Origin of the sequence: Arthrobacter sp. QXT-31 (assembly GCF_001969265.1) — a bacterium.
Taxonomy (GTDB): domain Bacteria; phylum Actinomycetota; class Actinomycetes; order Actinomycetales; family Micrococcaceae; genus Arthrobacter.
Genome location: NZ_CP019304.1, coordinates 681,512 through 796,854 on the forward strand (window position 1 = coordinate 681,512; position 115,343 = coordinate 796,854).

Consider the following 115,343-nt stretch of genomic DNA (forward strand, 5'->3'; position numbering starts at 1 on the left):
GCACCAGTCGCGGCCGCCTGGGCATTGGTCAGGTTCAGGTAGCGGATGCTGTCGCCCACCTCCACGCCGTGCGACCTGGCGACGTCCGGGTTGATCACCACCTTGACCGGGTTGCCGCCCTTGTCCGGCTCGGTGAAGGCGAAGGTGCACTGCGAGGCTCCGCTGTCCGATGTTCCCGGCGTGGTGCTGTTCTCTCCAGCTGCGTTCTCTCCGGCTGCGCCGGGGGTGCAGCTCTCCACGACAACGCGCTGGATCCGCCCGGCGTCGAAGGTGACGCCCGGGGCAGCGGCATACGGGTTGGCCAGGGTCAGGCCATCCTTATTCCCGGAAGGCCACAGCGATGCCATGGCCGCGAGTGTCAGCAGGGTCAGCGGGACCAGCACAGCGGCCAGGATCCGGTTTGCTTTCCTGCGGGCAGCCACCGCTTGCGCCGTCGGCTCCGCGTGCCCTGTGTGACCGTGGGAGTGTCCTGCACCCATCAGCTACTAGACCTCATACTTGAACTCTACGGCGCCGGCCATAGGGTTGATAAATGGACGACGATGTGTCTATGGCAGCAGTGAGCCAACGCAGGACTGGCCATGAAGCGGTGCTGACGGTTCTGGCCGCTTCCGGTCCCACCCGCGGTGTGGCCCTGGTGCTCCATGGCGGCAGGTCGCACAGTTTCGACCCCGTCCAGGCCAGGCACCTCAGCCCGGCGCGGATGGTGCCGTTCGCCCGGCACCTGCACTCAGCCGGACGGAAGCACGGGCTGGCGGTGTGGGTGCTGCGGAACAGCGTGCGCGGCTGGAACGGCGAGGACATGAGCCCGCTGAAGGATGCACGCCGGGCGCTGGCCAGGATCCGGTCCGCGCATCCCGGAGTGCCCATCTACCTGCTGGGGCATTCCATGGGTGGCCTGACCGCGATCTGCGCAGCGGACGAACCCGGCGTCGATGTCGTGGTGGCGCTGGCCCCCTGGCTCGATGACAGCACTCCCGCAGCCCAGCTGGCCGGACGGAAGGTGCTCATTGTGCACGGGGACGAAGACAGGTGGACGAGCCCCACGGCATCGCTGCGGTTTGCACGGCGCGCGGCACCCCAAGCGGCGGAACTGCGGTACGTCTCCCTCCGCGGGGCGGGGCACTTCATGGTGCGGCGGGTCTGGCTGTGGCACAGGCTGGCCACCGGGTTCCTGATGAAAGCCTTCGCGGAACGCACCCGGACTTCCGGAGAGGTGGTTCCCGGGGCAGGGTCTTCAGCAGCCTCCGCTGCAGCCCCGGCCTCCGCCACAGCCCTGGATAAGGTGCTGCCGCCGTCCGACGAGTCCCTGCCCGTTGTTTTGTGAGGGACTGTTTTGTGAGGGACGTTTTGTTGTGTGAGGGGCACTGATGCCTTGGACACCGGCAGCCAGCGACCGCTTCTACCGCCTCCTCGTCCGGACGGTACTGTTCCTGCGGTGGATGTTCGGGATCCGCCTGCTGGTGACCGGGCAGGACAACCTGCCTGACGGGTCAGCCGGCAACAGGACAGCGAGAACGGTCAGTCCGGGCAGCGGTGCGGTCGTTGCCATTACCCACTTCGGCTATTTGGATTTCGCTGCCGCGGAGCTGGTGTTCTGGGCGCACAACCGCGGGCAGTTGCGGTTCCTGATCCATCAGGGGGCTGCCGACCACTGGCTCGCCGGTCCCTTCATCAGCGCAGCGGGCCAGGTGGTGGTGGGCTACGGTTCGCGCACGGCCGCCTATGACGCCGCCGTAGCCCGGCTGCGCGCCGGCGAGTATCTGGCCGTCATGCCCGAGGCCGGCGTCAGCCGCAGCTTCAAGGTCCGCGAATGCAAGACCGGGGCGGTGAGGATGGCGGCAGAGGCGGGGGTACCGCTGATTCCGGTTTCCGTCTGGGGCGCCCACCGGATCCTGACCCGCGGCAACGGCCTTCCGCTGCACCGCATCCGGCGCGCACCGGTCCGGGTGCACATCGGCGAGCCGGTGCAACTGGCCGTCGGCATCGATCCGGAGAAGGAAGCGGCGCGGCTCCGCACAACGCTCCAGGCCGGAATCGACGCCGCGATCGCCAGTTTCCCCGTGGCGGCGCGGCGGGGCGACTGGTGGATGCCGGAGGACCTCGGCGGCGGCGCCATCTCCGAGGCGGAACGCCAAAGGCTCGATGCCGCCGATCTGGCGAGGGACCGCCGTCGTACTTCCCACCCAACCGTGTAGCAGCACAGCCTTCTAACAGCACAGGGCGTTCCCAATGCTGGGAACGCCCTGTGCTGGCAAAAAGCTGTGCTGCTATTTGGTTGGGTTTCCGGCAGCGTCAGTCCGAGACGACGAACGTCTCGGCGCCCTGCCGGCGGGCTTTGCCCGCTTCCATCAGGGGGTCGATGACGGCGCGCAGCGCTGCCATGGAATCGTCCACTTCCATGAGCACCGGGTACTGGTACGCAATCAGGGCCAGCAGGTCACGGACCGCAGCCTGAGCCTCGTCGGCGCCAAGCTCCGGCTCGTGGCCGAGGAACACGTCGGAAGGATGGTCGGGATTGCCCTGGGCGTAGCTGACCGCGAAGGCCTGGATCTTGCCCTTGCGGCTGGCCGGCACGCCGGACCCGAAGGCACTCTCCTTCGGCGAACGCAGCACAATCGCGCCGTGGGCGCCGCTGAGCTCGTCCAGGAAGAGCCGCTGGACTGTGCCGATGCCCAGCTCCCCCGGGCTGTCCCAGCTGTGGACGGACGAGTAGTACCGGCCGACCACGTCGGAGAGCTCCACCGAACCGGTGGCCAGGTCCTCGATGCGTTCCGACGCCGCTTCCTCGGAACCGTCGCCGAAGACCGGCAGCTTCAGGGCGGACGGTTCCACGACGACGAGCCGGGTGTGCTGGATCGGGGTGAGCCCCGCCGCCTCCGCGAAGGCGGCGCCGGAGGTTCCCGGCTCCACCTTGCAGCGGAGCCGGGTAACGCCCGACGGCGACCCTTCCGCCTCGCGGCGCAGCATCATGAGCAGCGTGGAGCCGATGCCGGCCCGGCGGTGGTCCCGGGCAACCTCGACATAGGCCCACAGCCGCTCCGGGTGCAGGCTGGCCTCGTGGACCACGCCGGCGGCAACCGGGATGGCCACGCCGTCGACGACGTCCTCGGCCACGATGCAGCGCCGCCACGGCGCGTTGCCGGAAGGAGCAAGGGTGCCGCGGAACTGGCCCGCCTGGTCGGTCTCCGGGTCGCCCCAGATTTCCAGCAGCGCGAGGTCATCGCCCTCGCGCCATTCGCGGTACTGGATCGCCACGGCTAGGCGCCGATCAGCCGTGCGGCCAGGTAGCCCTCCACCTTGTCCAGGGACACGCGTTCCTGGCTCATGGTGTCGCGTTCACGGATGGTGACCGCCTGGTCCTCAAGCGTGTCGAAGTCCACGGTGATGCAGAACGGGGTGCCGATCTCGTCCTGGCGGCGGTAACGGCGGCCAATGGCGCCGGCGTCGTCGAAGTCGATGTTCCAGTTCCTGCGCAGCTGCGTGCCGAGGTCCTTGGCCTTCGGGGAGAGGGCCTCGTTGCGGCTCAGCGGCAGCACGGCAGCCTTGACCGGGGCTAGCCGCGGGTCAAGCTTGAGCACGGTGCGGACATCCACGCCGCCCTTGGCGTTGGGGGCCTCGTCCTCGGTGTAGGCGTCGATGAGGAAGGCCATGAAGGAGCGGGTCAAGCCGGCGGCGGGCTCGATCACGTACGGCGTGTAGCGCTCGTTGGTGGCCTGGTTGAAGTAGCTCAGGTCCGTTCCGGAGGCCTTGGCGTGCGTGGAGAGGTCGAAGTCGGTGCGGTTGGCGATGCCTTCGAGCTCGCCCCACTCGGAGCCCTGGAAGCCGAAGCGGTACTCGATGTCCGTGGTGCCCTTGGAGTAGTGGCTGAGCTTGTCCTGCGGGTGCTCGAAGAAGCGCAGGTTGTCCTCGCGGATGCCCAGGCCGGTGTACCAGGCCATGCGCTCCTTCATCCAGTACTCGTGCCATTCTTCGTCCGTGCCCGGCTCGACGAAGAATTCCATTTCCATCTGCTCGAACTCGCGGGTGCGGAAAATGAAGTTGCCCGGCGTGATCTCGTTGCGGAAGGACTTGCCGATCTGGCCGATGCCGAACGGCGGCTTCTTCCGGGACGTGGTGAGCACGTTGTTGAAGTTCACGAAGATGCCCTGGGCGGTTTCGGGGCGCAGGTAGTGCAGGCCCTCGTCGCTGGCCACGGGGCCTAGGAAGGTCTTCAGGAGGCCGGAGAATTCCTGCGGTTCGGTCCACTCGCCGCGGGTTCCGCAGTTGGCGCACGCGATGTCCTTGAGGCCGTTCTCGGCGGGACGGCCCTTCTTCTCCTCGTATTCCTCTTCGAGGTGGTCGGCGCGGTAGCGCTTGTGGCAGGAGAGGCACTCGACGAGGGGGTCGGAGAAGACCTCGACGTGGCCGGAAGCTTCCCATACCTGGCGGGGCAGGATCACGGAGGAGTCCAGGCCCACCACGTCCTCGCGGCCGCGCACCACGGACTGCCACCACTGGCGCTTGATGTTTTCCTTCAGCTCGGCACCGAGGGGTCCGTAGTCCCAAGCGGAACGCGAGCCTCCGTAGATCTCGCCGGCCTGGAAAACGAAACCTCTCCGCTTGGAAAGGGAAATGACCTGGTCGAGGACGGATTTTGCTGCCATGGGAACTCCAATTTCTACAGGGCCGCTGGGTGCGGTCCGCGGTGTCTCTTGCCCCTGGACCGCGGCTGGATGCCGGGCGGGGGCGTGTGCAAGGGAAAACTGTGCAGGAAGCTGCGAGTCCTAGCCTACCGGCAGCAGCCTCGGGAGGGCGCCTCTTACCGGTGGAGGGGCACCTCTCATCTGCGGAGGGCGCCCCGGGGCCAGGGCAGGGTGGCCACGACAATGGAGGCGAGGGTCAGCAGGGTTCCCAGCACCGTTGCGGCCTCCACCACGGTCCCGGGCGTGGGCACCAGCAGGTCCAGCCCAAGCGAGCCCAGGAGCTGGCCCGCGATCATGCCCAGGCCGGTCACCAGCACCCCCAGGCTGCGCACCAGCAGCGCACCCAGGCCGATGAACACGCAGCCCATCGGCCCGCCGAGGTAGTACCACCATTCCGCCGGCAGCGGATTGGCCGGCCCGGCGACGGCCACCTTGATGGACCATGCAATCCACAGCACGCAGGTGCCGGCGATGAAGTTCACCAGCGTGGCCGCGATCGGCGTCCCATAGTGCACGGTGGCGGTGCCGTTCATCGCCTGCTGGAAGCTCATGAGGAAACCCGCGAGCACCGGCAGGATGACCGGCAGCAGCAGCGCTGCAGGGTCGGCTTGCCCGGCGGCGGCCGCACTGCCGGATGCAGCGGCACCGGCTGAGGCGAAGCGGGGCGAGACCGCCCAGGAGACGGCGGCGATGGTGAGGATGCAGCCGATGACGCGGATGCCCGTGACGGACTTCTTGCCTGCCGGACCGATGCCCAGCCGGTCCACCAGGAGTCCGCTGAGGGTCTGCCCGGTGACGGTGGCCACGGTGAAGAGGGCGATGCCAAGCAGCCCCACGGTGAAGGACTGCGCGAAGACGAAAAAGGCGCCGATGCCGCCGGCGAGCGCATAGTACGGCGGGAAGCGGCGTTCACGCAGCGCCGGCAGGATCCGGGCGAGGCCAGCCCGCCCGCGCGGGGCCACGAGGGACACGATGACCATCACGATCAACCCGGTGCTGAAACTGACGACGGCGGCGGCGACGCCGTCGCCGAGCCGGGCACCAAGGGCCCCGTTGATCCGCCCCTGGACGGGAATGGCAAGCCCGGAGGCCACAGCCATCGGAAGGCCCACGGCAAGGGGCAGCCGGGGTGCATGGGTCATTTGTTTCACCTTACGTCAGGCATGATTACTGGTATGAGCAACCCGGAAATCGAAGAGATCCCCATCCGCGACAGCATGATCCGCCTGGGCCAGCTCCTGAAGCTCGCCAACCTCGTGGAGGACGGCGTGGAGGCGACGGAGCTGATCAAGAACGGACTGGTCAAGGTCAACGGTGAGATCGACGACCGGCGCGGCCGGCAGCTTCACGACGGGGACACGGTGACGGTGAACGGCCAGACCGTCCGGGTCAGCGCTCCCGGGGCGTAAAGCCCGTTTTTGCAGGAAGGCTTACTTGTTCAGCACCTCGTGGGTGAGGAACTCGGACACGTGGCCGATCTCCTGGGCGTTGATGCCGTGCCACATCCCGGTGTAGAGGACCTTGGTCAGCTTCACGTGCTTGCGCACCCAGCCCATGGTGTATTCGATCTTGTCCGGTGTGATGACCGGATCCTGCTGGTCCCGGCCCCAGAACAGCGGCACCGTTCCGTCCAGCTCGGCGTCACGGAACTCGCCGTCGGAATCAGCATTGACCACGAAGCCTGAAAGTCCGACGACGGCGGCAAAGTCAGCGGGCCGCTGCCTTAGCAGCGTGGTGGCCATGGCCATGCCCATCGAGAATCCGAGGAGCGTAACGGACGGGTGGTCGGCCTTCACGGTGTCCAGCCAGTCGAGCACGTAGGCGGACGCTGCCTTGACGGCGTCGACAGAATACTCGATGGAGCCGGTCAGCGGGAACCAGGAGAAGCCCGGACCCATGGCGATGGGTGCGCGGACCGAGGCCACCGCGAATTCGTCCGGGAGCATGTCGGCCAGGCTGAGGAGGTCCTGCTCGTTGGCGCCGTAGCCGTGCAGCAGGACGAGCAGTGGCTTGCCGGCCCTGGCTTCCTCAGGCTTGGACCACAGAACAACGGGGGCAGGAAAGGAGTCGGCAGAAGTCATGGCTCCATTCTTACAGTTACCTACTGGTAACAACTGACGGTGGCGCAGCCACGCGGCGGCGGTACAGGATGTAAGGGTGAGAGGCGGCTATCCCCGGCGGCGACTGAACCGCCTAAGGTGAGGAGCGACGTCGGGCATGGAAACCCATGAGCTGCTGTGGAGCAGGCTGACCGGCCAGCAGCTAAGGGAGCCGCGGGCAGCCACAGCAGAGGAAGCCCTGAAGAACCTGCTGGCAGTCCAGGCACAGGAGTTCCCCTATGCGCGCTGGTCCCTCTCCCAGCGGACGGCCGCAGCGACGGCCGCCGATGTGGAGCAGGCCGTCGCGGAAGGACGGATTCTCCGAACCCACATCCTGCGGCCCACCTGGCATTTTGTGCACCGGGATGACCTGCCGTGGCTGCGGGCCCTGTCCGCACCCCGGCTGCATCAGGCGAACGGCGGCACATACCGCAAAACAGGGATCGACAATGAGACAGCGTCGAGGAGCGCCGATGTCCTGACAGCAGCGGTGGCCGGCGGAGTGCATCTGACGCGGGAGCAGTTGGCGGCCAGGCTGCAGGATGCCGGATTCCACGCCACGGGACTTGCCCTCGCGTACCTGATCATGCATGCCGAGATCAGCGGGGTGCTGGTGAGCGGCGTGCCCATCCGCAGCCCCGGCGGCGCCCTGCGGCAGACGTATGCCTCGTTCGACGAACGGGTGGCCGGCGCCACCGGCGCCGCCCCCTCCCGGGACGAATCGTTGGCCGCCCTGGTCCTGAGGTATTTCGGGAGCCGCGGGCCTGCAACCGTCCGGGACTGCGCGGACTGGTCCGGACTCACCATGAAGGACGTGCGCACGGGGTTGGCCTTGGTGGGTGACATGGCTCCGGGCGCCATTGTTGCTGCCAGCTTTGACGGCGCCGACTTCTACCTCCGGCCTGAGTCCGGCGGGGAGACACCGGGCCGGACATCCCGGCAGGGCGTGGACGGGCAGCCGCAGATCGACCTGGTCCAGTGCTACGACGAATACATCATGGGCTATTCGCTGTCACGGCATTATTTCGGCGGAACCGCGCCGGCCTACCCCTTTGGCGACAACCCCATGCATGTCGTCCTGTCCGACGGAGTGCTTGCCGGCGCATGGCGGCATTCGCTGGTTCGCCGGGGGTCGCAGGTGGAGCGCTGCGAGCTGGACATCCGTCTTGCCCGGCCGAACGGACATGGCGACGGGCAGGCCGTGGAGGCAGCCGTGACCAGGTACGGGGCGTTTCTGGGCGTGCCGGCGGTCCGGGCCCCGGCGGGTGCCTGACATCCGCAGCAAGTCCGGAAAGGCAATATCTCAGAGAGGGCAAGCATTGCCGGACGGCAGTGTGCGCTCTGGGCATAAGGATCCCGGGCCCGCTCTCCCGCAGGACTAAGCTGGAATGGAGACTCACTGAGAGGGCCCCACCGTGTTCGACTTGTTTTTCTGGATCATCATTCTGGCCGTCCTTGTTCCCATGGGCATGCGGATGTACCGGAGGTCAATGCAGCAGCGGAACCAGGGGCCCGGCCTGCCCGGGCAGTATCCGGGCCAGTTCCCGAATCAGGGACCGGACCAGTTCGGCAACCAGCCGGGCAGTCCGTTCGGAGGCCCGTTCCAGGGCCGCCCGGACAACCGGCCACGGGACGGCTACACACAGCAGGACTACTTCAGTGGCGGATTCGGATTCCCCCAGCGCGGCGGCCGCGATGAGCTTCCGCCCCTGAATCAGCCCTACCCGAACCAGGAATATCCGAACCCGCAGTACCCGGGTCAGCAGCACCCGAATCAGCAGTACCAAGGTCAGCAGTACCAAGGTCAGCAGTACCAAGGTCAGCAGTACCCGGGTCAGCAGCACCAGAACCCGCCCTACCCGGGCCAGCCGGGCCCCGGCGGCGGCGGTGCATCATCCTGGCAGCAGGGGCAGGTCCCCTATGAGGACAGCGCCGAATACCGGGCCAACCCGCCCCAGCCGCAGCAGAACCCGGCCTCTCCTGGCCCGGCGCCCTCGGCTCCGCCGCCGCCGTCGGCCCCGCAGGGCTACCGCGCACGGAAACTCGCTGAGCTGGACCAGCAGTACAGCGACGGCCAGATCTCCATGGAGGAGTACATGGCCCGCCGCAACGACATCATGAACGGTTAGGGCCCGGCGGACTCTGTCAGCCCACGCACCTTTGCGCATTGACTGTTAAGTCGAGCGTTCATGTGAGCGGTTCAGGCTGCTTCGTGACCGTTACCGAAAGGAACCTCGGCAACCGGTCTTTCGGTCACGCCGTGGATTTCGGGCGTGCAGGGGTCGCCTTCGTCGGGTGGATCAAGGTGGTCAAGCATGGCCTGGATTCGTGGTGGCCAGTGGGGCGGTTCCCAGTCGGGTTGTTCGCTGCGGTAGTGTCGGCCGGCGGGTGAGGTCCAGCCTGGCGGGTCATTGGTGCTCGCGGCGGCGGGCGTCCAGCCGGAGTTGTGTTTAAGTCGGTGATGTTTCGGACAGGATTGGCCGAGATTGCTGATCCCGGTAGGTCCGCCGCGCGCCCAGGCCAGAAGGTGATCGGCGTCGTTGTCCAGCGAGTGGTTGTTGCAGGCCGGGAAAGTGCATTTGGCGTCCCGGAGCCGCAGCCATTGCCGCATCTGCTTGGTGAGCCGGTAACTGATGCGTCCGATCTCTAACGGTGCCCCGTCCCGCGGGTCGGTCAGCACCCGCAGGAACGAGGCGGCACCGTCGGCGACGAGTGCGCGGGCCATGGACGGCGGGATCGGCCCGTACCCGTCCAGCATGGCCGGCTCCTCGGTCAGGCCGAGCAGCGAAAACACCGGGACGGTAACCAGGACCTGCGCCGCGGGCGAGGGCACGGCGCCGAATTCATCAGTGATTCCATCGATGGCGCTCCCCGTGTTTCCCTCGGCCTTGGGTCTACGGCCTGCTGTGAGGAGCCAGGTTGAGGTGACGTCGGCCCGGAGCTGGGTGAGGGTCCTGGCCTCGCCTGGTCCCTGCATGGCGCGGGCGGCGTCCGTGGTGCGGTTCCAGATCCCGACGGCCTGCGCTGCCGGGAGATAGGCCGAGAACCACGCCATCCCGTCACTGTCGGGGGTGTATTCGACCCGCCGGTCCGCTGAGCTGCGGGCGTGGCGTTTTTCGATGCTCCCCGGGTGGTGCCGCTCCCGCCAGGTGCAGACCTTCGCCCGGAACCGGCACGGGACAAGCTCACCGGCCGGGCAGCCCCGCGCGGGGTCCGGGGCATCCGGGTCCAGGAAATGCGCCTCCAGTTCTGCCGCGCCGGCGGGGTCGACGTTCTCGGTCTCGTCCACCATGATCCGGGCATGCCGCCAGGAAATGGCCCCGGCCTGCAGCGCCGCCATGGTCAGCGGCCGTCCCGCGGTCAGGATGTTGGCCTCGACCTGCAGGTTGCCGGCCGCGCGTTCGCTGATGGTCAGGACACCGGCCACCTCGGCGGTCACGGCCATATCCCGGACCATGCAATCCTGCGGGGACGCCGCTGGCGGGGTCATGGCCTTCTCAGTCCTGGCGTAGCCGGCGACGAGCTGCACCTTCAGGGCCGCGAGCCGGGCCTCCGTCCTGGCCAGCTCGGCCAGACCGTCCAGGTACGCGTCCGCCTGATCCCGCAAAGGATCAAGCCCGGGAACGGAGCTGCCGCGCGGCACCTCGTCTCCGTTCAAGGGGACGCTCCCCACAGCACGGTCAACAAAAACAGCCAGCGCAGAAACGGAGGCGCCGATGGCCTCAACCGTCTCCACAGCTGCTTTGCTTTCCATACCCGAAGCATCCCATCAGCCACTGACATTTTTACCGGCCAAGAGCTGGACAAGAGAAAAGCAGGTGCTGGAGACCCGGGAAATGCGACAGCCCGCGGCCCGCAGCCTGTGGCTGCGGGACGCGGGCTGAGGCGCAGGCCGGCCGTGACCGGGCCCAAACTCGAGTTTTGGTGTAAACCGAGTTTCGAGTTTAGTCGATCTGCGGGAAGCCGAGGTCGATCACCGAGGTGGACGGGTCCGGCCACCGAGTGGTGACCACCTTGCCGCGGGTGTAGAACTTGATGCTGTCCGGGCCGTACATGTGGGTGTCGCCGAACAGCGAGTTCTTCCAGCCGCCAAACGAGAACGTGCCAACCGGAACGGGGATGGGGACGTTGACGCCCACCATGCCGGCCTCGACGTCGAACTCGAACTGCCGTGCCGCCCCGCCGTCGCGGGTGAAGATGGCTGTGCCGTTGCCGAACTCGTTCTCGTTGACCAGCCGGACGGCGTCGCTGTACGTATCGACGCGCACTACCGACAGGACCGGGCCGAAGATCTCGTCGTCGTACACCTTCATCCCGGGCTTCACGTGGTCCACCAGGCTGACCCCGATGAAGAAGCCGTTGGAATCGAACTGCTGCGAGCGCCCGTCGACGACCACCGTGGCACCTTCGTTTTCCGCTCCCGCCACGTAGGAGGCCACGCGGTCCCGGTGCTCCGCGGTGATCAGCGGGCCCATCTGGGAGGTTGGGTCCGTTCCCGGACCAATCTTGAGGCCGGCCATGCGGCTGGAAATTGCCTTGACCAGGTCGTCCGCAATGTTGCCCACCGCCACGAGGACGCTGACGGCCATGCAGCGCTCTCCCGCCGAACCGTAGGCGGCGGAAACCGCAGCGTCGGCAGCCATGTCCAGGTCGGCGTCGGGCAGCACCACCATGTGGTTCTTGGCGCCGCCCAGGGCCTGGACCCGCTTGCCGTGTTCGGCTGCCCGCTTGTAGATGGACTGCGCAATCGGCGTGGAGCCGACGAAGCTCACCGCTTTGACGTGGGGGTGCTCGAGCAGGACGTCAACAGCTTCCTTGTCCCCCTGGACCACGTTCAGCACGCCGGCGGGCAGGCCCGCTTCGGCAAAGGCCTCGGCAATGAAGATGGCCGCCGAGGGGTCCTTCTCGCTGGGCTTCAGCAGCACGGTGTTGCCGCAGGCAAGGGCGCTGCCCACCATCCACAGCGGCACCATGGCCGGGAAGTTGAACGGGGTGATGCAGGCGACGACGCCCACCGGCTGGCGCACGGAGTGCACGTCGATGCCGCTGGAGACCTGCTCGGAGCGTTCACCCTTGAGCATGTGGGACAGGCCGGTGGCGAAGTCGATGTTCTCCAGGCCGCGGGAGATTTCACCCTCGGCGTCGGAAAGGACCTTGCCGTGCTCGCTGGTGAGAATCGCCGCGAGCTCAGGCTTGCGCTGGTTCAGGATTTCGCGGACGCGGAAGAAGATGTTGGTGCGCTTGGCCAGGCTGGTGGCGCGCCACGCGGGCAGTGCAGCACGGGCGGCCGCGATGGCTTCCTCCGTCCGGACTGCCGAGGCAAGCGCCACCTGCTTCTCCTGTTCGCCGGTGGCGGGGTTGAAGACGGGGCCGAAGCGCTCGGCGTCGCTGACGCGGCTGCCGTTGATGAAGTGCGGAATGGTCTGCAAGGGAAGTCTCTTTTCGTGCTCGGTGTGGGAAGGCAGGGAGGGCGGCGGGCTACTTGGCGCTGTCCAGCGAACCGTCGACGAGTTTGATGATCATGGAGCAGTCCTTGCCCGACTCACCGGCGTCGATGAGCTGCTGGAAGAGCTGCTGGACATGCCTGCCGATCTCCAGCGGCGTGCCGGTGTCCTCGGCGGCGCTGATGGCCAGTCCGATGTCCTTGTTGGCGAGTTCCGTGGTGAAGGTAGGGGCAAAGTCGTTGTTCGAGGCCGCCGTGGGAACGACGCCGGGCACGGGGTACCAGGTCCGCAGCGCCCACGAGTCCCCGGAGGACACCGAGGCGATGTCCCAGAAGACCTGCTTGTCCAGGCCCAGGCGGTCTGCCAGGACGGCACCCTCGGCGGTGGAGGCGAGGTTGATCAGGAGCATCAGATTGTTGCAGATTTTGGCTGCCTGGCCGGTAGTAGCGCCGCCGGTGGGAATGACGTTGGAGGCCATTGGCTCGATGTAGCGGCTGGCGTCCGCCACGGCGCCCGCTTCCCCGCCGACCATGAACGTAAGGGTTCCGGCCTTGGCGCCGCTCATGCCGCCCGAGACCGGGGCGTCGACAAAGCGGAAGCCGGCGGCAGCAGCGGCGTCGTGCAGTTCCCTGGCGGTGGCGATATCGATGGTGGAGGAATCCACGAGGAGGGTTGCAGTGTCCGCATGTGCGAGGACACCGTCCTCACCGAGGTACACCGCGCGGGCGTGTTCGCCCTTGGGCAGCATGGTGAAGACGGCGTCTGCGCCGTCCACGGCCTCGGCGATGCTGGCAACAGGCTTGACGCCGGCTTCCTCGGCCGCGGCAAGCGCGGCGGGGTTGAGGTCAAAACCGCGGACGTCGTGCCCGGCCTTTGCCAGGTTCGCGGACATGGAACCGCCCATGTTTCCGAGGCCGATCCAACCGATTACTGCCATGTCATAAGCTCCTTTGCTTCAAATCCGGCCGTCACGCCGGGAGGTCTGTGTCTACGATCACACCCTGCTAGAGTGCAATCAAGGGGAAAAATTACAGACGGCATGTGCATCAATGCACATAAAGTGAAAGGCTTACCCGTGGACACGAGGCGGCTTCCGAGTCCGGACGACCTGCTGATTCTGCTCACAGTCGCACGCCTGGGACGGTTCAACGCTGTGGCGGAAGCGCTCGGCACAACCCACACCACCATCTCCCGCCGCATCCTGGCACTGGACAAGCAGCTTGGCGGGCGCACCCTGGAACGCAGCCCGCAGGGCTGGGAGCTGACGCAGCTGGGAGCCTCTGCCGTGGAGGCGGCTGAAGCTATCGAGAACACCCTTGGATCGCTCTCCGGCCTGATCAGCCAGGACCAGAGCGCCCTGTCCGGCCTGGTGCGGGTAGCGACGACGGACGGCGTGGGAGCGGTGTTCGTCACCCCTGCCCTGGTCCGGCTGCAGCAACAGAACCCGCAGCTGAACATCGAGATGCTGAGCGCCACACGCAAGGTCAGCCAGAACAGATCCGGCGTTGACCTGGAAATTGTGGTGGGCAGGACCGACGTCAGCAACGCGCAGACGATCTTCCTCAGCAACTACTACCTGCGCTTATACGTCAGCCGCGGCTATGCCGCTGAGCATGGTCTGCCGGAAAAGCTCGACGACGTCGGGCAGCACGGCTTTGTCTCTTACGTTGAGTCCGCGCTCCAGGTGGAAGAGCTGGGGCACCGCTGGTCCTCGCAGCTGCCCATGCCCAAATCAAGCTTCCAGGCCACCAGCGTGTTCGCCCAGGTGGAGGCAGTCCGGCAGGGCGCAGGCATCGGACTGCTGCCGAACTTCATGGTGGCGGGGCAGGCGGACTTCGTACCGGTGCTGGCCGGGGACTTCCAGCGCCAGGTTCCCATCTGGGCGGTGGCACGCCCCGAAGCCCTGCGATCCGGCCCTGTTCAGGCCGTCATCGCAGGGCTCAAGGACGAAGTGAAGCAGCACCAGGATCTGCTTGCGGCCTGAATTCCGCCGCAGTCCGGCTCTGGCCCTCAGGCCTGGAAGAGCCGCCGCACGACCTGCCCGGCGGCCAAGGCATCGAGGCCCTCGTTGATCTCAGCCAGCGGCCGCGAGTCGGTGTGCAGCAGTTCCACCGGCAGCTTGCCCTCCCGCCAGTAGCCGAGATAGAGCGGGATGTCCCGCCCGGGGACGGCATCGCCCATGTAGGACCCGAGCAGGCGCTTGCCGGCACCTGCGAATTGCAGGGCGGGCACCGTCAGCTCGGCGGACGGGTGGGGCAGGCCGACCGAGACTACTGCCCCTCCGCGCGTCACGTGTTCAAGGCAGGAGGCAATCACCCTCGCTGACCCCACCGCCTCAACGGCCGTGTCCACGCCGTCGCCCGTTGCCTCCGCGATCAGGCGGGCAGCGTCCTCGGGCGTGCCAACGGCGGTGGCGCCGCATTTCAGCGCGAGTCCGTGCTTGCCCGTATTGGGGTCGATGGCAATCACGGATGAGGCGCCGGCGAGTGCCGCCGCCATGACTGCGGACAGCCCAACGGCACCGAGCCCGAAGACGGCCACCGACTGCCCGGCCGTGACGGCGGCCGTGTTCAGCACGGCGCCCATGCCGGTGAGCACGGCGCAACCGAACATCGCCGCGACGGTGTCCGGGACGTCGTCGTCAATCACCACCACAGACTCCCGCGCTACCACAGCGTAGTCAGCGAAGGCCGAGACGCCCAGGTGGTGGTTGATCCGCTCCCCCGCCGGTGTCCGCAGCAGCGCCTCGCCGTGCAGCAGGTCTCCTGAACCGTTGACTTCCGCTGCCCGGTGGCAGAGGGCCGGCCGCCCGGCTTTGCATGCCCGGCAGTCCCCGCAGCTGGGGACGAAGACCAGGACGACGTGGTCGCCGACAGAGACGCCCTCGACGCCCTCCCCAACAGCCTCAACCCGCCCGACGGCCTCGTGCCCAAGCGCCATGGGAAGGGGCCTGACACGGGAACCGTCCACCACTGAGAGATCCGAGTGGCACAGGCTGGAGTAGGTGATGGCGATGCCCAGCTCTCCGGCGCGGGGTTCCGGCCGGTCCAACTCCTCGATCCGGAGCGCCTGAGCTTCGGCGTAGCCGGTTCCGGAAGGAACGGTGGAATAAAGAACGGCTGCTTTCATGGGAAATCCTGACTTCATCTGATTGCTAACGCCCAACTGCCCGGGCCTGCATGGTGGCGGGCCCGGGCAGCTGGTCGGCGGTTGTGCCACGGAAGGTGCCGGCGCCTGGGTTGTGGCGCCCCTTCCGGTTCGGCTTGCCTGGCGGCTACTTCTTGGCGGCCGCCAGAAGGTCGGCAGTGCCCTTGGCGTCTGCGGCGTCCACGTCGCGGAGCGAGATGCCCCGTGTTTCCTTGAGGAAGAACACGGCTACTGCGGTCACGATGCAGGCGCCGAGCAGATACAGGGCCACCGGAGTGGAGGAGTTGAAGCTGCTCAGAAGTGATGTGGCGATGATCGGCGCCATGGAACCGGCAACAATGGAGGTCACCTGGTAGCCCAGGGAAACGCCGGAGTAGCGCATCCGGGTGGGGAACATCTCCGCCATGATCGACGGCTGCCCCGCGTACATGAGTGCGTGGAACAGCAGGCCGATGGTGATGGCAGCCAGAATAACGATGTCGTTGGCGGTGTCCATCATGGGGAAGGCGAAGAAGCCCCAGGTTCCGCCGAGGACGGCGCCCACCATGTAGACCGGACGCCGGCCGAAGCTGTCGGAGAGCTTGCCAACAAGCGGGACGGCGCAGAAGTGGATGAAGTGCGCCACCAGCAGCAGCAGGAGGATCCGTGAGGTGTCCGTCTGGACTACGACCTTCAGGTACGTGATGGAGAAGGTCACCACCAGGTAGTACAGGATGTTCTCGGCAAAGCGCAGGCCCATGGCGGTGAAGACACCGCGCGGGTAGCGGCGGAAAACTTCAGCGACGCCGTAGCCCTTGTGCTCGACCGTGACTTCCTTGCGGGCCTCGATGAAGATCGGGGCGTCCTGGACCTTGGTGCGGATGTAGTAGCCAATGATGACGATCACGGCAGACAGCCAGAAGGCGACGCGCCAACCCCAGCCAAGGAACGCTTCCTGCGAGAGGGTGGAGGAAAGGGTGAACAGCACGCCGGTGGCCAGGAGGTTGCCCATGGGAACGGCGGACTGCGGCCAGCTGGACCAGAATCCGCGGGACTTGTTGGGGCTGTGCTCGGCAACGAGCAGCACGGCGCCGCCCCACTCACCGCCCACGGCGAAGCCCTGGACGAAGCGCAGGAACACCAGCAGAGCCGGGGCCCAGTAGCCGATCTGCGCGAAGGTAGGCAGGCAGCCCATGAGGAAGGTGGAAACACCCACCAGGATGATGCTCAGCTGCAGCAGCTGCTTGCGGCCGAACTTGTCCCCGAAGTGGCCGAAGACGATGCCGCCAATGGGGCGGGCAACGAACCCGACCGCATAGGTCACAAAGGCGGCGATGATGCCGTCCAGTTCCGTCCCCGAATTGGGGAAGAACATCTTGCCGAACACCAAAGTTGCTGCCGAGGCATAGAGGAAAAACTCATACCATTCGACCACCGTGCCGGCCATTGAGGCCGTGACAACTTTTCTCAGGCCCGAGGCCTTAACGTCGGTTTCCTCTGCACGCCTTGCGGCGGAGTGATCCGTACTCATATGTAAACTCCTTCGGCGTCTTCATCGACACCACTGGGACCGTCTTTGGCGAACGTGTGTGAGGTACACCACGAAACGCCGGTTCACACGAGTATGGTCTGCCATTGCCTGCAAGCTCAACGACAAAAAGTGCAGAACGCATCTGCATAAATGCACAAAGCAGCCCGTGGGCTACTTGTCAGTACGGCTCAGCCCAGCAGATGCGCGCGCAACTGCCCGTTCAGCTGGCCGATCTCCGTGAGGAAGCCGTCATGGCCGATCGGCGCCTCGATCATGTGCACGTCAACGTTCCCCGGCAGCGCCTCGGCGAGTTCGAGCGACTGGGCGGGAAAGTAGAGCCGGTCGGTGTCCACGGCGGCAATGAAGAAGTCGGCGGTGGCCCGGGCCAGGGCCTCCTTCAGCGTCCCCCTCCCGCGCGTGACGTCATGGCTCATGAGAGCCTCCGTCAGGGCGATATAGCTGTTGGCGTCGAAGCGCCGGACCAGCTTGTTGCCCTGGTGGTCCAGGTAGCTCTCCACCTGGTAGCGGCCGCGGCCTGCCAGGGCATCCGCCTGCAGCGGCTCCTCAGCTGCCTGGGCGTTCCTGCCGAACCGGAAATCGAGTTCGTAGGCGGACCGGTAGGTAATGTGGGCAATCCGCCGCGCGAGCGCCAGGCCCTCAGCGGGTTCCGGGCCGCCGTAGTAGTCGCCGCCGTTGAAGTGGCGGTCCTGCCGGATGGCCAGGGTCTGCGCCTGGGCGAAGGCGATCTGTTCGGCCGTGCTCCTGGCCCCGACGGAAATGACACCGCAGCGGCGCACCCGCTCCGGGAAGGTGACTGCCCATTCGAGGGCCCGCGCCCCGCCCATGGATCCGCCCACGACGGCGTGCCAGCTGCTGATGCCGAGCAGGTCGGCGAGCCTGGCCTCGGCGACGGTGGAGTCCCGGAGGGTCACCAGCGGAAAGCGGGAACCCCAGGGCTTGCCGTCCGGGGCAGGCGACGACGGCCCGGTGGACCCGTAACAGCCGCCCAGGATGTTGATGGAAATGACGAAGAACCTGTCAGTATCCGCTGGCGCGCCCGGCCCGGCGAGCTGCTCCCACCAGCCCTCCTCGTCCCCGGCACCGCGCGTCACATGGGTACTGCCGGTCAGGGCGTGTTCGACGAGGATGGCGTTGGAACCGTCCTCGTTGAGCGTTCCCCACGTTTCGTAGGCCAGGGTCACGTCCGGCAGGAACCCTCCGGCTTCGAGTTCCAGGCTGCCGATGCTGCGGTACTGGACAGTGCCGTCCGGAACGGGGCCATCCAGAACAGCGCCTGCGGGCGTCTTCCCGGCCGGAGCGTCGGTGTGGCTGACAGAAATCGTCATAGGTAACTACCTCTTCTTACGCGCTTGCCCGCCGTCAGCAGACCGGCAGGCCAGGTCTTCACCCGGGGCACCCCACCGCGGAAGGAGGGTTGCCGGCCAGCAAGCCGGGGCTGTCGCTGGCACTCATGACCTGTTGCCAAGTGTACGAAACAGGCGGACGCCTGCGCGAAGAATGTGACGGCTGTGTGACTCCCGGCCGGAAAACGGGACGGGAGCCACAGGGTCAGGCGGAGACGTCAGGCGCCTTTCGCGGCCCTGAATCCGGCATCGAGGTCGGCAAGGATGTCGTCGATGTGCTCCAGGCCCACGGACAGCCGGACCAGTCCGGGGGCAACCCCGGCAACGCTTTGCTGCTCCGGAGTCAGCTGGCTGTGCGTCGTCGACGCCGGGTGGATGACGAGGGAGCGGACGTCGCCAATGTTCGCCACATGGGAGTGCAGTTCCAGGGCATCCACGAAGCGCTTGCCGGCTTCGGCACCGCCCGCCACGGTAAAGGCCACCACCGCGCCGGTGCCTTTGGGCCCGTACTTCAGGCCGCGCTCATACCAGGGGCTGGACGGCAGTCCGGCGTAGGCGACGGATTCCACATCGTCCCGGGCCTCAAGCCAGCCAGCCACGGCCACGGCGTTGGCCACGTGGCGCTCCACGCGCAGGCTCAGTGTTTCCAGGCCCTGCGCGATAAGGAAGGCATTGAACGGGGACACCGCCGAGCCCAGGTCGCGGAGCAGCTGGACCCGCGCCTTCAGGATGTAGGACAGATTGGCACCCAGGGCGCCGCCTGCGCCGAGGTCGCGGGCATAGACGAGGCCGTTGTAGGTGGGGTCCGGCGTGTTGAAGCCGGGGAAGCGTTCCGGGTCCTTGCCGAAGTCGAACTTTCCTGAATCCACGATGACACCGGCAATGGCGGCCCCGTGTCCGCCCAGGTACTTGGTGGCCGAGTGCACCACGATGTCCGCGCCCCATTCAAGCGGCCTGATGAGGTAGGGGGTGGACAGGGTGTTGTCCACGATGAGCGGCACGCCGGCTTCGTGTGCTGCCCGGGAGACGCCCTCGATGTCGAGGACGTCCTGCCGCGGGTTGGATACCACTTCGGCGAAAAAGAGCTTGGTGTTCGGCTGGACTGCATCGCGCCACTGCTGCAGGTCGTCCGGGTCCGCCACGAAGGTAACGGAGACGCCGAACTTCTTCAGCGTGTGGGCCAGCAGGTTGTAGGTGCCGCCGTAAAGGCTGGGACTGGCCACCACGTGGTCCCCGGCTTCGGCGATATTGAGGATGGCGTACGTTTCGGCGGCCTGGCCGGAGCTCAGGAGCAGCGCCGCAAGCCCTCCCTCCAGGCTGGCGATCCGCTGCTCGACGGCGTCCTGGGTCGGATTGCCGATCCGGGTGTAGATGGGGGCGATCTCGGCGAGCGCGAAACGGTCTGCTGCGCTGTCGGCGCTGGGGAAGACGAACGACGTCGTCTGGTAAATGGGCAGGGACCGTGCGCCGGTGGCGCCGTCGGGCACCTGGCCGGCGTGGATCTGGCGCGTTTCAAATGACCATGCGTTGGACATGCAGGCTCCTGACGCTGAAGGGGCGTGTGCTGGTCCCGGCACAGGCCCGCGCTTGCCGCCCGGCGGGCGCCGCGCAGCCAGGTCTTCACCCGGGGCACCCCGCCGCGGTGGAGGGTTGCCGGCCAGCGAGCCGGGGCTTTTTTCGCTGGCGCTCATGACCTGCGATCAGTGTAGGAACAGCCCTTCGTCGCGCACAGCTTTGTGAAGAATTTCGTCAAAAGCTGGACATTTCGCAATGTTAGGGCACCCTAAGCTGAGAGCCCCGTCACAAAGTGCCAAGATGAGGGCATGCGCATGGATCACGTCTCTTACGCCTGTGAACACGATGGCCTCGCGGCCACCACCGAACGTATCTCCTCCGCCCTCGGCGTCGAAGCCGTTAAGGGCGGGGTGCACCCCCGGTTTGGAACCCGGAACATGATCATCCCGCTGGCCGGTCACAAGTACCTTGAGGTCGTTGAGGTCCTGGACCACCCGGCGTCGGACAAGGCACCGTTCGGCCAGGCCGTCCGGGCCCGGTCCGCAGCGGGCGGCGGCTGGATGGGCTGGTGCGTCGAAGTTGACGACCTCGCCCCGTTCGAGGAGCGCCTCGGCCGCTCCGCCGTCAACGGCAACCGCAAGTTTCCTGACGGCCGGGAACTTATCTGGAAGCAGATCGGCATCCTGGGGCTCATCGCGGACCCCCAGGTTCCGTACATGCTGAAGTGGGAAGGCGATCCGGAACTGCACCCGTCCAACGCCTATGACAGCAATGTGAAGATGTCCACCCTCACGATCGCGGGCTCCGCCGAGCGCGTGACCGAGTGGCTAGGCGAGCCCGTGGAACGGCCGCTGGAAGACGTCGCCGTGAACTGGGTGGCCCCGCACGGTACGCCGGGAATCCTCTCCGTCACGTTCGAAACCGCAGCGGGCGCCGTCACCATCTGACGCGCTTCCTGCCCTTCACTTCGGCCGCCATCAGCGGGTGCCAACGACGTCACCCGCCGATGGCGGCCGAATCACTTTTTAATACAGCCCGGCTTTTAATACAGCCCGGCCTTTAATACAGCCCGGCCTAGCCCAGTCCGGCGGCCTTGCCGAACAGGCTGAACCCGACGAAGGCGACAATGTCCAGCAGCGCGTGCGCGATGACAAGCGGCATCACCCGGCGGGTCTTCGTGTAGACCCACGCGAACACCACGCCCATAACGGCGTTTCCGATGAAGGGCCCGAACCCCTGGTACAGGTGGTAGGTGCCGCGCAGCATCGACGAAACGAAGATCGCCAGGGGAACGGACCAGCCGAACTTGCCGAACCGGTCCAGCAGGTAGCCCACCACAATGACTTCCTCCACGACCGCGTGGCGCAGGGCAGACAGAATCAGCACGGGCACCGTCCACCAGTAAGCGTCCAGGCCGCTCGGGATGATCGCCGTCGTGATGCCGAGTGCGCGGCCGGCGGCATAAAGCCCCAGCGACGGGAGGCCGATCAGGGCGGCCAGCCCGAGACCCTGCAGCAGGTCCTTGCCGGGCCTGGCAAAGTTGAAGCCCAGTTTCCGGAAGGCGGAGCCGCCGTCCTGCCCTAGTCCGGAGTTGGACTGGCGCTGGTCGGTCAGGAAGTAGATGACCAGCAGGACCGGCACCAGGGCGAAGATGATGTCCAGCAGCTGATAGGTCAGGTCGAAGTATTCGCGGGTGCTCTGTGACCTGTTGAGCGTGGAAGTCCCCTGCGCCAGCGGCGCCCGGGTCATCTTGTCCAGCAGCTGCACCACGGAGTAGACGGCTGATTGCCCCAGCGACAGCCCAAGGACAATCCAGACTTCAAACCGCAGCCGGCGGCGGGAAGGAACCAACATGTTCCTATCTTGCCTGCACCCGCTGGTACTTTCCTGTCAGCCTGCCTGTTCCTGCCGCCGTCGTGCATTCCCGACCAGCCCGTCGGGGCCGGTCCAGCTGGCCAGTGACCCTATGCTGGGGAGCTATGAGCGCTCCCGGGAAAATCATCATGATCCGGCACGGCCAGTCGGCCGCCAACGCGGACACCTCCATCTACAACAGGGTGCCCGACTACCGGATACCGCTGACGGAACTTGGGCTGGAGCAGGCGAAGGCCGCCGGGGAGCGCGTCCGGCGCGAGCTCGACGGCCGGAAGGTGAGCGTCTACGTTTCACCGTACCTGCGCGCGTACCAGACCCTGGAGGCACTGGACCTGGGCTCCCTGACGGAACGGGTGATCGAGGAACCGCGGCTGCGCGAACAGGACTGGGCCAACTTCCAGATCTCCGGCGACATCGAGGACCAGAAGGAGCTCCGCAACGCCTACGGCCACTTCTTTTACCGCTTCCGGGAAGGCGAATCCGGCTCGGACGTCTACGACCGGATCTCCTCCTTCATGGAAACCCTGTACCGGCACTGGTCCAAGCCGGACTACTCCCCCAACAGCCTGCTGGTCACGCACGGGTTGACGATGCGGCTGTTCTGCATGCGCTGGTTCCACTGGTCCGTGGAGTACTTCGAGTCGCTGAACAACCCGGAGAACGCCGAGATCCGCATGCTGGTGCGCAACGGTGAGGGCAAGTATGAACTCGATACGCCGTTCACGCAGTGGGTGGACCGGAGGGTGGACGAGACGGTGCTGGACGCGCCTCCTGTGATCTTCTGACGCCTTCTATTCCGGGCGCCCGATTAGGCACCGGTTTCCGGCGGCCGCCGGTTTAGGCGCCGGCGACGATCACTTCGGTGCCGCGCGCCTCGAACGCAGCCTTGTCCGCCGCGGAGATGCCGGCGTCGGTGATGAGCCGGGTGAAATCGTAGCCGTCCATGGTGGCGAACGCCCGGCGGCCCACTTTCGAGGAGTCCGCGATCACGTATGAGACACTGGCCCGGCTGGCGAGCAGGGCGTTCACCGTGGCCTCGGCCTCGCCAGTGTTTGTGGGCCCCACCTCGGCATCGACGCCGTTGACCCCGATGAAGGCGATGTCCAGCACCACCTTCTGCATGATGATGTCCGTGTACGGGCCCACGAGTTCATACGACCGGGTGTTGAGGATGCCCCCGGTGACCATCACTTTGATGTTGGGCCGGACGGCAAGCTGCGAGGCGATGTTGATGGCGTTGGTCACCACCGTGAGCGTGGGCTGGTTCGACGGCGAGTTGAGATCTTCGCGGGTGGCCAGGATCTGCGCGAGGGCGGTGCTCGTGGTGCCGCCACACAGCCCGATGACCATGCCCGGGGCGATGAGCGCCGAGGCGGCGAGGGCGATCTCCTGCTTGGCCACGGCGTGGTCGTCCCGGTTGTACCTGCCGGGAAGGTCATAGGCCAGAGCGCCCGTGGTGGCGCCGCCGCGGGTCCGCGTCAGCAGCCGCCGCTTGGCCAGGCTGTCCAGGTCGCGCCGGGCCGTAGCTGGCGAGACGCCGAGCCGCGTGACAATCTCCTCAACTTCCACTTGGCCGGCTTCGGCAAGGAGATCAAGGATGGCCGTCAGTCGGTCGGTGCGGGTCATGCGTGGCCTTTCAAAATCAAAACCGTCACAAGAAATGACGTTTTTTGATTGTAGCAGACCTCTTATGATCAGCTTCCGTCACTACGGTGCGGAGGGTGGCTGCTGTAAACGGCCCCGCCCGACACTACCGTGCCCGCACCCCCGCGCGCCAAACGGCGTGGGTGAGCGGCATGCCGGGCCGGTAGGCGAGGTGCGTGGCGGAGGGGGCGTTGAGGACGTGCAGGTCCGCGCGGTGTCCGACGGCGATCGAGCCCACCGCGCGTTCGCCGTCGGCGTCGTTTCCGGACTCGCGCCGCAGCGCCAAGGCACCGCCGTACGTCGCCGCCCGCACGGCCTCATGCACGCTCAGGCCCATTTGTAGGACTGCGGTGGTGACGCAAAAGGACATGGAACTCGTGTAGGACGTGCCGGGATTGCAGTTGGATGCCAGTGCGATGGGCACGCCAGCATCAAGCAGCTGCCGTCCGGGGGCCAAGGGCTGCCGCGTGGAGAGGTCGCAGGCCGGCAGGCAGGTGGCCACTGTTCCGCGGCTGTCTGTTCCTCGGCTGCCCGTTCCAGCGGCATCCCAGCCGGACCAGCCGGCGGCGAGGCTGGCGATGTCCTGCTCCGAGAGATAGTTCACGTGGTCAACGCTGGCTGCGCCGAACTCCACCGCGAGGCTGACACCAGGGCCGTGCCCCAGCTGGTTGCCGTGCACCCGCAGCCCCAGCCCGGCCTCGCGGCTGGCCTGCAGCACGGCGCGGGACTGCTCCTCGGAAAAGGCGCCCCGTTCGCAGAACACGTCGGCCCAGCGGACATATGGGCGGGCGGCCTCCAGCATGGGGCCGCAGGCGAGCCTGGTGTATTCGTCCGCGTCAATGCCGGCCGGCACCAGGTGGGCCCCCAGGTACGTGACCTCGTCCGCCACCGTGGAGGCGATCCAGGCGCTCCTGGCCTCCTGCTCCACATCCAGGCCGTACCCGGTTTTCGTCTCCAGGTACGTGGTGCCCTGGGACACGGCTTCGGCGACACGGCCCTGGGCCAGCCTTGTGAGGTCATAGTCGCTGGTGTTCCGGGTGGCGTTCGTCGTGACGGCGATGCCGCCCGCGCTGTACTCCTCCCCCGCCATCCGCGCCTCGAATTCCGCCGTCCGGTCCCCGGCAAAAATCAGGTGCGTGTGGGAGTCCACCCAGCCGGGCAGCACGGCACGGCCGCCGGCGTCCACGGCATCGTCGGCCGCGGGAGCTGAGGCTGCCGGGCCGATCCAGGAGATGCGTTCCCCTTCGATCACCGCTGCCGCGTCCTTGAGGACACGGTGCTCCGCGTCCTGGGTCATCAGTTCGGCAATGTTGGTGATCAGGGTGCTCATGGATCCATTCTTCAGCGCCGGATGGACCAGCGTGTCGCGGCCAGGGCATCCGCCGTCCGGGATACCGGACTGCCACCGGCCTCGGGTCGCGCCTCGGGTCCTGCAAGGATCAGGGCCGCGGCCAGTTCCGCGATGCCGGAGGACGTCTGGAACCCGTAGCCGCCCTGGCCGGCGAGCCAGAAGAACCCGCGCGCCTCGGCGTCGAACCCCACTACCGGGACGCCGTCGGCCGCTTCGGTGCGCAGCCCGGTCCAGGCGGTGCGGACGGCGCCGATCCCCAGCGTCGTCAGCGTATTGAGCCGGGCGATGAGCCGCTCCACGTCCCCGGGACGGGGACGTGCGTCCTCCGCAGCGCTGGCCACGTGCTCCGAGGGCGAGACCAGCACATCGCTGCCTTCCCGGCGGAAGTAGAAGGAGTCGTCCGCGGCGGCCACCATGGGGGTGCCTTCCGGCAGCGGATGGTCGACGGCGGCCACCGCCGCCGTGCGGCGGTACGGCTGCAGGCCGATCTTCTCGACGCCGCTCAGCACCGCCAGCTCGTCGGCCCACGCACCCGCCGCGTTAACCAGCACGCCGGCGGAGAAGCCTTCCTGTCCGGCACCGATCTCCCAGCCCGACCCCAGCCGCTGGGCGGAGTGGACGCGGGCGCCGGTGATGATGTCCACACCGGCAGCCTCGGCGCGCGCCCGGTGCCGTTCCAGCAGCACCGGCGCATCGCAGCCGAAGGACCCGGTGTCCAGGCCGGCGGCGGAGAATGCCTCCGGCTTCAGGGCCGGGCACAAGCCGAGCGCTTCCTCGTGGCTGATCAGGCGCATCGCGCCGCTGGCCTCGGCCCGCACCGTCTCTTCGTCCCCGATGAGCAGAAAGCTCCGCGGGGAAAGCACGGGCCGGGATTCTCCGGCGTCGTCCGCGGCGATCAGCTCAAGGGTGCGGACGGTGAGTTCCTGGACCACCGGCGGACCGTAGCTGGGGATGAGCTGCCGGGCGGAGCGCGAGGACGTGTGGTAGGCGAGCTGCTGTTCCGCCTCCACGAGGGCCACGGTGCATGTGCCGGCGAGCGCGGAGGCGAGGGACAGCCCGGCTATCCCGCCGCCCACGATGACTACGTCATAGGTTGATGCCATGGGCTCAATCTTTACAGATGCCCGGAACTTTACGGATGGGCGGGCGCTAGGCCGTCACCGCGTCCCGGCTCTTCACGAAGGCTTGGACGCAGGTTTCGACGTCGTCGGCACTGTGCGCGGCGGACAGCTGGACGCGGATGCGGGCGGCCCCGCGCGGGACCACGGGGAAGCTGAAGGCCGTCACGTAGACCCCGTGCTGGAGCATCTGGTCCGCCACCTTGGCTGCAAGGACGGCGTCGCCGAACATGACCGGCACGATGGCGTGTTCGCCGTCGAGCAGCTCGAAGCCTTCTTCGGTCATCCGGCGCCGGAACAGCTCGGCGTTCCGGAACAGGGTGGCCCGCAGCTCGCCGGAGGTCTGCACGAGCTCCAGGGCCTTGATGGTGGCCGCCACGATGGCCGGCGCCAGGGAGTTGGAGAAGAGGTACGGGCGCGCCTTTTGCCGGAGCATCGCCACCACCTCGCCGCGGCCGGAAACATAGCCGCCGGACGCGCCACCCAGCGCCTTGCCGAAGGTGCCGGTGAAGATGTCCACGCGGTCGGAGACGCCGGCGTGCTCGGGCGTTCCGGCCCCGGTGGGGCCCATGAAGCCGACGGCGTGCGAGTCGTCCACCATCACCAGGGCGTCGTGCTTCTCGGCGAGGTCGCAGATGGCCTCCAGCGGAGCGAGGTAGCCGTCCATGGAGAAGACGCCGTCCGTGACGATGATCTTCCGCCGGGCGTCCTTCGCCTCGACGAGCTTGGCTTCCAGGTCGGCCATGTCCTGGTTCGCGTACCGGAACCGCTGCGCCTTGCAGAGCCGGATGCCGTCGATGATTGAGGCGTGGTTGAGGGCGTCGGAGATGACGGCGTCCTCCGGGCCGAAGAGCGATTCGAAAACCCCGCCGTTGGCGTCGAAGCAGCTCGAGAACAGGATGGTGTCCTCGGTGCCCAGGAACTTCGAGACCCTCGCTTCGAGTTCGAGGTGGAGGTCCTGGGTGCCGCAGATGAACCGGACGCTGGCCATGCCGAAGCCGCGCTCGTCCATGGCGGCCTTGGCCGCCGCGATGATCTCCGGGTGGTCGGCCAGGCCGAGGTAGTTGTTGGCGCAGAAGTTCAGGACCGGCGAACCGGCCTCGCCGATCTGCCCGGCAGTGATGTGGCTGGCCTGGGCGGAGTCGATGTGCCGCTCCGTCTTGTAGAGGCCTGCGGTGCGGATGTCGTCCAGCTCGGCGCGGAGCTGGTTCTTGATGGCTGAGTACATGGCGGTTCTCCTCGGCTGGGAAACTGTCGGAAACTAACTAAGGGATGGGGCCGGAATTCCGGCCGGGATTGCGGGTCAGATTTCCGACCAGTCGAGCACCACTTTGCCGCCGACGCCAGCCTTCGCGATTTCAAAGCCCTTCTCCCACTGGGAGGCCGGCAGCACGTCCGTGACCACGGCGGAGATGCTGGCGTGCAGCGCAGGGTTGGAGGACAGCATGGCGCTCATGGCGTACCAGGTCTCGTACATCTCGCGGCCGTAGATGCCCTTCAGGGTCAGCATGTGTGTGACCACCTTGCCCCAGTCGATGTCGATGGACTGGCTGGGCAGGCCCAGCATGGCGATGCGCCCGCCGTGGTTCATGTTGTCGATCATCTCCGGCAGCGCCGTCGGATGGCCGGACATCTCCAGTCCGATGTCGAAACCCTCGCGCATGCCCAGCTCCCGCTGCGCTTCCCTGACGCGGGTCCTGGAGACGTCGATGGCGAGGTCGACGCCGAGCTGCCGGGCAAGCTCCAGCCGGGGCGCCGAGACGTCGGTGATGGCGATCTTGCGGGCACCGGCGTGGCGCGCCACGGCAATGGCCATGAGGCCGATGGGCCCGGCCCCGGTGATCAGCACGTCCTCGCCCACGAGCGGGAAGCTCAGTGCTGTGTGCACGGCGTTGCCGAAGGGGTCGAAGATGGCACCGAGTTCGGGCGTGACGGACGGGTCCTTGTGCACCCAGACGTTTGTTTCCGGAATGACCACGTATTCGGCGAACGCGCCGTCCCGCTGTACGCCGACGCTGACGGTGTGGATGCACATCTGCCGCCGGCCGGCGCGGCAGTTGCGGCAGATGCCGCAGACGATGTGCCCTTCGCCGGAGATCCGGTCGCCGATCTTGACGTAGCGCACGTCCTCGCCGGTGGCGACGACTTCGCCGTAGAACTCGTGCCCGGCGATCAGCGGGGCCTCGATGATCCCCTGCGCCCAGGCATCCCAGGACTGGATGTGCAGGTCGGTGCCGCAGATGCCCGTAGTGAGCACGCGGATCTTGACCTCGCCCGGGCCCGCCTCGGGTTCCGGGCGGTCTGTCAGTTCGAATCCGGCGTGTGCGCCGGCCTTGTAGAGCGCCTTCATTGGCATCCTTACGTTCGGCATGCGGTGGCATGCGGTGAATCTTCCTTCATTAGAGCCACCATTGACCCGTTAGCACAAGCGGATTTTTCTCAATCGACGATTAAGGAATCGCTAAGGAATAAGATGGGCGGCATGGAGATCCACCAGCTTGAAATGCTGCGGGAGCTTGGCGCGCTCGGAAGCGTCAAGGCCGTGGCCGACACCCTGCTCGTCACTCCCTCGGCGGTCTCCCAGCAGCTGGCCCAGCTGCAGAAAAGCGTTGAGGTGCCGCTGACCCGCAAGGAGGGCCGGAACCTGGTGCTCACCGAAGCCGGACAGGTGCTCGCGGACGCAGGTGCCGCCGTCGTCAGTGCCATGGCCGACGCGCGGATGGCGATCGGGGCGTACCACGGTTCCACGGTGGCGCCGGTGACGGTGAGCGGATTCCACAGTGCGGGGCAGGCACTGTTTGCGCCGCTGGCCCGGCTGCTGGACGGCCCGGACAAACCGAAGGTGCTGCTCTCGGACGAGGACGTGGCGCAGCAGGATTTCCCCGCGCTGACGGCGCGGTACGACCTCGTCCTGGCGCACAGGATGGACCACAGCCCCAAGTGGCCGGAGGAAAGGGTGGCGGTGATACCGCTGGCCCATGAGCCGCTGGATGTTGCGCTGCCGGCCGGGCACCGCCTGGCCGCCCAAGCGGCCCTGACGGCGTCCGACGTCGTCGGCGAACCATGGGTGACCAGCCGCGCCGGCTACTCCCCCGCGGACGTGCTGTCCGCCGTCGCCGCGGTGTCCAGCCGCGAGCTGAACATCGTGCACCGGATCAACGACTACTCAACGGTGGCGGCCTTGGTGGCCTCGGGCAGCGTGATCGGCTTGCTGCCGCGGCACACGGCGCGACCGGTGCTCAATGCGGACATCGTGCTGCGGCCGCTGCAGGGCATCAGCACCCGGCGCCGGATCGATATCCTGGCCCGCCCGGAAAACCTGAAGCGCGCGTCGGTCCGGGTGGTGTGCGAGGCGCTGCAGGACATCATGGCGCGGCTCAGCCACAGTTAAAATCAACTGGGTCGCAGTTGTTGCCGTTATGAACCCTCAAAACGACAACTACTGCGACCCAGTTGGGCTACGAGGCTAAACGGTGACGCCGAGCTTCTCCAGGATCAGCTCGCGCACGCGGCCGGCGTCGGCCTGGCCGCGGGTGGCCTTCATGACGCCGCCGACGATGGCGCCGATAGCCTGAACCTTGCCGCCGCGGATCTTGTCCGCGACGTCGGGCTGCGCGGCCAGGGCTGCGTCGATGGCTTCCAGGAGCGGCCCGTCGTCGGACACCACGGCCAGGCCGCGCTTCTCGACGACCTCGGCCGGGGTGCCTTCGCCGGCGAGCACGCCGTCCAGCACCGCGGAGGCCATCTTGTTGTTGATCTTGCCGGCCTCCACCATCTTGCTCAACTCAACGATGGTGGCGGGCTCGATGCCCAGCTGGCCGGGATCGACGTCGGCATTCTTGGCGCGGCCCACGATCTCGCCCATCCACCACTTGCGGGCCACGGAAGCGGTGGCACCGGCCGCGATGGTTTCCTCGATTTCGTCCAGCACACCGGCGTTGACGACGTCGCGGAACTCCAGGTCCGAGTAGCCCCAGTCCTGCTTCAGACGCTTGCGGCGCTCGGCCGGCGGCTCGGGCAGCGTGGCGCGGAGCTCCTCCACCCATTCCCGGGAGGGAACAACGGGAACCAGGTCCGGCTCCGGGAAGTAGCGGTAATCATCGGCGTCGGACTTTTCCCGGCCCGACGTCGTCGTGCGCGTGTCCTCGTGCCAGTGCCGGGTTTCCTGGATGACCGGCTCACCGGAGTCCAGGACGGCGGCGTGGCGCTGGATCTCGTAGCGGACGGCGTGTTCGACGGCGCGCAGCGAGTTCACGTTCTTGGTCTCGGACCGGATGCCGAAGCGTTCGCGGCCGTGCGGGCGCAGCGAGACGTTGGCGTCACAGCGGACGTTGCCGCGCTCCATCCGCGCGTCCGAGACGCCGAGGTTCTTGACGATTTCCCGCACCGCGGCCACGTAGGCCTTGGCGAGCTCGGGGGCGCGGGAACCGGCACCCTCGATCGGCTTGGTGACGATCTCCACGAGCGGAACGCCGGCGCGGTTGTAGTCCACGAGCGAGTACTCCGCGCCCTGGATGCGTCCGGCGGAACCGCCCAGGTGGGTCAGCTTTCCGGCGTCCTCCTCCATGTGCGCGCGCTCAATCTCGACGCGGAACACCGTGCCGTCCTCGAGTTCAATGTCCAAGTAGCCGTCATAGGCGATCGGCTCGTCGTACTGGGACGTCTGGAAGTTCTTGGGGGTGTCCGGGTAGAAGTAGTTCTTCCGGGCGAAGCGGCAGGATTCTGCGATCTTGCAGTTCAGCGCCAGGCCGATCTTGATGGACGATTCCACCGCGGTCTTGTTCACCACGGGAAGGACGCCGGGCATGCCCAGGTCCACCTCGTTGACGTTGGTGTTGGGCTCGTCGCCGAACACGTTGGGCGCGGAGGAGAACATCTTGGTCTTCGTGTTGAGTTCAACGTGGACCTCGAACCCCAGGACGGGGTCGTACTTCTCCATGGCTTCTTCGAAGCTCAGAATCGCGTCAGACATCAGTGTGAACCTCCGTGGCTCGGGACGGCGCCAACAGTTGCGGCGAGGTCGGGTGCCTTGTCCAGCAGCGGACCGCCCCACTTCGCCTCCAGCAGGGATTCCAGGACAGCGCCCACCCGGTACAGCCGGGCGTCCTCGCGGGCGGGTGCCAGCAGCTGGATGCCGACTGGCAGGCCGTCCTCGTCGGCAAGGCCGCCGGGCAGGGACAGCCCGGGGACGCCGGCCATGTTCGCGGGAATGGTCGCGACGTCGTTCAGGTACATGGCCAGCGGGTCGTCGAGCTTCTCGCCCAGCTTGAACGCCGTGGTGGGCGCCGTGGGGGAAATCAGGACGTCGGCCTTGGCGAAGGCGGCGTCGAAGTCACGCTGGATGAGCGTGCGCACCTTCTGCGCGGAGCCGTAGTAGGCGTCGTAGTAGCCGGCCGACAGCGCGTACGTGCCCAGGATGATGCGGCGCTTGACCTCGTCGCCGAACCCTGCGGCGCGAGTGGCGCCCATGACGCGTTCGATGGTCATTGGCGGCTCTTCGGGCAGGACGCGCAGGCCGTACCGGACGCCGTCGAACTTGGCCAGGTTGGAGGAGGCCTCCGAGGGCATGATCAGGTAGTAGGCGCCCAGGGCGTACTGGAAGTTGGGACAGGACACCTCAACGATTTCCGCACCTGCTTCCTTGAGCAGCTCGAGGGATTCGTTGAAACGGTTCTCGACGCCGGCCTGGTAGCCCTCGCCGTGGAGCTCCTTGATGATGCCGATCTTCATGCCGTCCACGTTGCCGGTCCGGGCCGCGGCCACAAGGTCCCCGAGGGAGTCGGGCAGGGAGGTGGAGTCGTGGGGGTCGTGGCCGCCGATGACCTGCTGCAGCAGGGCCGAGTCCAGGACGGTACGGGAAACCGGGCCGATCTGGTCCAGTGAGGACGCCATGGCGATGGCACCGTAACGGGACACGCCGCCGTAGGTGGGCTTGACGCCGACGGTGCCGGTGACGGCGCCGGGCTGGCGGATGGATCCGCCGGTGTCCGTGCCCAGGGCCAGCGGGGCTTCGAAGGCGGCCACGGCGGCTGCCGATCCGCCGCCCGAACCGCCGGGGATGCGGTCCAGGTCCCACGGGTTGCGGGTGGGTCCGAACGCCGAGTGCTCGGTGGAGGAGCCCATGGCGAACTCGTCCAGGTTGGTCTTGCCCAGGATCGGCATCTTCGCGGCGCGCAGCTTCTTGACGACGGTGGCGTCGTAGGGGCTGTGCCAGCCTTCGAGGATTTTGGAACCGGCCGTGGTGGGCTGGCCGATGGTCACGATGAGATCTTTGACGGCGATCGGAACACCGGCCAGTTCGTGCAGCTCCTCGGCTTCCTTCCCGCCGGCGGCGCGGATGGCGTCCACCTCGGCGGCGACGGCGAGTGCTTCCTCGGCGTTGACGTGCAGAAACGCGTTGACGCCGCGCTCCCCTCCATCAACGGCGGCGATGCGGTCCAGGTGCGCCTGGGTGACCTCGACGGCGGTCACTTCGCCAGCGGCGAGCTTGGCGGCCAGTTGGGCTGCGGAGAGCCGGATGAGTTCTGTGCTGTTGGTTTCAGTCATGTTCTAGTCCTCATCCAGGATTGCCGGGACCTTGAAGCGGTCTGCGTCCGAGTCCGGAGCGCCGGAGAGTGCCTGCTCTGCGGTGAAGACATGCCCCACCACGTCCTCGCGGAACACGTTGCTCAACGGAATCGGGTGCGAAGTGGCCGGAACGCTGTCCCCTGCGGCCTCGCTCACGGACTTTACCGCGTCTACGATGACGGCAAGTTCGCCGGCCATCCTGTCCAGCTCTTCAGCACTCATCTCAATGTGCGCGAGCCGCGCTAGGTGCGCGACGTCGTCACGGTTGATCGCAGCCATGGATCTCCCTGCAAGTTCGGATTGGTTTCCGAACTAGTCTACGTGTCTTGTTGTATTGTCCCCGCACCCCTTCTGGTCACCTTCCGGCCCCGGGCCGGACGATCCTCCGCGTGCTCGCTCGCACACCCGCCGTCCCCCTTCCCTCGCAAGCTCGGGCAGGGAACCCTGACGGCGGGCACTCGCTTAGACGCACGCTTCCGGATGTCCGTCCCGTTGCCGGTGTGCCTATCTCACCTTGTGTCTCCCCAACAAACAAAAAGCAGAGTGCGGGGATCATTCCGCACTCTGCTTCCTTTTGTTTGGTCCGGGCCTTCGGGTGACAAGCCTCTAGTGGATGCCGATGGCTCCTGTCAGCATTCCTACTGCCAGCATGACCAGGGAGACGACGGCGCTGCGCCACAGGACCTTTTTGTGGTGGTCGCCCAGGTCCACCTTGGCCAGGGAGACCAGGAGCAGGATGGCCGGAACCAGCGGGCTCTGCATGTGGAACGGCTGGCCGGTGATGGAGGCGCGCGCCATCTCGGCGGCGCTGATGCCGTAATGTGCTGCGGTTTCGCTCAGGACGGGCAGCACGCCGAAGTAGAAGGCGTCATTGCTCATGAAGAACGTCATCGGGATGCTGAGGACACCGGTGATGACTGCCAGGAGCGGACCCATGCTGGACGGGATGATCTGCACCAGCCACGCGGACATTGCCTCAACCATGCCGGTGCCGGTCAGCACGCCGGTGAGGACGGCGGCGGCCATGACCATGCTCACGACGGCAACGATCGACGGCGCGTGGGCCACTAGCTGTGCGCCCTGGTCCTTGACGTTCGGGAAGTTCACCAGCAGGGCGATCGCCGAACCCACCATGAAGACGTACGGCAGGGGCACGAGGTCGGCGATGAGCATGCCCATGACGGCGACGGTGAGGCCCAGGTTGAACCACTGCAGCTTGGGGCGCAGGGTCTTCCGGTTGGGGTCCAGGGCGGTGTCTGCCATGGCGGTGTCGGCGTCGTCGACCAGAAGTTCGGTGCGCTCCAGGACAGCCACTGGGGAACCTTCGGGGGAACCGCCGACGGCGGGGCCTCCCGTTGCGGGAACAGGTGCGGAACCGTTGCGGCCGGTGGAGCCGGCACCGCCGGCGGCAGCTCCGCCGTCGAACGCTTCAGCAGTTTCCGGCACTCCCCAGATTTCCGGCTGGGTGGCGCGGAGGCGGTTGCGTTCCTGCAGGCCGAGGATCCAGGCGAAGACCAGGACGACGGCGAGGCCGGCGATCAGCGACGGGAGCATGGGAACGAAGACCTCGTTGACGTCGATCTTCAGGGCGGTGGCGGCACGGGCAGTGGGGCCGCCCCACGGCACGATGTTCATGGTGCCGTTGGCCAGCCCTGCCACGCAGGTGAGGACCACCGGGCTCATCTTCAGGCGGAGGTAGATCGGCAGCATGGCCGCGGTGGTGAGGATGAAGGTGGTGGAGCCGTCGCCGTCGAGGGACACCGCGGCAGCCAGGAGCGCAGTGCCCAGGACCACCTTGGCGGGGTCATTGCCTAGCTTGCGCAGGATAAACCGGACCAGCGGATCGAACAGCCCGACGTCGATCATCAGGCCAAAGTAGATGATGGCGAACATCAGCAGCGCGGCGGTGGAGGTCATGGACTTCATCGAGTCCATGACCATGTCGCCGATGCCGAGACCGGCGCCAGCGAACAGACCGAAAACGGTGGGGACGATGATCAGCGCCAGCACTGGCGTCAACTTCTTCGTCATGATCAGCACCATGAAAACCGCGATCATGGCGAATCCAAGTAATACCAGCACAGCCGGCTCCTTCTTAGTGAACGGCACCACCCCGGTGTGATGCGTACTACAGAGGTTAGGGTGGCCCGGATCACGGCAGTGCCTTTGGCTCAATTGATTGGCATACTGCTTATTGGGAGCATTTTGCGCATTCTGCTCAACAGCCGCCCGCCCGTCCCAACCCCCAAAGGAGTGCCATGATGAGCCCCGCCGGCAGGCTTCCGCTCAGGTTCTCCACCCAGACGCTGCTGCTGCAACTGGGCGTGGTGCTCCTCGTGGTGCTGCTCAGCGGCGCGGTGCACGCGTGGCTGACCTTCGAGCGGCTGGGCCGCGAGGCGGAAAACCAGGCACTCACACTGGCCCGCACGGTGGCTTCGGACCCTTCGGTCCGGGCCAATGTGCAGGCGATCAGCCGGCGGACCGGCACTCCCCCGCCCGCGGTGCTGAAGGACGGCCCGCTCATGGCGGCGGCCGAGAGCGCCCGTGCCCGCACCGGCGCCCTGTTCGTTGTGATCACGGACGAAACAGGCCTTCGCCTGGCCCATCCCGACGCCGACCGGCTGGGCGAGCGGGTCAGCACCGATCCGTCCGAGGCACTGGCGGGCCGCGAGGTGACCACCCGCAACACCGGCACGCTGGGGCCGTCCGCCGGGGCCAAGGTTCCCGTGTTCGCACCCGACACGGCTTCAGGAACGGGCGGCGCCGGTGCGGACTCCGGGGAGCGGACGGTGGTGGGCGAGGTGAGCGTCGGCTATTCCACCGAATCCATCGGGCAGAGCCTGGCCCGGGACATCGTGCCGATCGTGCTGACCGCTGCCGGCTCCCTGGCCGCCGGCGCCCTGGCCTCCTTCCTGCTCCGGCGGCGGCTGCACCGCCTCACGCTCGGTCTGGAACCGGAGGAAATCGGCGCGCTGGTGCACGACCAGGTGGCGGTGCTGGAAGGCATGGACGAGGGGGTCGTGGGCATCTCCGCCGACGGCCGCATCAGCGTGTTCAACGCCGCCGCCCAGCGTCTCCTCGGCCAGCCCGACCTGTCCGGGCGGCTCTGGCAGGACGCTCCCGTACCCGCCCAGCTCAAGGCCCTCACCCTGCCCGATGCCCGGGAAGGCGAGGCCGTGGAACTGGTCGCCGGGGAGCAGGTCCTCGTGGCGAGTGCCCTTAAGGCGCTGCACCGCCGCGAAGACCTCGGCTGGGTGGTCATGCTCCGCGACCGCACCGAACTCCAGCACCTGACCCGGCAGCTGGACGCCGTCGGAACCATGTCCACCGCACTGCGCGCGCAGCGGCACGAGTTCGCCAACCAGCTGCACACGATCGCCGGCTTCATGAGCATCGGACAGCACCAGCAGGCACGGGATTACCTTGAGCGGCTTGCCGCCACAGGTCCGCTGAAGTTCCCCGTGGACCAGGCGGAACTGCTCCAGGACCCGTACCTGCAGGCATTCATCGGGGCGAAGGGCGTGGAAGCCGACGAACGCGGGGTATCGTTGCGGATCGGGCCGGAAACACTGGTGCGCGGCCAGGTGACGGAGCCGCAAGACGTCACCACGGTACTCGGCAACCTCATCGACAACGCCGTGAACGCGGCAGTGGCCGGCACGGCCGCCGAGCGCTGGGTGGAGCTCGAACTGCTCGATGAGGAGGGCCACGGCGGCGGCACCCTGCACGTCGTCGTCGCAGATTCCGGCGATGGCCTGCCGGACGGCGCCGATCCCGAGGCTGTATTCGCCGAGGGATTTACGACGGCGAACGGCAACGGTGTCCGCGGGCAGGTGCGGGCCGGAGGCGGCCAGGGCCTGGGCCTCGCCCTGGCCCGGCAGCTGGCACGGCGGCGCGGCGGCGACGTCACGGTCCTGGAACCGGGGAGCAGTGGTGGCCCCGGCGCCGTGTTCATGGCCACCCTGCCGGGCACCACCACGGCGCGCAAAGACTGATGGCCTGCAAACACTGATGAATCGCGGAAAGCTGATGAAGACCGGACGGAAGGACGAGGATGTCTGAGGATTTCAGGGTGCTGATCGTGGATGACGACTTCCACGTCGCCAAGCTCCACGCGACGTACGTGGATTCGGTGGCGGGGTTCCTGGCGCTGCCGCCGGCAGGGTCGGCGTCGCTGGCGCTGCAGTCCATCCACAGCCTGCGCCCGGACCTGGTGCTGCTGGATGTGTACCTGCCCGACGCCTCGGGCCTGGACCTGCTGCACCAGCTGGACGTGGACACCATGATTCTCAGTGCGGCGTCGGATGCGGCATCGCTGCGGACGGCCTTCCGGCGCGGCGCGCTCGGGTACCTGCTCAAGCCGTTCACGGCCGAGTCATTGTCGCAGCAGCTGCGCTCCTATGCCCGGTACCGGCGGATCCTCGGCCAGCCCGGCGCCCTGGACCAGGAAACGGTGGAGCGGGCGAAGCGGGCACTCATTCCCGGTGACGTCTCGACGTCGGCCAAGCCCAGGTCTGCGACGGAGGCTGCGGTGCTGGAGTCGCTGGTTCCCGGCGAGCAGTACTCGGCGGCCGACGTCGCCGGGCGGGTGGGCGTATCCCGGGCCACGGCCCAGCGGTACCTGTCCTCGCTCGCGGACGACGGCGCCGTCGAGATCCAGCTCCGCTACGGCACCACCGGCCGCCCCGAACACCGCTACGGCCTCCCGGCACAATAGCCCCAGGACAAGCGCGAACGTACAGTTGTGGCCCCACCGCCACGCGCGAACGTACAGTTGTGGCCCCAAAACCGGCGGATCTTGGGGCCACAACTGTACGTTCGCGCTGTGTAGTTTCGGGAGGTGCTAGCTGGCGCTCTTCTGGGCGACGAGCTCGATCTCTACCAGCATTTCCGGGTCGAGGAACGGCAGCACGTGGACCAGCGACAGCGTGGGGCGGATCTCGCCGAAGACCTCGCCGTGCGCACGCCCGGCGTCCTCCCACTTGCTGATGTCCGTCAGGTACAGCTTCGACTGCACGACGTCGGCCAGCGCGAATCCAGCGTCGGCCAGGACGGCCTCCAGCTTCTGCAGGATGAACCGGGTCTGCTCGTAGAAGTCGCTGCCGACGATGCCGTTTTCGCCGCTGGCGGAGGTGGCGGAAATGTAGAGCGTGTTGTCCACCTGGACCGCGCGGGAGTAGCCGAGCTTCTGTTCCCAGACCGAGCCGGTGCCGAATGTCTTGCGCATGCCGCGCCTTTCACTAAAGGGATTTAAGTCGGCTCCACTCTAGGCGGGGCGGACGTCCAGCCTGAAAACCAGCAGCTTTATGTCGGTGCCGGGCACGTACCAGTCGCGCTCGGGAACCCGGCGGAACCCCGTCTTCCGGTACAACCCGTGGGCACTCTCCCAGTCCCCGCCTGTGGTGAGCGCCACCGCACGGATGCCGTCCAGTGACCTGGCATGGGCAATGATCGCCTCCACCATCGCTTTGCCGGCGCCGCTGCGCTGCACCGCCGGATCCACCACGAGCATGCGGAACTCGAGTTCGTCCTGCAGGGCGATATCGGCATACGGCTCACCCGCGAGCGCCAGGGTCACCGAGCCGATGATCCTGCCCGCGCGCTCCGCGACCCAGATGGTGGCCCGGTCCGCGCGGGTGGCCACGTCCTGGATCTGCCGCATATACGGATGCTCAGCGTCATCGAAGTAGCCGGCCGCCAGATAGGCGTCCCGGGTAATGCGGGCAATGGCCGGATAGTCGGCGGGGACGGCGGGACGGACGGTGATCTGCGGCTGCACCTGTCAATGGTAGTGCCGGCGCTCGGGTGCGCTGCGCGCAACAGCTGTTTCCGTGACTGATCTATCACGGTCCGTTGGTTGCCCTTCCTGTGTTTTGGTTGTGGACGCGCCCGGCTGCCGGGACGATAATTCCTGCACCGCATTTCCTGCGCCAGTCGTAAGGAAATGCGGTGCACGTCGGAATGAAGGAGAGGGCCATGAATGAGGAAGGGGCTCCGCGGCTAACGGTCGTGCAGCCCGGACAGGGCAGGGAAGCATCACTTGGCGGCATCGGCGTGGTGTTCAAGCTTTTCGGCGAGGACACCCACCAGCAGCTTTCCATCGTGGAGCACCCGTTCCCCGTCGGCGCGCTGGTGCCTCCGCACATCCACACCCGTGAAGACGAGTACTCGATCGTCCTCGAAGGCGAAATAGGGTTCCGGTCCGGTGACCGGGAGGCTGTCTTGGGTGCAGGCGGATACATCACCAAGCCGCGGAACGAACTCCACACCATGTGGAACGCGGGCAAGGTGCCGGCCCGCATGATCGAGGTGATCAGCCCGGCGGGCTTTGAACACTTCTTCTGGGGCATGGCCAACCAGCTCGAGGCCGGGCTCCCGGACCCCGAGACGGTCGAAAAACTCGCGGCGCACTTCGGCCTGCGCTTTGCTGAGGCGCCCTGGCTGCCGGACATCATTGCGCGCTACAACCTGACGCCCCCGCGCATGTGAACGCCCCCGCGCGTGTGAACGCCCCCGCCGGGCCAGGCCCTGCGTGGGCTGGCCCGGGAACGCCGGCGGAGCAAGAGCCCCTGGCGGAGCAAGAGCCTAGAGCGGGAACTTGCCGGACATCTCGAGCGCACCCGCGCAGGTCCAGGCGGACAGCCGCTCCTCGGCGGAGGGACCGCCGTCGAGCGGGCTGGTGAGCCGCGGACGCCGGACCCAGCATCCGGCTTCCTCGGCCACCAGGGCACCCGCGGCGAAGTCGTGCTCGTTCAGCCCCCGCTCGCCGAAGGCATCGACAGTTCCGTCGGCGACCATGCAGAGATCCAGGGCGGCCGAGCCGAGCCGCCGCACATCGGCGAAGCCGTCCACAAAGCTGCCCAGCGCCGCGAACTGCTCCGCGCGCACCCCGGGGTCGTAGCTGAATCCGGTGGAGAGGATCTGTCCGGTGCGGCCGGGAACCGGACCGTTGAGCCGGACCCGCTTTCCGTCCTGTTCCAGCCAGGCGCCCTGGCCCCTTGAGGCGTAGTACACGCGCCCCAGCGCGGGGGCGTGCACGACGCCGGCCAGCCAGACGCCGTCGGAATCGGCAACAGCCACCGAGGTGGCGTAGTAGACGATGTTGCGGATGAAGTTGGTGGTGCCGTCGAGCGGGTCAATGGACCAGCGCAGCCCGGTGGGCTTTTCCGGACGGGTGGTTCCGTGTTCCTCGCCGGTGATCGCGTCGCCAGGGCGCGCGCTGCGGATGGCCGTGCGCACGGCTTCCTCTGCGGCCACGTCGAAGGCCGTGACCCAGTCGCCGGCTTCGCCCTTGTTGGTGACCGTCCCGGTGTCCAGGGCACCGTGGCTGCGTTCAGCGAGAACATTGGCACCGGCTGCCGCCGCGGCCTTGGCCACATCGAGAAGCTGGTTGAGGTCCACGGCGTCGGTTACTGCTTGCGTCATTCGGAGTCCTCCTGGTCTTGCGGAGCGGGGGTTGCCTCGGGATCGTCAGGTTCATCTTCAGCGGCGGGTGCCGGTCCGTTGGCCAGCAGCTCGCGGAATCCGTCCTCGTCCAGGACAGGAACACCGAGCTGCTCGGCTTTGTCCAGCTTGGTGCCGGCGTTGTCGCCGGCCACGAGGTAGTCAGTTTTCTTTGACACTGAGCCTGCTGCCTTGCCGCCCCGGACCAGGATCGCTTCCTTGGCCTCGTCCCGGCTGAAGCCCTCCAGGGTTCCCGTGACCACCACGGTCAGCCCTTCCAGGGTGCGCGGCGTGGACTCGTCCCGTTCATCCTTCATCCGGACCCCCGCGGCGGCCCAACGGTCGATGATCTCCACGTGCCAGTCTTCGGCGAACCACTCCTTGAGCGCCGCGGCGATGGTGGGGCCCACCCCGTCCACACCCGCCAGTTCCTCCTCGGACGCCTGCCGGATGGCGTCCATGCTGCCGAAGTGGTTGGCCAGGGCGCGTGATGCGCGGGGGCCGACGTGCCGGATGGACAGCGCCACCAGCACGCGCCACAGCGGCTGCGTTTTGGCTTTTTCGAGCTCGTTGAACAGCTTCCCGGTGGTGGCCGTCGGCTTGGACGGCGTCTTGGCCGTGCCCTTGCTGTAGAAGTAGGGCACCAGCTCGAACTCGCCGGTGGGCACACCCTTGGACCGCTTCTCGCGCCGGATCTTCACCGGTTCAAGGTCCTCCGGCGTCAGGTCGAACAGGGCCGCCTCACTGACCAGAGGCGGGACCTCGGGTTCCGTCGGCTGGGTCAGCGCGATCGCGGCCTCCCAGCCGAGGGCCTCAATGTCGAACGCTCCGCGGCTGGCAACGTGGAACACCCGCTCACGCAGCTGCGACGGGCAGGACTTGGCGTTGGGACAGCGGATATCCACGTCCCCTTCCTTCCCGGGAGCAAGCGGAGTTCCGCAGGACGGGCATTCCGTGGGCATCACGAAATCCCGCACGGGCGGGTCCTGCTGGTCCCGGAGCGCCAGCACCGGGCCAACGATCTCGGGGATGACGTCCCCGGCCTTGCGCAGCACCACGATGTCGCCGATCTTGACGCCCTTGGCCTTGACCACGTCCTGGTTGTGCAGGGTGGCCATTCCCACGGTGGAGCCGGCGACCTTGACGGGCTCCATGATCCCGAACGGCGTGACCCTGCCGGTGCGCCCGACGTTCACGGCGATGTCCAGGAGCTTGGTGTGCACTTCCTCGGGCGGGTACTTGTAGGCGACGGCCCAGCGCGGCACACGCGTGGTGTAGCCCAGGGCACGCTGGGTGGCGAAGTCGTCGATCTTCACCACGATGCCGTCGATCTCGTGGAGCAGGCTGTGCCGCTTATCCCCGTACTTTTCGATGAATTTCAGCACCTCGGCCGGGCTGCCAAGCACCTCGAAATAGGGGCTGACGGGCAGCCCCCACTCGGCCAGGAGCCGGTAGGTCTCGGACTGGCTGGCGGCCTGCAGGCCTTCGCGGGCGCCGATGCCGTGAACGAACATCTGCAGAGGGCGCTTGGCGGTTTCGGCCGGGTCCTTCTGGCGGATCGAGCCGGCCGCGGCGTTCCGGGGGTTGGCCAGCGGCGCCTTCCCTGCCTCAATCAACGCCTCGTTGAATTCGGCGAACGCCTTGGACGGGATAAACACCTCGCCGCGGATTTCCATCTCCGCGGGGAAGCCGCTGCCGCTGAGCTGCTGCGGGATCTCCTTGATGGTGAGCACATTGTGTGTGATGTCCTCGCCGGTGGTGCCGTCACCGCGCGTGGCGGCCCGGACCAGCTTTCCGTCCCGGTACAGCAGGTTCACGGCGAGGCCGTCAATTTTCAGCTCGGTCAGCCAGGCGGCCTGCGGATTTCCGGACTTGGCAACCCCGGCCTCCGCCTTCGCGATCCAGGCCTGCAGTTCCTCGATGGAGAAGACGTCCTCCAGGCTGTACATCCGCTGGAGATGTTCGACGGCGGCAAATGCCGCGGACACTTCCCCGCCAACCTCCTGGGTGGGCGAATCGTTGGAAACGAGCTCCGGATGCAGCGCCTCGAGTTCCTCCAGCCGGCGAAAGAGGGCGTCGAACTCGGCGTCGGAGACGAGGGGCTCGTCCTCCTGGTAGTACGCGAACCGGTACTTCCGGACAAGGTCCGCCAGGTTCTCGTACTCATCCCGTACGGACTCAGAGGGAACGGCTTCCGGCTCAAGCTGGTCTGTGGCTGCGCCGGTTCCCGTGGCTGCGTTGTCTGTGGGGCCTGATGGTGTGCTCACAGACCTATCTTGCCTTACAGCCCCGACATTTTTCCGGGAGGCAGGCTCCTACCAGTGACCGGACAGGCGGTTCCGGCTCCACAGCGCGAAGGCCAGGCCGCCCAGACCCACCAGGAGGACAACCCCCATGATGGCGAACAGCCCAAAGATTCCGATGCCGGAGGTCTTTTCCACGGATACGACGGCGGCCCGGCTGGCCGCCGCTGTGGCGATCGGTTTGGTCCAACTGGACTCGGCCATGGTCGTGGACGACGACGGATCGGGGCTGGAGGAGGCAGAGGCTGCCGGGACGGCAGGGGGTGTTGCCACCTGGACCGGTTCGGCCGCGACGGCGCCTACGAATGTCGGGGCCACCAAGGGTGTGCGGGTGGGCGCGGGGGCGGGCCGCGCCGGTGCCGGCGCAACGCGCGGAGCAGCCGGCGCCACGGACTCTACAGGAGCGGGGGCAGGCGCCGGAGCCTTCGGCGCCGGCGCCGGGGCCGGGGCGGAGGAAGTCGGCGCGGGGGCCGCCGTCGTCGGGGAAGGGGAAACGGACGACGGCGGGGCGATGGGCACAGGCGACTCAGAGCACTGTTGCTCCGGCAGGCAGGCGGCCTGGGCCGCTCCGGCGGCGCCGGACACTGCCGTGAAAGCCAGCATGGCGGCGGCGATTCCGGGCAGCAGCGCGCCCCGCAGACGGGTGATTCCTATCATGAAGTACCTTTGCATCCACGCAGGACACGCGCCCGCACCAAGTTTTATCCCGGGTATTTTCCTACAGTTCCGCGCGGGGCACCAAATTGGCTGCCGCCGGCTGGCTGCTGCCGGTTGGCTACTTCCGGCTTTCAGGAGGTAGCGCTATCTGGAGCTTGCGCACCTTGCCCCTGCCCACAAGGTAGCCACGGCCCGGAATGAAGTCCGTGCCGACCCGTCCGAGTGACGTGCTGAGGAGGCTGTCGCCGTCGATATCGCCCGGATTGATCAGCAGTCCCCTCCTGCCCGACTTGAACGGCTGCGCCAGAGACCATGCCGAAGACCAGGTGGACGTTTCAGATTCGCCCACCACCCACTGGTCAGCCTTGATGGACGCGGCGACGAGCCGTTCGATCCCGGATTCCGCCAGGGTGTTGGTGAACTCCGTGAGCCCCTCGATGAAGATGGCCACTTTGCCGGGATTGGCCGAGGCATGGTCCGTCAGCGCTTCCACAGCCTCCTCAACGTCGTCGGCCCCCACCAGCGAGCGGTCCCAGACCGGCAGCGACGCCACGGCGGACTTGCGGGCACCGAGGTAAACCAGTTCAGTGTCCGGATTGGACCGGCGCAGCGCGTAGGCCATGGTCACGAGGGCAACTGTCCGTCCGGCGCCTGGCGGGCCCGCGAGCAGCAGCGGGCCCTTCGCCATCAGCGTGGCCGGCTGCAGCGTCTCGTCGTCCACGCCGATCACGGGCAGGTCGGGCAGGCCGGCAGGCAGGATGTCCAGGTCGATCTGCTCGGGCAGCCGCTCGATCCGCGGAGCCCGCTCCACGCCCTGGCGCAGCATGGCCTCGCTGAGTTTGTGCACCTCGCGCGCCTGCAGGGCGAGGTTGGAGTTGCCGCCCAGGACGGAGAGCTGCACCTCGAGGCCGCCCAGCAGCCCGCGCCCGGGAGGCGACCCCTTGCCCAGGACGTCCCTGGGCACGTCCATGGTCAGGTAGTCGTCCTCGGCGGACAGCCGTAGCACCAGCCGCCGCTGGATGGAGGCAAGCAACGACGCCGGTACGGAGTTGGGCCGGTCAGCGCTGACGACGAGGTGGATGCCCAGGGGACGGCCGTCGGTGGCAAGCTGCAGGAAAAGGTCCCACAGGCCGGAGAGCTTGCTGTACTCGTAGGCCTCACGGAAGGCCGACATGCCATCCACCAGCACGAAGATGCGCTTTTCATCCGGCATGCCGGCCAGCCTGCGGTACTCCCCGATGGTGGCGGCACGGACCTCGGCGAAGCGTTTGGCCCGGTCCTCGGCGAGATCGCTGAGCCAGCGCAGGAGCCTGCCCACGCGCTCCACGTCGTCGCCGTCGATGATCCCACCCACGTGCGGGAGCTCTTCGAGCATCCTGAGCCCCGCGGAGCCGCAGTCGATCCCATAGACGTGGACCGGCCCGCCACGGGGCGTGACGGCGGCGGCGATGGCGATGCCCCGCAGGGCCGCTGACTTGCCCGAGCCGCCGGTGCCGTAGATGGCCATGTTGCCGTCGTTGTCCGGTTCGTAGAAGACGGTGGGCTGGTCCTGGCGGGCGGGATCGTCCGCCACGCCCAGCAGGAGCCGTTCGTCGGTGCGCGGGTTGGGCAGCAGCGAGAAGTCGTAGGTGGTGGCCAGTTCGTTCAGCCACGGCTTCCGCGGCGGTTCTATGGCCAGCAGGTCAGCGGCGGCGATGACGTTGGCGGTCATCCTGGCGATGTCGTTGGGGCCGGCCGGTTCTTCCTGCACGGCGGTGTCGGGGGCCGGCGCTTCCCAGGCGGGACCGGACCCGAAGGCCATCTCCACGATGTCGACCTGCGGGCGCTGCGGCCGTTCGGTGGTCCAGCCGCCGGCGTAGCCCGTCTGGAAACCCTGGATCCGGCCGGGACCGGTCTTGGCAGCACCGCGGCCCGGGATGGAGGGGTCGAAGTATGCGGCGTCCGGCACGCCGAGGATGTCGGTGGCGTCATCCTCGTCGGCCATCCGCAGCGCCACCCGCAGGTTCGTGTTGGCGCGCAGGCTTTCCTTGATCACACCGGCCGGGCGCTGCGTGGCGAGGATCAGATGCAGGCCAAGGGACCGGCCGCGGGCGGCCACGTCAACCACGCCGTCCACGAACTCGGGCACTTCGGTGGCCAGGGCAGCAAACTCGTCCACCACGATCACCAGGTAGGGCGGGGCCTCGGGATCCGCCTCGCGCTGGAGCGCGAGCAGGTCCTTGGCCTTTTTCCTGTTGAGCAGGTGCTCCCGGTAGTGGAGTTCAGCCCGGAGCGAGGTAAGGGCGCGCCGCACCAGGTGCGGCGAGAGGTCGGTGACCAGGCCTACGGTGTGCGGCAGCTTCACGCAGTCGGCAAACGCGGCGCCCCCCTTGTAGTCCACGAACAGGAAGCTGACACGGTCCGGGCTGTAGGCAGTGGCCATGCCCATGACCCACGACTGCAGGAACTCGGACTTGCCGGCACCGGTGGTTCCGCCCACGAGCGCGTGCGGGCCTTCGTTCTTCAGGTCCAGGTAGAGGGGCTCCACGCCCTTGGAGCCCACCAGGGCACGGAGCGAGCCGTTGTCCTTGCGGTTGGCCACAGCGGTGGAGCCAACGGAGTTGTTCTCCTGCCAGCGCTCTGCCACGGCCTGGGGGTTGTCCAGGAAGTCCTTGCCCACCAGCGCCGCATAGGACACGGCCCGGGGCAGGTTGGAGTCGTCCTCCAGCGGTTTGCCGGCGTCGACCACGGGCGAGAGCATGCGCGCCAGCTGGCCGGCCAGTTCGGCGTCGAGGCTTTCGCAGCTCACGGGGTAGGTGTGGCGGCCCAGCCGGACCTGGCCGGTGGTGGTGCCGTGTTCGCCGTCCACGGCCATGAAGTCACGGCAGGCGGCCGGAAGGGATTCGACGCCGGCCGCGACCCACAGGACGTGGACGCCTGCGTCCGGGCCGCGTTCCACAAGCCGGGTCAGCCGTCCGCGGTCCACCGGCGCGTCATCCTCGACGATCACCAGCACCGAGGGCAGCACCGGCGGCGGGACGTCAGCTGATTCCTCGACGATGCCAGGCCGCTGCACGGGTCCCTGCAGGCGCATGGCGGCCTCGCGGAGTTCCACGAGGTCCTCGATCCGGGCCAGCAGGCTGGTGCCGCCTGCCGAACCGGCCGCCAGGTGGTCGCCGCTGAGCGGGCTGTGGCTCGAGCCGACGTGAGGCAGCCACTGCAGCCAGTTCCACCGTTCCCGGGACCGGGCCGAGGTGATGGCCGCCACGGCCACCTCCGCCGGGGAGTGCAGGCCCACGAGCTGCAGCACCACTCCCCTGGCCACGTCATCGACGAGTCCGCGCGGCCCGGCCAGGCCGAAGGAGCCGGCGGACCGCAGCTGGGAGACCACCGGCACGCCCTCGATCTGCCGGAACTGGTCCAGGCAGTCCTCGATCTCGCGCCGGTATTCCGTCTCCGTTTCGGAGGTGTTCGGCTCCTCGAAGGGGATCCGCGAGGGCACGGTGCCGAGCCCGAACCGGAGCGCCAGGAACCCGGAGTGCTCCGGCCGGTGCGTCCACAGCAGCGGGCCAAGCTTGTAGATGGAGTCGACGGTGTCGCTGACCGACGGCGCTTCCTGGAGCCGGACGGCCCGCTCCACGCGCTGCAGCTCGGTGGCGTCCTGCCGGAAAGCCGCCATGGCCGCCCGGAACTGCTTCAGCTGCTCCTTGCGCTCACGCCGGCTCTGGAATTTCTGGTCCACGTAATGGCCAACAATGAACAGCGGCATCATCAGCATGAACACCATGGACATCAGGTTTTGGGTCACCGAGAACAGCACCGCGCCCATCATCAGCGGGGCGATCAGCATGATGAAGGGGAATGGGTGGTGGTCCTGCCGCCGCGGTCCAGCCGGGGGCACCCTCTTCCCGGGCGCAAAACGCGGCACCACCCGCGGGGACCGGTTGAAGTCCACCAGGGGCGACGTCGGAACTGCCGCACCGCTGCGCGCCAGCGGCACAACTGTCAGCACGGTGTCGCCCAGCGTGACGGTGTCGGAGGAATTCAGCGTGGCCCGGGTGACCGGGAGGCCGTCCATCTGCAGGCCGTTGGCGGAGTTCGTATCGACGATCTCGATGCTCTCGCCCACGGTGATGCGGGCGTGCCGCTTGGATGTCAGGGGGTCGGTGAGCCGGACATCGACGTCCCGGCCGCGCCCGATGTAGCTGGTGCCGGAGGGCAGTGAGAACTCCCGTCCGACGTCGGGACCGGAAACGATGCGCAGCGTGGCCGCAGCCGGGCCGCGGTCCGCGGCAGGGCCGGCGCCGTTCGGGTTGCCGAACGTGTCGCTCACCTGGGTCAGCGACACGACCGAGCCGGGCCGCAGCCCGGACTCCAGCAGGTTGTCCGCCCGGTCGAGGACGATGCCGCGCATGCCGCCCGCGACGAAGGCCTCGTCAATCCGGAGTGAGAGATTGGCCGGAGCGGGTTCGTGCCGCCGGGCGGGATCGGCGGTCCACAGTTCGGTGGCGATGTCCGCGACTGTGGCGCGGCCGTCCACGGTGACGGCCAGGTCCTTGGCTTCGGCGGGGTCGCGGCGCAGGGTGAGTCGGATCCTCATGCTTCGACCTCCCCCCGCATCTTTTCCAGCAGGTGGAGGTCGCCGGCAGTGACCAGGTGCGAGGTAACAGCGTGCTCCACGAGGCGTGCCCGGCGGTTGGTGGCCAGTTTGCCGCCGCCTCCCCTGAGGCCGGCCACTCCGGCACGGTCCAGCTTGTCGCAGACGTTGTCCAGCTTCCGGTTGAACCGGGTAAGCGCCCAGCCCAGGGTCCGGGCCGCCTCCGCAGAGGAGGGAATGGCGCTGAATCCGGTGCCCTCACGCCGCAGCATCGGCTCGGCGAGCGCCACGATGAGGGCCTTCTGGGAGTCCGTGAAGACCACGGGGCCGATGGTGGTGTCGCCGCCGCTGGTGTGGCTGCTGGTCTCCTGCCGGAACGAGGGCGTCTTCACGTGGACCGCGAATTCATATGTGGTGGGTCCGGCGGTGAAGATGACGCTGGTGTGGCTGAAGACGAGCGGCAGCCGGGCGCCGGGCGACAGCCACGCCTGCATGCCGCCGGATCCGTCGGCCACCGTGGCGGAGAGCCGGCTGCCCACGTTGGTGAGCCACCAGATCCCGTCGTACCTGGCAATCTGCAGGAAGCGCCGGTGCAGGTAAGGGTTGTCGTCCACCTCGAGGTCGCCCTCGCGGCCGATGCTGAAGATGTCCTCATCGTTGGGCTCGTACCACTCGCCGCAGAAATCTATGGCCAGGTCTCCCATATTCCGTGCCTCCTCGATGGGTAGCGTCCTTGTTGTCATGAGCCGGCTACTCCTGCAGGCATGCGATGGAATCCGGGCCGCCCGGCGAGGCGCTGCCGTCGGCCCTGACAAGGATCACCTGGAGGCATATGGGCGGGTCAATAAAACCGGAAATGAAGGCCTGGTTGGTCGTTGTGGTTTCAAAGGGGCCGTCCTCCTTTACGGACTTGGCCCGGTACTTGAACGTGTCACCCTCTTTGGGCTGCGGATTCGTCCAGGAGAAGACAATGATGTTTGGGTCCTCTGCCTTTGGTGCGGCAGCGAGGCCTTCCACGTCCGGCACCGTCCCGTTGTCCAGGGCGTCCGCCGGCGGCTTCTTCACCTCCGCGGTTTCGGGCCCGCTCGGCGTCTGGGGGGCGGCGTTGGCCACCACCAGGCCCACGGCGGCGGCGAGGGCCAGCACGGTGGCTCCGGAGATGGCGAGCCACAGGTTTCGCTTGGAGCGGTCCTGCGCGTGGCCACCCGCGGGCTCGGCTGCTTCCTGCGGCGGCTGGGCCGCGCGGTGGACCGTCGTGTCGGCGGCAGCGGTGTAGCCGGTGTCGGCCGCGTGGAAGGCGGGGGCAGGTGGCACGTCAGCGGGGGCAGCGGGCACGTCAGCGGCGGCAGGGGGCAGCGGCTTGGTCCGCGACGGGAAGGTGGGGGCGCTTCCGGTCCGGTCCGGATCAATGGACGCGACGCTGCGGACGCGCGTCTCCTCCACGCCGTCGTCCAGGTGCACGTCCTCTTGGCGCTCCTCCAGCACCTCGAACGGCGTGACGGACAGGTTGAGCTCGGCCTGGATCCGCTGCAGTGCCAGGGCGAAGGCGTGGGCCGAGGAATAGCGGGAGGCGGGTTGCTTGGCCATGGCGGTGGCCAGCGCCAGCTCGAGGGATTCCGGCACGTCGGCGCGTCCCAGCCGCGGGACGGGCATGCTGGTGATGCGTGAGATGAGCTCGCGCTGCGAGTTGTCGGCACCCGGCAGGACGAAGGGTGAGCGTCCGGCGAGCAGCGTGTACAGGGTGGCGCCGAGCGCCCACACGTCCACCAGCACGCCGTCGACGTTGCCGTCACGGAACTGTTCCGGCGGGGACCAGGGGATGGACATCCCGGCGTCCTCGTCAGCGTCGCCGGCCAGGGTGCCGGAGATGCCGAAGTCGGTGAGGGCGGGACGGTTGTAGTCGGTGACCAGGATGTTGGCAGGCTTGATGTCCCGGTGGGCGATGCCCGCCCGGTGCGCCGTTTCGACGGCGGAGGCCACCTGGATGCCGATCGCCAGGACCTCGTCCACGCTGAAGCGCTGCCGGCGGTATCGGACATCGAGGCTCGGCCGCGAGCAGTACTCCATGGCGAGGTAGGAATGCCCGTCCTCGGTCACCTCGGCTTCAAAGATGGTGACGATGAAGGGGTGCGACGACAGCTGGGCCATGAGGTTGGCCTCGGACTCGAAGCGGCGCCGCGCGCCCTCCGTCTTGAGGCCGGACAGCAGCACCTTGACGGCGACCTTGCGGCGCGGCCGGTCCTGCTCGTAGAGGTAGACGTCGGAGAAGCCGCCCGATCCGAGCAGGCTGACGTAGCTGAAACCGGGAATGCGGGGCGGTGGAGCCGCCGGCCGCTTGGAACTCACAGGATCTCCTCAAAGCGCAGGGACACGTCATCGCCGAGTTCTGCGATGTCGCCGTCCAGGACAATGGCCATTTCATTCTGGGCAAGGCGCCGCGGCGGTTGGCCCTCGCGGACCAGCACGGTGCCGTTGGTGGCCTTCAGGTCGCACAGCATCACGTGCCAGCCTTCCAGCCGGACCTCCACGTGCGACCTCGAAATGTCGCCGCCGGGGCTCGGCACCTGGACCAGCCGCGGCATGGTGCCGCCCTGGACCCGGGACACGGACGGCTGCCGCCCGATCACCAGCGACTCGTCGAGGTCGATCAGCTCCCCGGTGGACAGCCGCAGCCGGCCCAGCCGGGGGCGCGGCACCTGGACGGCGACGTCAGGCAGCTGAGCCCCGCAGGTGAAGCACTGGCTGCTGGTGGGCGGGTTGGCGTGGCCGCCGGGGCATACCCGGGCCAGGACCAAAGGGCCGTTGCCGGGCACATTTTCCCCGCCGGGTGTTCCAGCGCCCTGGCCGGGTTCCTGCCCCTGCCCCGCCTGCGCTCCGCTGGTGGGAAGGTCGCTCCTGAAGATGGTCTGCCCGTCGTGGTCCCCTTCCGCCGGCGCGCCCGCCCCGGCTGCGGGGATGAACGACGGCGGGACCTGCAGTCCGGTGAACGACGGCGGACTGCCGGGAGCCGGGAAGGAGGACGGTACCTGGGGTCCCGGGACCGACGCCGGGACCTGGAGCCCAGGGACCGACGCCGGAATCCGGGGTTCCGGGGCGCCGTCTCCCACGGTGGCCCACGGCACCGACTCGATCAGTCCCGTCTGGGCCGGCACCGGCGGTTGCGGCACGGCTGCCTTTTCGCCCGCAGTGGCTGGCCGGCCGGCTTCCCCGGGGTCAGCCTTCTGGTCGGCCGTTTGATGGCCTGCAATCCGCTGGCCTTCAGATTCCTGGCCTTCCGATTCCTTGCCTACAGATTCCCGGCCTTCAGTCTCTTGGCCCTCAGTTTCCTGGCCTTCAGTTTCCTGGCCCGGGACCTCCCGCGCGGCGGCCTCCGGGGCTGCGGGAGCACCGTCGTCGTCCTCGTCGCCGGACCGCACGGCTGCGTCCTCGATACGCCGGACTACCGTTTTGTCCCACAGGTGGTCGTAGGAGCTGGTGAACTCGGTGGCCGGGCTTTCGTCCTGCTCCCGTTCTTCCTGTGCCGGTGCTTCCGGCGCGTGGATTTCCTCGGGCAGGACTTCCCCGGACAGTGCTTCCTCGGCCCGTGCTTCCCGCGGCCAAGTCCCGGACGTCGCAGCGCCGGTCTCAGTAAATCCCGTCACGGTTTCCTCCCCGGGTACAACCAGGGTCTCGGCCGATGCCTCCAGCGGCGGCACAGCAGTCTCCGGCACGTTCTGCAGGGCACCACCGGGTTGGGTGACGCTGACGCGCAGCGACTGCAGGAGCACGGCCCCTTCAACCACCGGCAGTTCAGGTACACGGAGCAGTTCAGGCACACCCTGGTGCACCGCGGCGGCGCCAGGAACGGCCACGCTGAACCATTCGGGCGCCTCCAGCCACCGCTCGGTCCAGGTGGTGACGTTCCGGCCGTCGAGTGTCACAGGACCCGACGGAAGCTGGACCGTCAGGTCAATGTCGCCGCGCAGGAAGACCCGCAGCGAGTCGCTGTATCCGATGATGCCGAAACACCGGGTGGCTGACAGCGGTGCACCGAACCCGCCCGTCACAGCGTGCAGCACTTCGGCTGCATCCGGGGCGCCCGCGAGCAGATCCCACACGCTGCTGACCAGCGGGGCCGGAGTGGCAGGGTCCAGGATCACCGCAGTTCCCGATCTGACCAGGCCCAGCCATCCTCCGGGGACGTAGCTAGCTGCGGCCATTGGCAGCGTCCTCGCTTCCGGCCCGCGGCAGCGTGTCCTGCTCTTCCGCGTCCGCGGCGCTCCGGGGCGCCGTCGTCGCCATGCCGGCATCGTTGAGGACGTTCCTGGCGTCGATCACGATGACCGTGATGTTGTCCCGGCCGCCGCGCCGCAGTGCCGCCTGGATCAGGGTGTCCACTGCTTCCTGCGGGTTCTCAACGGTGCTGAGGATTTCGTGCATCTCGCTATCCGTCAGTTCCCCGTTGAGGCCGTCCGAGCAGACCATCACCCGGTCGCCTTCTTCGATGGGCAGCAGCCAGTAATCGGCTTCGGTCTCGTCACCCGCGCCCAGCGCACGCGTCACGACGTGCCGGCGGGGGTGCACCGCGGCCTCCTCGGCCGTGATCTCGCCGCTCTCCACAAGCTCCTGGACCTCGGAGTGATCCACACTGACCTGCGAAAGCCGGCCCTGGCTCAGGCGATAGGTCCGGGAATCCCCGATGTTCATGACCAGCCAGTAGGGAACGCCCATCTGCTCCACCACCACCACGCCGCTGAGTGTGGTTCCGGCCCGGGAACCGGTGGCTGCGCGGATCGCTTCGTCCGCGCTGGCCAGGTACTGCTGCACCACTCCCGCGGTGGCCGTCCGCTCCCCGGTCGCCAGCTGCGGCAGCTGTGCCAGCGCCCGCACGCACATGCCGCTGGCCACCTCGCCGGCTTCGTGGCCGCCCATGCCGTCCGCGACGGCGAACACGGGATCCGAAGCGATGTAGGAGTCCTCATTGAGTTCGCGGCGAAGGCCACGGTCCGTTCCGTAGCCAAAGCTCAGCCTCAGGCCGGGCTCGTTGCCGGTCCCCGGGGTTCCGGCCACCTGCTGTGAATTCATGCGTGTCCTACGTTGAAGGTGCGGTCCCCGAAATGAACTGTGGTTCCGGGGCTGACAAATGCGGGCACACCCGGCTGCAGCGCCGTGCGCATGCCGTCGGGTGTGGTGACGGCGCTGCCGTTGGTCGAGTGGCGGTCCGTGACCCATACACCGGCACCGTCGGTGAGCAGGTGGAGGTGGGTCTTGGAGATGGTCCTGCCCGGGTCCGGTACGGGCAACAGCTGGGCCTGCGATTCCCCGGCGGCGGGGGCAGGGTTGCGGCCGATCAGGACGTTCCGTTCCAGGCGGAAGTCGCGGCCGTCGTCGAGCGTTATGCGCAGCACGGCCTGGGGGACGTCCTGGCGGGCCCCGCCTCGCACCTGGGTGCGGTCCATGGCGTCGTCGGGGTGGACACCGTTAATCGGCTGAAGACGGTTGACCTGCTGAACACCGTCTACCGGGATGGCACCGTCGACCGGGATGCCACCGTCGGCCGGGATGACAGTGCCGTCCGCGGCTGCCGGCTCGCCCGGCGCGACGGCGGGCGGGGCAGCAACCGGGTTCCGGGAAGCAACTGGTTTCCGGGAAGCAACCGGCGACGCCACCTGCTGCACCGGGGGCAGGTCCAGGGGCGCGAAACTGTAGGGGCCTTCGATGCCGCCGGTGGAGACGGGGTTGCGGCCATGCACCACATCGAAGACGAGCGTTCCTGCCGCGCGGTCATGCCACCCACGGAGCTTTCCGTTCCGGTCCCAGGCGCTGGACGCCACAACGGCGGCGGCCCACGCCGTTCCAAGGAGCAGCAGCGGTCCCAGGACCAGCAGCGCGGCGTCGAACCATTTGAAGACCGCCACCAGTACTGCGGCGAGGACGGCCAGCAGAATGCCGGCTCCCGTGACGATGCCGCGCAGGAACACGGCACCGAGGCCCGGGGCGTAACCGTCCCTGTCGGCGCTGCGGATGCCCATGAGCTGGTTGCCGATGGTGTTGCCGGTACGGCCCTCGACGCCGGCCACGGTGAGCACATAGACCAGGGTCAGGCCGGCTCCGATGCCTCCCAGCAGCGCCAGCAGGCTTGTGTCGTAAATGATCAGCCCGGCGCTCCGCGTGCTGGTGATGCCGGCGAACCCAATGGACAGCAGGACCGTCAGGATGGCCACCGGCGCCAGCCAATCGAGGACGGCAGCGCCGAGACGCTTGCCCGGGGAAGCCGGAACCAGCGAAAGCGTGCCTGACATGTCTGATCCTTCCCCCGGCCCTACCGGGATGCTACCGGGAAACGGAGCGGCTTGCCTCCCGCCCCGGTCCAAGGTGGCGGCCCGCTGGGGCACAGATCCGCGGTTGGGCAGCGGTGTTCCGCATGCACCGCAAAAGCTTGCTCCTGCCCGGACCGGCTGGCCGCAGCGCAGGCACGGCACGCTTCGGTCGGAAGCAGATCGCCCGGAGGCAGGCCCCGCGGGGGCAGCTCCGGGTAAAGCTCCCGGTCCCGTCCCAGGCACTGGCGAGCCGCTCACCGCCGGAACCCCCGTGCAGCCAGGGCGGCCCGGGCCTCAGCCAGCAGCGACCGGGGTGAGAACCGCGCCTGCTGGCGCCGCCAGAAACCGAGCGTTCCTGTCATCTCCTTCAGCGAGCCGTCCACCACGTCCCAGTACTCCCGCACCTCATCCTCGCTCGGCTGGCCCGCGCCGAAGATGGAGGCGTCGGCGCGGTGCGCCAGCAGGGTTGTGGTGGCGCCGGCGGCAGGGAACGCCTCGGCCACCACTGCCGCCGTCTCCCGCCTGGTTGCGCGGCTGTCCACCGGGGCGCCCATGTCTGTGGCCAGGCTAAGGACCTCGCTCCAGCCGCCGCCGACGCGCTGGACAGGATCGCCACCGGTGAAGCGGGCCTTCCGGCGCCGCAACTTGAGCAGTGCGATCAGCAGCAGCGGCAGGGCCAGAATGCCCACGGGGATCAGGGCGATGCCGATGGCGGTGAGGATGGGACCCCAGAACAGCCACGGGTTGGTTTTCTTCTCGTCGGCGTCGAGCGCGTCCGGAGAGGAGTCCGGCGGCAGGTCGGCGGGTTCCTGCGGCGGTGGCGGCGGCTGCAGGACCTGGGGCTTGGGCTTGGACTTGTTCTCCGGGTCGGGCGGAATGGGGATGTTGTCCTTGGGCGGTGTGGGGTCGAAGGCCACCCAGCCCACGCGGTCAAAGGCCACCTCCACCCAGGCGTGGACATCCTTGCCGGTTATCTTGATGTCGCCGGCGCCGTTCTCCGGGCTCTTCGGGTCAGGGTAGAACCCCATGATCACGCGTGAGGGAATGCCCAGGTGCCGCAGCATCAGGGACATCGCAACGGCGTACTGCTCATCGTCGCCGAGCATTTGCTTGGCGGTCAGCAGGTCGCGGATGCGCGCCGCACCGTGCCCGGAGACGCTGGGAAGCTGCCCGTCGGCAATGAGCCCGTTGCTGAAGGCGCCCTTCTTCTGGAAGTGGGCCTCGATCTGCCGGACCCGGTCCACCGCGGTCGGGGCGTCCGCGGCCAGGTCATTGGCCTGGGCGCCCACCACCGGCGGCACGTCGGTGACGTCAGGCAGGCTGACCTTGGCGAAGTCGTATTGCGTGAGCTGCCCGTGCTCCAGCTTCACCGGGTCCGAGATCTGGACGGTGTAGGAGTCACCCCTGGACAGGCCCTGGGTGGTCACCGCGGTGTCTGTGCCGGAGTTGAAGTACAGCCCCGAGGCTGCGCCGGACGAGTCCGGGGCAAAGCTGAGCCCGGTGGTCTTCCGTCCGCCCGGAACGAAGTAGCCCTGGTAGTCATCGATGGTGATGTCCAGGCTGTAGTCGTTCGTCGGGACCGGGTCCGTGGAGTCGGCGAGTGTGTTGATCGACTTCGCGTCCCCCACCTTGCTGAAGCTGCCCGAGCCGTTCGGGTCCATCGTGTAGTTGGTGCCGTTGAAGGAGTCGAGCGCCCCGAGCCGGACCCGTGCGTCCTTGGGCAGCCCCTTGACGGTGAACAGCGTGTCGTCCTTCTTGTCCTTGACGAAGTTGCGGAAGCTCGCCAGCGGCGTGACGTACGCCTTCGGATCAAAGGGCGGTACGACGACGTTGCGGAGGACGCGCCGCTCGTCACCGGCGGCGATCAGCGGCGATACCGCCGCGGTGATTCCCACCGTTGCGGCCAGGACGGCGGCGCCGGCCGCCAGGCGGCGCGTGCGCGCCTTCGCCGCCGTGCCGGCGTCGTGCTGGGGACGGTTCACCGAAACCTTGTGGGTGTCGCGCCGGCGCAGCGCGTCCCGCCGAAAGGTGGCCCAGGCGATGCCGACCACCGTCAGGGCAATGCCCCTTTCCACGGTCAGGAATCCGGCGTTGGTGCTGAACGCGATCCCGGTGACGAACAGCACCAGGACCGGCAGCAGCGGCCAGTACGGGCTGCGGATGCGCCAGGTCAGGGCGCCCGCGGCAGCGGCGGTGATCAGGGCGCTCAGGAAGGGAACGATCAGCACGCCGCCTGCGGTGCCCACGGGCACCCCGACGGTGAGCATGTCCTTCCAGGCAAAGACGACGCCGAGCAGCAGCGTGCGCAGCGATTCCAGGCTGGGAATGAACCCTGCGATCGCGGCGCCGGGGACGGCCAGGGCTGTTCCCAGCACGAGATAGCTGCCGAAGGCCAGTGCCGTGGTGATCAGGAGCCCCAGCCGGAAGTGGGCGTTGAGCGCAGCGACGGCCAGCCCCAGGACAATGCCGCCAAACCCGGCAATCAGGTAGTAGGGGTCGCCGCCGAAGCTGAGGCTGAACCCGAGGACACCAAGCCCGAGCAGAATGGTGAGGGCACCGGCGTCGAGCACAAAATGCCACCGCGGCCGGCCGTCGGCGAAGGCGGACCCGGCGGCCGGGCGGACCGGGCGGCGGGGGCTTTGTGAATCGTTTTGCCGGCGGGAGCTGTCCGAACGGTCGTGCCGACGGGGGCGGAGACCGGTGGCCTCACTCATGCTGCAGCCTTTCGCAGGACGGAGGGAAGGTCGGAGAGATCGCCGACCGTGAGCACGGTGAGGTCACCGATGTTGGCGCGGGCCGGGGCAGCGCCAAGGTCGGCCCGCATGGCGAGGCTGCGCACACCGGGAGGCACCGAGGCGGCAGCGGAGCGCAGCTGGGTGGCCGTCACCTGGCTGCCCACGACGAAGAAGACCACCGAGGCATTGGGCACCGTGTCGGCAAGCGTGCGGGCGAGGTCGACGGCGGTCTTCCGCAGTGGAGTGCCGACGATCCGGGTCATGTCGTCCAGCATGTTGCGGCCGGTCTCGCAGCGCAGCGGACCGCCCTGGGTCAGGACATCCAGCTCGCGCTGTTCACGGATGGCCTGCCGGCCAATGGACGCCGCTGCCGATATGGCCAGTTCAAATTCCTCTTCCGAGGCGTATTCGTCCGTGTTGATGGACAGTGAAATGGCCAGGTGGGCGCGGCGGGTTTCCTCGAACTGGCGGACCATGAGCTTGTTGGTCCGGGCCGTGGTTTTCCAGTGGATGTGCCGCCGGTCGTCACCCGGAACGTAGTCGCGCAGGGCATGGAAGGAAACGTCCGCGCTGGACAGCTCCGTGGTGGGCATGCCTTCCAGGTCCCGGATGAACCCGGCCGCGGAACCGGCCAGCGCCACCGTGCGGGGGTGCACGTAGAGGTCCTCCGGTTCCGTCCAGAGCACCTGCCGGCGGAGCAGGTGCAGCGGATCGGCCCGGACAGAACGGACCGGGCCCACCACGATGACGGCACGCCGCGCCGTCGGGATGGTGAAAAGGTCTTCGTGGACCTGCTGCGGTTTCATCCGCGGGAGGTGGAAGACGGCGGTGGCAGAGCCGACGGGCAGTTCCAGGTCAGCCGGCAGGAGCGGGCGGGCAGACGTGTTGGACACGGCGATGCTTCCAACGGCGCTGTCGCCCACCGCGACCCTGGTCCGGGCGAGGTCGAGGAGCACGCCATAGGAGGAGCGGCCCAGGATGAAGCCGACGGCGATGACGAAGAGCACCAGTGCCGCAATGGCTGCCGCCTTGGCCTCCTGCCAGCCGTAGGCGTCCCCGGCCGCAAACAGCAGGACCGCGGCGGCCAGCACGGACCAGCCCAGGACGCTGACCACGGACAGGACGGGCCGGACGCGCCGGTCCCACAGGCCGGCGGCCACCCGCCAGGCGGGGCCCAGCGCGAGACGCGCGGTGCTGCCCGCGTCGGACCATAATCTGGATGAGTGCTCCTGGGGCCGGAACTTCGGCAGCCGGATTCCGGACCCCCCGAGACCGGACCACTGCACTTTAGGCAGCCGCACCTTAGACGGCGGCGCGCTGCTGCGGCGCTGCGACATCGGCCAGGACGCGCCCCAGGACGGCTTCGGCGGTGGCACCGGAGAACTCGGCTTCGGGGTCCATCACGAAACGGTGGGTCCAGACGACGCCGGCGAGGTCCTTGATGTCGTCCGGCAGGACGAAGTTGCGGCCCTGGCTCGCGGCCCACACCTTGGCCGCCCGGACCATGGCGAGGGCGCCGCGGACGGAGACACCCAGGCGGGTCTCCGGGGCGTTGCGGGTTTCCTCGCAGAGCCTGGAGATGTACTCCAGCACGGCGGTATCAACGTGCGTGGTGGCGGCCAGATCCGCCATGTCCGCCACAGCCTGCGTGGTGATGACGGGGTGCAGGTCCCGGGACCGGTCCTTGAGGTTGGTGCCGCCCAGGAGCTGGACGGTGGAGGCGTGGTCCGGATACCCGATGGAGGTCTTGATCAGGAAGCGGTCCAGCTGGGCCTCGGGCAAACGGTAGGTGCCGGCCTGCTCGATCGGGTTCTGCGTGGCCATCACCATGAATGGACGGCCGGCCTCGTACGTGGTGCCGTCCACGGTGACGCGCGACTCCTCCATGACCTCCAGCAGCGCCGACTGCGTCTTGGGCGAGGCGCGGTTGATTTCATCGGCGAGCACGATGTTGCTGAAGATCGGCCCCTTGTGGAACTCGAACTTCTGGGTCTTCTGGTCGTAAATGGTCACGCCGGTGACGTCGGAGGGCAGCAGGTCCGGCGTGAACTGGATGCGGCTGTTTGACCCCTGGACCGTGGCCGCCAGGGCGCGGGCCAGCGACGTCTTGCCGGTGCCCGGGGCATCTTCGAAGAGGACGTGGCCTTCGGCGAGCATCGCGGTGAAGGTCAGGCGGATGACGTGGGCCTTGCCCAGGACTGCCTGGCCCACATTCGCAACGAGCTTCTCGAACGTCCCTGCAAACCAGGCGGCCTGCTCGGTTGTCATGGTCATGTTGATTCCTCTTAGGTTGGTGCTGGTGCGGGATGATGCAGCGGGCTCGGGTGCCGGCCGTGGGCAGGTGGTCAGCATCCGCCGGGCCGCGAACCGTACAGGTCCACGGTGGTCGACTTCACGTACCATCCGCTCTTGGCCGACTCGGTCAGGCGGTACCACGGTGTGCCGTTGCCGTAGATGTCCTTGGTGCAGTCGATGGACAGCTTGCCCCAGGAACGCTCCACCCAGCCGACGCCGCACTTGGCGGGGCTGCCGGGTGTGTAGGAGTCAGGCAGGCCGGGCTTCCCGGGGCAGGTGCGGACGCTGCTGGCGTCGACCTGGATCTGCGACGCCGGCGGCGGCGGGGTCGGGTCGTTGCCGGAGGTTGCATCTGCGCGTCCGATGGCCCCGGCGACCACCGTGACGGCCTTGACCCGCAGGGTCCGGGTCTGGTTCCAGCCGCCGCCGGAAGCGTCGAACCTGGTGGCCTTTCCGACGCTGGTCCAGGCGCCGCCGTCGAGGCTGACCTCGTAGTGGTCCAGGGGCCGCCCGTTGGTGCCTGTGGAATTCCAGGTCCAGTGGACCTGGGGGTCGCCGGTGGCCGACTTCCCGCCGCTGACATTCGGCGCGTTCGGCGGTGCGTACGGGTTTCCCGAGCCAATGGCCTTGGCATCGCCGGACACGTTGTTCTTGGTGGAGGAGGCGATGATGTTGACGGTGACGTCCCGCCCGTTTGGCTGGCCGGTGATGGTCCCGCCGCCGGCGTTGATGGGCCCGGACCCGTAGGCGGTGGACCACCGGTAGCTGATTTCCGACGCCTGCGACCCGTTCCGCTGCGCCTCGGTGAGGGGCGTGAAGGTCACATCCAGCTGGCCGCTCGTCCCGTTCGCCCGTACGGTCCCGCCGCCCACGGTGCCGGGTTTGCCGGCGGCCCTGACGGGGGCGGACTGGGCGCTGGTTCCGGACGTGCCCGCCTTGTTGGTGGCGGAAACGGTGAAGGCGTAGTCGGCCTCGGAGTTGTCCACTGTGACATTCAGCGACGTGCCGGAAGCCACCTGCTGGCTCTTGACCACGGCTCCGCCCCGCAGGGTTGTCAGTGTGTAGGCGGAGACCGCATCGCCGTTGTTGTTCGGGGCCGTCCAGCTGACGTTGACCTGGGACTGGCTGCCCACGGAGCCGGCCCCGGCCGCGCTGGGGGCAGCCGGCGTCGCCGGCACCCCGGCCGGTACCTCGGCAGCGGAGTACGGGCTCCACTCCGACGGATCCTTTGCGTCGTTGCGGGCCAGGACCCGCACCTTGTAGGCCACGCCGTTGGTGAGACCCTTCCAGACGTAGCTGGTGGATGTCAGGTTCTGGATCTGCGGGTTCTGGCCGGCGGGTGCGGGCGAGATTTCCAGATCGTAGGACTTGACCGGAGAGCCCTTGCTGGCCGGTGCCTGCCAGGTCACGGCCAGCTGCTGGTCGCCGAACCTCAGCGCCGGAGCCAGCGGCATGTCCGGCTTGACGTCGGGCCGGACCTCGGCGGAAACCGGTGACCTGTCGGACTCGCCGAACTCATTCGTTGCCGTCACCTGGAAGTGGTACTTGGTGTTGTTGACGAGGTTGTTCAGGGTGCACGAGTTGGCCGGGCAGTCCTGCGAGTAGCCGCCTTCGCCGTAGACCGTGTACTTGGTAATGGGTGATCCCCGGTCCGCCGGCGCCGTCCAGTTCAGCAGCGCCGTGCCGTCTCCCACGCTCTGCGCCTGCGGGGTGGTCGGGGCCAGGGGCTTGTCCTTGACCGTGAGCCGGATCCGGGCGGTGGCGTACCGCGAGGCGTCGTCGGTCTTGTCGCCGACCGTGTAGGACACCACCAGGGTGCCGGAGAATCCGGCCGCGGGCGTGACCGTCACCGAGTCGCCGCTGACGGCGGCAGTGCCCTGCCCTGTCTCGGTGGCGACGCCGATGATCTTCAGCGGAGTCTCCGGGAACGGGTTGGCATCGTTCGCCAGCACCTTGATGGTGACAGGCTTGCCCGCTGCGGCGTTGTCCTCGATGTCGTCGTTCGCCACCGGCTTGGCCCGGTTTGTCGCCGTCACGGCCAACCGGAACGTGGCGGTGGATTCAAGGCCGCGCGGGTCCTTCGCCTTCACCTGCACGGACCCTGCATCGCCAGGCCGCAGGCTGTCCTGGGCCGACACCTTGAGGGTGGCACCGTCGGTGGACACGTTGAAGCCCTGCGGGACCGCGCCGGCGATCTCGTACTTCATGTTGCCGGCGTCGTCCCCGTCGGGGTCGGTCGTGAGTTTGGCCAGGTCCGCGGAGGCCGAGTCACCCAGCGGGACATCAACCGAGCCGCCGAGCAGGACGGGCGGGTTGTTCCGGTTGGGATCGGGCAGCACCCTGGTCCTGATGCTCAGGGTGGACTTCAGGCCGGCGGGGTCGTCCGGGCCGGAGCCGTCCGTCACTTCGAAGGTGATGGATCCGGGGCCTGCGTAGTCCCGGTCCGCGGTATACCTGACGGCCGTGCCGTTGCCGGCCACCGGGTTGCTGCCGTCCGCGCCGATGAGCTTGATCCTGTCGGTCTGGGTCAGGCGGGGCGAGCGGCCGTCCCGGACCTTGACCCATTCGCCGAGGTCAGCGGTCACGGACTGGCCGGCGACAACCTCAAGGACCTCGTCCTTGGCGAGGGTGGGAACCTGCTGGCCGAGGCCCGGCACCCAGATGATTGCCGTCGACTTCTGGCCGTCGACGTCCTCCACCGTGTAGGGCACCAGCTGCGGCTGCTCGGTCAGCTCCACGATCATGTTGCCGTCCGCGCCCGGCCGGGCGGTTTCGGCGGCGCTGCTCATCTTGAGGTTCTCGCCCACGCCGTCGGGGTCTTCGTCGTTTTTGAGCACCGGAACGTCGACGGCGGTCTTGCCGAGCGTCTGCGCGGAGGTCACCCTGTCGTCGCGGGCGATCGGTGCCTGCAGCGGGACGCTGCTGTCCACCACCATCCGGATGGCTGCCTGGGCGGAAGCTCCGCGCTCGTCGGCCACCGTGTAACGGAGGTTGACGCTGCCTTCGGTGGCCGGAGCCTGCAGGAGGATGCGTCCGCTTTGCTTGCTGACGGTTGCCTTCAGTGCGGCGTCGGCTTCGATGCCGTCGCTGACGATCCTGATGGGGTCGCCGTCCGGGTCGGTATCGTTGCCGGCCGCGTCGACGGCGATCTGGCGCCCGGGCCGGACCTTGACCTGGTCGTCCACGGGGGTGGGCTTCTGGTTGGTGTCGCCGCGTGGTGCGATGCCCACGGTGACGGTGCCGGTATTCACGGCGCCCTGCCGGTCCACCACCTTGTAGCGGAACGTATCGGTTCCGGCGCCGTTCCCGGCGGCGATGAAGTCGATGAAGTTGCTGCCCGCCGTCGCCGTGCCCATGCCGGGCGTGCTGTCGATGGCCGTCAGCTGGACGGAGTCGCCGTCGGGATCAATGCCGTCCAGGGGAAAGGGAATGCGCACCGTACCCCCCGCCACCACCCGCGCGGTCAGGTTTTTGGGCTGTGGCCGGGAATTCTCGGCACCCTCCAGCGGCAGGATGTGGATGGTGACGGCGGCGGCGCTCTTCTGGCCCTGCGGGTCCACCGCGTTGTAGATCGCGCGCACGGTCTTGGGCTGGCTGCCGGCGATGAACCGGAGGGTGTTCTCCGAGACGAAGCTTTTGCCGTCCTCCGCGGGAACGGCCTGCGGCAGGACAGCGTCGACCGTCAGCTTTTCACCCTGCGGGTGGGTGTCATTGTCCAGGACGGGGATGGTCACGACGTCGTTCACGCGGACGTTGACCTCGTCGGGCTTGGGCTGCGGCGCTTCCACCACGGCGGGGGCGGGCACGGGCACCACCGACACACTGCCGGTGGCCGAAGCCTTGCCGTTGGACATCGTGTAGCGGAACAGGAACGGGTCCTTGGTGCCGGCGATGTCGGTGATCCGCAGGACGCTGTGGTCGATCACGCTCACCGAGGCGGTGGCGTTCTCGGGCACCGCGACGGACTGCAGGACCAGCACGCCGCCGGACGGGTCGGAGTCGTTGGCCAGCGGGTCCAGCAGGACGCTGCCGCCGACGGGCAGCAGCGCCACGTCGTGGACGGCGACGGGGTTTCCGGAGTCCTTGCCGGATTCCACGTCCACCCGGATGAGGCCCTGGCTGCTCTGCGGTCCGTTGCTGGCCAGGTAGGTGAGGTACACCGGGCCCGGGGTGCGGCTCCTGAAGGTGAAGGTGCCACCGTCGGTGACCGGGCCCAGCTCTGCTGCTCCGCTGGCTTCCACCTGGGCGAGGCGCAGAGCGCCGCCGTTGGGGTCGACGTCGTTCTTCAGGGGCGCGATGACCAGGTCCTGGCCCACCACGGCGGTGACGTGGTCGGCGTTGACCACGGGGGCGAGGGCTCCCGGCGGCTGGACGTTGACCACCACCTTGCCCGTGGTGGTGGCGCGGCCGTCCCAGACGGACACCGTGACGCTCTTCTTTCCGGCCGTGGCGCCGGAGTCCTGGAAGGTGAGCAGGCCGTCGCGGCGGACCTTGACCTGGTCCTGGTCGTTGTCGGCGGTGGCTGACATCAGGACCAGGTCGTCGCCGTCGGGATCGGCCCAGTCGGTGAGGATGTTCTGGCTGACGGTCTTGCCCTGCTCCACGAGGAGCGTGGTGGGGTCGCCGCGTTTGAAGGCCGGGGGCCGGTTCTCGTCAGCTCCGACGACGCTCAGGGTCACCTTGCCGCCGGCGGACAGGCCGCGTCCGTCCGCGGCCGTGTAATCGAACGTCTCGGTCCCGGGCGAGGCATCGGCCGGCACGGTGATCTGGAAGGCGGAGCCGCCGTAGATGCTTTCGATGCTGCCGGCCCGCGGGCCTTCTGCGCCAAGGGAGGCGGTCAGGACGTCGCCGTCGGGGTCGGAATCGTTGTCGAGGACGCTCAGGACCGTGGTGCGCCCGGGACGGACACCGACGGCGTCGGGTTTCGTTTCGGGGGGACGGTTCGGTTTGGTGCGGTCCGGCAGGACGTTGATGGTGTTGTCGTCGGCGGACTCCTCGTCGGGGTCGTCAGCCTGGTTCTTGGGCGGAACAACGTCGTCCCAGTTGTTGACCAGCTGCATGTTCTGGTTGACCAGCCACACGTTGCCCGAGTTCACGTCGTTCAGGACCACGAGGTCGCGGTTGACGCGGAACACGTAGCTCGGTGATGCGCTGGCCTTGGGCACGGCGACGTTCTTGTCGTCCGCGTCATTGGTGCAGTCCCGGACATACTTGTTCGCGCCGGACCATGCCGCATGGATGCAGCCGTCCAGCTGGACCGGCGCTGCCGGCATCCCCTGGCCGCCGAAGGTCACGGTCTTCGCGGCAGAGCCGTTCAGCGGCTGCCTGAGGAGTGCCTTGCCGGTGGCCACAGCCACGGAGTCCGAGGCCGGGCCCGACTGCTGGAGCTTCGCGTCGCGGGCATCGGCCAGCGGCACTTCGCGCCCGCCGGGGAGGAACAGTTTTCCGGCGGCCGCGTCCAGGACCACAGGCTGGTCCCCCACGACGGCGAGCTGGAGGTCCCCCGCGCCCTTCAGCCCGTCCCACGTGCTGGTGTCGGTGCCGGTGGCTGCCCCGGAGGCGTCCACCGTGGTCACTGTCACCTGCCCCGTTTTCGGGTCGGCCGAATAGATCCGGTCATCCGGACCAACGGCGGACACCAGTCCCTGGGAACCGGCCACCGCGGGCTCGGTCGACTCCTCGTCGAAGGCATTGACCGTTGACGGTGACATCGCCCACATCTTGCCGGAAGCAGGATCGGTGACTGAAATGACGTCGGCGCCGAAACTCACCTGGGCCGAGCCGGGGAGCTTCTTGTCGCCGCCGAGCCGCATGTTGGCGGCGGATACCTGGTTCAGCGTGGCGCCGGATTCGTCGTCGACGAACACCTTGCCGGCGTTCTGCAGGACATCGAAGGTGGTGCTGGCCGGGGTCACGGCACCGTCAAGCACGCGCGAGGGGTAGTTAAGCCGGCCGACGGCATTGCGTGCCTTGCTGACCACCCAGACGCCGCCGTCGTTAAGGTCAACCTCGGTTGTCTTGAACCCCGGGTAGATCACGGCACCGGCCACCAGCGCTGCAGCAGCAGCGGAAAAGACGGTGCCGGTGACGATCTTGTTGCGGCGGTTCCTCAGCCCCAGCCTGCCGAACAAAGTTGACACAGCGTTATTATTCCCCTGAAATCCCAGCCGCCTGAGCGCGGCTTACTAGCCCCTGATGTTCATCAGGGGCCGGTGACAGTCCGCCACTCCCCCGTAGAGACGCCGGAACAATTTTCGAGTCTCGACTATGACATGGGCGCTGGCGGCTTGTCCAAGAACAGCCCTCCGGCCGTCCGTTACCCCGCCAGCCTACCCGTGCAGTCCCCTCCGGGCGATGGGGAGGACTGCCCACGCCGCGCCTGGTGCGGGAACGTGGCCCGGCGCCTAGTCCAGGACCAGGCCCTGGCCCCGTCCCCGTGCCAGCGTGACAGGCTGGATCTCACCGAATCCCCGGACGTTCTCCACGTTCTGGGGAATCAGCACAAACCGCTCGTCCTGGTCCAGCGCCGCGGCCGTCATGGAGTCGACCAGCACAGTGCCGGGATCGGCCAGCGTGGTCAGGCGGGCGGCAAGATTGACGGTGGGCCCGTAGATGTCGCCCAGGCGGGAGAGGATCCTCCCCCACACCATGGCAACGCGGGCCTCGGGCAGGATCTCGTCCCGGGTGAAGGCCTCGGCCAGGGCAAGGGAGATTTCAGCACCCGCAGCCGGCGTCTCGGCGATGTAGAGGACTTCGTCGCCCACCGTCTTCACCAGCCGGCCGCCGCCCACCGAGATGATCTCGGCGCACTTGTTCTCGAAGCGCTGCACCAGCTTGGCCAGGGTTTTCTCGTTCATCCGCCGCGAAAGGCTCGTGTAGGAGACCAGGTCGGCGAAGCCCACGGCACGCGCCAACGGAAGCGGCGCATCGTCCTCGTCGCCTTCGCGGCCTTCCTCGCTGGCCTGCAGGCCGGCTTCGGCCCGGACAGCCAGCCGCTGCACACCGGCGTTGAGCTGACGCCGCCAGGAGTAGACAAGCATCTCCTCGAGGGGGTCCACCAGGGCAGGCAACTCATGGACCAGGCGCTTGCGGGCCTGGGCGTCGGTGAGCCCCTGTTCATGGACCATGTCCTCAACCAGGGCCTCGATCTGCCACACCACCATGCGGTCCGTCATCTGCCCGATGGCACGGGTCACGGAAATGGCCGCTTCCTCGGTGAGCTTCCCGGCCCGGACCATGCCCACGGCCGTGGAAAGGGCGGCCTGGTCGCGCTCCGTGAAGGCGACGTCGTCGTCGCCCCAGTTGGGAAAGCCCAGGGCGCGCCACAGCTTGCGTGCCGAGAGCAGCGACAGACCTACGCCGGCGGCCACCTCGCGGCGGCGCAGCTTGCGTTCACCGCCCAGAAGCTTTGATTCGAGGGCCTTGGCTGCAATGCGCTCCGCGGACATGGTGCCAGTGGGCGGATTTTCGACGACGGCGTCCGCCACCTCCCGGTGGCCGCTGTCCTGCGCCCCGGACTCGCCTGCGCCGGCTTCCTCTGCCCCGGCTTCCTGCATGCCGCTTTCAGGCATGACTGCCTCCTGTGTACCCGTCTCCTGGCCGCCGCGCTGATCCTCATCGTTCATCTCTTCCACCTTCTCTCACATCCCGCGGAAACCGGTCGCCGGGCTCATCCGGCGCCTGACCCAATCCAAATGGTTCCTCGTCCGGAAGCTCGTCAAGGGCGTCCAGCAGGAACCTGTGGAAGGTGGCAACTTCCGGCACATCCTTCAGCACTGCGCCGAAATGGTGCCCGGCATCCAAGGATATATTCCCTGACCGCAACATCCGCTGGAGCATCGACTGGCTGATTGTGACATTACGCACTGACGCCAGGAAAACCTGCCGCTCGCGGCGCCTGAGCAGGCCGAAGCGCGCCAACACCCGCTGGCTGGTCAGGAAGTACCGAGTGGCCTGCCACCTCAGGAGCCGCGGCAGGCAGTAGCCCAACAGGACCCACAGCCCGGCCAGCACACAGCCGGCCACCGCCCAGAACGTCCATTCCCGCGTCACAGCCGGGGCCAGCGCCGACAGGCCGCCACGGATGATCCAGGCGCTCGCGAAGGCAACAAGGGCTGGCACCACAATGAAAACCACCGCCGGGAGGAACAGCACCCTGGGCTGCGGGCGGGTCACCACAATGACCTGCTCGCCGGGGAGGAGCTCTTTACGCATAACCGCTTTCGCCGGACCCCTGTTTGTCAGAGCCATGCTTCACAGTGCTGTGCCCCGCCGGGCCGGGCTTTGCAGCCCCATGCTTGCCCTGCTCCTGCGGGGACCACGGCCGCAGGTGGACAACGTCCCCCGCTGTCACCACATGCTCGTGGGCGGAGGCGTCCACCACCAGCAGGGAGCCCGAGTCATCAAGCCGGGAGGCGTGGCCGATGATTTCGTGGTCACCGGGAAGCTGGGCACGGACCTGCTGGCCCAGGGTGACCATCGCCATCTCGACCCGCTTGTGCAGCGAGGGACCGCCGGCCAGGCCGGCCGTGGCATCGCCGTCGGCGTTGCAGAAGCTGCGGTAGAGCGAACAAAAACGCGAGAGATAGCTTTTCAGGAGGGCGGTCCGGTCAACCGTTACGGCACCCTCCAGCTGGACTGACGTGGCGGTGGGCACCGGCAACTCATCCTCCGTGAGTGTGACGTTCAGTCCGGTGCCAAGGATGACGGGCGGCACGGAGCCGTCACCCATCGGTCCGAGCTGGGCGAGGATGCCGGCGATTTTTCCACCCCGCACCAGGACGTCATTCGGCCACTTCAGCTCGGCGGGAAGTCCCGCAGTCTCATCCAGCGCATCGCGCAGCGCGACGGCGGCCAGGAGGGACAGCCATGAGTACGTCTCGGTAGGCAGCGGCTGGCCGTTGGAATTCGCCGGCCGCAGCACCACAGACACCAGGACCGAGCTGCGGGCGGGCGCCTCCCAGGAGCGGTCGAGCCGGCCGCGGGCGGCAGTCTGGTGCTCCGCGGTCAGGACTGCCAGGTCCGGCCAGGCCTTGGGGTCCGCGGTCACGGCCTGCAGAAGATCGGCGTTGGTGGACCCCGTGGTCTCCACTACCGCCAGCTGCGCGATGCCGGTGGCGGCGAGGAAGTTGGCGTCGGACAGGGCTTCCCGGTCCAGGGCCGGCCGCTCGGGCAGGCCCGTCGTTCCGGTCGGGTTCTCCTGCGGTCCACGGCTATCGTCAGGGCGTGCGGCATCCATACCTGAATCCTAGCGACTCGCCGGGCGGCACGGCCGGGAAAGCCTGCGGCCGGGTCGGCTGGAAGCGCGAACGTACACTTGTGGCCCCAATTCCGGGTGGAAACGGGGCCACAAGTGTACGTTCGCGCTGTGCGTTCCAGGTTCAGAGGAAGATGTCAGGGACGAGGTCAGCTTCGGCGGCGCCCAGGCTGTAGGGACGGAAATCCGTGACACCCGCGGCTCCGAGGACCTGCTCGTCCGTGTAGAAGTTGCCTGTGTTGCTGGTGCCGGCCGCTGTCCCGGTGAGCACGGCGTGTGCCGCGTCAGCCATGATCTCCGGCCTGCGGGCTGCCCGGACCATCGACTCGCCGCCTGCCATGTTCCGGATGGCGGCCGTGTCGATCAGCGTCCGCGGCCACAGCGAGTTGACGCAGATGCCGTCGTTCCTCAGTTCCTCAGCCAGCCCCAGGGTGGTCAGGCTCATGCCGTACTTGGCCAGGGTGTAGGCCAGGTGCCGGCCCGCCCACTTCGGGTCGAGGTTCAGGGGCGGCGAGAGCGTGAGGATATGGCCCGCGGTGGAATTGCGCAGTGCCGGCAGCGCAAGCTTGGAGAGCAGGAAGGTACCGCGGACGTTGATGTCCTGCATGAGGTCGTAGCGCTTCATGTCCACGGCATCCGTCGGCGAGAGGTCGATCGCGGAGGCGTTGTTGATTACGACGTCGATCCCCCCGAAGCGGGCGACGGCGGCCTCCACAGCGCGTGCGACATCACGGTCGTTCCTGACATCCCCGACCAGCGGCAGTGCCCTGCCGCCGGCGGCCTCCACTTCCGCGGCGGCGCTGTAGACCGTTCCCTCAAGCCTGGGATGCGGCTCGCCGGTCTTGGCCAGCAGCACCACGTTGGCGCCGTCCCGGGCGGCCCGCCGGGCGATGGCGAGGCCGATGCCGCGGCTGCCGCCGGACATCAGGATGGTCCGGTCCCGGAGGCTGCCGGCGGCCCGGTAGGGCGTGGCCGGAACAGGCAAAGCGTCGTTGCTCGAAGTCATAGGGACACTCTAGCCGGGATTTGTTACCCGCGAGTAACATTTGAGCTTCCGTCGACGCCACGGACGAAAATTGTAGGAACCCTACAGCGGTCCCGGGAATTTGCGTCACTAGACTAGCCATCAAGGCCTTGGATTTGTACGGATGCTACTTAAGCCGGCAGCCAACGCCCGCGTCACGCTGCCGCAGCAGAACAGCTACAGCACAACAGCTACAGAGCCGGAGACCCTTCATGAGCCACGATCTGACCACGACGGCGGGAAAGATTGCCGATTTCCGCGACCGCCAGGCACGTGCAGAGCAGCCCTCCGGCCCCGAAGCCATCGAGAAGCAGCATGCCCGCGGCAAGAACACCGCCCGCGAGCGCATCGACCTGCTGGTGGACCCGGGCTCCTTCGTGGAGTTCGACGCGCTGGCCGTGCACCGCTCCACAGCCTTCGGCATGGAGAAGAAGAAGCCCCTGGGTGACGGCGTGGTGTCCGGCTACGGAACCGTGGACGGCCGGCTCGTGGCCCTCTACAGCCAGGACTTCAGTGTCTACGGCGGCTCCCTGAGCCAGGTCAACGGCGAAAAGATCGTGAAGGTCCAGGAGTTCGCGCTGCGCAACGGCTGCCCCGTGGTGGGCATCAACGACGGCGGCGGCGCGCGGATCCAGGAGGGCGTCGCCTCGCTGGCCATGTTCGCGGACATCTTCCGCAACAACGTGCACGCATCCGGCGTGGTGCCCCAGATCTCCCTCATCATGGGCCCCTGCGCCGGCGGCGCAGCCTACTCCCCCGCCCTGACCGATTACGTGGTCATGGTGGACAAGACGTCCCACATGTTCATCACCGGCCCCGACGTCATCAAGACCGTCACCGGCGAGGACGTGGACATGGAGACCCTTGGCGGCGCCCGGCAGCACAACGCCACCACGGGCACCTCCACCTACCTGGCCTCCGACGAGGCCGACGCCATTGAGTTCGTCCGGGAACTGCTGGACTTCCTGCCCTCCAACAACCTCTCCGAGGCGCCGGTGCTGGACCACCAGCAGGAGCTGGAACTCGACGACGACGACCTCACCCTGGACACGCTGATCCCGGATTCCGCGAACCAGCCGTACGACATGCGCAAGGTGATCGAACAGATCGTCGATGACGCCCACTTCCTGGAGATGCAGGCGCTGTACGCGCCGAACGTGATCATCGGCTACGGCCGGGTCGAGGGCCACACGGTGGGAATCGTGGCCAACCAGCCGCTGCAGTTCGCCGGCACCCTGGACATCTCGGCCTCCGAAAAGGCAGCCCGCTTCGTCCGCCACTGCGACGCCTTCAACATCCCCATCATCACCCTCGTGGACGTTCCGGGCTTCCTGCCCGGCAAGGACCAGGAGTTCCAGGGCATCATCCGCCGCGGCGCCAAGCTTCTCTACGCCTACGCCGAAGCCACCGTGCCCAAGCTCACCGTGATCACCCGGAAGGCCTACGGCGGCGCCTACATCGTCATGGGCTCCAAGAAGCTCGGTGCCGACCTGAACCTGGCGTGGCCCACCGCCCAGATCGGCGTAATGGGGGCCCAGGGCGCCGTCAACATCCTCTACCGGCGCGACCTCGCCGCTGTGGCCGAGGCCGGCGGCGACGTTGAGGCAAAGCGCGCCGACGTGATCCGGCAGTACGAGGAAGAGCTGCTGAACCCGTACCAGGCCGCCGAGCTCGGGTACGTCGACGCCGTCATCGCACCCTCGGACACCAGGCTGCAGATCATCAAGGGGCTCCGGGCGCTGCGCGACAAGCGCGCGAGCCTGCCCGCCAAGAAGCACGGAAACATCCCGCTGTGAGCGCCCAGAATCAGGCAGCTGAGCCTGCCGAAGACGCCCAGCCGGCCCAACCCCTGTTCTCCGTCACCAAGGGCGAACCGACGCCCGAAGAGCTGGCGGCGCTTACCGCCGTCGTGCTTTCCCTTGGGCCGGCAGCAGCCGGCCCCGCCAAGCCCAGCACGCGGCAGTGGATGCGCCGGCAGCAGCTGCGGCTGGGACCAACGCCGGGTCCGGGCGCCTGGAAGCGCAGCCGGGGCTAAAATTCAGTAAGTCTTTCATAACTGGAGCCTCGCGATTAGTCTCGTGGGGTGACTACTGAATCTGCCGTCCCGGCACGCCCCCGGACCGCCATCGACGCCGTCGCCGACGCCCACACCGATACCCTCATTGCCCTGAACCCCAGCCTGGCCACCACGCTCGGCATCCCCGGGCACGACACCGAGTTCCAGGACTTTTCTCCTGCCGGCATCAGCAGGTTCGCCACGGCGGAACGGAAAACCCTGGAAGCCCTCGAGGGGCTGGAACCTGTTGACGACGTCGACGCCGTCTCCCTCGACGCACTGCGCGAACGCCTGGGCCTCCAGCTTGAGATCCACGAATCTGGCTGGGACCTGGCGGAGCTGAACAACATCGACTCCCCGGCCCAGAACATCCGCTCGATCTTCGACCTCATGCCCACGGACACCGAGGAACACTGGTCGAACATCGCGGGCCGCACCCACAGCGTTCCCGCAGCCATCGGCGGCTACATCGAGTCCCTGCGTACCGCCAAGGACGATGGCAAGGTTTCAGCGCGGCGGCAGGTGTCGATCGTGATCGAACAGACCACCAAATACGCGGCGGAGGACGGCTTCTTCGCCAAGCTCGCGGCAGAAGCCAGGACCGCGGACGGCCCGCTGCCGGCGGCGCTGCAGGAGAAGCTCGACGCCGGTGCTGCCGCCGCCCGGGCGGCGTATGCCAGGCTGGCCGAATTCCTGAAGGAGGAGCTGCTCCCGGTTGCCCCGGAGAAGGATGCCGTGGGCCGGGAGCGCTACGCCCTCGCATCGCGGGTGTTCCTGGGCGCCGCCGTCGACCTCGAAGAAACCTACGCCTGGGGCGTCGAGGAGCTCGAGCGGATCATTGCCGCCCAGGAACGGGTCGCCGCCGAAGTCAAGCCGGGTGCCTCCATCGCGGAGGCCAAGGAGATCCTCAACAGCGATCCCGCCCGGCAGCTGAAGGGAACGGATGCCCTGAAAGCATGGATGCAGGAGCTGTCCGACCGTGCGGTGTCCGACCTTGCCGGCGTCCACTTCGAGATTCCCGACGCCATGAAGACACTGGAATGCCGGATTGCCCCCACCGACGAGGGCGGCATCTATTACACGGGGCCTTCGGACGACTTCAGCCGGCCCGGACGGATGTGGTGGTCCGTGCCCGCAGGCGAGGACACGTTCACCACCTGGGCCGAGACCACCACCGTGTTCCATGAGGGCGTGCCCGGGCACCACCTGCAGGTGGCCACCGCCGTCTACCAGCGCGAACTGCTTAACAGCTGGCGGCGCAACGTCTGCTGGACCTCGGGACACGGCGAGGGCTGGGCCCTGTACGCAGAGAAGCTGATGGAGGAACTCGGCTACCTCAAGGATCCGGGCGACCACATGGGCATGCTGGACATGCAGCGGATGCGGGCGGCGCGGGTCGTCTTCGACATCGGCGTCCACCTGGAGCTCGAGGTCCCCGCACGCTGGGGAACGGGTACCTGGACGCCGGAGAAGGGCTTTGATTTCCTCAAGGCCAACCTGGACATCAGCGAAGGCCAGCTGCAGTTCGAGTTCGCACGCTACCTCGGCTGGCCGGGCCAGGCCCCTTCCTACAAGGTGGGCCAGCGGCTCTGGGAACAGATCCGTGCGGAGCTCGAAGCCCGGCCGGATTTTGACCTCAAGGCGTTCCACACGAAGGCGCTCAACATCGGCTCCGTGGGCCTCGACACCCTCAAGCGGGCCATGCTCGGCTAGGCACCCCTCTGGGGGCGAGATGTTTGCCACACCACCCGCGGGAATAACTTCATAAAAGTGCGGGGTGGCGGCGTTTTTCCGGGCGTTCCGAGTCACCTACCCACCGGGAGCAGCGTAATATTTCTCAATATCGACTGGAAGCTGTATTTTATGCGGCCTAACTTGTTGGGGTGAGCAATCAAACCACTTCATCCACGGCCGGCCGTCCCGGCTTCCAGCTGCCCCGGTGGGCAGGTTCCTTCGGCTTCCAGATCATTGCAGCCCTGATCGTCGGGCTGGGGCTTGGCCTGCTGGCAAAGTACACCGGCAGCACCAAGGCGGAGCCCAACGGGCTCGGCGCGACGCTCCAGACCATTGGCTCCAGCTACGTGTCGCTGCTACAGACCGCCGTCGTGCCGCTGATCTTCACGGCCGTGGTGAGTTCCATTTCCAACCTGCGTGAGGTCTCCAACGCCGCGCGGCTGGCTTGGAACACCCTTCTGTGGTTTGCCATCACATCCCTGGTTTCCGTGCTGATCGGCATTGGCCTGGGCGTGCTCCTGCAGCCCGGCGCGAACACCGGCATCTCCGGCGACGCGGAGTACGACGGCAAGCAGGGCGACTGGTGGGCGTTCCTCATCGGCCTGTTCCCGAAGAACTTCCTGGGCCTCGGCGCCAGCTCCACGGTCGCTGAGTCCGGCGCCGTGACCACGTCCGTCAGCTTCAACGTCCTGCAGATCCTGGTGATCGCGATCGCCGTCGGAATCGCCGCCCTCAAGGTGGGCAAGCAGGCTGAGCCGTTCCTGGCCCTCAATGCCTCGGCCCTGGCCGTCATCCAGAAGGTCCTGTGGTGGATCATCCGCATTGCACCGCTGGGCACCGTGGGCCTGATCGGCAACGCAGTGGCCGTGTACGGCTGGGACACCATCGGCTCGCTGGGCAAGTTCACGGCGGCCATCTACATCGGCCTCGCCCTGGTGCTGTTCGGCGTCTACCCGGCCCTGGTCCGCTTCAACGGCCTGTCCGTCAAGCAGTACTTCTCCGGCGCCTGGCCCGCGATCCAGCTGGCCTTCGTGTCCCGCTCCTCCATCGGCACGCTGCCGCTGACCCAGCGCGTCACCGAGCGCAACCTCGGCGTCGCCAAGGGCTATGCCTCCTTCGCCGTGCCGCTGGGCGCCACCACCAAGATGGACGGCTGCGCGGCCATCTACCCGGCCATCGCGGCAATCTTCGTGGCCCAGTTCTTCGGGATCCAGCTCGACTTCAGCCACTACCTGCTGATCGCCCTGGTCGCGGTCCTCGGATCCGCAGCCACGGCCGGCACCACCGGCGCCGTCGTCATGCTGACGCTGACCCTCTCCACGCTGGGACTGCCGCTGGCCGGCGTCGGACTCCTGCTGGCGATCGACCCGATCCTGGACATGGGCCGCACGGCTGTCAACGTGGCGGGCCAGGCACTCGTGCCCACCATCGTGGCCAAGCGCCAGGGGATCCTTGACGAAACCCTGTACAACGCACCGCGCACCGGAGAGGCCTTCCGCGAGGAAGAGGCCCCCGCCGCCGTCGAGCCCGAGCTGGCCGGCTCAAAGGCCTGACACAAGCCACATGAGTGTGCCCCGGGATGAACTGCTCAAAGTTCACCCGGGGCACACTCATTTAAATCAGCCCGCCCGGATGGGTCCCCCTTCGGCAGGCGCCGAGGGTAGGGTACGGGGCATGGACATCATTCTGGTTCCCGGTTTCTGGCTCGATGGCTCATCCTGGTCCGGCGTCACTCCCCCGCTGGTGGAGGCCGGCCACCAGATCCACGCATTGACCCTTCCCGGGCTCGAGGCCAAGGACGCCAAACGGTCCGGCATTGGGCTTCGCGACCACATCAATGCGGTAGTGGAGGCCATCGACGGAATAGAAGGTCCCCTGGTCCTGGTGGGCCACTCCGGCGGAGGAGCCATTATCTACGGCGCCGTGGACGAACGCCCGGACCGCGTCGTCCGGGCCGTCTATGTGGACAGCGGCCCGCTGGGCGAGGGCGGGGTCATCAATGACGAGCTGCCGGCCGAGGGTGACGAGATACCTCTGCCGCCGTGGGACGTGTTCGACGACGCCGACCTCACCGATCTCGACGACGGGTTGCGGGAGGCCTTCCGCGCACGGGCCATCCCGCAACCCAGGGCTGTGGCCTGCGACAAGCAGCATCTTCACGACGTGCGCCGCTACGAGGTCCCGGCCACGGTGATCGCCTGCGAGTTCCCGTCCTCCCTGCTGACGGAGTGGATGGACGCCGGGCACCCTTACGTTGAGGAGCTCGCCCGTATCCGCGACCTCGAACTCGTGGACCTTCCCACCGGCCACTGGCCGCAGTTCACCAGGCCTGCGGAACTCGGGGCCGCAATCCTCGCCGCCGTCGACCGCACCGGCTAACGCACTACCGGGCCAAACCTAGTGGCCGCCGATCACGCCCTTTTCCACGGCCTTGGCGACTGCGTCCGCCTCGGCCTGGGTGAGCGTCCCGTCCCGGACCGCCTGGTCTAGCCGGCCCTTCAATGCTGCCGCCCGGTCCGTCTGCGCCTGGGTGCGGAGCTCCTCGAGGGCGGCCTTGACCTTGGCTTCCTCGATCCCCAGCGACTTGGCCAGTGACGCTGCCAGCGCTGCCTCCCTCGCCGCTTTGTCCGGCTTGGTCCCGTCGGCGGACCGGCCGGGCGGGTGGTTAGCGTCGCGGAATGCCCTGAGCGCATCCTCCACCCTGGACTGGTCCACCCCCAGCTTTGCCGCGAGGGCCGCCGCGTCCCGCCCCAGGACACCGTGGCCGCGTCCATTCCCATGGTGACCGTGTCCGTGGCCGTGGCCGTGCCCATGACCGTGCCGGCCGACATCCGAACGCGGCGCGTCAGCGGGAGGGCCGGCCGGGCTGCTGGACGGTGGGGAGGGCGTGGGAGTGGCTGTTGTCGCGGCCGCCATTCCGCTGACACCGAATCCGGCAGTCAGTGCCAGGGCTGTCGCGCCCAGCCCGAGAGCTACTTTTCTTGAACGCTCCATGGTTCGCTCCTCGATCCGCCGGCCTGAAGCACCATTGCCGCGCCAGCATGGAAACAGGATGCACCCGGCTCCTCAAGAACACCTCTTGCCCTGCTGTGAAGATGCTGTGAATCCAGGGGTGAAACCCATGCGTGGACCTCCAGTTGCGCAGAGTGCAAACTTGCACGTAGTGTAACTGGGTGTCCACTTCCACTTCTTCCCCGTCGCCGTCGCCTGGTTCCGTTCCTGCAGAGGCCGGCGGGCCGGTCTCCCGGCGCGAGCTGAACAAAGCAGCCACCCGGCAGGCCATCACCGATTCCACGCTTGCCCTCCTGCGGCAGAACGGCCCCGGCAACTTCACGGTCGAGGACATCGCAGAAGCCGCAGGCATCTCACGCCGGACGTTCTTCAACTACTTCAGCAGCACAGAGGCGGCCATCGCCTCGGTCACCAACGGTTTCCTGGACAGCGCCCTCGAGCAGTTCCGCCGCCGTCCTGCGGATGAGCCCATCATCGAGTCGGCGCGGGCCGCCCTGGTGGCGCTGGCAGATCCCATGACAGTGGCTCCGCTGGCCGAGCTGTTCGGCCTCACGCAGGGAAATCCCCTGATGGCACGCTCCGAACTGGAGGCCTGGGACCACTGCACCGAGCAGATCGTTGCAGCCGCCCGCGAGCGTTCGCCCCAAGGCACCGGGACCGAACAAGGCACCGGGTCTAAGCAAGACTCCGGGACCAGGCAAGGCTCCGGGACCGGACAGCCCCCGGCAGCTGATCAGGACGAGCTCTATGTCCGGGCCCTCGCAGGATCGGTCGTTTCCTGTGGCAAGGCAGCGATGGACGTGTGGTTCCGCCGCTGCGGTCCCGACCTCTCCCCCGAATCCCTGGCCATCCTGCGCCAGCTGCTCATCGATTCGATGGCCCTGCTCGGATCCGGTTTTGCCGGGCCTGCACCGGGTGTCCCGTCGACTGAATCTTCCGCCCAACCTTCCACCCGCAACGCAGAACGGTCCTGACATGGCACTTCTCCTATACCGCCTTGGCAAGTTTTCCTATCGCCACCGATGGCTCGTCGTCGCGCTCTGGCTGGCGGTCCTGCTGGCCGTCGGCGGCGCAGCCGCAGCTTTTCGCGGCACACTGTCCAACAATTTCCAGATTCCCGGCACGGAAACCCAGCAGATGGCGGACAAGCTCCAGAAGGAGCTGCCGGCGTCGTCCGGAGGCTCCGCCGGGGTTGTCTTCCAGGCCAATGATGCCCAGTTCAGCCAGGCAGGCAAGGAGGCGGTGTCCGCGGCGCTGACCAAGCTTGAGACCCTCCCCGATGTCCGGGGAACCGTCGACCCGTTCGCCACCCAGGCCCAGCTGGACAAGGCCGCCGGAGACCTGGCGGACGGTGAAGCCAAGGCGGCTGCCGGCAAGGAACAGCTGGAAAAAGCTGCCGCCGAACTGGCAGCCGGCAAGGAACAGCTCGCCGCTGCCGAGGCGCAGATGACGGCGGCCGGGTTCCCGGCGCCAGTCATCGAGGCACAGCTGGGCCAGCAGCAAGCCGCCCTGGCCGCCGGCCAGGAAAAGCTCGACGCCGGGACCAGGGAACTGGAGGCAGGTGACGCAAAGCTGGCACTCGCCAAGCGCCAGTTGGAGGCGTCCACGGGAATGCGTTTCGTTTCCGAGGACGGCAAGGCCGCCATCGCACAGGTCCAGTTCAAGACCTCCATCAACGGGCTGGACCCGGAGGTGCGCCAGGAAGTCCAGGACATCGTGCACCAAGTCTCATCGGCAGGGGTTACCGCCCTGCCAAGCAAGGAGATCAGCGAGGACGTTTCCGAGATCTTCGGCGTGGCCGAAATTATCGGCATCGCCGTGGCGGCACTGGTGCTGATCATCATGCTCGGAACACTGGTCGCCGCCGGGCTGCCGCTGCTGATGGCGATCATCGGCGTGGCGGTGGGCGTAGGCGCCACCATGGCGCTGAGCAGCGTCGTCGACATGAGTTCGATCTCCCCAATGCTCGCCCTCATGCTCGGCCTCGCCGTCGGCATCGACTACTCGCTGTTCATCGTCAACCGCCACCGCGGTCAACTGCTGGCGGGCATGGAGGCCGAAGAATCGGTGGCCCGGGCCACCGGAACCTCCGGCAATGCCGTGCTCTTTGCCGGCCTCACGGTCATCATCGCCCTCGCCGCTCTGGTGGTTCCGGGGCTGCCGTTCCTGGGGGTCATGGGCGTGTCCGCGGCCGCGACCGTGGCGGTTGCCGTCCTCGTCGCCCTGACACTCACCCCGGCCATCCTCTCCCTGGTAGGCAGGAAGCTGATCTCCAAGCGGGCCTGGGGCAAGGCCGAGAAGCACAATGCCGACCCCAACAGTGAGGTTGAAGACCGCGCCAAGGACGAACACCGCAGCAGCCACGGCTGGGGCGGACTTGTCACCCGGCACCCGGTGCTGGCCATGCTGGCCGGAGTCCTGGCGCTGGGCATCGTGGCCCTGCCCGCCGCCCAGCTCCGGCTGGCGCTGCCCGACGGCGGCTCCGAACCCGTCGATTCCCAGGCTTTCCAGGCCTATGACGCCACCAAGCGCAGCTTCGGTGAAGGAATGACCGGGCCGATCATCGTGGTGGGTGACTTCCCGGACGGCCTGAGTGAGGCGGAGGCCACGGCCAAGCAGCTGGACGTCGCGGACATCCTGCGGAAGACCGAAAACGTCACTGCGGCCATCCCGGTGGCGCTGAGCGAGGACCGCGGGACGGCGGTGTTCCAGGTCATCCCGAAGGAAGGCCCGGCCAGCGCCAGCACCGTGGATGTGGTCTCCGACATCCGTGCCGAGAGGTCCGAAATCGAAGATGCCACCGGCGTCAGCATCGGCCTCACCGGCCAGACCGCCGGCAACATCGATGTCTCGACCAAGCTGGGCGACGCCCTGCCTTCCTACCTGGCCATCGTGGTGGGGCTGTCATTGATCCTGCTGCTGCTCGTGTTCCGCTCGATCGTGGTGCCGCTGCTGGCGACCGGCGGGTTCCTGCTGTCGCTGGCGGCCGCGTTCGGCGCCGTGGTGGCCGTCTACCAGTGGGGCTGGCTGGGTCCTGTGTTCGGCGTCGACAATCCCGGCGCCGTGCTGAGCTTCCTGCCGATCATCCTGATCGGTGTGCTGTTTGGCCTGGCCATGGACTACCAGGTGTTCATCGCCTCGGGCATGCGCGAGTCCTTCATGCATGGCGAGTCCGCAAAGCACGCCGTCCGTTCCGGGTTCAGCCATGCCTCTGCGGTGGTCACTGCCGCTGCCATCATCATGGTCAGTGTCTTTGCAGGCTTCATCTTCTCGCACCTGAACATGGTCCGGCCGCTTGGCTTTGCGATGGCGTTCGGCGTGCTGGTGGACGCCTTCGTGGTGCGTATGACGATCGTCCCGGCCGTCATGTACCTGCTTGGCGACAAGGCCTGGTGGCTGCCGCGGTGGCTGGAACGCATACTTCCGGACGTGGACGTGGAGGGCGCCAAGCTCGGCAAGCAGGTCCCCGCGGCGGCCGACTCGAACCCCGAGCCGGAGGCCGAACCCGCGGAGGCCGCCGCCCGCTGAAAAGCGGCGATGAATTAGGCTGGAGCCGTGACCCGCCTCATTCTTGCTTCCCAGTCCCCCGCCCGCACCAAACTTCTGACTGAGGCCGGCATCGAGCACCAGGTGCTCGTGTCCGATGTCGACGAGGACGCCGTCCAGGAACGCTACGGCGTCACCGATCCGCACGACACCGCCCTGCTCCTGGCCCGCGCCAAAGCCGAGGCTGTCGCGTCGCTCCCGGAAGCCGAGGGTGCCCTGGTGCTCGGCTGCGATTCCGTGTTCGAGTTCGACGGCGAGTCCCACGGCAAGCCGTACACCGTGGATGTGGCCCGGCAGCGGATGCTGAGGATGAGCGGCAGCAGCGGGGTCCTGCACACCGGCCACTGGCTGGTGGACTGCCGTGACACGGATGACGACGGCGGCTCAGGCGCCACACTGGGCAGCGTCGCCTCCGCGGAGGTGCACTTCATGGAGATGGAGCTCGCCGAGATCGACGCCTACATTGCCACCGGCGAACCGCTCCACTGCGCCGGCTCCTTCACCATTGACGGTTTGGGCGGCGCTTTCATCCGGAAAGTCGACGGCGACCCGCACGCCGTCGTCGGCCTGTCCGTATCCACGCTCCGCTCCCTGCTGGCCCAGGCGAACGTGAGCATCACCGAGTTCTGGCAGGACCTGCCGGACTCGGCAAATCCCGGGGAGTTGTAGCTTCCCTACAAAGGCCGGGCCTCCTACACGCGGATTCCGCCAGTAATATCGGCGGAATCCTCAAAATCAGGCTAGGCTCCCTGAAGGAAAGAAGGAGACGCCTTGTCAGTAAAGCCGGAGCAGTCCGCAGGTCCAGTGCATTCGAAAATCACCAAGGTTCTGATTGCGAACCGCGGTGAAATCGCCGTCCGCATCATCCGTGCAGCGCGGGACGAGGGCATCGCCTCCGTCGCCGTTTACGCCGATCCGGACCGGGACGCCCTCCACGTCCGGCTCGCCGACGAAGCCTACGCCCTGGGCGGCACCACGGCAGCAGAGTCCTACCTCGTGATGGACAAGCTGATCGACGCGGCCCGCCAGTCCGGTGCCGACGCCATCCACCCCGGCTACGGTTTCCTGGCCGAGAACGCCCAGTTCGCCGCGAAGGTCATCGACGCCGGCATCACCTGGATCGGACCGTCTCCCGAGGCCATCTCCGCCCTGGGCGACAAGGTCCAGGCCCGCCACATCGCCGAGAAGGTGGGCGCCCCGCAGGTGCCCGGCACCGCCGACCCCGTGGAGTCCGCCGAGGAGATCCTGGAATTCGCGGACAAGTTCGGCCTGCCCGTGGCCATCAAGGCCGCCTTCGGCGGCGGCGGCCGCGGCATCAAGGTGGCCCGCACCCGCGAGGAAATCCCCGAGCTCTTCGATTCCGCCGTCCGCGAGGCCACTGCCGCCTTCGGCCGTGGCGAGTGCTTCATCGAGCGGTTCCTGGACGCCCCGCGCCACGTCGAAACCCAGTGCCTCGCCGACGCGCACGGCAACGTCGTCGTCGTCTCCACCCGCGACTGCTCGCTCCAGCGCCGCAACCAGAAGCTCGTGGAGGAGGCCCCCGCCCCCTTCCTGACGGAGGAACAGAACCGCCGCCTCTACGAGTCGTCCAAGGCCATCCTGAAGGAGGCCGGCTACCTGGGCGCCGGAACCTGCGAGTTCCTGGTCGGCCAGGACGGCACCATCTCCTTCCTCGAGGTGAACACCCGGCTGCAGGTGGAGCACTGCGTCTCGGAGGAAGTGACGGGCATCGACCTGGTGCGCGAACAGTTCCGCCTCGCCCGCGGCGAAGAGCTGGGCTACGGCGACCCCGAGGTCCGCGGCCACTCCTTCGAGTTCCGCATCACCGGCGAAGATCCGGGCCGCAACTTCATGCCCGCACCGGGCACTATCAGCACTTTGAAGAACCCCACCGGCCCCGGCATCCGCATTGACTCCGGCGTCGAAGAGGGCGACGTCATCAGCGGCAACTTCGACTCCATGCTCTCGAAGCTGATCGTGACCGGAGCCGACCGCCCCCAGGCCCTGCAGCGTGCACGCCGCGCCCTCGAGGAGATGGTGGTGGAAGGCATTCCCACCGTTATCCCCTTCGACCTGGCCGTGGTCAGCCACCCTGCGTTCGCGCCGGCCGAGGGACCGTTCAGCGTCCACACGCGCTGGATCGAAACCGAGTTCGTCAACGACCTTCCGGCGTGGACGCCCAACGGCGCCGCTCCGGAGAGCGAGGAAGCCGGCGAACGGCGCACCGTGGTGGTGGAAGTGGGCGGCAAGCGCCTTGAGGTTGCACTACCCGCGAGCCTCGGCTTCAGCGGCAACGCAGCAGCCGGCGCGAAGCCCGCCAAGTCCAAGAAGCGCAGCCGCACCGGCGGCGCCACCGCCGCCGCGGGCGGCAACGCCCTGGCCTCCCCCATGCAGGGAACCATCGTCAAGGTGGCCGTGGCCGACGGCGACGTCGTCGCCGAAGGTGATCTCGTCGTCGTGCTTGAGGCGATGAAGATGGAACAGCCGCTGACGGCGCACCGCGCCGGCACCATCACCGGGCTGTCCGCCGCGGCGGGCCAGACCGTCTCTGCCGGCGCCGTGATCGCGACGATCGAAGACTAAGACTCCCAAAGACTGCATGGAAATGCCCGGTGTGAAACCACACCGGGCATTTTCCGTTTAAGCGCAGGAGCTGGGAATCAGGCCACGTTGTTCTCGTAGTCCGTGTCCTTGGTTTCGCGCGTGATCCACAGCGCGATGAAGGTCAGCACCGCGGCCGCGGCCATGTAGACGCCGACCAGCCACGTGCTGCCGCCGGCCGCCTGCCACAGGGCAATGGCGATGAACGACGCCGGAGCAGCGCCGATGACGCTGGAGAGGTTGTATGCGACGGCCGAGCCGGTGTACCGCACATTGGACGGGAACAGCTCGGGCAGGATGGCAGCCATCGGGCCGAAGGTGAGTCCCATCAGGGTGAAGCCGACGATGAGGCCCACGATCGCTGCGCCGGGGCCGGGGCCGAACATGGTGAACCACAGCGCGCCGAAGACGAAGATGCCTGCGGTGACGCCCATAAGGAACTTGCGGCGGCCCCACTTCTCGGCCAACGGGCCGGACACGAGGGTGAAGATGCCGAAGAAGACGACGCCGAGGATCAGCATCCAGAGGAAGTCACCGCGCGGAACACCCAGGCCGGGAACGAAGTTGGCCACCTCGGCGGCGGACATCGGCTTGCCGGCCTTCTCGGCAGCAGCCTGCGCAGCCTCAACGGAGGCCGGCTTGGTGCCGTAAGTCAGGGTGAAGGAGGTCATGATGTAGAACAGCACGTACGTGGCCAGCATGATGAAGGTACCGGCCAGCACCGGGCGCCAGTGGCTCTTGATGGTGGCGGCGAAGGGAACCTTTGCCACCTTGTCCTCTTTCAGGACCTTCTGGAAGGAGGCGCTTTCCACGAGCTTGAGGCGGACGTACAGGCCAACGATCACCAGCACGGCGCTGAGCAGGAACGGCACCCGCCAGCCCCAGGCCAGGAAGTCCTCGGGGGTGAGCACGGCGTTGAACCAGATGAAGAGCAGGTTGGCCAGGATGAAGCCAATGGGGGCGCCGAGCTGCGGGAAGGTGCCGTAGATGGCGCGCTTGCCCTCGGGGGCGTTCTCGGTGGCCAGCAGTGCGGCACCGGACCATTCACCGCCCAGCGCCAGGCCCTGGGCGAAGCGCAGCAGCACCAGCAGCAGCGGCGCCAGGACCGCCCAGCCGGCCACGGAGGCGGTGGGCAGCAGGCCGATGAAGAAGGTGGCCAGGCCCATGGTCAGGAGCGAAGCAACGAGGGTGCCCTTGCGGCCGAACTTGTCGCCGAAGTGTCCGAAGAGGACCGAGCCGATGGGCCGGGCGATGAACGCGACGCCGAAGATGGCGAAGGAGCTCAGGAGGGCGTTGATCTCGGTGGCTTGCGGGAAGAAGAGCCGCGGGAAGACCAGTACCGACGCGGTTGCGTAGATGTAGAAGTCGTAGAACTCGATCGTCGTGCCGATGAGGCTGGCAAAGATCACTTTGCCCTTGGAGTTCACCGGTTTGACGGAGCCATGTTCCGTTGACGTTGCAGGCGATGACATGTGGGGACGCTTTCATGAGTACTGGACGGACCTCGCACGGAAGCCCCTCCAACCATAGGGATAAAACAGAGTTCAATCTTAGTTCCCGCCATCCATCCAGCGGACAAGCGGTCCAGCATTCGGACTTCCTGAGTTGTCTCAGCATGAGGTCGTTCGACAAGCCTAACTCTGCCCCCGGGCCGCTGATAGGCAAATGTCACAGCACGTTAACAAAGGGCGACCATCTGCGAAACGCGCCGTCCCTACCTTGGAAGGACAACATCCCCCAAGGAGGTATACCGTGACTGCTGACCGCACCGCAGACGCCGGAACCCATAATTCCCTCGATCTTGCCGCCGCCACCACTGCCGATGCACCCGATACCCTTGCCCTCGAAGTGCGCCCCGGTCGCTGGATCGCCAACTGGGACGCCGAGAACAAGCACCAGTGGGAATCCCAGGGCCGCTCCATCGCACGCCGCAACCTCAACTGGTCCATCTTCGCCGAATTCCTTGGCTTCGTCGTCTGGCAGCTGTGGTCGATCGTCGTCGTCCAGCTCCCCGCTGCGGGCTTCACGTTCAGCACCTCCGAAATCTTCTGGCTTATCTCCATGCCGAGCCTGGTCGGCGCCACGCTCCGGATCCCGTACACGTTCATGGTTCCGCGCTTCGGTGGCCGGAACTGGACCATCGTCTCCGCCCTGCTCCTGCTGATCCCCTCGGTGGGACTGGCCGTGTGCGTTTCCAACCCGGAAACACCGTTCGGCGTCATGCTCCTGGTGGCCGCCCTTGCAGGCTTCGGCGGCGGCAACTTCGCCAGCTCGATGGCCAACATCACCTTCTTCTACCCCGCCCGTGAAAAGGGCTGGGCCCTGGGCCTGAACGCCGCCGGCGGCAACCTCGGCGCCGCGGTGGCACAGCTTGCCGTGCCGATCGCCATCACACTGCTGGCCGCGGGCACCGTCAACCTGCCAATGGCAGGGCTCATGTGGGTTCCGCTGATCCTCCTGGCAGCCTTCGGCGCCTACAAGTACATGAACAACCTCACGAGCGCCAAGGGCGACGTGGCCGGTTCTGTTGCAGCAATCAAGGAACCCCACCTGTGGGTCATGGCACTGCTGTACATCGGCACATTCGGCTCCTTCATCGGCTTCGCCGGCGTGTTCCCGAAGCTCATCAAGGACTACTTCCCCGAATTCTCCTCCATCTCCGTCGGCGCAGTGGCCCTCTCCCTGGCCTTCCTCGGCCCGCTGGTCGGTTCCCTGGCCCGCCCCTACGGCGGCCGCATGGCCGACCGCATGGGAGGAGCGCGCATGACGGTGGCAGCCTTCGCCTCGATGGCCGTCATCACCCTGACCATGATCTGGACCCTGCCGCTGAAGAACTTCTGGCTCTTCCTGGTCCTGTTCCTGATGCTGTTCACGGCCAGCGGCTTCGGAAACGGCGCCACCTACCGCATGATCCCGGTGATCTTCGCGACCTCCAGCCGGGCAGCCCGCTCCGGAGCCAGCTCGGTGCAGACCCAGCGCCTGGCCTCCTCGGCACTCGGCCTAATCTCAGCCATCGGCGCCTACGGCGGGTTCGTCATCCCGCAGGTGCTCAACGCCTCCAACACCGCCAGCGGCTCCTACACCCCGGCCTTCTACGGCTTCGTCGGAGCGTACGCCCTGATGCTCGCCGTCTGCTGGTTCTGCTACATCCGCAACGCCAACCGAAACGCGATGGGACACGTCTAACATGACCAAAAGCGCCGACACGCACTGCCCCTACTGCGCCCTGCAGTGCGCCATGACGCTCAAGTCCCCGGCGGCCCAGGCCGCCACGGGCCTGGCCCCGGCTGCACAGCCGGGGTCAGGCCCCGTGCCTGCCCTTGCGGTGCCTGCTCTCGAGGGGCCCGCCCTCGAGGTGAACGGCCGCGACTTCCCCACCAACCGCGGCGGCCTCTGCCGCAAGGGGTGGACCTCGGCCTCGCTCCTGCAGCACCCCGGACGCGTCACCGAGCCCATGCTCAAAGGGCCCGACGGCGTCTTCCGCCCCATCTCCTGGGATGAGGCCCTGGGACGCGTCACCGCCGCCGTGAAGGATGCCCGGGCCAGGTACGGCGCGGACTCCGTCGGCGTGTTCGGCGGCGGCGGCCTCACCAACGAAAAGGCGTACCAGCTCGGCAAATTCGCCCGCCTCGCACTGGGAACCTCGCGAATCGACTACAACGGCCGGTTCTGCATGTCGTCCGCGGCGGCCGCGGGCATGCGGGCCTTCGGCCTGGACCGCGGGCTGCCCTTTCCGCTGGAGGCGCTGGATACGGCCAGCACCATCCTGATGCTCGGATCCAACGTCGCCGAGACCATGCCGCCCTTCGTCCAGCACCTGCAGGGCGTCCGCGACGCCGGCGGCCTCATCGTGGTGGACCCGCGGCGTTCCGCCACAGCGGGATTCACCTCCGACGGCGGCGGCATCCACCTCCAGCCCCTCCCCGGCACCGACCTCACGCTCCTGCTGGGCCTCTCCCACGTAGTGATCCACGAAGGCCTCCTCGACGCCGAATACATCGAGGCGCGCACCACCGGCTTCGACGCCGTGGTCCGGTCCGTCAACGCCTACTGGCCGGAACGGGTGCAGTCCATCACCGGCGTACCCGCCGACCTCATCCGTGAGACAGCCCGCCGGCTGGCCGCCGGCGCGCGCCGCGGCGGCACTTACATCCTGACCGGACGCGGCGTGGAGCAGCACGTGGACGGCACGGACACCGCCACGGCGGCCATCAACCTCAGCCTCCTGCTGGGCCTGCCGGGCAGCGCCCGCAGCGGCTACGGCACGCTCACGGGGCAGGGCAACGGCCAGGGCGGCCGCGAGCACGGCCAGAAGGCCGACCAGCTGCCCGGTTACCGCAAGATCACCGATCCCGCCGCACGGGCACATATGGCCTCGGTGTGGGGCGTGGATGAGTCCCTCATTCCGGGTCCCGGCCTGCCAGCCGTGCAGCTGCTCAAGTCCCTGGGACAGCCCGACGGCGTCCGGTGCCTTTTGGTGCACGCCTCCAACATCGCCGTCGCGTCCCCGGATGCCAACGCCGTCATCCGCGGGCTCCGCAGCCTGGATTTCCTGGTGGTCTGCGACTTCTTCATGTCCGAGACCGCAGCCGAGGCTGACCTCGTCCTGCCGGTGCTGCAGTGGGCCGAAGAGGAAGGCACCCTGACCAATCTGGAAGGCCGCGTGCTCCGCCGCCGGCAGGCGATCCAGCCGCCCGCCGGCGCCCGCAGCGAGCTGTGGATCATGGCCCGGCTCGCCGAGGCCCTCGAGGCGCCGTCCACCTACAGCGACGACCCCGAGACGGTCTTCGAGGAGCTGCGCCAGGCATCAGCGGGAGGCGCGGCTGACTACTCGGGCATCGACTACGCCCTGCTGGACAGCGGCGCAGCCGCGTACTGGCCCTACCCCGCAGGCAGCACCGGAACCCCACGCATGTTCCTGGACGCCTTTGCCCACCCGGACGGCAAGGCCGTCATGACACCGGTGGCGCCGCGCCGCCGTCGTACTCCCACTGCCAATCCAGACCCGGCCGCCAAGCCCATGACCCTGATCACCGGCAGGCTGCTGGAGCACTACCAGTCAGGCGCGCAGACGCGGCGGGTGGCCGAACTCCTGGCGTCGCAGCCCGAAGCCCGGGTGCAGATCCATCCGGCGGCCGCCGCCGCCATGGGGATCACGGAGGGTGCGGAGGTCTCGGTGGCGAATGAGCGCGGTGAGGAGGTCTGCCGTGCCGAGCTCAGCACCGCCATCCGCCAGGAGACCGTTTTCCTGCCGTTCCACTTCCCCGAACTGGAAAGCGCGAACCGGCTGACGGAAGCCGCCACGGACCCCATCTCCGGGATGCCCGAATTCAAGTTCAACAAAGTATGGGTCCGGCTGGCAGCCGCCACCCCGGCCAGCAGCGTTCTTCAGACAGCGGAGGCCTCATGAGCGAGCAGATTGTAATTGTCGGATTCGGTCCGGTGGCCGCGCGGCTGGTGGATGAGCTGCTGCCGGCACTGCGTGCCGGGCAGGTGGGGCTGACGGTCATCGGGCAGGAAACCGAGGCCGCCTACAACCGCGTGCTGGTGGCCGACCTCGGCGTTGGCCGCACCACGCCCGAGGCGCTGGCCCTCGCCGACGCCGCAGCACTGGTGGCCGACGGCGTGGACGTCCGGCTGGGCGTGGCGGTCAGGCGCGTGGACCGCGCCCGGCAGTCCGTCCTCCTCTCCGACGGCACCACCGCGCACTACGACCGGCTGGTCTTCGCCACCGGATCCCGGCCGGTGGTCCCCAACCTCACCGGGCTGAACCCGGACCCCGCGGCCCCCGTCCTCCCGCCGGGCGTCACCGCGCTCCGCGACCTCCGCGACGCCGGGGTGCTGCGGACGGCGGTGGAAAGCCGCAAGCGCGTGGTGGTGCTGGGCGGCGGCGTGCTGGGGCTGGAGACGGCCCTCGCGGCCGCAGAGGAAGGCGCCACGGTCACCGTGGTGCACAACGGCCCCCACCCGCTGGGCCGGAACATCGACCGCGGCGGCGGCGCCGTCCTGGCTGCCAGCCTGCGCAGCTGCGGCGTCCGGATGGCCGGAAACGCCCGTTCCACCGGCATTGAACACAACGGCCCCGACGGCGGGTTCTCGGCGCTGCTGCTCGACGACGGGTCGGCGATCGACGGCGACCTGCTGGTCCTCTCCTGCGGCGTCCGCCCGCGCATCGAACTCGCCGAAGGCTGCGGACTTTCCACCGGCACGGGCATCCTGGTGGACCACCGGCTGCGTGCCCACCACGAGCCGCACATCTTCGCCATCGGTGACTGCGCCGAGGTCCGCTGCCCGGATCCCGCCTGCATCGAGTGCCGCACGGCGCGGGGACCCTCAGGGCTGGTGGGGCCCGGCTGGCGCCAGGCCGAATGGCTCGCCGAATACCTCCTGCTGCTGTCCGAGGGTGCCGTGGAGGACGCTGAAGCACTGCCCCCGCTCCCCCAGGAGAAGCCGGGCGTGATTGTGCTGAAGGCCCGCGGCATGAACATGGCCGTGGCCGGTGACAACTCCGCGGAACCGTGGGATGAGGAAGTCCTGGCAGCCGGCGCCGTCAACGGCAGGCCGCGGCTGCAGGTGGCCCAGTGGGCGGACCCCGAGCACGGGCGCTACGTGAAGATGACCACCCGCGGCGGCGTGCTGGAGGGCCTGGTCAGCGTGGGCATGCCGCGCACCGCCGGAGAGCTGGTGCAGCTCTTCGAACGCGGCGCTGAACTGCCGGCGGACAGGTCCCTGCTCCTGCGCCTCGACGGACCCGACCAGCTGGCTGCAGCAGGTCCCTCCAACGATCCTGAGAGCACCGTGTGCCGCTGCGCCGGCGTGAGCGGAGGCAAGATCGCCGACGCCGCCGCAGGCGGGTGCTCCACCGTGGCCGAGGTTTCCACCGCCACCCGCGCGGGCACCGGCTGCGGCGGCTGCCACGAGGACATCAAAGGACTGATCGAGAAGCACTTTCAGGGAGCTGCCGCCTGACGGCTGACCTGCTTTTCGGAGGAGTATAAAAGACTGTGCTCATCATTTACTGATACGGGATGAAAGTATCGGATAAAAAGCCGCCCATTAATGAAGCACAGCCCTTGCATGGGACCGATGCGGCGAATAACATCGTTTCCACTTGCGCCGGTGACTCCGGCTGAATGATCGGCGGATTTTATATGCCGCAGTCAGGGCTTGTCCCGAATTCTTTCGGCGTACGGTCTCCTGCATTTACTTATGCTGGTGCGTCAGTCTTTCCGGCTCGAGGAATAAACAGCACTATGGGCAAAGTCGCCCATGTGTTCAGGCGTGCCGCAGGCGGCGCCGCCATCCGATTATTCCGCGATCCGTACAACGATGGGTCACGATCATGATCAAAAGACTTCTCACATTGATGGCCGCAATGGCGCTGGCCATGGCGACGCCCCTTTCGGCCTCGGCCGCCCCCACCACCCAAGAGACCTACAGTGCCTTGGCTGCCCGGTGGTGGATCTGGGCTGGATCCCAGCCGGTTCCAACGAACCCCCTCGTCGACAAAACGGGCAAGGACTGCGCCAATGGCCAGACGGGGACCACCTGGTTCCTTGCGGGTGCCATCGGCGGCGGCGAAATTTCGCGCACTTGCACGCTTCCAGCCGGTTCCGACCTCTTCTTTCCCCTTATTAATATTGTGGACATTGAAGCCCAAGCGGATAACGTCAGCCCGGGCGCCGTTCGCAGAATACTTGCGAGTGTAGACGTCAAGAAAAGCACGAGTAATTTGACGGTTACTTTCGACGGTAAGGCAATTGGACCCGACGTCATCCAGTATGAGGAAAGCCCCATGTTTGCGGTCACTCTTCCGAAGCATAATATTTTTGGTGCTGCGGCGGGAATTTATGATCCCTGCGGGGATAACGGTTACTACGCTCTCATTAAAGGCGCAACCCCCGGCGAGCATGCGCTCAAATTCACGGGCGCATATGACGGACCGCTTGGCTCATTCTCTATCAATGCAACGTATCACCTGACCATTACCGGCTGATCCACAAAACCCGCGGTCTGCTGGCCAGATGTGCCGAAGTATCACCGGCGAATACAACGCCGGTTCGGCAAGTCCGGGCCAGCAGGCCGCTGCCGCGTCACACAAATCGGGCTTGCTGTGGCTGGCCGGTAGCATCGGGAGCATGAATGCCGACGAAGACGACGACATCACCGAAGAACTGCTGGCCGACGCCGACAAGCTCACCGGGCTGAGCCTTGAACTCCTGGGGCTGGACCCGCACCCGGATGACATGACCGACGAGCAGCGGCTCCAGTTCGATCCCGAGGACCTGGCTGAAATGGCCATCGCCGCCACCGGCGAGCGGGAGCGGTCCGTGCGCCAGACCCGCCTGCTGGCGGGCCTGCTGTGGAACTCGTCCGGCATCCTCATCGACCAGCTGTTCCGCGACCTTGGCACACTGCACGAGCTGGAAACCGTCACGCCCGAGGCCATCGCCGGAACCTCGGTGCTGTCCTCGCTGCCCCCGCAGTTCGCTGCCAGCTATGACGCGAAGTTCACGCAGCGGTTCATTGTGGTGGCATCGGACGTCACCGCGTCCCTGGCCCGCGGCTGGACCGCCCCCGGCTGCCTGGCCGGCGAGCTCGCCGTCCATTGCCTGCTCGACCAGGCCCGGATCACCGAGGACATCTACGAACTGGACCTCCCCGAGGAGTGGCGGGCCATCGTCGAGGAGGTCCTGCTGGAAGAGGCCGACTCGGAGACCCTCTACGCGGAGGGTACCGGCGGGGCGGACACCGGAAGGCTCGGCATTAGGCACTGGTTCGAGCCCTCCGCGCCCGGCGACACCGTCCCCCCGTACGCCTGTTCCTGAGCCGCCCGCTGCCTCCGCCGGATATCCGGCGGCCGCTACTTACGCCCGCGTCCGGCTTCGGTGGCCGTGATGTTGAAGGAACCGTCCAGCTTCACTGTCACCCGCGAGCCGTCCGCCGTCGTTATGTGCGCTTCGTACACGGCACCCTCGGCGTCTGTTTCCATTCGGTGGATCATCGCGCCGGGGTTGGCCGCCAGCACTGCGTTCCTCACCCTGGTGGCGGTGCTGCCCGTCAGCTGCTGCTCGGTGATCCCGTTGGCCGTGTGGCCTCCCTTGGAGGATTCCGTGCCGGACTGGCTGCCGCTACTGCTGGTGGACGAGGCGATGAGGGGATACCCCATGGCGAGGTAGGCGCCGCCGCCCACCAGGGCCGCTATGAGGGCCGTGTTGATTGCGGCTTTCTGGACAGTGATCATGGCATGCTCCTGGCTTCCGCGGTCCGACCGGCCGGAAGAAAATCTCCGCATAGCTGACCGCTGGTGGGTCGGTCTGTCGGAAGCCCGGTGCCGCCAATCCCGGGGATCGACAGTCTGAATTTTACTCAGGCCCGGGGGCGGCGACTAGGAGAAACGTGCCATTCACAGGAAGCGCGGCCCTGGCCTCGACAGGCCAACGCGACCGCACCAAGGGCGGGGCGCTGCCTACATGTGGACGTGCAGGCGGCGGGCAGCCTCGGAGATGGAGCCGCTCAGCGAGGGGTACACCGTGAAGGTGCTGGCGACGTCGTCGACGTGCAGTTTCTGCTTCACCGCGATGGAGATGGCGAAGATCAGCTCAGACGCGTTGGCGCCCACCACCACGCCGCCGATCACGGTGCCCGAGCCCTTGCGGGCGAAGATCTTGACGAAGCCGTCCTTGACGTTGCGCATCTTGGCACGGGCGTTGCTCTGCAGGGAGAGCTTGATGACGTCGCCCTGGTACTTGCCGGACTCGATCTCCGCCTCGGACACACCCACCGACGCGATTTCCGGCGAGGTGAAGATGTTGGAGGCCACCTGGTGCAGCTTGATGGGGGTCACCTGGTCGCCCAGGAAGTGCGCGATGGCGATGCGGCCCTGCATGGCGGCGACGGAGGCGAGCGCTAGGACGCCGGTGCAGTCGCCGGCAGCGTAGATGTTCGGGGCGGTGGTGCGGGAGACGCCGTCCACCTTGATGTGGCCGCTTTCGGTCAGCGCCACGCCGGCTTCCTCCAGGCCGATGCCGGCGGTGTTGGGAATGGAGCCCACGCACACCAGGCAGTGGCTGCCAGTGACCTTGGAGCCGTCACCGAGGGTGACCACCACGCCGTCGTCGGTCCGGTCCACCGTCTCGGCCCGCGAACGGGACAGCACCCGCACGCCGCGGCGTTCGAAGACGTCCTCCAGCACCTCGGCTGCATCGGTGTCGGAGCCCGGAAGCACGCGGTCGCGGCTGGAGATCAGGGTGACCTTGGAGCCCAGGCCGTTGTAGGCGGAGGCGAACTCGGCGCCGGTCACGCCGGAACCCACCACGATCAGTTCTTCGGGCAGTTCGTCCAGGTTGTAGATCTGCGCCCAGTTCAGGATCCGTTCGCCGTCCGGCCGCGCCGTGGGCAGCTCCCGCGGGTGCGCGCCGACGGTCAGCAGGATGGCGTCAGCCTCGACGGTTTCGGTTCCGTCCGCGGTCAGGACTTCGATGGTGTGGTTGTCCACCAGCTTCCCGGAGCCGTTCAGGATCCGGACGTTCTGGTGCTCGAGGCCGGTCTGGATGTCGCGGGACTGCTGGCGGGCGAGGCCGAGCAGGCGGTCGTTGATGTGCTTGAGGTCGGCGCGCATGACGGGAACGAAGTCCCCGCCGTCGACGTCGAACTTGACTCCCAGCTCCCCGGCGCCGCTGACGCGGGTCATCAGGTCCGACGTCGCGATCAGCGTTTTGGATGGTACGACGTCGGTCAGCACCGCTGAGCCGCCGAGGCCGGCCCGCTCGATGATGGTGACAATGGCTCCCAGCGAGGCGGCCACCATGGCGGCTTCGTAGCCACCCGGGCCTCCGCCGAGAATTGCGATTCGGGGGGCGCTGAAATCAGGATGCATAGTCACAGTGAGTCATTCTCCTGCATCCGGCGCCAGACCACCAACCTTCGGGGCCCTGCCCGGCGGCCTTCCGGGGCGCGTTTCTGGTGCCGCCACGGGCCCGGGCACGGTAGCTTGGACCGGGTGAGCACAACAGAATTCCTGAACACGGACCCCTTCGAGGCGGCCCGCACGGCCGCGGACTTCATCGCGTCTGAGACCGGCGTCGCAGCGCACGACACGGCCCTGGTCCTGGGCTCCGGCTGGGCCGGGGCCGCCGACCTTATCGGCGAGACCACGGCGACGCTGGCGGCCTCGGAGGTCCCCGGCTTCTCCGCCCCGGCAGTGGCGGGGCACGTGGGAACGATCCGCTCAGTGCTGACGCGGGAAGGCAAACGCGCCCTGGTCCTCGGCGCCCGCACCCACTACTACGAAGGCAAGGGCGTCCGGGCCGTCGTGCACGGTGTGCGCACCGCAGCTGCCGCCGGCTGCAAAACCCTCGTGGTCACCAACGGCTGCGGCGGGCTCAACGCTGACTGGGCACCCGGCACCCCGGTGCTCATCAAGGATCACATCAACCTCACCGCGGCCTCACCGCTGGAAGGCGCCACCTTCGTCGACCTGACTGACCTGTACTCGCCGCGGATCCGGGACCTGGCCCGCGACGTCGACCCCTCCCTTGAAGAGGGCGTCTACGCCCAGTTTCCCGGCCCGCACTACGAGACGCCGGCCGAGGTGCAGTACGCCAAGCGGATCGGCGCTGACCTGGTAGGCATGTCGACGGCGCTGGAGGCCATCGCCGCCCGGCACGCCGGCATGGAGGTCTTTGGCATCTCGCTGGTCACCAACCTCGCCGCGGGCATCAGCCCCACGCCGCTCAGCCATGAGGAAGTGCTTGAAGCCGGACACGCAGCCGGGCCGCGCATCTCCAAGCTCCTGGCGGAAATCATCGGCCGGCTCTAACCGTAGCGCGGGGTCTTGGCGCCCTTGGCAGGCTTCGGAACGGGCGCTAAATGACCCCTCGCTTGTCGTCTGCGAGGAGTTGGGAGAGTGAACTGGCCCGCGCGTCGGGGAAGCGCCGCTCAAGCGACTGGGCAATCCCTGCCACGGTCTGCCGCGCGAGCTCGGTCCGCCAGGCCAGCTCCGCCTGCCGCATGGACTGCGAAATGATGCAGCTCCGGACGTAGTCCTCATCCGCGCTACCGCCGGGGCAGTTCCCCAGGATGCCGTCGCAGCGGAATGCCAGGTCCCGGCCTTCGATGGCGAGCACCACGTCCAGCACCGAGATGCGGTCGGGCCGGCGCGCCAGCTGGAACCCTCCCCTGGGGCCGGACACCGACTGCAGGACGCCCGCGCGCACCAAGCACTGCAGTTGTTTGTTGAGGTAGGCCGGCGGCAGCCCGTAGAGCTCGGCCAGCCTGCCGCTGCTGATGGGTTCCCCGGCGGGCACCCACGCCAGGTTCACGCAGCAGTGAAGGGCCCACTCCACCCCCTGGTTCAATTTCACCTCCCAGACGCTACGTGTCCGGAATTTCCGTGTCCAGAATTTCTGCTGGTCCGGGTCGCTCCGGCGGCGGCGCAGGCGGCGGTGAACAGGTGAGGTTGTGACCGGGCCGCAGCCCCGTCCGGCACCGCTCCCCCGCACTTTGACGATAGTTTGGTTTCCATGACGTCTTCCGAAGCCGATCTGCAGTTGCTCAACGATGCCCGCGCCTGGGCCGCCCAGGACCCGGATCCCCGGACGGCGGCAACGCTGACCGAACTCGTGAAGCTCACCGAGGCAGGCACGCCCGCCGCCCGGCAGGACCTTGAAGACAGCTTCCGGGGAACGCTGCAGTTCGGCACGGCCGGCCTGCGCGCAGCCTTGGGACCGGGCCCTAACCGGATGAACCGCATCGTGGTCCGCCGCGCAGCGGCGGGCTTCGCAAATTTCCTGGTCCGGACGGTGGCGGAGGCTGCGCCGGGAACCCGGCCGCGCGCCGTCGTCGGCTATGACGCCCGCTACAACTCGGACATCTTCGCGGCAGAAACCGCCGCGGTGTTCACCGCCGCGGGGATCGAGACGTTCCTGATGCCGGCCGCCCTGCCGACGCCCGTGCTGGCGTATGCGGTCCGGGCGCTGGAGTGCGACGGCGGGGTGATGGTCACGGCCAGCCACAACCCTCCGCAGGACAACGGGTACAAGGTGTACCTGGGCCGGCACGCGGTGGAGGAAAGCGGCCGGGGCGCACAGATCGTGGCACCGTACGACACCCTGATCGCCACTGAGATCGGCAACGTGGGCGACGTTGCCTCGATCCCCCTGGCCCGGGACGGATGGACGACGCTGGACGCCACGATCACCAGTGACTACGAGGCGGCCACGGCCGCGCTGGCCGACCGGACGCTCGTCCCGGCCCGGGACCTGAAGATCGTCCTGACGCCGCTGCACGGCGTCGGCGGAGCCACAGCTGTCTCCGTGCTCCGGGCAGCCGGGTTCGACGACGTGACACTGGTCAGCGAGCAGGCGGAGCCGGACCCTGACTTCCCCACCGTCAGTTTTCCCAACCCCGAGGAACCCGGCGCCCTCGACCTGGCGCTTCAGGCGGCGGCACAGGCGGACGCGGATATTGTCCTGGCGAACGACCCGGACGCCGACCGTGCCGCGGTGGCGGCGAAGGACCCCGACACGGGTGCATGGCGGATGCTCCGGGGTGACGAGGTGGGCGCCCTGCTGGGAGCGCACGTGGTGGCGCGCCTGGCGGCCTCCGGAACGGAAGCGGAGGGCGTATTCGCCAGTTCGGTTGTTTCGTCACGGCTGCTTTCGCGCATCGCTACGGCAGCCGGGTATGCGCATCAGGAAACCCTGACCGGGTTCAAGTGGATCGCCCGGGTGCCGGGCCTCGTCTACGGCTATGAGGAGGCGCTGGGCTACTGTGTTGCGCCGGACCTGGTCCGCGACAAGGACGGCTTGTCTGCTGCCGTGCTCATTGCGGAACTGGCGGCCGCAGCCAAGGCCGCAGGCAAGACGATCTTCGACACCCTCGACGAGCTGTACCTGGTGCACGGGCTGCACGCGAGCGACCAGCTGAGCATCCGCGTCGGGGACCTGGGCCTGCTGGATGCCATGATGAACCGGCTGCGCGTAAACCCGCCCGAATCGTTCGGCGGCTCGGCCGTCGAGTCATTCGTGGATCTGGCCGAAGGCAGCGAACAGCTGCCCCCGACCGACGGGCTGCTCTACGTGACCCGCGACCTCAGCCGGGTGATCATCCGGCCGAGCGGCACGGAGCCCAAACTCAAGTGCTACCTGGAGGTCATCCGCAACGTCGGGTCCGCCGCGGAACTGCCGGAAGCCCGGCTGGCGGCCAGAGCCGCGCTGGACCAGGTGCTTACGGACGTCCGCGAGGCCCTCGGGCTGTAAGCGGAGCCCTTAGAGCTCAACCTCGATGACGCCGTCGATGATGCGCGTGTTGAACGTGGCCAGGCGCAGGTCAGCGTTGCCGAAGCACTCGCCCGTCTCGAGGTCGTAGACCTCCTTGTGCAGCGGTGACGCGATCGTGGGGCGTGTGCCGCGTGAGCCGAGGATGCCGCGTGCCATGACGAACGCGCCAGTGGCCGGGTCCTCCTGGGCCACGGCGAAAACCTCACCGGGGGCCGTGCGGAACAGGGCCACCTGCCGGCCGGCTACGAGTGCCGCTTCGCCCCAGGCCAGTTCCAGGTCCTCCACTGCGCAAACGCGGTGCCAGCCTGCAAACCCGGTGGCGAGATCCTCAAGTTCCAGTGTTGCCGTCATGTCCGGCTCCTCTCCCTGTTGCGTGCTTTCCGGCGGCGGGCCGGTCCTGCCAGGCGTGTGATTACGCCTGCACTTGCCGCCGCTGCGGCCGTATATCCAAGCTAGGGCGGAGGTGTTTCGACGGGGTGCAGTCAATGTGTCAGGTACGTAAAAGACACCTCACAGGGCCCGAAACAATCCCGTGATGCAGAAGTTAAGATCACGAAACAAACGGGAAACTGAAGCGAAACTGCCCCTCCCTAGGCTGGATGCACAAGCTGCAGAGCACCGTCTGCGGCCCGTGCGAAAGGCCCACAGTGACCGAACAGACTTCAACCCCAGAGACTCCGCGCCGCATCGTCGTCGCCGGCGGCGGCCCCGCGGCCCACCGTTTTGCAGATGCCATGCATGCCCGCGGCCTCGATGGCTGGCATGTTACGGTCCTCACCGAGGAAGCACACCTCCCCTACGACCGCGTCGCGCTGAGCAAAGCCCTCACGGACAGCGCGGTTGACCTCACGCTTGGTGCCGCGTCCATGTGGGACCACGAGTCGCTGAACCTGCAGACCGGCGAGCGCGTGGTGAAGATCGACACCTCGGCCAAGTCCGTTGAAACCGCTGCCGGGAACACCTATGAATACGACGAACTGGTGGTTGCCACCGGTTCGGACGCCGCCAGGCTCCCGCTTCCCGGCGCTGAGCGGGTGCACGTCTACCGCACCCTCGAAGACGTCTGGGCCATCAACAAGTCCATCGCCGAACTCACCGAAAAGCTCGGCCGCAAGATCAACGCCGTCACCATCGGCGGCGGCCTCCTGGGCCTTGAGTCCGCCGCCGGCACCGAACAGCTCGGCGCCACCCCGGTGGTCATCAACGGCGCCCCCTGGCTCATGAACACCCAGCTCGACGAAGGCGCCGGGCAGGCACTGGGCCGCCTGATCGAGGCAAAGGGCTTCCAAGTCCACGGCGGCGTGTTCCCGAGCGAAATCCTCGCGGACGACGACGGCCAGGTCACCGGTGTGCTGATGGCCGACGGCCGCACCATCCCGGCCGACATCGTCATCGTCGCCATCGGCGTCAGGCCCCGCGACGAGCTCTTCCGCGCCGCCGAAGGTGAGGAGGCCCTGTTCGACCTCGGCCCCCGCGGCGGTGTGGTGATCAACGACTACTGCGCCACCCAGGTGCCCGGCGTCTGGGCCATCGGCGAGGTCGCCAACTTCGGCGGCATGTGCCTGGGCCTGGTGGCCCCGGCCAACACCATGGCCGAGATTGTGGCGGACCGGCTTCACGGCGGCGAGGCCACCTTCCCCGGCTTCGACACGGCCACCAAGCTGAAGCTTTCCGGCGTGGATGTGGCCAGCTTCGGTGACGCCTTCGCCAAGACCGAGCACGCCCTCGAAATCGTCTACGCGGACCCCGCCCGCGGCGTCTACCAGAAGATCGTCACCACCGACGACGCCAAGACCCTGCTCGGCGGCATCTTCGTCGGCGACGCGGCCCCCTACACCAGCCTCCGGCCGCTCCTGGGCCGCGAGCTTCCGGCAGAACCGGGCGCCTACCTGACAGCCGCAGGCGGCGGCGACGCCCCCGAGACCGAACTGCCGGATGACGCCACCCTGTGCTCCTGCAACAACGTGACCGCCGGAAGCATCCGCGACGCCATCAACGGCTGCGGCGCCTGCGACGGCAACGCCCCCGTCCAGGAACTCGGCGAACTCAAGGGCTGCACCCGCGCCGGAACCCAGTGCGGTTCCTGCGTTCCGATGCTCAAGAAACTGCTGGAAACCGAGCTGACCAAGTCCGGCGTCGAGGTTTCGAAGGCCCTGTGCGAGCACATCGAGCTGTCCCGCCAGGAGCTGTTCGACGCCATCCGCGTCCTGGAGCTGACCTCCTTCGAGGAGATCATGGCCAAGTACGGCACCGGCGCGGGCTGCGACATCTGCAAGCCGACCATCGCCAACATCCTGGCCAGCCAGAACAGCAACTACGTCCTGGACGCCGGCCGCGGCACCCTGCAGGACACCAACGACCGCGCGCTGGCCAACATGCAGAAGGACGGCACCTACTCGGTGGTCCCGCGCATCGCCGGCGGCGAGATCACGCCGAAGAAGCTGGGCGTCATTGCAGCCGTCGCCGAAAAGTACAACCTGTACACCAAGATCACCGGCGGCCAGCGCATCGACATGTTCGGTGCCCGGCTGGAGCAGCTGCCCGAAATCTGGAAGGAGCTGGTGGATGCCGGCTTCGAATCAGGCCAGGCCTACGGCAAGAGCCTGCGCACCGTGAAGTCCTGCGTCGGGTCCACCTGGTGCCGCTTCGGCGTCCAGGACTCGGTGGCCATGGCCATCCAGCTGGAGCTCCGCTACCGTGGCCTCCGCAGCCCGCACAAGCTCAAGATGGGCGTCTCCGGCTGCGCCCGCGAGTGCGCCGAAGCCCGCGGCAAGGACGTCGGCGTGATCGCCACAGCCGACGGCTGGAACCTGTATGTCGGCGGCAACGGCGGCGCCACCCCGGCCCACGCCCAGCTGCTGGCCAAGGACCTCGACGACGAAACCCTGATCAAGTACATCGACCGCTACTTCATGTACTACATCCGCACCGCCGACCGCCTGCAGCGGACCGCGCGCTGGCAGGAGGAACTCGACGGCGGCATCAAGCACGTCGAAGACGTGGTGGTGCACGACACCCTGGGCATCGCCGAGGACCTCGAGGCCGCCATGGCCAAGCACGTCGACACCTACATCGACGAGTGGGCCGACACCCTGAAGGACCCCGAGCGCCTGCGCCGGTTCCGCTCCTTCGTCAACGCCCCCGACCAGAAGGACGACTCCATCACCTTCGTCCCGGACGAGCGCGGCCAGATGCGGCCCGCAACGGCGGAGGAAAAAGGCAAGGTGCTGATCGGGGCCTCCATCCCCGTGCGGCCCTCCACCCCGGAACTGCCCTCCACGCCGGAACTGCTCCACGAGAACGAGGTATAGGCATGCAGCTCAGCATTGATCTCACCGGCCGCGATGTCCTGGTCACCGGCTCCGACTACGCCGCCCGCCAGGCCGTCCGCCGCTACGAGGCCGCCGGCGCCACCGTCTACCGCCTCAGCACCCCGCAGGGTGCAGGACACGACGGCCCCCTGCCCGAGCGCCCGTTCCTCGTCGCGGCAGTCGACGACGGCCAGTCCGGCTGGGAGCCGTTGCTGGACCGCTGCCGCGCCGCCGGCATTCCGGTGGCGGCCGAACCGGCCGCCGGCCGGGCCGGCCACGTCACCCTGGTCGGCGGCGGCCCGGGCACGGGCGAACTGCTGACCGTGGCGGCGGTCAAGGCGCTGCGGGATGCCGACGTCGTGTTCTACGACCGGCTGGCCCCGTACCAGGAGCTGGCGTCCCTCACCTCCGCCGAACTCGTCGACGTCGGAAAGCGCCCCGGACACCACAAGGTGAGCCAGGCCGACATCGAGAAGCTCATGGTCGCCTCGGCCCTGGAAGGCAACAACGTGGTCCGGCTCAAGGGCGGCGACCCGTACGTCTTTGGCCGCGGCGGTGAGGAAGTTGCCTCCTGCGTCGCCGCCGGTGTTCCCGTCCGCGTCATCTCCGGCGTCACCAGCGCGATTTCCGTGCCGGCCGCCGCCGGCATCCCCGTCACGCACCGCGAAGTCAGCCACATGTTCACGGTCGTGTCCGGGCATGCACCGCTCACGGAGAAGGAGCTGACGCACCTGGCCGGCCTTGGCGGCACCATCGTGGTGCTGATGGGCATTGGCACGCTCCACCACCTCGCGGCGGGCCTCCGCCGGGCCGGGATGCGCAACGACATGCCCATGGCCGTGGTGGAGCGCGGCTACCGGCCGGGCCAGAAAACCACCATCGCGGAACTGGGCACCATCGCCACGGCGGCCGCCGGCTGCAGCAACCCCGCCGTCCTGGTGATCGGCGAGGTGGTGCGGGTGGCTGAGGCCAACCGCGGGCATGCCGAGGCCGCGGCGGAGCTGGACCGTCTGGCGGCCTCGCTGCTGGGTTCGTGATAATGAACGCAATGAATGCACTAGCTCCCAGAGAAACAACACCCGCCGAAACAGCACCCGCTGAAGCGGCAGGCACCGAAAGCGCGCCGGAGCCGGCCGCCGAGGCCCCGCTGGAGGGTTTCCGGATCGGTGTGACCTCCCACCGCCGTTCACGCGACCTCATCGAGGCCCTGGAACGCCGCGGCGCAGAGGTGCTGCACGCCCCGGCCCTGAAGATCGCCCCGGTGAATGAGGACATCAGCCTCATTGAGGACACCAAGGCGATCATCGCGGCCAAGCCGGACCTCTGCATCGCCACCACCGCCTACGGCATGCGCCGCTGGTGCGAAGCGGCGGACGCCTCGGGGATCGGCGACGAGCTGCTGGAAACCCTGGGCGCCTGCCGGATGTTCGTCCGCGGTCCCAAGGCCCGCGGCGCCGTGCGCGCGGCCGGGCTGGCCGACGTCGGAATCAGCAGCGACGAGACCACGGCGACGCTCGTGGACATGCTCCTGGCCGAGGGCGTGCGCGGCAAGACCGTGGCCGTGCAGCTGCACGGCTACACGGACGTCCGCCAGCTGGAACGCCTCCGGATGTCCGGCGCCACCGTCCTCACCGTCACCCCCTACCGCTGGGTCAAGCCCGACGGCGCCGACCGGCTCCCCCGCCTCATCGAGGCTGCCTGCAGCGGCAACCTGGACGTCCTCACCTTCACGAGTGCCCCCGCCGTGGACGCCATGTGGAGCACGGCGCATGAGATGGGACTGTACAAGCAGCTCGTGGAGAGCCTGAAGACCACCGTGACGACCGCCGTCGTGGGTCCCGTCACCGCGCAGCCGCTGCTGGACGCCGGCATCACCCCCCTGGTGCCGGAGCGGTTCCGGATGGGCGCGCTGATCCGGCTGGTGTGCGAGCACCTCGCGCTGAACCATGTGCGCCGCCTGGAAACCCGCTCGGGAACCGTGGAACTGCGGGGCCGTTCACTGCGCATTGACGGCGAGCAGGTGGAGATCGCCCCGGCCCCGCTGCTGTTGCTCCGCGCGCTCCTGGGCGCCGAAGGGGCGGTCCTGTCCCGCGAATCCCTCTCCGAACTCCTGGAACTGCGCGGCTCCGTGCACGCGCTGGACATGACGGTCAGCCGGCTCCGCTCGTCCCTGCCGGACGGCAAGCTCGTGGAAACCGTGGTGAAGCGCGGCTACCGCATCCGCGTCTAGCGGCCGGTGTGATGCCAATAACAACGGGAGTTTTTGTACAGATAATGGCCCCAAAACGTGGTTTAGGGCGCGATGTCTGTACAAAAACTCCCTTTTGTTACCGGGTGGTAAAAAGCAGCGAACGGGCAGGGACAATTCCGCAACGGCAGGGAAACACCCCCGAAAAACGCTCCCCCTAGGCTGGGTCCCATCAGCACAACAGGGCCCGAGACCGGCCCGCCTGGTGCAGCATTCGAAAGGGCCCGCACATGTCCGCTCCGGCACAGTTTCCGTCCACTGCCACCGCTTCCGCCAAAATCCTGATCGCCGGTGCCGGCCCCGCCGCCCGGGCCCTCGTGGCCCAGCTGGCCGCGGCCCGCTTCGCCGGCACCGTCACCGTCCTGAGCAGCCGCGACGACGCCCCCGAGGAGCTGCTGGAACTGGCCGCCCTGCCGTTCGTCTCCGTCCGCTTCGGCCAGCCCGCCAGCCACATCGACGCCGCCGCCAAGGTGGTGACCACCGCCGACGGCATGGAGTTCGGCTACGACGAACTGGTCATCGCCACCGGATCGGCCCCGGACGACTCCCCTGTGGACGGCTCGGGCCGCTGCCTCAGCTACTCCACCATCGACGACGCCGACACGATCGGCCACGCCGTCCGGGAAGTCACCCGGGTTCTGGGCCGCCGTCCCTTGGGCATCCTGGTGGGCACCGGTCCCGCAGCCGGCCAGGCCGAAGCCGTGCTCCGCGCCCGCGGCGTCCGGCCTGTCCGCACCACAGCCCGGCCCGCCGCCGTCGTGCCTACCCTTGCCGGCTCCGTGCTGCCGGCTGCCGGCGTCGTGTTCGAGGACGGCAGCCGGATGAACGGCGACCTCGTGGTCCTCGCCGAAGAGCGCACGCCCCGGGACGGCCTGGCCGCCGCTGCCGGTGTCAAGACGGCGGCGTCCGGGGGGATCGTCGTCGGCCGCGACTTCCGCTCGTCCGTGCCGGGCATCTGGGCCATCGGGGATGCTGCAGCGTTCGACGGCGTGCGGCTGGGCCTGCTGGTGGCGTCAGGTTCCGCTGCCGGCGTCTGCGCCGCCGAGCTGATGGCGGCCCTCTCCGTGGGGCAGCTGGCCACGGCGGCGTAGCGCTCCTGCTGTGGCAGGATGGTTCGGAAGGACGCCGCACCCTGGGCCCGCAGCCTGGAAAGGACCATCATGAGCCACGAAGCAAGCGCCCCGACGGGCACCGCGAGCAGCCCCGCAGGAACCCCCGGCGAACGTGCCGGCGCGCAGGGCATCGCTTCCTTCATTGACCACACGCTGCTGAAGCCGGATGCCAGCGAGACGGAAATCCTCAAGGTCTGTGCCGAGGCCGCCGAATACAAGTTCAAATCGGTGTGCGTGAACCCGGTGTGGGTCAAGACGGTCAAGACAGCCCTGAAGGGTACCGGTGTGCTCACATGTTCCGTGGCGGGTTTCCCGCTGGGCGCCACGCCCAGCGACGTGAAGGCGTTCGAAGCGCGCGGGGCGGTGCTGGACGGAGCCGATGAAGTGGACATGGTCATCGACATCGCCGCGGCTCGGGCCTCGGACAAGGGCGCACTGGTGGATGACATCAAGGCCGTGGCGGAGGCAGTGCACGGCGGGGAGGCCATCCTCAAGGTCATCATCGAAACCGCCCTGCTCAGCGATGACCAGAAGGTCCTGGCCTGCGAAGCGGCCGTCGAGGCCGGGGCGGACTTCGTGAAGACCTCCACGGGCTTCAACGGCGGCGGCGCCACGGTGGAGGACGTCGCCCTGATGCGGCGCACCGTGGGTCCGGACCTGGGAGTCAAGGCGTCCGGCGGTGTGCGGTCCCTCGAGGACGCACAGGCTATGATTGCTGCAGGTGCAACACGTATTGGCGCCAGCTCCGGTATTGCAATCGTCAAAGGCGAACAGGGTTCGTCTGCGTACTGACCGGCGGCAGCCACAGTTTGAGCCCCGCGGGGCCGAGGAGGAATGAATGTCCAGCAAGATTGACCAGCACGTAAAGACGCCCCAGAACGAGAACACCCTGGTCGGCAGCATCGTCCTCTTCGTGGTGATCATGGCCCTGTTCCTGGGCTCCATCTACTCGCTGTCCTTCCTGACCCTGGGCAACCCGTGGCCGATGGCTGTGTGCCTTGGCCTCTTCGCCCTCGCATTCTGGATCCCGCAGACCATCACGGGCCGCTCGGACAGCGCCGGCGAATACTAAACCCCAGAAATCGAAAGCCGAAGCCCCGGAAATCTCCGGGGCTTCAGCTCTTTAAGTCCAATTTAGGAAAGTCCCAGCAGGCTGCTGACCAGCCGGCCGGCCAGGGCCAGCGCCGCAGAGAGCGTGCCGGCCAGCGACCAGGCTGCCACGCACATGCCCACCATGGCGTAGCCGCTCACCGGAATCAGCACCAGCCACTCCCGCCGCGATCCGGCCCGACCCAAGAGCGGAATGGAGAAGGCGCCGTTGGGCCGCCAGAAGTTTCTCAGCACCCACAGCCGGCGCATGAACCGGGGTGGCTTGATCACCAGCGGCCAGAGCAGCGGAACGCCCCCGGTGGTCACCATGTCCCCCACAATATGGACCACGACGCCGATCAGCATGGACATCGGCAGCCAGGTCCACTGCTCCGGGGCGAACCAGGTCACCAGGCCCGCCATGGCCAGGGCGAAAACCCAGTTGGTGATCCAGCCGGACCTCGGAAACAGCTTCAGCGCCTTGGCGGCAATGTTGATCATGAACATGCACAGCAGTCCGGCACCGACCGACAGCACGCCCCACGGTGTGTCCACCTGGATCTGGGCGGCAACCGCTGCGAGCAGCACGAACACGGCCGCGCCGAGGACCGAATGCGTCCCCTGCCGGTGGCCGCCGCTGGCGTTCTCGATGCCCACGGCGATCACGTTGGACAGGGGCGGCAGCGAGTGCGCCACCGTGCTGGAACGGTGGTCCCAGTCGCAGACGAGGGCGGTGCCCGCCGTCGCCATTCCGCCGATCAGCACGCCGGTGGCGTCCAGCGGGTACCAGCCCAGGGTGTACGGCCCCGTCGAGGCAACAGCCACCCACGCCGCGGCACCTGACGCGGCGTGGTGTCCTCCCATCACGGCTAGCCCTTGGCGGCTTCGGCCGGGACGGGAGCGTCCGAGAAAATGTTGCGGATGACGCCGTCGGCCCATTCCAGGATCTCGGCGTCCTGGAGGTCCCGGCCGCCGATCCGGGCGGTCTTCGGCTTGGGGATGAGGACGGCGTCGAGGGCAGGCTTGACCTGGGCGCCCGGGTACATCCGGTTGAGGCGCATGGTCTTGGATTCGGGCAGCTGCGCCGGTGAGAACCGGATGAAGTTCCCCTGCAGGGCGACGTCGGACAGCCCGGCTTCCCGGGCACCAACCCGGAAGCGGGCGACGGCGACCAGGTTCTGGGCGGGCAGCGGCGGCTCCCCGTAGCGGTCCACGAGTTCGGCGAGGACTTCGTCGATGGCCTCGTTGGTCAGGGCGGACGCCAGCTTCCGGTAGGCCTCCAGCCGCAGCCGCTCCCCCGGCACGTAGTCGTGCGGCAGGTGCGCGTTCACGGGCAGCTCGATCTTCATCTCGGCGGCCTTCTCCTCGGCTTCACCGCGGTATTCCGCCACGGCTTCGCCGACCAGCCTGATGTAGAGGTCGAAGCCGACGCCCTGGATATGGCCCGACTGCTCGCCGCCCAGCAGGTTGCCGGCGCCGCGGATTTCCAGGTCCTTCATGGCCAGCTGCATGCCGGCACCGAGTTCGTTGTGCGTGGCCACGGCCTTCAGCCGTTCCAGCGCCACCTCGCCCAGCGGCTTCTCAGAGGGGTAGAGGAAATAGGCGTACGCCCGTTCCCGGCCGCGGCCCACGCGTCCGCGCAGCTGGTGGAGCTGCGACAGTCCGTATTTGTCTGCCCCGTCCACGATCAGGGTGTTGGCATTGGAAATGTCCAGGCCGGTTTCGATGATGGTGGTGCAGACGAGCACGTCGAAGCGCTTCTCCCAGAAGTCAACGATGATCTGCTCCAGCCGGCTTTCGGACATCTTGCCGTGAGCCACCTCCACCCGCGCTTCGGGGACGAGCTCGCGGATCTTGGCGGCGGTCTTTTCGATCGTGGATACGCGGTTGTGGACGAAGAACACCTGTCCTTCGCGCATCAGCTCCCGGCGGATGGCGGCGGAGGTCTGCTTGTCCGTGTACGGCCCCACGTAGGTGAGCACCGGGTGGCGCTCCTCCGGCGGAGTGGCCAGCGTGGACGTTTCGCGGATGCCGGTCAGGGACATCTCGAGCGTGCGCGGGATCGGCGTGGCGCTCATGGCCAGGACGTCCACGTTGGTGCGCATCTTCTTCAGCGCTTCCTTGTGCTCGACGCCGAAGCGCTGCTCCTCATCCACGATCACGAGGCCGAGGTCCTTGAACTCGAAGTCCTTGGACAGCAACCGGTGGGTGCCGATCACCACGTCCACGGACCCGTTCTTGACGCCCTCGGCCGTTTCCTTTGCTTCCTTGGACGCCTGGAACCGGGACAGCGGCCTGACCCGGAGCGGGAAGCCGGAGAACCGTTCGGTGAACGTCTCGTAGTGCTGCTGCGCGAGCAGCGTGGTGGGCACCAGCACGGCCACCTGCTTGCCGTCCTGCACGGCCTTGAAGGCGGCGCGGACGGCGATCTCGGTCTTGCCGTAGCCGACGTCGCCGGAGACCAGCCGGTCCATGGGGATCTCGCGCTCCATGTCGGCCTTGACCTCGTTGATGGTGGTCAGCTGGTCCGGGGTCTCCACGTACGGGAAGGCTTCCTCCAGTTCGCGCTGCCAGGGCGTGTCCGGCGCGAAGGCGTGGCCGCGCGAGGCCATCCGGGCCGAGTAGAGCCGGATGAGCTCGCCGGCGATCTCCTTGACCGCCCGGCGTGCCTTGGACTTGGTGCTGGCCCAGTCCGCGCCGCCCATCTTGCTGAGGACGGGGGTGTCGCCGCCGACGTAGCGCGTCACCTGGTCCAGCTGGTCCGTCGGCACAAACAGCCGGTCCCCGGGCGCCCCGCGCTTGGACGGCGCATACTCCAGCACGAGGTACTCGCGCACCCCGTCGCTGCCGCCTGCCACCTTGCGCTGCAGCAGTTCGACGAAACGGCCGATGCCGTGCTGTTCGTGCACCACATGGTCCCCGGCCACCAGCTGGAGGGGGTCCACGGCGTTCCGACGCTTGGACGGCATGCGGCGCATGTCCTTCGTGGAGCCGGCGGAGGTGCGGCCCAGCAGGTCGGCCTCGGTCAGGAGGCCGAGTTTCAGCCCGTCCAGGACAAAACCGCGTCCGACGGCGGCGGTAGTCACCTCGATGATCCCCGCCTGGGGTTCGTGGTCCAGTGTGTCCACCCGGGAACAGGGAATGTCGGCGTCGTGGAACAGTTCGGCCAGGCGCTGGGCGGGGCCGGGGCCTTCGGTGGCCACCACGATCCGCCACTGGTCCCGCACGTGGGAGCCGATGAAGTCCATCATTTCGGCCACGTCGCCCTGGTAACCGCGCGGTTCACGGGCGTGGAGGTTGAGCACGTCGATGTCCGGGGTCAGTTCCTCGTCGGTGGCCAGCGACGAGATGGACCACCACGACACCTCGTTCCCGAGCGCCGCCGTGCGGGTCTCGGCAAGCGACCGGAAGCTGGCGGAATGCAGGGCCGCCGAGGCCTGGGAACTGAGATCCAGCGGCGCCGTTCCGCCGTCCGACGCTGTGGACCACGCCGCCTCCAGGAACTCCTCATTCGTGGCCGCGAGGTCGTGCGCGCGGGTGCGGACCTTCTCCGGCTCGATGACCACCGAAATCGAACCGGCGGGCAGTTGCTCCATGAACGGGACCATGGCGTCCACGAGGACCGGAGCCAGGGATTCCATGCCTTCCACGGCAATGCCGCCGGCGATCTTTTCCAGCATGTCGGCGGCGGCGGGCAGCTGGGACTTCAATGTCGCAGCCCGGGACATGACCGACGGCGTGACGAGGATTTCCCGGCAGGGCGGGGCGTGGAGTTCGGTGGGGTGGTGGACGCCGGGGGCGGACAGCGAGCGCTGGTCGGCGACGGCGAACCAGCGCATCTGGTCCACCTCGTCGCCGAAGAACTCCACCCGGATGGGGTGGTCCTCGGTGGGCGGAAAGACGTCGAGCATGCCGCCACGGACGGCGAACTCACCGCGGCGGGTCACCATGTCAACGCGGGCGTAGGCGGCGGCGGCCAGGTTCTTGATCACGTCAGTGAACGGCACCTCCTGGCCGACCCTCAGCGTCACCGGAACCAGGTCCCCCAGGCCTGCGACAATCGGCTGAAGCACGGCGCGCACGGGAGCCACGACGACGCGGAGGGGTCCCGCCGTCGGGCTTTCTGCATTGTCCGGGCGAGCAGAGTCTTCCGGATGGGCAAGCCGCCGCAGGACCGACAGGCGGCGCCCCACCGTGTCAGAGCGCGGGGACAGCCGCTCGTGCGGGAGCGTTTCCCAGCTGGGGAACTCTGCGACGGCGCCGGCCGGCAGGTAGGCGCGCAGCGCGGCGGCAAGATCCTCGGCCTCGCGGCCCGTGGCGGTGACGGCCAGGACCACGCCCGGCGCGGTGTGGTCAGCGGCACCTTTTTCACCAGCAGTGGCGCCGTCTCCCGCGGCGTTCCGGAGCCCGTCAGCCATCTCCGCCAGGAGCACGGGCCGCAGGCCTGCCGGGGCGCTGATCTGGTAGTCCTCACTGCGGACGCTGAAGCTGCGCGCCGACTCCGCCTGTACCCGGGCGAACGTCCTGTCCGCATGAAGGACGCGGCGCAGGCCGTCGAGGGGCAGGGCAGTGGAGGACTGGCCGTTGGAGGGCTGGCCTTTGGGGCTCTGGCCTTTGGGGCTCATGGGCAGGATCTCCTGGAATCTCATTCGGACGCAGGCAACACGAAAACCCGGGATTCGAAGCGAATGCCGGGGCTTCCAGCCTACCCCTGCGGGCACAGCGGCGGCATCCGGGGTCCGAATGCCGCGTTGCTAAGCTTGCTGAGCAGGTGAAGTCTGATCTCTACCCCAGCCATGCCGCCGCCCCAAGGAGACTCCCGTGAGCGACCAGACCGGAAACGACAGCAGCGGAAACCCCGGCAGCACGAACAGCACAGCCGGACCCGGCGGCGCCGCCGACACCCGTACTGTGCTTGTCACGGGAGCCACCGGATACATCGGCGGCCGGCTCGTCCCCCGGCTGCTGGACGCCGGCCACCGGGTCAAGGTGCTGGTCCGGTCGCCGGAGAAGATAGCCGGAGTGCCGTGGTTCGACGACGTGGAAGTGGTCCGCAGCAGCCTCGATGACGCCGCTGCCCTGGAGGATGCCCTGCGTGGCGTGGATGTCCTCTACTACCTGGTCCATTCCATGGCAGCCGGCTCCGGTTTCGAGGCCAAGGAAAAGGCCATGGCCCAGCTTGTGGCCGGGGCCGCCGCGGCCGCCTCCGTCCGGCGGATCGTCTACCTGGGCGGCCTGCACCCGCGCACCACCGCGCTTTCCACGCACATGCGCTCCCGCGAGGCGGTGGGCGAGGTCTTCCTCTCCGGCCCGGTGGACGCCATCGTATTCCAGGCCGGGGTGGTTATCGGCTCCGGCTCGGCGTCGTTCGAGATGATCCGCCACCTCGCCGAAACGCTGCCCCTCATGCCGGCGCCCAGCTGGGTCCGCAACCGGATCGAAGCCATCGCCGTCCGGGACGTGCTCTACTACCTCGTCCGGGCCGCTTCGCTGCCGGAACCCCTGAACCGGACCTTCGACATCGGATCCCGGGACGTCCTGACCTATGCCGGCATGATGCAGGAGTACGCTGCCGAGGCCGGGCTGCCGCCGCGCCCGGTCCTGGCGCTGCCGGTGCCGGCGCCCCGGCTGGCGGGGCTGTGGGTTGCCCTGGTGACCCCGATTCCGCTGTCGATGTCGGTGCCGCTGGTCCAGTCCCTGCAGCATGACGCCGTCTCCGCCGAACACGACATCGACAACTACATCGAACAGCCCGACGGCGGCCTCACCGGCTACCGCAGGGCCGTTGCCCTGGCGCTCGGCAAGGAACGCGACGGGCAGGTGGAAACGACGTGGGCCAACGCGGGCGCCGACGCCGACCCGCTGCCCAGTGACCCCGGCTGGGCCGGCTACAGGGTGTACGTCGACGAGCGGACCTTCGCCAGCGACGTGGACCCGTCCCATGTGTGGACCATCATCGAGGGGATCGGCGGCCGCAACGGCTGGTACTCGCTCCCGCTGGCATGGAGCGTCCGCGGGTGGCTGGACAAGCTCTGGGGCGGGGCCGGGCTGCTCCGCGGCCGCCGGCATCCGCACCATCTGGTGGCCGGCGAGGTGGTGGACTGGTGGCGCGTGGAACGGATCGAGCGCGGCCGCCTGCTCCGGCTGCGGGCGGAGATGCGCGCTCCCGGGCGCGCCTGGCTGGAGCTCTGTGTGGAGCCCGACGGCGCCGGAAGCCGTTACCGCCAAAGGGCCATTTTCTTCCCCAAGGGGCTCAGCGGGAGGCTCTACTGGCTGGCGGTCCTTCCTTTCCACAGCGTCATCTTTCCGGCCATGTCGCGCAACATCACGGCGGCAGCCCGGAGGCTCGCCGCCGAGGATCGGAAGGCGGCCGCAGAGCGTGGTGCGGAACGTCCCGGTGCCGGGGAAGCGCGGCCAACCCCGTAGGATGTGGTGAGCAAAAAGCGTTCTGACCCCACAACGACGGAGGATCAATGGCACTGAGTGCATCCACCACCCTTCCCCACGGCGTCGACAGCGTCACCGCAGTCTTCGCGAACGAAGACTTCCAGCGTCACACCAGCGAATACGTCGGCGGCAGCCTCGAGTCCTTCACCGTGGCAGGCGACATTGCCGGGGAATTCAGCACCACGTCGGTGCGCACCCTGCCCACCACGCGCCTGCCGGAAATCGCCCGCAAGTTCGTCGGCGAGAGCCTCAAGGTGACCCAGGTGGAAAGCTGGGAAGCCCCGGCAGCCGACGGCTCACGCCAGAGCACCATCTCCCTGAAGATCGCCGGCGCACCGATCGACGTGACCGCGGTCCAGCGCCTCGTCGCCGACGGCGGCAGCACGCGCGTTGAACTGGAAGGAAACGTCACCTCTTCCGTGCCGTTCCTGGGCGGCAAGATCGCCGACGCCGCCGAGCCCATGGTGGGCAAGGCACTGAACATCCAGTCGCAGCAGGCCCAGGCCTGGCTCGAAAGCCACTAGCCCTGTGGACGTCCCTGCCGTCCTCGCCCTGGTCCTGATCGTTTCGGGCGTGTGGTCCCTGGTGGTGTGGCCGCAGTTCCTGCGCCGCGTCATGAAGGACCCGCGGGCACGGGACGCCGCCGGCAAGGCCACGAAGTTCCTCACGGTCCACGTGGTCCTGGTGACCGTTTCCATGGTGCTGGGAGCCGCAACGGCCGGAATCGGAATCGCGGCACTCGTCAGCTGACTGGTGCCCCGCTGGCTGGGCCTGTCGAAACCCGGTTTCGACACGCCCGGCCAGCGGACCCTTGCCAGTGGGATATGCTGGCTACTCAGGGTGCGCCGGGAAGTCTGGTCGGCAATACGTTAGCCGACCCCTCGCGAGGAGCATCAGTGCCCAAGCCGTCCTTCCCTTCCCGCAAGTTTCCCTCCCCCAAGTTTCCGGTATTCAGCCGCACCACCTACCCTGAGTACCTCCGCATTGCCGCCATCCTCCGGACCGAGACCGTGGGCGGTGCACTGCTCCTGGTGGCCACGGCCGCCGCCCTGATCTGGGCCAATTCCCCCGCCGCGGACGCGTACTTCGGGCTGCGTGACCTGAAAATCGGCTACGAGCCCTGGCACCTGCAGCTGAGCGTGGGCCACTGGGCTTCCGACGGACTGCTCGCCCTGTTCTTCTTCATTGCCGGCCTGGAACTCAAACGCGAGTTTGTTTCCGGTGACCTGCGCCGCCCGTCACGGGCGGTTGTCCCGGTAACGGCCGCAGTGGGCGGCGTCGCCCTGCCGGCCATCATCTATTCCATCATCGTCTGGAACCAGGGTGCCGAGGCCCTGAGGGGGTGGGCGATCCCCACCGCCACCGATATCGCCTTCGCGCTGGCAGTGCTCGCGGTCATCAACACCCACCTGCCGTCAGCGCTGAGAACGTTCCTGCTCACCCTCGCCGTGGTGGACGACCTGATCGCCATCGGCATCATCGCCTTCTTCTACTCCTCCGGGCTCCAGCCTGCCCTGCTGCTCGCCGCGCTCGTTCCGCTGGCGCTGTTCGCCTGGCTGGTGCAGAAGCGGATCAGCCACTGGTTCCTGCTCCTGCCGCTGGCGGCGGCCACGTGGGCACTGGTGCACGCCTCCGGCATCCACGCCACGGTGGCCGGCGTGCTGCTCGGCTTCACCGTCCCGGTCGCACTGTCACGGCGGGAGCGCCAGGCAGGCACCGCCGCCCACAGCAGCGCCCACGGCGTCACTGACCACGCCGGCGGAGCCGGCATGGCCGAACGCCTGGAACACAAGCTCCGTCCACTTTCTGCCGGCTTTGCGGTTCCTGTATTCGCGTTCTTCTCGGCCGGCGTGGCGATCGGCGGCACCTCGGGGCTGGCCTCCGCCTTGACCGATCCCGTGGCCGTGGGCATCGTGACCGCGCTCATTGTGGGCAAGGCCCTTGGCGTCTTCGGTGCAACCTTCCTCGTCACCAAAACCACACGGGCGCAGCTGGACGCCGGGCTGAAGTGGGTGGACGTCGCCGGCCTGTCCCTGCTGGCCGGCGTCGGCTTCACGGTCTCGCTGCTGATCGCTGAACTGAGTTTCGGGCAGGGATCTGCCCACGACGACCACGCAAAAGTTGCCATCCTGGCCGGTTCGCTGACCGCTGCGGTGCTGGCCGCCGTCGTCCTTAAGGCCCGGAACAGGCACTACCGGCGCCTGGAAGCGGAGGAGGCAAGGGACGACGACGGCGACGGCGTCCCGGATGTCTTCGAACGGTCCGAAAAAGACCGGTAGGGCTGAAGACGTGCCGTCAGGCAGCCTGGTTCAGGGCGTCCTCGGCTGCGACCCAGGAGATCATGGCGCACTTCACCCTCGCGGCGTAGCGGGCCACGCCCTCGAAAGCGGCGGCGTCGCCCAGGATTTCGGGGTCGGCAGGGATCTTCCCCCGGGACCGCAGGACGTCCCGGAAGTTCCCGATCACGGAACGGAGTTCGTCCACGCTCATGCCCTCGGCCAGCTCGCTCAGCACGGAGGCGGAGGCCATCGAGATCGAGCATCCCGCCCCGTCCCACGCCAGCTGCTTCACCGTGCCGTGGTCCACCGCCACGCGGAGGGTGACCTCGTCGCCGCACACGGGATTGAGCTGGTGCGACTGGCCGGTGGACGCGCCGTCCGGAACAGCAGTTGCGGCCAGCCCGCTGCCGTGCCGGGCCTTGGAGTGGTCCAGGATGATCTGCTGGTAAAGCTGGTCGAGGCTCATGCTCAGGTACCTGTCGTTGGGGAACGGTCTGGTTTCCGGGGGCTAGGCCCGGAAGTACGCGCGGACTCCGGATACTGCATCCAGGAATTCGTCCACGTCGTCGGTGGTGTTGTACAAGTAGGCGCTGGCGCGGGTGGTGGCCGTCAGTCCAAGGCGCCGGTGCAGCGGCTGGGCGCAGTGGTGGCCCACGCGGACGGCGATGCCGCGCGCATCAAGGAACTGGCCGACGTCGTGCGCGTGGACACCGGCAACGTCAAAGGCCGCCAGGCCGATGCGGTCCTGGCCGGCGGCCGGGCCCAGCACGCGGATGCCGTCGATGGCTTCCAGCCCCGCCACCATCCGCTGGCCCAGCTCGGACTCCCAGCGGTGCACCCGGTCAATCCCGGTTTCCGTCAGGTAGTTGACCGCGGCGGCCAGCGCCACGGCCTGCGAGATCTTCTGGGTCCCTGCCTCGAACCGCTGCGGCGCAGGAAGGTACTCCGCCCGTTCCATGGTCACAGTGGTGATCATGGAACCGCCGGTCAGGACCGGCGGCAGCACATCCAGAAGCTCCTGCTTGCCGTACAGCACACCGACCCCGGTGGGGCCCAGCATCTTGTGGCCGGAAAACACGGCAAAGTCGACGTCCAGCTGCTTGACGTCCAGTGCAAGGTGCGGCGCCGACTGGCACGCATCCAGCACCACCAGTGCACCGGCCCGCCGGGCGAGGGCGACGAGGTCGCTGACCGGGTTGATGGTTCCCAGCACGTTCGATGCGTGGGTGAAGGCCAGCAGCCGGGTCCGCTCCCTCACGATGTCCGCGGCCTCATCCATCCGGAGCGCTCCGGCGTCGTCCAGAGGGATGTGCCGCAGCGTGGCACCTGTCCGGTAGGCCAACTCCTGCCAGGGGATCAGGTTTGCGTGGTGTTCCATTTCGGTGACCACGATTTCATCGCCGGGTCCCAGGGCCAGCTCCCGCAGCCGGGAGTCGCCGCGGCCCTGAGCTGCCCAGAGCGCAGCGTTGGACAGCGCATAGCTGATGATGTTCAGGCCCTCCGTGGCGTTGGAGGTCCACACGATTTCCTCGTAGTCCGCCCCGACAAAATCGGCTAGGGTCTGCCGGGCGTCCTCGAAGACCTCGGTGGCCTCCACCGCAAGATGGTGGGCTCCGCGGTGCACGGCCGCGTTCCGCTGCTCGTAGAATTCCTGTTCCGCTTCGATCACGCTCAGCGGATTCTGCGATGTGGCGCCGGAATCCAGATAAACCAGCGGGCGGCCGTTAACCGTCTGGTTCAGCACGGGGAAGTCGTTGCGGATCCGCAGGACCTCGGCATTGTCCATCGCGGACAGGGCGCGCGTCAGCGTGGTTGGCGTGGATACTACGGCCAATGGGACTCCTTGGGTGCCTCGGGGTACCTCTCAATTGTCCCACAGCGGCTTTGCCTGCAGCATGGCGCACACTAAGGGCGGCCCTCGTCGCTGCGGGCCGCCCTATCATGATGCCGGAAAGCCGGCGGATATTTGTTTTGCGATTTCTTCACTTTTAAGGACCGGCGACGGCTGGGGGGAGAGCCTCGGTCTCAGAAGGCTCTGACGTCGCCGGCCCCGCCTTGCCCGGACCCGAAAGGCCGGAAATCTGGGTGCGAGACCTGATAAATCTGGTGGCAGCTTCGGGGGGAGATCAGCCCTGCTTCCGCTGCCACTATTAGTAAATCGCGTACGGGCGCCCGCGGCATCAGTACTCGGTACTCGTTTTTCTGAGTACTTAACTACTGGTTCCCGCAGGTGGCGCGATCCGGCCCGGAACCGCGCGGAATGTACCCGGCGGGCCCGGAAAAAAATAAGTTCGGGAAGCGCTACTTCTTGGGAAGGGCAAGCGCGAGCTCGTCGCGGCGGCGGACGCCGAGCTTGACGTAGCTGCGGTATAGATGCCCCTCCACGGTCCGCACGGACACCATCAGCTGCTGGGCGATCTCACGGTCCGACAGGCCCTGCACCGCCAACTCCACGATGTCCCGTTCGCGGCGGGTCAGGTGGACACTGGGGACGGAGGCAACGAAGGGACTTTCCCGGAACCGCTCGCCGAGCTCCTGGTCGCATTTCTCCCGGTGCGCGATCGCCTGGCGGGCGCGGCGCCGCTCCCCCGCGGCGTCCAGCAGGGCGCCGGCCCTGGCGTACCCCTCGCGCGCCAGGTTCACCAGGCCAGCCTCCTCCAGGGCGGCCGCAGTTTCCATGAGGATGTCGGCGTCCTCGGAAGCCCAGGCCTGGGCCAGC

Annotated in this window: 90 protein-coding genes and 2 riboswitches (2 of these 92 running past the window's edge); of the genes, 38 read left to right on the forward strand and 52 right to left on the reverse strand. The window is 67.8% G+C overall.

Translation table 11 applies throughout. The features are described from left to right. Positions 1–479, reverse strand: the beginning of a protein-coding gene (locus BWQ92_RS03215; RefSeq protein ID WP_076798227.1) for a YibE/F family protein. It extends 979 nt beyond the left edge of the window; only the first 479 of its 1,458 coding nucleotides appear in the window; it begins with the start codon at positions 477–479; the stop codon falls past the left edge of the window. Between the two features lie 53 nt (positions 480–532). Between BWQ92_RS03215 and BWQ92_RS03220 the strand changes: the two genes are divergently transcribed. Both BWQ92_RS03220 and BWQ92_RS03225 read left to right on the forward strand, forming a co-directional pair. Next, positions 533–1,327, forward strand: a complete 795-nt coding sequence (locus BWQ92_RS03220; protein ID WP_236783093.1) for an alpha/beta hydrolase — start codon at positions 533–535, stop codon at positions 1,325–1,327. Positions 1,328–1,370: 43 nt separating this feature from the next. Beyond that, positions 1,371–2,198, forward strand: coding sequence for a lysophospholipid acyltransferase family protein (locus BWQ92_RS03225; protein WP_076798231.1), 828 nt, complete (start codon positions 1,371–1,373; stop codon positions 2,196–2,198). Positions 2,199–2,295: 97 nt separating this feature from the next. Here BWQ92_RS03225 and BWQ92_RS03230 read toward each other — a convergent pair whose 3' ends face one another. The 3 genes from BWQ92_RS03230 to BWQ92_RS03240 form a co-directional block, all read right to left on the reverse strand. After that, positions 2,296–3,258, reverse strand: a complete 963-nt coding sequence (locus BWQ92_RS03230; protein ID WP_076798234.1) for a GNAT family N-acetyltransferase — start codon at positions 3,256–3,258, stop codon at positions 2,296–2,298. Positions 3,259–3,260: 2 nt separating this feature from the next. Continuing rightward, positions 3,261–4,646, reverse strand: a complete 1,386-nt coding sequence (locus tag BWQ92_RS03235) for a glycine--tRNA ligase (protein WP_076798236.1) — start codon at positions 4,644–4,646, stop codon at positions 3,261–3,263. A gap of 176 nt (positions 4,647–4,822) precedes the next feature. Next, on the reverse strand, positions 4,823–5,827 hold the full coding sequence (locus tag BWQ92_RS03240) for a DMT family transporter (RefSeq protein WP_076798238.1): 1,005 nt from the start codon (positions 5,825–5,827) through the stop codon (positions 4,823–4,825). Positions 5,828–5,860: 33 nt separating this feature from the next. On the opposite strand from BWQ92_RS03240, the gene BWQ92_RS03245 reads away from it, so the two are divergent. Beyond that, positions 5,861–6,094, forward strand: coding sequence for an RNA-binding S4 domain-containing protein (locus BWQ92_RS03245; protein WP_076798239.1), 234 nt, complete (start codon positions 5,861–5,863; stop codon positions 6,092–6,094). Positions 6,095–6,115: 21 nt separating this feature from the next. Here the strand turns inward: BWQ92_RS03245 and BWQ92_RS03250 are convergent, their stop codons facing one another. After that, positions 6,116–6,766 (reverse strand): alpha/beta hydrolase, encoded by a 651-nt coding sequence (locus tag BWQ92_RS03250; protein ID WP_076798241.1) that lies wholly within the window; start codon positions 6,764–6,766, stop codon positions 6,116–6,118. A gap of 136 nt (positions 6,767–6,902) precedes the next feature. Here BWQ92_RS03250 and BWQ92_RS03255 point away from each other — a divergent pair, with 136 nt between their 5' ends. After that, positions 6,903–8,057, forward strand: coding sequence for a winged helix DNA-binding domain-containing protein (locus BWQ92_RS03255; RefSeq protein WP_076798243.1), 1,155 nt, complete (start codon positions 6,903–6,905; stop codon positions 8,055–8,057). Between the two features lie 142 nt (positions 8,058–8,199). After that, entirely contained in the window at positions 8,200–8,913 is a 714-nt protein-coding gene (locus BWQ92_RS03260; RefSeq protein WP_157365089.1) for a hypothetical protein, read from the forward strand. A gap of 71 nt (positions 8,914–8,984) precedes the next feature. On the opposite strand, the gene BWQ92_RS03265 is transcribed toward BWQ92_RS03260, so the two are convergent. The 3 genes from BWQ92_RS03265 to mmsB all read right to left on the reverse strand — a co-directional run bounded on the left by BWQ92_RS03265 (position 8,985) and on the right by mmsB (position 13,165). Beyond that, on the reverse strand, positions 8,985–10,538 hold the full coding sequence (locus tag BWQ92_RS03265; protein WP_076798245.1) for an HNH endonuclease signature motif containing protein: 1,554 nt from the start codon (positions 10,536–10,538) through the stop codon (positions 8,985–8,987). A 190-nt stretch (positions 10,539–10,728) separates the two neighbouring features. Beyond that, positions 10,729–12,213 carry a CoA-acylating methylmalonate-semialdehyde dehydrogenase gene (locus BWQ92_RS03270; RefSeq protein ID WP_076798247.1) on the reverse strand — a complete coding sequence of 495 codons (1,485 nt, stop codon included), beginning with the start codon at positions 12,211–12,213 and terminating at the stop codon, positions 10,729–10,731. Positions 12,214–12,262: 49 nt separating this feature from the next. Next, positions 12,263–13,165: a 3-hydroxyisobutyrate dehydrogenase gene (mmsB, locus tag BWQ92_RS03275; protein WP_076798249.1), complete on the reverse strand. Its 903-nt coding sequence runs from the start codon at positions 13,163–13,165 to the stop codon at positions 12,263–12,265. 102 nt (positions 13,166–13,267) lie between these two features. On the opposite strand from mmsB, the gene BWQ92_RS03280 reads away from it, so the two are divergent. Further along, positions 13,268–14,212, forward strand: coding sequence for a LysR family transcriptional regulator (locus tag BWQ92_RS03280; protein WP_076798251.1), 945 nt, complete (start codon positions 13,268–13,270; stop codon positions 14,210–14,212). A 26-nt stretch (positions 14,213–14,238) separates the two neighbouring features. Here the strand turns inward: BWQ92_RS03280 and BWQ92_RS03285 are convergent, their stop codons facing one another. The 4 genes from BWQ92_RS03285 to BWQ92_RS03300 form a co-directional block, all read right to left on the reverse strand. Further along, positions 14,239–15,357, reverse strand: a complete 1,119-nt coding sequence (locus tag BWQ92_RS03285) for an alcohol dehydrogenase catalytic domain-containing protein (RefSeq protein WP_076798253.1) — start codon at positions 15,355–15,357, stop codon at positions 14,239–14,241. 145 nt (positions 15,358–15,502) lie between these two features. Then, complete coding sequence (locus tag BWQ92_RS03290; protein ID WP_076798254.1) at positions 15,503–16,885, reverse strand: MFS transporter; 1,383 nt, start codon at positions 16,883–16,885, stop codon at positions 15,503–15,505. A 188-nt stretch (positions 16,886–17,073) separates the two neighbouring features. Continuing rightward, a complete protein-coding gene (gene metX / locus BWQ92_RS03295; RefSeq protein WP_236783094.1) occupies positions 17,074–18,231 on the reverse strand; it encodes a homoserine O-acetyltransferase MetX in 1,158 nt (385 codons plus the stop codon). A 15-nt stretch (positions 18,232–18,246) separates the two neighbouring features. Continuing rightward, positions 18,247–18,362, reverse strand: a riboswitch (SAM riboswitch). Positions 18,363–18,467: 105 nt separating this feature from the next. Continuing rightward, positions 18,468–19,784, reverse strand: a complete 1,317-nt coding sequence (locus BWQ92_RS03300) for a bifunctional o-acetylhomoserine/o-acetylserine sulfhydrylase (protein ID WP_076798256.1) — start codon at positions 19,782–19,784, stop codon at positions 18,468–18,470. A 43-nt stretch (positions 19,785–19,827) separates the two neighbouring features. Continuing rightward, a riboswitch (SAM riboswitch) is annotated at positions 19,828–19,944 on the reverse strand. A 128-nt stretch (positions 19,945–20,072) separates the two neighbouring features. On the opposite strand from BWQ92_RS03300, the gene BWQ92_RS03305 reads away from it, so the two are divergent. Next, entirely contained in the window at positions 20,073–20,711 is a 639-nt protein-coding gene (locus BWQ92_RS03305; RefSeq protein WP_076798258.1) for a VOC family protein, read from the forward strand. Positions 20,712–20,838: 127 nt separating this feature from the next. On the opposite strand, the gene BWQ92_RS03310 is transcribed toward BWQ92_RS03305, so the two are convergent. Next, positions 20,839–21,618 (reverse strand): CPBP family intramembrane glutamic endopeptidase, encoded by a 780-nt coding sequence (locus BWQ92_RS03310; protein ID WP_076798260.1) that lies wholly within the window; start codon positions 21,616–21,618, stop codon positions 20,839–20,841. Between the two features lie 125 nt (positions 21,619–21,743). Here BWQ92_RS03310 and BWQ92_RS03315 point away from each other — a divergent pair, with 125 nt between their 5' ends. Further along, entirely contained in the window at positions 21,744–22,424 is a 681-nt protein-coding gene (locus BWQ92_RS03315; protein ID WP_076798262.1) for a histidine phosphatase family protein, read from the forward strand. Between the two features lie 52 nt (positions 22,425–22,476). Here the strand turns inward: BWQ92_RS03315 and BWQ92_RS03320 are convergent, their stop codons facing one another. The 5 genes from BWQ92_RS03320 to tdh all read right to left on the reverse strand — a co-directional run bounded on the left by BWQ92_RS03320 (position 22,477) and on the right by tdh (position 28,102). Continuing rightward, positions 22,477–23,265, reverse strand: coding sequence for a DeoR/GlpR family DNA-binding transcription regulator (locus tag BWQ92_RS03320; protein ID WP_076798263.1), 789 nt, complete (start codon positions 23,263–23,265; stop codon positions 22,477–22,479). A gap of 124 nt (positions 23,266–23,389) precedes the next feature. Continuing rightward, positions 23,390–24,613 carry an amidohydrolase family protein gene (locus tag BWQ92_RS03325; RefSeq protein ID WP_076798265.1) on the reverse strand — a complete coding sequence of 408 codons (1,224 nt, stop codon included), beginning with the start codon at positions 24,611–24,613 and terminating at the stop codon, positions 23,390–23,392. Positions 24,614–24,624: 11 nt separating this feature from the next. After that, positions 24,625–25,737 carry an NAD(P)/FAD-dependent oxidoreductase gene (locus BWQ92_RS03330; protein WP_076798267.1) on the reverse strand — a complete coding sequence of 371 codons (1,113 nt, stop codon included), beginning with the start codon at positions 25,735–25,737 and terminating at the stop codon, positions 24,625–24,627. Between the two features lie 46 nt (positions 25,738–25,783). Next, positions 25,784–26,980: a glycine C-acetyltransferase gene (locus BWQ92_RS03335; protein WP_076798269.1), complete on the reverse strand. Its 1,197-nt coding sequence runs from the start codon at positions 26,978–26,980 to the stop codon at positions 25,784–25,786. A gap of 75 nt (positions 26,981–27,055) precedes the next feature. Continuing rightward, a complete protein-coding gene (tdh, locus tag BWQ92_RS03340) occupies positions 27,056–28,102 on the reverse strand; it encodes an L-threonine 3-dehydrogenase (RefSeq protein WP_076798272.1) in 1,047 nt (348 codons plus the stop codon). Between the two features lie 132 nt (positions 28,103–28,234). Here tdh and BWQ92_RS03345 point away from each other — a divergent pair, with 132 nt between their 5' ends. Further along, positions 28,235–29,143: a LysR family transcriptional regulator gene (locus BWQ92_RS03345; RefSeq protein ID WP_076803479.1), complete on the forward strand. Its 909-nt coding sequence runs from the start codon at positions 28,235–28,237 to the stop codon at positions 29,141–29,143. A gap of 75 nt (positions 29,144–29,218) precedes the next feature. Here the strand turns inward: BWQ92_RS03345 and gatB are convergent, their stop codons facing one another. From gatB to BWQ92_RS03365, 4 genes are all read right to left on the reverse strand, one after another. Further along, positions 29,219–30,724 (reverse strand): Asp-tRNA(Asn)/Glu-tRNA(Gln) amidotransferase subunit GatB, encoded by a 1,506-nt coding sequence (gatB, locus tag BWQ92_RS03350; protein WP_377957268.1) that lies wholly within the window; start codon positions 30,722–30,724, stop codon positions 29,219–29,221. Further along, a complete protein-coding gene (gene gatA, locus BWQ92_RS03355; protein ID WP_076798274.1) occupies positions 30,724–32,298 on the reverse strand; it encodes an Asp-tRNA(Asn)/Glu-tRNA(Gln) amidotransferase subunit GatA in 1,575 nt (524 codons plus the stop codon). Before gatA ends, gatB begins: the two co-directional genes overlap by 1 nt. Before the next feature lie 3 nt (positions 32,299–32,301). Then, a complete protein-coding gene (gatC, locus tag BWQ92_RS03360) occupies positions 32,302–32,598 on the reverse strand; it encodes an Asp-tRNA(Asn)/Glu-tRNA(Gln) amidotransferase subunit GatC (RefSeq protein WP_076798276.1) in 297 nt (98 codons plus the stop codon). Positions 32,599–32,925: 327 nt separating this feature from the next. Beyond that, positions 32,926–34,401 (reverse strand): CitMHS family transporter, encoded by a 1,476-nt coding sequence (locus BWQ92_RS03365; RefSeq protein WP_076798278.1) that lies wholly within the window; start codon positions 34,399–34,401, stop codon positions 32,926–32,928. 176 nt (positions 34,402–34,577) lie between these two features. Here BWQ92_RS03365 and BWQ92_RS03370 point away from each other — a divergent pair, with 176 nt between their 5' ends. Continuing rightward, a complete protein-coding gene (locus BWQ92_RS03370; RefSeq protein WP_076798281.1) occupies positions 34,578–36,314 on the forward strand; it encodes a sensor histidine kinase in 1,737 nt (578 codons plus the stop codon). Between the two features lie 59 nt (positions 36,315–36,373). Continuing rightward, the gene (locus BWQ92_RS03375) at positions 36,374–37,036 is read left to right on the forward strand and encodes a response regulator (protein WP_076798283.1); all 663 of its coding nucleotides are present in this window, start codon (positions 36,374–36,376) and stop codon (positions 37,034–37,036) included. A gap of 126 nt (positions 37,037–37,162) precedes the next feature. On the opposite strand, the gene BWQ92_RS03380 is transcribed toward BWQ92_RS03375, so the two are convergent. Both BWQ92_RS03380 and BWQ92_RS03385 read right to left on the reverse strand, forming a co-directional pair. Next, entirely contained in the window at positions 37,163–37,546 is a 384-nt protein-coding gene (locus tag BWQ92_RS03380) for a RidA family protein (protein ID WP_076798285.1), read from the reverse strand. Positions 37,547–37,585: 39 nt separating this feature from the next. Continuing rightward, positions 37,586–38,098, reverse strand: a complete 513-nt coding sequence (locus BWQ92_RS03385) for a GNAT family N-acetyltransferase (RefSeq protein ID WP_076798287.1) — start codon at positions 38,096–38,098, stop codon at positions 37,586–37,588. 197 nt (positions 38,099–38,295) lie between these two features. Between BWQ92_RS03385 and BWQ92_RS03390 the strand changes: the two genes are divergently transcribed. Then, positions 38,296–38,808: a cupin domain-containing protein gene (locus tag BWQ92_RS03390; RefSeq protein WP_076803481.1), complete on the forward strand. Its 513-nt coding sequence runs from the start codon at positions 38,296–38,298 to the stop codon at positions 38,806–38,808. Positions 38,809–38,904: 96 nt separating this feature from the next. Here the strand turns inward: BWQ92_RS03390 and BWQ92_RS03395 are convergent, their stop codons facing one another. From BWQ92_RS03395 to BWQ92_RS03475, 17 genes are all read right to left on the reverse strand, one after another. Then, complete coding sequence (locus BWQ92_RS03395; protein WP_076798288.1) at positions 38,905–39,744, reverse strand: inositol monophosphatase family protein; 840 nt, start codon at positions 39,742–39,744, stop codon at positions 38,905–38,907. Next, positions 39,741–42,029 carry an NAD-dependent DNA ligase LigA gene (gene ligA / locus BWQ92_RS03400; protein ID WP_076798290.1) on the reverse strand — a complete coding sequence of 763 codons (2,289 nt, stop codon included), beginning with the start codon at positions 42,027–42,029 and terminating at the stop codon, positions 39,741–39,743. The genes BWQ92_RS03395 and ligA overlap by 4 nt, the downstream gene beginning before the upstream one ends. 48 nt (positions 42,030–42,077) lie before the next feature. After that, the gene (locus BWQ92_RS23935) at positions 42,078–42,722 is read right to left on the reverse strand and encodes a hypothetical protein (protein WP_216639964.1); all 645 of its coding nucleotides are present in this window, start codon (positions 42,720–42,722) and stop codon (positions 42,078–42,080) included. Between the two features lie 118 nt (positions 42,723–42,840). Beyond that, positions 42,841–47,301: an FtsK/SpoIIIE domain-containing protein gene (locus BWQ92_RS03410; protein WP_076798296.1), complete on the reverse strand. Its 4,461-nt coding sequence runs from the start codon at positions 47,299–47,301 to the stop codon at positions 42,841–42,843. Continuing rightward, positions 47,298–48,002, reverse strand: coding sequence for a hypothetical protein (locus BWQ92_RS03415; RefSeq protein WP_076798297.1), 705 nt, complete (start codon positions 48,000–48,002; stop codon positions 47,298–47,300). The genes BWQ92_RS03410 and BWQ92_RS03415 overlap by 4 nt, the downstream gene beginning before the upstream one ends. Positions 48,003–48,048: 46 nt before the next feature. Next, positions 48,049–49,644: a serine/threonine-protein kinase gene (locus BWQ92_RS03420; protein ID WP_076798298.1), complete on the reverse strand. Its 1,596-nt coding sequence runs from the start codon at positions 49,642–49,644 to the stop codon at positions 48,049–48,051. Further along, positions 49,641–51,497, reverse strand: coding sequence for an FHA domain-containing protein (locus BWQ92_RS03425; RefSeq protein ID WP_076798299.1), 1,857 nt, complete (start codon positions 51,495–51,497; stop codon positions 49,641–49,643). The genes BWQ92_RS03420 and BWQ92_RS03425 overlap by 4 nt, the downstream gene beginning before the upstream one ends. Beyond that, complete coding sequence (locus BWQ92_RS03430; protein WP_076798300.1) at positions 51,484–52,362, reverse strand: PP2C family protein-serine/threonine phosphatase; 879 nt, start codon at positions 52,360–52,362, stop codon at positions 51,484–51,486. Before BWQ92_RS03430 ends, BWQ92_RS03425 begins: the two co-directional genes overlap by 14 nt. Then, the gene (locus tag BWQ92_RS03435) at positions 52,359–53,759 is read right to left on the reverse strand and encodes an RDD family protein (RefSeq protein WP_335633096.1); all 1,401 of its coding nucleotides are present in this window, start codon (positions 53,757–53,759) and stop codon (positions 52,359–52,361) included. The genes BWQ92_RS03430 and BWQ92_RS03435 overlap by 4 nt, the downstream gene beginning before the upstream one ends. Before the next feature lie 92 nt (positions 53,760–53,851). Continuing rightward, a complete protein-coding gene (locus BWQ92_RS03440) occupies positions 53,852–56,311 on the reverse strand; it encodes a transglutaminase-like domain-containing protein (RefSeq protein ID WP_076798302.1) in 2,460 nt (819 codons plus the stop codon). Next, complete coding sequence (locus BWQ92_RS03445; RefSeq protein ID WP_157365262.1) at positions 56,308–57,588, reverse strand: DUF58 domain-containing protein; 1,281 nt, start codon at positions 57,586–57,588, stop codon at positions 56,308–56,310. Before BWQ92_RS03445 ends, BWQ92_RS03440 begins: the two co-directional genes overlap by 4 nt. Positions 57,589–57,634: 46 nt before the next feature. Continuing rightward, a complete protein-coding gene (locus BWQ92_RS03450) occupies positions 57,635–58,606 on the reverse strand; it encodes an AAA family ATPase (RefSeq protein ID WP_076798304.1) in 972 nt (323 codons plus the stop codon). Between the two features lie 71 nt (positions 58,607–58,677). After that, positions 58,678–64,767: an Ig-like domain-containing protein gene (locus BWQ92_RS03455; RefSeq protein WP_076798305.1), complete on the reverse strand. Its 6,090-nt coding sequence runs from the start codon at positions 64,765–64,767 to the stop codon at positions 58,678–58,680. A 264-nt stretch (positions 64,768–65,031) separates the two neighbouring features. Next, positions 65,032–66,252 (reverse strand): adenylate/guanylate cyclase domain-containing protein, encoded by a 1,221-nt coding sequence (locus BWQ92_RS03460; RefSeq protein WP_076798306.1) that lies wholly within the window; start codon positions 66,250–66,252, stop codon positions 65,032–65,034. Beyond that, positions 66,242–66,841 carry a PH domain-containing protein gene (locus tag BWQ92_RS03465; RefSeq protein WP_076798307.1) on the reverse strand — a complete coding sequence of 200 codons (600 nt, stop codon included), beginning with the start codon at positions 66,839–66,841 and terminating at the stop codon, positions 66,242–66,244. Before BWQ92_RS03465 ends, BWQ92_RS03460 begins: the two co-directional genes overlap by 11 nt. After that, positions 66,834–67,865 (reverse strand): biotin--[acetyl-CoA-carboxylase] ligase, encoded by a 1,032-nt coding sequence (locus BWQ92_RS03470; RefSeq protein ID WP_076798308.1) that lies wholly within the window; start codon positions 67,863–67,865, stop codon positions 66,834–66,836. Before BWQ92_RS03470 ends, BWQ92_RS03465 begins: the two co-directional genes overlap by 8 nt. A gap of 142 nt (positions 67,866–68,007) precedes the next feature. Further along, complete coding sequence (locus BWQ92_RS03475; RefSeq protein ID WP_076798309.1) at positions 68,008–68,889, reverse strand: SDR family oxidoreductase; 882 nt, start codon at positions 68,887–68,889, stop codon at positions 68,008–68,010. 230 nt (positions 68,890–69,119) lie between these two features. Here BWQ92_RS03475 and BWQ92_RS03480 point away from each other — a divergent pair, with 230 nt between their 5' ends. From BWQ92_RS03480 to BWQ92_RS03500, 5 genes are all read left to right on the forward strand, one after another. Further along, the gene (locus tag BWQ92_RS03480; protein ID WP_076798310.1) at positions 69,120–70,703 is read left to right on the forward strand and encodes an acyl-CoA carboxylase subunit beta; all 1,584 of its coding nucleotides are present in this window, start codon (positions 69,120–69,122) and stop codon (positions 70,701–70,703) included. Beyond that, positions 70,700–70,942: an acyl-CoA carboxylase subunit epsilon gene (locus tag BWQ92_RS03485; protein WP_076798311.1), complete on the forward strand. Its 243-nt coding sequence runs from the start codon at positions 70,700–70,702 to the stop codon at positions 70,940–70,942. Before BWQ92_RS03480 ends, BWQ92_RS03485 begins: the two co-directional genes overlap by 4 nt. Positions 70,943–70,990: 48 nt before the next feature. Then, on the forward strand, positions 70,991–72,676 hold the full coding sequence (locus BWQ92_RS03490; RefSeq protein WP_076798312.1) for a DUF885 domain-containing protein: 1,686 nt from the start codon (positions 70,991–70,993) through the stop codon (positions 72,674–72,676). Between the two features lie 170 nt (positions 72,677–72,846). Beyond that, the gene (locus BWQ92_RS03495; RefSeq protein ID WP_076798313.1) at positions 72,847–74,250 is read left to right on the forward strand and encodes a dicarboxylate/amino acid:cation symporter; all 1,404 of its coding nucleotides are present in this window, start codon (positions 72,847–72,849) and stop codon (positions 74,248–74,250) included. Positions 74,251–74,371: 121 nt separating this feature from the next. Further along, positions 74,372–75,076: an alpha/beta fold hydrolase gene (locus BWQ92_RS03500; RefSeq protein WP_076798314.1), complete on the forward strand. Its 705-nt coding sequence runs from the start codon at positions 74,372–74,374 to the stop codon at positions 75,074–75,076. An 18-nt stretch (positions 75,077–75,094) separates the two neighbouring features. Here BWQ92_RS03500 and BWQ92_RS03505 read toward each other — a convergent pair whose 3' ends face one another. Further along, a complete protein-coding gene (locus BWQ92_RS03505; RefSeq protein WP_076798315.1) occupies positions 75,095–75,691 on the reverse strand; it encodes a hypothetical protein in 597 nt (198 codons plus the stop codon). 179 nt (positions 75,692–75,870) lie between these two features. Here BWQ92_RS03505 and BWQ92_RS03510 point away from each other — a divergent pair, with 179 nt between their 5' ends. The 4 genes from BWQ92_RS03510 to BWQ92_RS03525 all read left to right on the forward strand — a co-directional run bounded on the left by BWQ92_RS03510 (position 75,871) and on the right by BWQ92_RS03525 (position 81,838). After that, positions 75,871–76,683, forward strand: a complete 813-nt coding sequence (locus BWQ92_RS03510) for a TetR/AcrR family transcriptional regulator (protein WP_076798316.1) — start codon at positions 75,871–75,873, stop codon at positions 76,681–76,683. 1 nt (position 76,684) lies between these two features. Continuing rightward, positions 76,685–79,237 (forward strand): MMPL family transporter, encoded by a 2,553-nt coding sequence (locus tag BWQ92_RS03515; RefSeq protein WP_076798317.1) that lies wholly within the window; start codon positions 76,685–76,687, stop codon positions 79,235–79,237. Positions 79,238–79,264: 27 nt separating this feature from the next. Next, complete coding sequence (locus BWQ92_RS03520; RefSeq protein ID WP_076798318.1) at positions 79,265–79,924, forward strand: Maf family protein; 660 nt, start codon at positions 79,265–79,267, stop codon at positions 79,922–79,924. Between the two features lie 102 nt (positions 79,925–80,026). After that, entirely contained in the window at positions 80,027–81,838 is a 1,812-nt protein-coding gene (locus BWQ92_RS03525) for an acetyl/propionyl/methylcrotonyl-CoA carboxylase subunit alpha (protein WP_076798319.1), read from the forward strand. A gap of 77 nt (positions 81,839–81,915) precedes the next feature. Here BWQ92_RS03525 and BWQ92_RS03530 read toward each other — a convergent pair whose 3' ends face one another. After that, positions 81,916–83,328 (reverse strand): MFS transporter, encoded by a 1,413-nt coding sequence (locus BWQ92_RS03530; protein ID WP_076798320.1) that lies wholly within the window; start codon positions 83,326–83,328, stop codon positions 81,916–81,918. A gap of 280 nt (positions 83,329–83,608) precedes the next feature. On the opposite strand from BWQ92_RS03530, the gene BWQ92_RS03535 reads away from it, so the two are divergent. The 5 genes from BWQ92_RS03535 to BWQ92_RS03555 all read left to right on the forward strand — a co-directional run bounded on the left by BWQ92_RS03535 (position 83,609) and on the right by BWQ92_RS03555 (position 90,684). Beyond that, positions 83,609–85,042 (forward strand): MFS transporter, encoded by a 1,434-nt coding sequence (locus BWQ92_RS03535; protein ID WP_076798321.1) that lies wholly within the window; start codon positions 83,609–83,611, stop codon positions 85,040–85,042. Between the two features lies 1 nt (position 85,043). Further along, positions 85,044–87,266: a molybdopterin oxidoreductase family protein gene (locus BWQ92_RS03540; protein WP_076798322.1), complete on the forward strand. Its 2,223-nt coding sequence runs from the start codon at positions 85,044–85,046 to the stop codon at positions 87,264–87,266. Then, positions 87,263–88,825, forward strand: a complete 1,563-nt coding sequence (locus BWQ92_RS03545) for an FAD-dependent oxidoreductase (protein ID WP_076798323.1) — start codon at positions 87,263–87,265, stop codon at positions 88,823–88,825. Before BWQ92_RS03540 ends, BWQ92_RS03545 begins: the two co-directional genes overlap by 4 nt. A gap of 373 nt (positions 88,826–89,198) precedes the next feature. After that, positions 89,199–89,852, forward strand: coding sequence for a hypothetical protein (locus BWQ92_RS03550; protein WP_157365090.1), 654 nt, complete (start codon positions 89,199–89,201; stop codon positions 89,850–89,852). 142 nt (positions 89,853–89,994) lie between these two features. Then, complete coding sequence (locus BWQ92_RS03555; protein WP_076803482.1) at positions 89,995–90,684, forward strand: hypothetical protein; 690 nt, start codon at positions 89,995–89,997, stop codon at positions 90,682–90,684. 35 nt (positions 90,685–90,719) lie between these two features. Here BWQ92_RS03555 and BWQ92_RS03560 read toward each other — a convergent pair whose 3' ends face one another. After that, positions 90,720–91,100, reverse strand: a complete 381-nt coding sequence (locus BWQ92_RS03560) for a hypothetical protein (protein WP_076798325.1) — start codon at positions 91,098–91,100, stop codon at positions 90,720–90,722. Positions 91,101–91,325: 225 nt separating this feature from the next. Continuing rightward, positions 91,326–92,741 (reverse strand): NAD(P)H-quinone dehydrogenase, encoded by a 1,416-nt coding sequence (locus BWQ92_RS03565; RefSeq protein WP_076798326.1) that lies wholly within the window; start codon positions 92,739–92,741, stop codon positions 91,326–91,328. A gap of 117 nt (positions 92,742–92,858) precedes the next feature. Between BWQ92_RS03565 and BWQ92_RS03570 the strand changes: the two genes are divergently transcribed. Next, a complete protein-coding gene (locus BWQ92_RS03570; protein ID WP_076798327.1) occupies positions 92,859–93,677 on the forward strand; it encodes a purine-nucleoside phosphorylase in 819 nt (272 codons plus the stop codon). 46 nt (positions 93,678–93,723) lie between these two features. On the opposite strand, the gene BWQ92_RS03575 is transcribed toward BWQ92_RS03570, so the two are convergent. Then, positions 93,724–94,221 carry an RrF2 family transcriptional regulator gene (locus tag BWQ92_RS03575; protein WP_076798328.1) on the reverse strand — a complete coding sequence of 166 codons (498 nt, stop codon included), beginning with the start codon at positions 94,219–94,221 and terminating at the stop codon, positions 93,724–93,726. A 159-nt stretch (positions 94,222–94,380) separates the two neighbouring features. Here BWQ92_RS03575 and BWQ92_RS03580 point away from each other — a divergent pair, with 159 nt between their 5' ends. Then, positions 94,381–96,117, forward strand: a complete 1,737-nt coding sequence (locus BWQ92_RS03580) for a phospho-sugar mutase (protein ID WP_076803483.1) — start codon at positions 94,381–94,383, stop codon at positions 96,115–96,117. 9 nt (positions 96,118–96,126) lie between these two features. Here the strand turns inward: BWQ92_RS03580 and nirD are convergent, their stop codons facing one another. Further along, positions 96,127–96,489: a nitrite reductase small subunit NirD gene (gene nirD, locus BWQ92_RS03585; RefSeq protein ID WP_076798329.1), complete on the reverse strand. Its 363-nt coding sequence runs from the start codon at positions 96,487–96,489 to the stop codon at positions 96,127–96,129. Between the two features lie 296 nt (positions 96,490–96,785). Here nirD and nirB point away from each other — a divergent pair, with 296 nt between their 5' ends. The 6 genes from nirB to BWQ92_RS03615 all read left to right on the forward strand — a co-directional run bounded on the left by nirB (position 96,786) and on the right by BWQ92_RS03615 (position 103,881). Next, entirely contained in the window at positions 96,786–99,449 is a 2,664-nt protein-coding gene (nirB, locus tag BWQ92_RS03590) for a nitrite reductase large subunit NirB (RefSeq protein WP_076803484.1), read from the forward strand. A 2-nt stretch (positions 99,450–99,451) separates the two neighbouring features. Next, positions 99,452–100,486: a uroporphyrinogen-III C-methyltransferase gene (gene cobA / locus BWQ92_RS03595; protein ID WP_076798330.1), complete on the forward strand. Its 1,035-nt coding sequence runs from the start codon at positions 99,452–99,454 to the stop codon at positions 100,484–100,486. An 11-nt stretch (positions 100,487–100,497) separates the two neighbouring features. Then, the gene (locus BWQ92_RS03600; protein WP_076798331.1) at positions 100,498–101,679 is read left to right on the forward strand and encodes a uroporphyrinogen-III synthase; all 1,182 of its coding nucleotides are present in this window, start codon (positions 100,498–100,500) and stop codon (positions 101,677–101,679) included. Between the two features lie 248 nt (positions 101,680–101,927). Continuing rightward, positions 101,928–102,788 (forward strand): FAD-dependent oxidoreductase, encoded by an 861-nt coding sequence (locus tag BWQ92_RS03605; RefSeq protein WP_076798332.1) that lies wholly within the window; start codon positions 101,928–101,930, stop codon positions 102,786–102,788. 69 nt (positions 102,789–102,857) lie between these two features. Further along, positions 102,858–103,601, forward strand: a complete 744-nt coding sequence (gene deoC / locus BWQ92_RS03610) for a deoxyribose-phosphate aldolase (RefSeq protein ID WP_076803485.1) — start codon at positions 102,858–102,860, stop codon at positions 103,599–103,601. 46 nt (positions 103,602–103,647) lie between these two features. Continuing rightward, positions 103,648–103,881: a hypothetical protein gene (locus tag BWQ92_RS03615; RefSeq protein WP_076798333.1), complete on the forward strand. Its 234-nt coding sequence runs from the start codon at positions 103,648–103,650 to the stop codon at positions 103,879–103,881. Between the two features lie 62 nt (positions 103,882–103,943). Here BWQ92_RS03615 and BWQ92_RS03620 read toward each other — a convergent pair whose 3' ends face one another. Then, the gene (locus tag BWQ92_RS03620) at positions 103,944–104,762 is read right to left on the reverse strand and encodes a metal-dependent hydrolase (protein WP_076803486.1); all 819 of its coding nucleotides are present in this window, start codon (positions 104,760–104,762) and stop codon (positions 103,944–103,946) included. A 5-nt stretch (positions 104,763–104,767) separates the two neighbouring features. Beyond that, positions 104,768–108,523, reverse strand: a complete 3,756-nt coding sequence (mfd, locus tag BWQ92_RS03625) for a transcription-repair coupling factor (RefSeq protein WP_172804239.1) — start codon at positions 108,521–108,523, stop codon at positions 104,768–104,770. A gap of 286 nt (positions 108,524–108,809) precedes the next feature. Between mfd and BWQ92_RS03630 the strand changes: the two genes are divergently transcribed. The 4 genes from BWQ92_RS03630 (at position 108,810) to nhaA (ending at position 112,624) form a co-directional block, all read left to right on the forward strand. Continuing rightward, complete coding sequence (locus BWQ92_RS03630; protein ID WP_076803488.1) at positions 108,810–110,324, forward strand: SDR family oxidoreductase; 1,515 nt, start codon at positions 108,810–108,812, stop codon at positions 110,322–110,324. A gap of 47 nt (positions 110,325–110,371) precedes the next feature. Continuing rightward, complete coding sequence (locus tag BWQ92_RS03635; protein WP_076798334.1) at positions 110,372–110,869, forward strand: DUF2505 domain-containing protein; 498 nt, start codon at positions 110,372–110,374, stop codon at positions 110,867–110,869. A 4-nt stretch (positions 110,870–110,873) separates the two neighbouring features. Beyond that, complete coding sequence (locus BWQ92_RS03640) at positions 110,874–111,095, forward strand: SCO4848 family membrane protein (protein ID WP_076798335.1); 222 nt, start codon at positions 110,874–110,876, stop codon at positions 111,093–111,095. A 146-nt stretch (positions 111,096–111,241) separates the two neighbouring features. Continuing rightward, positions 111,242–112,624: a Na+/H+ antiporter NhaA gene (nhaA, locus tag BWQ92_RS03645; RefSeq protein WP_076798336.1), complete on the forward strand. Its 1,383-nt coding sequence runs from the start codon at positions 111,242–111,244 to the stop codon at positions 112,622–112,624. Positions 112,625–112,640: 16 nt separating this feature from the next. Here the strand turns inward: nhaA and sufU are convergent, their stop codons facing one another. The 3 genes from sufU to BWQ92_RS03660 all read right to left on the reverse strand — a co-directional run. Further along, positions 112,641–113,090, reverse strand: a complete 450-nt coding sequence (sufU, locus tag BWQ92_RS03650; RefSeq protein WP_076798337.1) for a Fe-S cluster assembly sulfur transfer protein SufU — start codon at positions 113,088–113,090, stop codon at positions 112,641–112,643. Between the two features lie 42 nt (positions 113,091–113,132). Continuing rightward, complete coding sequence (locus BWQ92_RS03655; RefSeq protein ID WP_076798338.1) at positions 113,133–114,458, reverse strand: SufS family cysteine desulfurase; 1,326 nt, start codon at positions 114,456–114,458, stop codon at positions 113,133–113,135. Between the two features lie 467 nt (positions 114,459–114,925). Continuing rightward, a protein-coding gene (locus tag BWQ92_RS03660) for a LuxR C-terminal-related transcriptional regulator (protein WP_083706207.1) crosses the window boundary here: on the reverse strand, positions 114,926–115,343 show its end. Its footprint extends 2,306 nt past the window's final position; 418 of the gene's 2,724 nt are visible here — the last part of the coding sequence; the start codon falls outside the window, past its right edge — the gene reads right to left on this strand; its stop codon occupies positions 114,926–114,928.

Excerpts from the sequence above, each read along its gene's own strand:
- BWQ92_RS03325 (WP_076798265.1), bottom strand. The coding sequence starts at position 24,613 with ATGAGCACCCTGATCACCAACATTGCCGAACTGATGACCCAGGACGCG.
- tdh (WP_076798272.1), bottom strand. The coding sequence starts at position 28,102 with ATGAAGGCGCTCTACAAGGCCGGCGCACACGCCGGATTCGAACTGACA.
- gatA (WP_076798274.1), bottom strand. The coding sequence starts at position 32,298 with ATGACTGAAACCAACAGCACAGAACTCATCCGGCTCTCCGCAGCCCAA.
- BWQ92_RS03280 (WP_076798251.1), top strand. The coding sequence starts at position 13,268 with ATGTGCATCAATGCACATAAAGTGAAAGGCTTACCCGTGGACACGAGG.
- BWQ92_RS03380 (WP_076798285.1), bottom strand. The coding sequence starts at position 37,546 with ATGCGCAAGACATTCGGCACCGGCTCGGTCTGGGAACAGAAGCTCGGC.
- BWQ92_RS03315 (WP_076798262.1), top strand. The coding sequence starts at position 21,744 with ATGAGCGCTCCCGGGAAAATCATCATGATCCGGCACGGCCAGTCGGCC.
- BWQ92_RS03235 (WP_076798236.1), bottom strand. The coding sequence starts at position 4,646 with ATGGCAGCAAAATCCGTCCTCGACCAGGTCATTTCCCTTTCCAAGCGG.
- metX (WP_236783094.1), bottom strand. The coding sequence starts at position 18,231 with ATGACGATTTCTGTCAGCCACACCGACGCTCCGGCCGGGAAGACGCCC.
- BWQ92_RS03555 (WP_076803482.1), top strand. The coding sequence starts at position 89,995 with ATGAATGCCGACGAAGACGACGACATCACCGAAGAACTGCTGGCCGAC.
- BWQ92_RS03560 (WP_076798325.1), bottom strand. The coding sequence starts at position 91,100 with ATGATCACTGTCCAGAAAGCCGCAATCAACACGGCCCTCATAGCGGCC.
- BWQ92_RS03430 (WP_076798300.1), bottom strand. The coding sequence starts at position 52,362 with ATGAATTCACAGCAGGTGGCCGGAACCCCGGGGACCGGCAACGAGCCC.
- BWQ92_RS03505 (WP_076798315.1), bottom strand. The coding sequence starts at position 75,691 with ATGGAGCGTTCAAGAAAAGTAGCTCTCGGGCTGGGCGCGACAGCCCTG.
- BWQ92_RS03330 (WP_076798267.1), bottom strand. The coding sequence starts at position 25,737 with ATGGCATCAACCTATGACGTAGTCATCGTGGGCGGCGGGATAGCCGGG.
- sufU (WP_076798337.1), bottom strand. The coding sequence starts at position 113,090 with ATGAGCCTCGACCAGCTTTACCAGCAGATCATCCTGGACCACTCCAAG.
- BWQ92_RS03320 (WP_076798263.1), bottom strand. The coding sequence starts at position 23,265 with ATGACCCGCACCGACCGACTGACGGCCATCCTTGATCTCCTTGCCGAA.
- BWQ92_RS03370 (WP_076798281.1), top strand. The coding sequence starts at position 34,578 with ATGATGAGCCCCGCCGGCAGGCTTCCGCTCAGGTTCTCCACCCAGACG.
- BWQ92_RS23935 (WP_216639964.1), bottom strand. The coding sequence starts at position 42,722 with ATGATAGGAATCACCCGTCTGCGGGGCGCGCTGCTGCCCGGAATCGCC.
- BWQ92_RS03395 (WP_076798288.1), bottom strand. The coding sequence starts at position 39,744 with ATGACGCAAGCAGTAACCGACGCCGTGGACCTCAACCAGCTTCTCGAT.
- BWQ92_RS03285 (WP_076798253.1), bottom strand. The coding sequence starts at position 15,357 with ATGAAAGCAGCCGTTCTTTATTCCACCGTTCCTTCCGGAACCGGCTAC.
- BWQ92_RS03460 (WP_076798306.1), bottom strand. The coding sequence starts at position 66,252 with ATGAACGATGAGGATCAGCGCGGCGGCCAGGAGACGGGTACACAGGAG.
- BWQ92_RS03450 (WP_076798304.1), bottom strand. The coding sequence starts at position 58,606 with ATGACCATGACAACCGAGCAGGCCGCCTGGTTTGCAGGGACGTTCGAG.
- BWQ92_RS03550 (WP_157365090.1), top strand. The coding sequence starts at position 89,199 with ATGATCAAAAGACTTCTCACATTGATGGCCGCAATGGCGCTGGCCATG.
- BWQ92_RS03225 (WP_076798231.1), top strand. The coding sequence starts at position 1,371 with ATGCCTTGGACACCGGCAGCCAGCGACCGCTTCTACCGCCTCCTCGTC.
- BWQ92_RS03245 (WP_076798239.1), top strand. The coding sequence starts at position 5,861 with ATGAGCAACCCGGAAATCGAAGAGATCCCCATCCGCGACAGCATGATC.
- BWQ92_RS03415 (WP_076798297.1), bottom strand. The coding sequence starts at position 48,002 with ATGGGAGACCTGGCCATAGATTTCTGCGGCGAGTGGTACGAGCCCAAC.
- BWQ92_RS03620 (WP_076803486.1), bottom strand. The coding sequence starts at position 104,762 with ATGGGAGGACACCACGCCGCGTCAGGTGCCGCGGCGTGGGTGGCTGTT.
- BWQ92_RS03465 (WP_076798307.1), bottom strand. The coding sequence starts at position 66,841 with ATGCGTAAAGAGCTCCTCCCCGGCGAGCAGGTCATTGTGGTGACCCGC.
- BWQ92_RS03530 (WP_076798320.1), bottom strand. The coding sequence starts at position 83,328 with ATGTCATCGCCTGCAACGTCAACGGAACATGGCTCCGTCAAACCGGTG.
- gatC (WP_076798276.1), bottom strand. The coding sequence starts at position 32,598 with ATGGCTGCGATCAACCGTGACGACGTCGCGCACCTAGCGCGGCTCGCG.
- BWQ92_RS03605 (WP_076798332.1), top strand. The coding sequence starts at position 101,928 with ATGTCCGCTCCGGCACAGTTTCCGTCCACTGCCACCGCTTCCGCCAAA.
- mfd (WP_172804239.1), bottom strand. The coding sequence starts at position 108,523 with ATGAGCCCCAAAGGCCAGAGCCCCAAAGGCCAGCCCTCCAACGGCCAG.
- BWQ92_RS03345 (WP_076803479.1), top strand. The coding sequence starts at position 28,235 with ATGGAGATCCACCAGCTTGAAATGCTGCGGGAGCTTGGCGCGCTCGGA.
- cobA (WP_076798330.1), top strand. The coding sequence starts at position 99,452 with ATGCAGCTCAGCATTGATCTCACCGGCCGCGATGTCCTGGTCACCGGC.
- BWQ92_RS03240 (WP_076798238.1), bottom strand. The coding sequence starts at position 5,827 with ATGACCCATGCACCCCGGCTGCCCCTTGCCGTGGGCCTTCCGATGGCT.
- BWQ92_RS03390 (WP_076803481.1), top strand. The coding sequence starts at position 38,296 with ATGAATGAGGAAGGGGCTCCGCGGCTAACGGTCGTGCAGCCCGGACAG.
- BWQ92_RS03515 (WP_076798317.1), top strand. The coding sequence starts at position 76,685 with ATGGCACTTCTCCTATACCGCCTTGGCAAGTTTTCCTATCGCCACCGA.
- BWQ92_RS03310 (WP_076798260.1), bottom strand. The coding sequence starts at position 21,618 with ATGTTGGTTCCTTCCCGCCGCCGGCTGCGGTTTGAAGTCTGGATTGTC.
- BWQ92_RS03220 (WP_236783093.1), top strand. The coding sequence starts at position 533 with ATGGACGACGATGTGTCTATGGCAGCAGTGAGCCAACGCAGGACTGGC.
- BWQ92_RS03500 (WP_076798314.1), top strand. The coding sequence starts at position 74,372 with ATGGACATCATTCTGGTTCCCGGTTTCTGGCTCGATGGCTCATCCTGG.
- BWQ92_RS03540 (WP_076798322.1), top strand. The coding sequence starts at position 85,044 with ATGACCAAAAGCGCCGACACGCACTGCCCCTACTGCGCCCTGCAGTGC.
- BWQ92_RS03615 (WP_076798333.1), top strand. The coding sequence starts at position 103,648 with ATGTCCAGCAAGATTGACCAGCACGTAAAGACGCCCCAGAACGAGAAC.
- BWQ92_RS03300 (WP_076798256.1), bottom strand. The coding sequence starts at position 19,784 with ATGTCCAACGCATGGTCATTTGAAACGCGCCAGATCCACGCCGGCCAG.
- BWQ92_RS03255 (WP_076798243.1), top strand. The coding sequence starts at position 6,903 with ATGGAAACCCATGAGCTGCTGTGGAGCAGGCTGACCGGCCAGCAGCTA.
- BWQ92_RS03440 (WP_076798302.1), bottom strand. The coding sequence starts at position 56,311 with ATGAGTGAGGCCACCGGTCTCCGCCCCCGTCGGCACGACCGTTCGGAC.
- BWQ92_RS03480 (WP_076798310.1), top strand. The coding sequence starts at position 69,120 with ATGAGCCACGATCTGACCACGACGGCGGGAAAGATTGCCGATTTCCGC.
- gatB (WP_377957268.1), bottom strand. The coding sequence starts at position 30,724 with ATGTCTGACGCGATTCTGAGCTTCGAAGAAGCCATGGAGAAGTACGAC.
- BWQ92_RS03425 (WP_076798299.1), bottom strand. The coding sequence starts at position 51,497 with ATGGCCGCAGCTAGCTACGTCCCCGGAGGATGGCTGGGCCTGGTCAGA.
- BWQ92_RS03265 (WP_076798245.1), bottom strand. The coding sequence starts at position 10,538 with ATGGAAAGCAAAGCAGCTGTGGAGACGGTTGAGGCCATCGGCGCCTCC.
- BWQ92_RS03305 (WP_076798258.1), top strand. The coding sequence starts at position 20,073 with ATGCGCATGGATCACGTCTCTTACGCCTGTGAACACGATGGCCTCGCG.
- BWQ92_RS03335 (WP_076798269.1), bottom strand. The coding sequence starts at position 26,980 with ATGTACTCAGCCATCAAGAACCAGCTCCGCGCCGAGCTGGACGACATC.
- mmsB (WP_076798249.1), bottom strand. The coding sequence starts at position 13,165 with ATGGCAGTAATCGGTTGGATCGGCCTCGGAAACATGGGCGGTTCCATG.
- BWQ92_RS03475 (WP_076798309.1), bottom strand. The coding sequence starts at position 68,889 with ATGACTTCGAGCAACGACGCTTTGCCTGTTCCGGCCACGCCCTACCGG.
- BWQ92_RS03600 (WP_076798331.1), top strand. The coding sequence starts at position 100,498 with ATGAATGCACTAGCTCCCAGAGAAACAACACCCGCCGAAACAGCACCC.
- nirD (WP_076798329.1), bottom strand. The coding sequence starts at position 96,489 with ATGACGGCAACACTGGAACTTGAGGATCTCGCCACCGGGTTTGCAGGC.
- BWQ92_RS03545 (WP_076798323.1), top strand. The coding sequence starts at position 87,263 with ATGAGCGAGCAGATTGTAATTGTCGGATTCGGTCCGGTGGCCGCGCGG.
- BWQ92_RS03635 (WP_076798334.1), top strand. The coding sequence starts at position 110,372 with ATGGCACTGAGTGCATCCACCACCCTTCCCCACGGCGTCGACAGCGTC.
- BWQ92_RS03375 (WP_076798283.1), top strand. The coding sequence starts at position 36,374 with ATGTCTGAGGATTTCAGGGTGCTGATCGTGGATGACGACTTCCACGTC.
- BWQ92_RS03470 (WP_076798308.1), bottom strand. The coding sequence starts at position 67,865 with ATGGATGCCGCACGCCCTGACGATAGCCGTGGACCGCAGGAGAACCCG.
- deoC (WP_076803485.1), top strand. The coding sequence starts at position 102,858 with ATGAGCCACGAAGCAAGCGCCCCGACGGGCACCGCGAGCAGCCCCGCA.
- BWQ92_RS03250 (WP_076798241.1), bottom strand. The coding sequence starts at position 6,766 with ATGACTTCTGCCGACTCCTTTCCTGCCCCCGTTGTTCTGTGGTCCAAG.
- BWQ92_RS03580 (WP_076803483.1), top strand. The coding sequence starts at position 94,381 with ATGACGTCTTCCGAAGCCGATCTGCAGTTGCTCAACGATGCCCGCGCC.
- BWQ92_RS03290 (WP_076798254.1), bottom strand. The coding sequence starts at position 16,885 with ATGAGTACGGATCACTCCGCCGCAAGGCGTGCAGAGGAAACCGACGTT.
- BWQ92_RS03410 (WP_076798296.1), bottom strand. The coding sequence starts at position 47,301 with ATGAGGATCCGACTCACCCTGCGCCGCGACCCCGCCGAAGCCAAGGAC.